The sequence below is a fragment of the Leptospira wolbachii serovar Codice str. CDC genome (assembly GCF_000332515.2).
In the GTDB taxonomy this organism is placed as follows: domain Bacteria; phylum Spirochaetota; class Leptospiria; order Leptospirales; family Leptospiraceae; genus Leptospira_A; species Leptospira_A wolbachii.
Genome location: NZ_AOGZ02000013.1, coordinates 57,219 through 172,561 on the forward strand (window position 1 = coordinate 57,219; position 115,343 = coordinate 172,561).

106 protein-coding genes and 1 tRNA gene (2 of these 107 cut by a window edge) are annotated in these 115,343 nt (G+C 40.0%); 36 read left to right on the plus strand and 71 right to left on the minus strand.

Features of this window, described 5'->3' with window-relative positions:
- Positions 1-230, plus strand: partial view of a CBS domain-containing protein gene (locus LEP1GSC195_RS04360; protein ID WP_015680392.1) — the 3' portion only. 202 nt of this gene lie to the left of the window's left edge; 230 of the gene's 432 nt are visible here — the last part of the coding sequence; the start codon falls outside the window, past its left edge; its stop codon occupies positions 228-230.
- Here the strand turns inward: LEP1GSC195_RS04360 and LEP1GSC195_RS04365 are convergent.
- On the minus strand, positions 227-985 hold the full coding sequence (locus tag LEP1GSC195_RS04365; RefSeq protein WP_015680419.1) for a ribonuclease H-like domain-containing protein: 759 nt from the start codon (positions 983-985) through the stop codon (positions 227-229). The two genes, LEP1GSC195_RS04360 and LEP1GSC195_RS04365, sit on opposite strands and share 4 nt — an antisense overlap.
- Positions 967-2,055: a pyridoxal phosphate-dependent aminotransferase gene (locus LEP1GSC195_RS04370; protein ID WP_015680318.1), complete on the minus strand. Its 1,089-nt coding sequence runs from the start codon at positions 2,053-2,055 to the stop codon at positions 967-969. The genes LEP1GSC195_RS04365 and LEP1GSC195_RS04370 overlap by 19 nt, the downstream gene beginning before the upstream one ends.
- 46 nt (positions 2,056-2,101) lie before the next feature.
- Between LEP1GSC195_RS04370 and LEP1GSC195_RS04375 the strand changes: the two genes are divergently transcribed.
- The 4 genes from LEP1GSC195_RS04375 to LEP1GSC195_RS04390 are packed head-to-tail and all read left to right on the plus strand — an operon-like array spanning position 2,102 to position 6,572.
- The gene (locus LEP1GSC195_RS04375) at positions 2,102-3,856 is read left to right on the plus strand and encodes a phospho-sugar mutase (RefSeq protein ID WP_015680490.1); all 1,755 of its coding nucleotides are present in this window, start codon (positions 2,102-2,104) and stop codon (positions 3,854-3,856) included.
- The gene (locus LEP1GSC195_RS04380; RefSeq protein ID WP_015680420.1) at positions 3,853-5,070 is read left to right on the plus strand and encodes an aspartate aminotransferase family protein; all 1,218 of its coding nucleotides are present in this window, start codon (positions 3,853-3,855) and stop codon (positions 5,068-5,070) included. Before LEP1GSC195_RS04375 ends, LEP1GSC195_RS04380 begins: the two co-directional genes overlap by 4 nt.
- Positions 5,067-6,146: a 3-isopropylmalate dehydrogenase gene (leuB, locus tag LEP1GSC195_RS04385; RefSeq protein ID WP_015680389.1), complete on the plus strand. Its 1,080-nt coding sequence runs from the start codon at positions 5,067-5,069 to the stop codon at positions 6,144-6,146. The genes LEP1GSC195_RS04380 and leuB overlap by 4 nt, the downstream gene beginning before the upstream one ends.
- A gap of 15 nt (positions 6,147-6,161) precedes the next feature.
- Entirely contained in the window at positions 6,162-6,572 is a 411-nt protein-coding gene (locus LEP1GSC195_RS04390) for a response regulator (protein ID WP_015680287.1), read from the plus strand.
- Here LEP1GSC195_RS04390 and LEP1GSC195_RS04395 read toward each other — a convergent pair.
- From LEP1GSC195_RS04395 to LEP1GSC195_RS04410, 4 genes are read right to left on the minus strand one after another with little or no spacing between them, the layout of a single operon-like run.
- Entirely contained in the window at positions 6,553-7,296 is a 744-nt protein-coding gene (locus LEP1GSC195_RS04395; protein ID WP_015680235.1) for a polyphenol oxidase family protein, read from the minus strand. The genes LEP1GSC195_RS04390 and LEP1GSC195_RS04395 overlap by 20 nt on opposite strands.
- The gene (locus LEP1GSC195_RS04400; RefSeq protein WP_015680345.1) at positions 7,296-8,855 is read right to left on the minus strand and encodes a membrane protein; all 1,560 of its coding nucleotides are present in this window, start codon (positions 8,853-8,855) and stop codon (positions 7,296-7,298) included. The genes LEP1GSC195_RS04395 and LEP1GSC195_RS04400 overlap by 1 nt, the downstream gene beginning before the upstream one ends.
- A gap of 4 nt (positions 8,856-8,859) precedes the next feature.
- Entirely contained in the window at positions 8,860-9,921 is a 1,062-nt protein-coding gene (locus LEP1GSC195_RS04405; RefSeq protein ID WP_232227701.1) for a hypothetical protein, read from the minus strand.
- A 31-nt stretch (positions 9,922-9,952) separates the two neighbouring features.
- On the minus strand, positions 9,953-11,716 hold the full coding sequence (locus tag LEP1GSC195_RS04410) for an extracellular solute-binding protein (protein WP_015680428.1): 1,764 nt from the start codon (positions 11,714-11,716) through the stop codon (positions 9,953-9,955).
- Positions 11,717-11,854: 138 nt separating this feature from the next.
- On the opposite strand from LEP1GSC195_RS04410, the gene LEP1GSC195_RS04415 reads away from it, so the two are divergent.
- Positions 11,855-13,183: an alpha-amylase family glycosyl hydrolase gene (locus LEP1GSC195_RS04415; RefSeq protein WP_015680303.1), complete on the plus strand. Its 1,329-nt coding sequence runs from the start codon at positions 11,855-11,857 to the stop codon at positions 13,181-13,183.
- Here LEP1GSC195_RS04415 and LEP1GSC195_RS04420 read toward each other — a convergent pair.
- The 7 genes from LEP1GSC195_RS04420 to LEP1GSC195_RS04450 all read right to left on the minus strand — a co-directional run bounded on the left by LEP1GSC195_RS04420 (position 13,173) and on the right by LEP1GSC195_RS04450 (position 20,235).
- Positions 13,173-15,227, minus strand: a complete 2,055-nt coding sequence (locus tag LEP1GSC195_RS04420; protein ID WP_015680244.1) for a RelA/SpoT family protein — start codon at positions 15,225-15,227, stop codon at positions 13,173-13,175. The genes LEP1GSC195_RS04415 and LEP1GSC195_RS04420 overlap by 11 nt on opposite strands.
- Positions 15,227-16,090 (minus strand): carboxylating nicotinate-nucleotide diphosphorylase, encoded by an 864-nt coding sequence (nadC, locus tag LEP1GSC195_RS04425; RefSeq protein ID WP_015680385.1) that lies wholly within the window; start codon positions 16,088-16,090, stop codon positions 15,227-15,229. The genes LEP1GSC195_RS04420 and nadC overlap by 1 nt, the downstream gene beginning before the upstream one ends.
- Before the next feature lie 72 nt (positions 16,091-16,162).
- Positions 16,163-17,572 carry a lipoprotein LipL71 gene (locus tag LEP1GSC195_RS04430; protein ID WP_015680477.1) on the minus strand — a complete coding sequence of 470 codons (1,410 nt, stop codon included), beginning with the start codon at positions 17,570-17,572 and terminating at the stop codon, positions 16,163-16,165.
- A 64-nt stretch (positions 17,573-17,636) separates the two neighbouring features.
- Positions 17,637-17,972, minus strand: coding sequence for an STAS domain-containing protein (locus LEP1GSC195_RS04435; RefSeq protein ID WP_002975418.1), 336 nt, complete (start codon positions 17,970-17,972; stop codon positions 17,637-17,639).
- A gap of 93 nt (positions 17,973-18,065) precedes the next feature.
- Positions 18,066-19,181, minus strand: coding sequence for a tRNA guanosine(34) transglycosylase Tgt (gene tgt / locus LEP1GSC195_RS04440; RefSeq protein ID WP_015680255.1), 1,116 nt, complete (start codon positions 19,179-19,181; stop codon positions 18,066-18,068).
- Positions 19,181-19,618, minus strand: coding sequence for a Fur family transcriptional regulator (locus tag LEP1GSC195_RS04445; protein WP_232227702.1), 438 nt, complete (start codon positions 19,616-19,618; stop codon positions 19,181-19,183). Before LEP1GSC195_RS04445 ends, tgt begins: the two co-directional genes overlap by 1 nt.
- Positions 19,619-19,683: 65 nt before the next feature.
- Positions 19,684-20,235: an LPS assembly lipoprotein LptE gene (locus LEP1GSC195_RS04450; RefSeq protein WP_015680393.1), complete on the minus strand. Its 552-nt coding sequence runs from the start codon at positions 20,233-20,235 to the stop codon at positions 19,684-19,686.
- Between the two features lie 123 nt (positions 20,236-20,358).
- Between LEP1GSC195_RS04450 and LEP1GSC195_RS04455 the strand changes: the two genes are divergently transcribed.
- On the plus strand, positions 20,359-22,170 hold the full coding sequence (locus LEP1GSC195_RS04455; RefSeq protein WP_015680474.1) for a hypothetical protein: 1,812 nt from the start codon (positions 20,359-20,361) through the stop codon (positions 22,168-22,170).
- Here the strand turns inward: LEP1GSC195_RS04455 and greA are convergent.
- The 5 genes from greA to LEP1GSC195_RS04480 form a co-directional block, all read right to left on the minus strand.
- A complete protein-coding gene (greA, locus tag LEP1GSC195_RS04460; protein WP_015680299.1) occupies positions 22,143-24,908 on the minus strand; it encodes a transcription elongation factor GreA in 2,766 nt (921 codons plus the stop codon). The genes LEP1GSC195_RS04455 and greA overlap by 28 nt on opposite strands.
- Before the next feature lie 207 nt (positions 24,909-25,115).
- Positions 25,116-26,102, minus strand: coding sequence for a flagellar filament outer layer protein FlaA1 (gene flaA1 / locus LEP1GSC195_RS04465; RefSeq protein ID WP_015680290.1), 987 nt, complete (start codon positions 26,100-26,102; stop codon positions 25,116-25,118).
- A gap of 16 nt (positions 26,103-26,118) precedes the next feature.
- Positions 26,119-26,835 (minus strand): flagellar filament outer layer protein FlaA2, encoded by a 717-nt coding sequence (gene flaA2, locus LEP1GSC195_RS04470; protein ID WP_015680398.1) that lies wholly within the window; start codon positions 26,833-26,835, stop codon positions 26,119-26,121.
- A gap of 11 nt (positions 26,836-26,846) precedes the next feature.
- Positions 26,847-27,083, minus strand: a complete 237-nt coding sequence (locus LEP1GSC195_RS20210; RefSeq protein ID WP_002975368.1) for a DNA-binding protein — start codon at positions 27,081-27,083, stop codon at positions 26,847-26,849.
- A gap of 163 nt (positions 27,084-27,246) precedes the next feature.
- Positions 27,247-27,720 (minus strand): cyclic nucleotide-binding domain-containing protein, encoded by a 474-nt coding sequence (locus LEP1GSC195_RS04480; RefSeq protein WP_198012771.1) that lies wholly within the window; start codon positions 27,718-27,720, stop codon positions 27,247-27,249.
- 183 nt (positions 27,721-27,903) lie between these two features.
- On the opposite strand from LEP1GSC195_RS04480, the gene LEP1GSC195_RS04485 reads away from it, so the two are divergent.
- Entirely contained in the window at positions 27,904-28,524 is a 621-nt protein-coding gene (locus LEP1GSC195_RS04485; RefSeq protein WP_015680340.1) for a response regulator transcription factor, read from the plus strand.
- On the opposite strand, the gene LEP1GSC195_RS04490 is transcribed toward LEP1GSC195_RS04485, so the two are convergent.
- Positions 28,521-30,932, minus strand: a complete 2,412-nt coding sequence (locus LEP1GSC195_RS04490; protein WP_015680349.1) for a hybrid sensor histidine kinase/response regulator — start codon at positions 30,930-30,932, stop codon at positions 28,521-28,523. The two genes, LEP1GSC195_RS04485 and LEP1GSC195_RS04490, sit on opposite strands and share 4 nt — an antisense overlap.
- 170 nt (positions 30,933-31,102) lie before the next feature.
- Here LEP1GSC195_RS04490 and LEP1GSC195_RS04495 point away from each other — a divergent pair, with 170 nt between their 5' ends.
- The 3 genes from LEP1GSC195_RS04495 (at position 31,103) to groL (ending at position 34,783) form a co-directional block, all read left to right on the plus strand.
- A complete protein-coding gene (locus LEP1GSC195_RS04495; RefSeq protein ID WP_015680288.1) occupies positions 31,103-32,686 on the plus strand; it encodes a helicase HerA-like domain-containing protein in 1,584 nt (527 codons plus the stop codon).
- Positions 32,687-32,823: 137 nt separating this feature from the next.
- Positions 32,824-33,114, plus strand: a complete 291-nt coding sequence (groES, locus tag LEP1GSC195_RS04500) for a co-chaperone GroES (protein ID WP_002975196.1) — start codon at positions 32,824-32,826, stop codon at positions 33,112-33,114.
- A 22-nt stretch (positions 33,115-33,136) separates the two neighbouring features.
- Positions 33,137-34,783, plus strand: a complete 1,647-nt coding sequence (gene groL, locus LEP1GSC195_RS04505; protein WP_015680327.1) for a chaperonin GroEL — start codon at positions 33,137-33,139, stop codon at positions 34,781-34,783.
- An 87-nt stretch (positions 34,784-34,870) separates the two neighbouring features.
- On the opposite strand, the gene LEP1GSC195_RS04510 is transcribed toward groL, so the two are convergent.
- Genes LEP1GSC195_RS04510 through LEP1GSC195_RS04535 form a run of 6 tightly spaced genes read right to left on the minus strand, consistent with a single transcriptional unit; the run spans position 34,871 to position 40,117 of the window.
- Positions 34,871-36,793 (minus strand): PP2C family protein-serine/threonine phosphatase, encoded by a 1,923-nt coding sequence (locus tag LEP1GSC195_RS04510; protein ID WP_015680446.1) that lies wholly within the window; start codon positions 36,791-36,793, stop codon positions 34,871-34,873.
- Positions 36,775-37,161 carry a peptide chain release factor family protein gene (locus LEP1GSC195_RS04515; RefSeq protein ID WP_015680416.1) on the minus strand — a complete coding sequence of 129 codons (387 nt, stop codon included), beginning with the start codon at positions 37,159-37,161 and terminating at the stop codon, positions 36,775-36,777. The genes LEP1GSC195_RS04510 and LEP1GSC195_RS04515 overlap by 19 nt, the downstream gene beginning before the upstream one ends.
- Positions 37,162-37,210: 49 nt before the next feature.
- On the minus strand, positions 37,211-37,903 hold the full coding sequence (locus tag LEP1GSC195_RS04520; protein WP_015680292.1) for a hypothetical protein: 693 nt from the start codon (positions 37,901-37,903) through the stop codon (positions 37,211-37,213).
- A gap of 47 nt (positions 37,904-37,950) precedes the next feature.
- Positions 37,951-39,003 (minus strand): Mrp/NBP35 family ATP-binding protein, encoded by a 1,053-nt coding sequence (locus tag LEP1GSC195_RS04525; protein WP_015680370.1) that lies wholly within the window; start codon positions 39,001-39,003, stop codon positions 37,951-37,953.
- 11 nt (positions 39,004-39,014) lie between these two features.
- A complete protein-coding gene (locus tag LEP1GSC195_RS04530) occupies positions 39,015-39,878 on the minus strand; it encodes a metallophosphoesterase family protein (RefSeq protein WP_015680266.1) in 864 nt (287 codons plus the stop codon).
- Complete coding sequence (locus tag LEP1GSC195_RS04535) at positions 39,875-40,117, minus strand: biotin/lipoyl-containing protein (RefSeq protein WP_015680463.1); 243 nt, start codon at positions 40,115-40,117, stop codon at positions 39,875-39,877. Before LEP1GSC195_RS04535 ends, LEP1GSC195_RS04530 begins: the two co-directional genes overlap by 4 nt.
- Positions 40,118-40,204: 87 nt before the next feature.
- On the opposite strand from LEP1GSC195_RS04535, the gene LEP1GSC195_RS04540 reads away from it, so the two are divergent.
- Complete coding sequence (locus LEP1GSC195_RS04540) at positions 40,205-41,041, plus strand: hypothetical protein (RefSeq protein WP_015680363.1); 837 nt, start codon at positions 40,205-40,207, stop codon at positions 41,039-41,041.
- Between the two features lie 14 nt (positions 41,042-41,055).
- Positions 41,056-42,906: a chorismate-binding protein gene (locus LEP1GSC195_RS04545; RefSeq protein WP_015680459.1), complete on the plus strand. Its 1,851-nt coding sequence runs from the start codon at positions 41,056-41,058 to the stop codon at positions 42,904-42,906.
- Positions 42,907-42,954: 48 nt separating this feature from the next.
- Here LEP1GSC195_RS04545 and hslU read toward each other — a convergent pair whose 3' ends face one another.
- The 4 genes from hslU to xerD are packed head-to-tail and all read right to left on the minus strand — an operon-like array spanning position 42,955 to position 46,291.
- Complete coding sequence (gene hslU, locus LEP1GSC195_RS04550) at positions 42,955-44,370, minus strand: ATP-dependent protease ATPase subunit HslU (RefSeq protein WP_015680476.1); 1,416 nt, start codon at positions 44,368-44,370, stop codon at positions 42,955-42,957.
- Position 44,371: 1 nt separating this feature from the next.
- Positions 44,372-44,905 (minus strand): ATP-dependent protease subunit HslV, encoded by a 534-nt coding sequence (hslV, locus tag LEP1GSC195_RS04555; protein WP_015680436.1) that lies wholly within the window; start codon positions 44,903-44,905, stop codon positions 44,372-44,374.
- Positions 44,906-44,951: 46 nt separating this feature from the next.
- Positions 44,952-45,383, minus strand: coding sequence for an ATP-binding protein (locus LEP1GSC195_RS04560; protein ID WP_015680493.1), 432 nt, complete (start codon positions 45,381-45,383; stop codon positions 44,952-44,954).
- Entirely contained in the window at positions 45,383-46,291 is a 909-nt protein-coding gene (gene xerD / locus LEP1GSC195_RS04565; protein ID WP_015680374.1) for a site-specific tyrosine recombinase XerD, read from the minus strand. Before xerD ends, LEP1GSC195_RS04560 begins: the two co-directional genes overlap by 1 nt.
- A 97-nt stretch (positions 46,292-46,388) precedes the next feature.
- Here xerD and LEP1GSC195_RS04570 point away from each other — a divergent pair, with 97 nt between their 5' ends.
- Both LEP1GSC195_RS04570 and trxB read left to right on the plus strand, forming a co-directional pair.
- A complete protein-coding gene (locus LEP1GSC195_RS04570) occupies positions 46,389-46,910 on the plus strand; it encodes a tetratricopeptide repeat protein (RefSeq protein ID WP_002980115.1) in 522 nt (173 codons plus the stop codon).
- Positions 46,911-46,971: 61 nt separating this feature from the next.
- Complete coding sequence (trxB, locus tag LEP1GSC195_RS04575; protein ID WP_015680258.1) at positions 46,972-47,913, plus strand: thioredoxin-disulfide reductase; 942 nt, start codon at positions 46,972-46,974, stop codon at positions 47,911-47,913.
- On the opposite strand, the gene LEP1GSC195_RS04580 is transcribed toward trxB, so the two are convergent.
- The 3 genes from LEP1GSC195_RS04580 to ilvB all read right to left on the minus strand — a co-directional run bounded on the left by LEP1GSC195_RS04580 (position 47,910) and on the right by ilvB (position 51,919).
- Positions 47,910-49,661: a peptidase MA gene (locus tag LEP1GSC195_RS04580; RefSeq protein ID WP_015680481.1), complete on the minus strand. Its 1,752-nt coding sequence runs from the start codon at positions 49,659-49,661 to the stop codon at positions 47,910-47,912. The genes trxB and LEP1GSC195_RS04580 overlap by 4 nt on opposite strands.
- A gap of 66 nt (positions 49,662-49,727) precedes the next feature.
- Positions 49,728-50,216 (minus strand): acetolactate synthase small subunit, encoded by a 489-nt coding sequence (gene ilvN / locus LEP1GSC195_RS04585; protein WP_015680466.1) that lies wholly within the window; start codon positions 50,214-50,216, stop codon positions 49,728-49,730.
- Positions 50,213-51,919 (minus strand): biosynthetic-type acetolactate synthase large subunit, encoded by a 1,707-nt coding sequence (ilvB, locus tag LEP1GSC195_RS04590; protein ID WP_040506359.1) that lies wholly within the window; start codon positions 51,917-51,919, stop codon positions 50,213-50,215. The genes ilvN and ilvB overlap by 4 nt, the downstream gene beginning before the upstream one ends.
- Positions 51,920-52,030: 111 nt before the next feature.
- Between ilvB and LEP1GSC195_RS04595 the strand changes: the two genes are divergently transcribed.
- The gene (locus tag LEP1GSC195_RS04595; RefSeq protein ID WP_015680360.1) at positions 52,031-53,137 is read left to right on the plus strand and encodes a tetratricopeptide repeat protein; all 1,107 of its coding nucleotides are present in this window, start codon (positions 52,031-52,033) and stop codon (positions 53,135-53,137) included.
- A 108-nt stretch (positions 53,138-53,245) separates the two neighbouring features.
- On the opposite strand, the gene LEP1GSC195_RS04600 is transcribed toward LEP1GSC195_RS04595, so the two are convergent.
- The 3 genes from LEP1GSC195_RS04600 to LEP1GSC195_RS04610 form a co-directional block, all read right to left on the minus strand.
- Positions 53,246-53,833 (minus strand): hypothetical protein, encoded by a 588-nt coding sequence (locus tag LEP1GSC195_RS04600; RefSeq protein WP_015680440.1) that lies wholly within the window; start codon positions 53,831-53,833, stop codon positions 53,246-53,248.
- A 159-nt stretch (positions 53,834-53,992) separates the two neighbouring features.
- On the minus strand, positions 53,993-55,180 hold the full coding sequence (locus tag LEP1GSC195_RS04605) for an MFS transporter (protein ID WP_015680423.1): 1,188 nt from the start codon (positions 55,178-55,180) through the stop codon (positions 53,993-53,995).
- Positions 55,181-55,199: 19 nt separating this feature from the next.
- Positions 55,200-56,867, minus strand: coding sequence for a P83/100 family protein (locus LEP1GSC195_RS04610; protein ID WP_015680344.1), 1,668 nt, complete (start codon positions 56,865-56,867; stop codon positions 55,200-55,202).
- Between the two features lie 124 nt (positions 56,868-56,991).
- Between LEP1GSC195_RS04610 and serC the strand changes: the two genes are divergently transcribed.
- The 4 genes from serC (at position 56,992) to LEP1GSC195_RS04630 (ending at position 60,827) form a co-directional block, all read left to right on the plus strand.
- Positions 56,992-58,089, plus strand: coding sequence for a 3-phosphoserine/phosphohydroxythreonine transaminase (gene serC / locus LEP1GSC195_RS04615; protein WP_084597392.1), 1,098 nt, complete (start codon positions 56,992-56,994; stop codon positions 58,087-58,089).
- The gene (locus LEP1GSC195_RS04620; protein WP_015680358.1) at positions 58,082-58,738 is read left to right on the plus strand and encodes a hypothetical protein; all 657 of its coding nucleotides are present in this window, start codon (positions 58,082-58,084) and stop codon (positions 58,736-58,738) included. Before serC ends, LEP1GSC195_RS04620 begins: the two co-directional genes overlap by 8 nt.
- Positions 58,735-59,172: a ribose 5-phosphate isomerase B gene (gene rpiB / locus LEP1GSC195_RS04625; protein ID WP_002975248.1), complete on the plus strand. Its 438-nt coding sequence runs from the start codon at positions 58,735-58,737 to the stop codon at positions 59,170-59,172. The genes LEP1GSC195_RS04620 and rpiB overlap by 4 nt, the downstream gene beginning before the upstream one ends.
- Before the next feature lie 89 nt (positions 59,173-59,261).
- Positions 59,262-60,827: a LamG-like jellyroll fold domain-containing protein gene (locus LEP1GSC195_RS04630; RefSeq protein ID WP_015680367.1), complete on the plus strand. Its 1,566-nt coding sequence runs from the start codon at positions 59,262-59,264 to the stop codon at positions 60,825-60,827.
- Here the strand turns inward: LEP1GSC195_RS04630 and LEP1GSC195_RS04635 are convergent.
- Genes LEP1GSC195_RS04635 through LEP1GSC195_RS04650 form a run of 4 tightly spaced genes read right to left on the minus strand, consistent with a single transcriptional unit; the run spans position 60,795 to position 64,726 of the window.
- Positions 60,795-61,184, minus strand: coding sequence for a hypothetical protein (locus LEP1GSC195_RS04635; RefSeq protein ID WP_015680248.1), 390 nt, complete (start codon positions 61,182-61,184; stop codon positions 60,795-60,797). The genes LEP1GSC195_RS04630 and LEP1GSC195_RS04635 overlap by 33 nt on opposite strands.
- Positions 61,181-61,372, minus strand: coding sequence for a CopG family transcriptional regulator (locus LEP1GSC195_RS04640; protein ID WP_015680282.1), 192 nt, complete (start codon positions 61,370-61,372; stop codon positions 61,181-61,183). The genes LEP1GSC195_RS04635 and LEP1GSC195_RS04640 overlap by 4 nt, the downstream gene beginning before the upstream one ends.
- Entirely contained in the window at positions 61,372-61,980 is a 609-nt protein-coding gene (locus LEP1GSC195_RS04645) for a tetratricopeptide repeat protein (protein WP_015680240.1), read from the minus strand. Before LEP1GSC195_RS04645 ends, LEP1GSC195_RS04640 begins: the two co-directional genes overlap by 1 nt.
- Positions 61,952-64,726 (minus strand): hypothetical protein, encoded by a 2,775-nt coding sequence (locus LEP1GSC195_RS04650; protein WP_015680461.1) that lies wholly within the window; start codon positions 64,724-64,726, stop codon positions 61,952-61,954. The genes LEP1GSC195_RS04645 and LEP1GSC195_RS04650 overlap by 29 nt, the downstream gene beginning before the upstream one ends.
- Before the next feature lie 50 nt (positions 64,727-64,776).
- On the opposite strand from LEP1GSC195_RS04650, the gene LEP1GSC195_RS04655 reads away from it, so the two are divergent.
- Positions 64,777-65,751 (plus strand): alkaline phosphatase family protein, encoded by a 975-nt coding sequence (locus LEP1GSC195_RS04655; protein WP_015680331.1) that lies wholly within the window; start codon positions 64,777-64,779, stop codon positions 65,749-65,751.
- Here the strand turns inward: LEP1GSC195_RS04655 and LEP1GSC195_RS04660 are convergent.
- Both LEP1GSC195_RS04660 and LEP1GSC195_RS04665 read right to left on the minus strand, forming a co-directional pair.
- Entirely contained in the window at positions 65,748-66,917 is a 1,170-nt protein-coding gene (locus LEP1GSC195_RS04660) for a tetratricopeptide repeat protein (protein WP_015680394.1), read from the minus strand. The genes LEP1GSC195_RS04655 and LEP1GSC195_RS04660 overlap by 4 nt on opposite strands.
- Positions 66,914-68,599: a hypothetical protein gene (locus tag LEP1GSC195_RS04665; RefSeq protein WP_051122352.1), complete on the minus strand. Its 1,686-nt coding sequence runs from the start codon at positions 68,597-68,599 to the stop codon at positions 66,914-66,916. Before LEP1GSC195_RS04665 ends, LEP1GSC195_RS04660 begins: the two co-directional genes overlap by 4 nt.
- Positions 68,600-68,679: 80 nt before the next feature.
- On the opposite strand from LEP1GSC195_RS04665, the gene LEP1GSC195_RS04670 reads away from it, so the two are divergent.
- The 7 genes from LEP1GSC195_RS04670 (at position 68,680) to LEP1GSC195_RS04700 (ending at position 75,183) form a co-directional block, all read left to right on the plus strand.
- Positions 68,680-69,339, plus strand: a complete 660-nt coding sequence (locus LEP1GSC195_RS04670; RefSeq protein ID WP_015680304.1) for a class I SAM-dependent methyltransferase — start codon at positions 68,680-68,682, stop codon at positions 69,337-69,339.
- Positions 69,340-69,385: 46 nt separating this feature from the next.
- Complete coding sequence (locus tag LEP1GSC195_RS04675) at positions 69,386-70,669, plus strand: UvrD-helicase domain-containing protein (RefSeq protein WP_015680433.1); 1,284 nt, start codon at positions 69,386-69,388, stop codon at positions 70,667-70,669.
- A 15-nt stretch (positions 70,670-70,684) separates the two neighbouring features.
- Positions 70,685-70,757: transfer RNA gene (locus tag LEP1GSC195_RS04680), tRNA-Val, on the plus strand.
- A gap of 98 nt (positions 70,758-70,855) precedes the next feature.
- Complete coding sequence (locus LEP1GSC195_RS04685) at positions 70,856-71,536, plus strand: DUF6989 domain-containing protein (protein ID WP_015680430.1); 681 nt, start codon at positions 70,856-70,858, stop codon at positions 71,534-71,536.
- Positions 71,520-72,470 carry an LA_2486 family SGNH/GDSL-type esterase gene (locus tag LEP1GSC195_RS04690; protein WP_015680356.1) on the plus strand — a complete coding sequence of 317 codons (951 nt, stop codon included), beginning with the start codon at positions 71,520-71,522 and terminating at the stop codon, positions 72,468-72,470. The genes LEP1GSC195_RS04685 and LEP1GSC195_RS04690 overlap by 17 nt, the downstream gene beginning before the upstream one ends.
- Positions 72,471-72,512: 42 nt before the next feature.
- Complete coding sequence (locus LEP1GSC195_RS04695; RefSeq protein WP_015680276.1) at positions 72,513-73,751, plus strand: LA_2490 family SGNH/GDSL-type esterase; 1,239 nt, start codon at positions 72,513-72,515, stop codon at positions 73,749-73,751.
- A 1-nt stretch (position 73,752) separates the two neighbouring features.
- Positions 73,753-75,183, plus strand: coding sequence for an MBOAT family O-acyltransferase (locus LEP1GSC195_RS04700; RefSeq protein WP_015680494.1), 1,431 nt, complete (start codon positions 73,753-73,755; stop codon positions 75,181-75,183).
- A 121-nt stretch (positions 75,184-75,304) separates the two neighbouring features.
- Here LEP1GSC195_RS04700 and LEP1GSC195_RS04705 read toward each other — a convergent pair whose 3' ends face one another.
- The 20 genes from LEP1GSC195_RS04705 to LEP1GSC195_RS04800 all read right to left on the minus strand — a co-directional run bounded on the left by LEP1GSC195_RS04705 (position 75,305) and on the right by LEP1GSC195_RS04800 (position 92,838).
- Positions 75,305-75,895: a LemA family protein gene (locus LEP1GSC195_RS04705; protein ID WP_015680325.1), complete on the minus strand. Its 591-nt coding sequence runs from the start codon at positions 75,893-75,895 to the stop codon at positions 75,305-75,307.
- Positions 75,896-75,949: 54 nt separating this feature from the next.
- A complete protein-coding gene (locus tag LEP1GSC195_RS04710; protein WP_015680223.1) occupies positions 75,950-77,107 on the minus strand; it encodes a DUF1343 domain-containing protein in 1,158 nt (385 codons plus the stop codon).
- Positions 77,104-77,997: a prephenate dehydrogenase gene (locus LEP1GSC195_RS04715; RefSeq protein WP_015680427.1), complete on the minus strand. Its 894-nt coding sequence runs from the start codon at positions 77,995-77,997 to the stop codon at positions 77,104-77,106. Before LEP1GSC195_RS04715 ends, LEP1GSC195_RS04710 begins: the two co-directional genes overlap by 4 nt.
- A complete protein-coding gene (pheA, locus tag LEP1GSC195_RS04720; protein WP_015680371.1) occupies positions 77,994-79,085 on the minus strand; it encodes a prephenate dehydratase in 1,092 nt (363 codons plus the stop codon). The genes LEP1GSC195_RS04715 and pheA overlap by 4 nt, the downstream gene beginning before the upstream one ends.
- Before the next feature lies 1 nt (position 79,086).
- Positions 79,087-79,716: an SMC-Scp complex subunit ScpB gene (scpB, locus tag LEP1GSC195_RS04725; RefSeq protein ID WP_015680406.1), complete on the minus strand. Its 630-nt coding sequence runs from the start codon at positions 79,714-79,716 to the stop codon at positions 79,087-79,089.
- Positions 79,717-79,722: 6 nt separating this feature from the next.
- Positions 79,723-80,466 (minus strand): segregation and condensation protein A, encoded by a 744-nt coding sequence (locus LEP1GSC195_RS04730; RefSeq protein WP_040506364.1) that lies wholly within the window; start codon positions 80,464-80,466, stop codon positions 79,723-79,725.
- Positions 80,467-80,469: 3 nt separating this feature from the next.
- Positions 80,470-80,832, minus strand: coding sequence for a response regulator (locus LEP1GSC195_RS04735; RefSeq protein ID WP_002975323.1), 363 nt, complete (start codon positions 80,830-80,832; stop codon positions 80,470-80,472).
- A 1-nt stretch (position 80,833) separates the two neighbouring features.
- The gene (locus tag LEP1GSC195_RS04740) at positions 80,834-81,901 is read right to left on the minus strand and encodes a protein-glutamate methylesterase/protein-glutamine glutaminase (protein WP_015680437.1); all 1,068 of its coding nucleotides are present in this window, start codon (positions 81,899-81,901) and stop codon (positions 80,834-80,836) included.
- Positions 81,898-85,101 carry a chemotaxis protein CheW gene (locus tag LEP1GSC195_RS04745; protein ID WP_015680401.1) on the minus strand — a complete coding sequence of 1,068 codons (3,204 nt, stop codon included), beginning with the start codon at positions 85,099-85,101 and terminating at the stop codon, positions 81,898-81,900. The genes LEP1GSC195_RS04740 and LEP1GSC195_RS04745 overlap by 4 nt, the downstream gene beginning before the upstream one ends.
- A gap of 18 nt (positions 85,102-85,119) precedes the next feature.
- Positions 85,120-85,623 carry a chemotaxis protein CheW gene (locus LEP1GSC195_RS04750; protein WP_015680357.1) on the minus strand — a complete coding sequence of 168 codons (504 nt, stop codon included), beginning with the start codon at positions 85,621-85,623 and terminating at the stop codon, positions 85,120-85,122.
- A 39-nt stretch (positions 85,624-85,662) separates the two neighbouring features.
- Positions 85,663-86,247 carry a 5-formyltetrahydrofolate cyclo-ligase gene (locus tag LEP1GSC195_RS04755; RefSeq protein WP_015680314.1) on the minus strand — a complete coding sequence of 195 codons (585 nt, stop codon included), beginning with the start codon at positions 86,245-86,247 and terminating at the stop codon, positions 85,663-85,665.
- A complete protein-coding gene (locus LEP1GSC195_RS04760; RefSeq protein WP_015680245.1) occupies positions 86,244-86,561 on the minus strand; it encodes a cell division protein ZapA in 318 nt (105 codons plus the stop codon). Before LEP1GSC195_RS04760 ends, LEP1GSC195_RS04755 begins: the two co-directional genes overlap by 4 nt.
- 5 nt (positions 86,562-86,566) lie before the next feature.
- Positions 86,567-87,199 (minus strand): hypothetical protein, encoded by a 633-nt coding sequence (locus LEP1GSC195_RS04765; RefSeq protein ID WP_015680306.1) that lies wholly within the window; start codon positions 87,197-87,199, stop codon positions 86,567-86,569.
- A gap of 57 nt (positions 87,200-87,256) precedes the next feature.
- The gene (gene rplT / locus LEP1GSC195_RS04770; protein ID WP_002975326.1) at positions 87,257-87,610 is read right to left on the minus strand and encodes a 50S ribosomal protein L20; all 354 of its coding nucleotides are present in this window, start codon (positions 87,608-87,610) and stop codon (positions 87,257-87,259) included.
- A 3-nt stretch (positions 87,611-87,613) separates the two neighbouring features.
- Entirely contained in the window at positions 87,614-87,814 is a 201-nt protein-coding gene (gene rpmI, locus LEP1GSC195_RS04775; protein ID WP_015680289.1) for a 50S ribosomal protein L35, read from the minus strand.
- Between the two features lie 7 nt (positions 87,815-87,821).
- A complete protein-coding gene (infC, locus tag LEP1GSC195_RS04780) occupies positions 87,822-88,385 on the minus strand; it encodes a translation initiation factor IF-3 (protein ID WP_002975194.1) in 564 nt (187 codons plus the stop codon).
- Positions 88,386-88,475: 90 nt separating this feature from the next.
- Positions 88,476-89,357 (minus strand): BTB/POZ domain-containing protein, encoded by an 882-nt coding sequence (locus LEP1GSC195_RS04785; protein ID WP_040506415.1) that lies wholly within the window; start codon positions 89,355-89,357, stop codon positions 88,476-88,478.
- 49 nt (positions 89,358-89,406) lie between these two features.
- Positions 89,407-91,320, minus strand: coding sequence for a threonine--tRNA ligase (thrS, locus tag LEP1GSC195_RS04790; RefSeq protein WP_040506366.1), 1,914 nt, complete (start codon positions 91,318-91,320; stop codon positions 89,407-89,409).
- A gap of 49 nt (positions 91,321-91,369) precedes the next feature.
- The gene (locus LEP1GSC195_RS04795) at positions 91,370-91,963 is read right to left on the minus strand and encodes a TetR/AcrR family transcriptional regulator (RefSeq protein ID WP_015680390.1); all 594 of its coding nucleotides are present in this window, start codon (positions 91,961-91,963) and stop codon (positions 91,370-91,372) included.
- The gene (locus LEP1GSC195_RS04800) at positions 91,948-92,838 is read right to left on the minus strand and encodes an alpha/beta fold hydrolase (RefSeq protein ID WP_015680260.1); all 891 of its coding nucleotides are present in this window, start codon (positions 92,836-92,838) and stop codon (positions 91,948-91,950) included. Before LEP1GSC195_RS04800 ends, LEP1GSC195_RS04795 begins: the two co-directional genes overlap by 16 nt.
- Before the next feature lie 154 nt (positions 92,839-92,992).
- On the opposite strand from LEP1GSC195_RS04800, the gene LEP1GSC195_RS04805 reads away from it, so the two are divergent.
- From LEP1GSC195_RS04805 to LEP1GSC195_RS04815, 3 genes are read left to right on the plus strand one after another with little or no spacing between them, the layout of a single operon-like run.
- Positions 92,993-94,351 (plus strand): adenylate/guanylate cyclase domain-containing protein, encoded by a 1,359-nt coding sequence (locus tag LEP1GSC195_RS04805; protein WP_015680239.1) that lies wholly within the window; start codon positions 92,993-92,995, stop codon positions 94,349-94,351.
- 50 nt (positions 94,352-94,401) lie between these two features.
- Positions 94,402-96,108 (plus strand): ABC transporter ATP-binding protein/permease, encoded by a 1,707-nt coding sequence (locus LEP1GSC195_RS04810; protein ID WP_015680399.1) that lies wholly within the window; start codon positions 94,402-94,404, stop codon positions 96,106-96,108.
- Positions 96,066-99,404 (plus strand): GH36-type glycosyl hydrolase domain-containing protein, encoded by a 3,339-nt coding sequence (locus LEP1GSC195_RS04815; protein WP_232227695.1) that lies wholly within the window; start codon positions 96,066-96,068, stop codon positions 99,402-99,404. Before LEP1GSC195_RS04810 ends, LEP1GSC195_RS04815 begins: the two co-directional genes overlap by 43 nt.
- A gap of 67 nt (positions 99,405-99,471) precedes the next feature.
- Here the strand turns inward: LEP1GSC195_RS04815 and LEP1GSC195_RS04820 are convergent, their stop codons facing one another.
- Complete coding sequence (locus tag LEP1GSC195_RS04820; protein WP_004786287.1) at positions 99,472-99,816, minus strand: P-II family nitrogen regulator; 345 nt, start codon at positions 99,814-99,816, stop codon at positions 99,472-99,474.
- Positions 99,817-99,836: 20 nt separating this feature from the next.
- Positions 99,837-101,225: an ammonium transporter gene (locus tag LEP1GSC195_RS04825; RefSeq protein WP_015680326.1), complete on the minus strand. Its 1,389-nt coding sequence runs from the start codon at positions 101,223-101,225 to the stop codon at positions 99,837-99,839.
- 295 nt (positions 101,226-101,520) lie between these two features.
- On the opposite strand from LEP1GSC195_RS04825, the gene LEP1GSC195_RS04830 reads away from it, so the two are divergent.
- Positions 101,521-103,011 (plus strand): deoxyribodipyrimidine photo-lyase, encoded by a 1,491-nt coding sequence (locus tag LEP1GSC195_RS04830; RefSeq protein WP_015680275.1) that lies wholly within the window; start codon positions 101,521-101,523, stop codon positions 103,009-103,011.
- Positions 103,008-103,292, plus strand: a complete 285-nt coding sequence (locus LEP1GSC195_RS04835; protein WP_002975352.1) for an ATP-dependent Clp protease adaptor ClpS — start codon at positions 103,008-103,010, stop codon at positions 103,290-103,292. The genes LEP1GSC195_RS04830 and LEP1GSC195_RS04835 overlap by 4 nt, the downstream gene beginning before the upstream one ends.
- Positions 103,293-103,323: 31 nt before the next feature.
- Here LEP1GSC195_RS04835 and LEP1GSC195_RS04840 read toward each other — a convergent pair whose 3' ends face one another.
- Positions 103,324-105,384: an adenylate/guanylate cyclase domain-containing protein gene (locus tag LEP1GSC195_RS04840; RefSeq protein ID WP_015680425.1), complete on the minus strand. Its 2,061-nt coding sequence runs from the start codon at positions 105,382-105,384 to the stop codon at positions 103,324-103,326.
- Between the two features lie 46 nt (positions 105,385-105,430).
- Between LEP1GSC195_RS04840 and LEP1GSC195_RS04845 the strand changes: the two genes are divergently transcribed.
- The 3 genes from LEP1GSC195_RS04845 (at position 105,431) to LEP1GSC195_RS04855 (ending at position 108,832) form a co-directional block, all read left to right on the plus strand.
- On the plus strand, positions 105,431-106,750 hold the full coding sequence (locus LEP1GSC195_RS04845) for a class I SAM-dependent RNA methyltransferase (RefSeq protein ID WP_015680478.1): 1,320 nt from the start codon (positions 105,431-105,433) through the stop codon (positions 106,748-106,750).
- 49 nt (positions 106,751-106,799) lie between these two features.
- Entirely contained in the window at positions 106,800-107,927 is a 1,128-nt protein-coding gene (locus LEP1GSC195_RS04850; protein ID WP_015680421.1) for a SpoIID/LytB domain-containing protein, read from the plus strand.
- A gap of 62 nt (positions 107,928-107,989) precedes the next feature.
- Positions 107,990-108,832, plus strand: coding sequence for an HDOD domain-containing protein (locus LEP1GSC195_RS04855; protein WP_015680229.1), 843 nt, complete (start codon positions 107,990-107,992; stop codon positions 108,830-108,832).
- Between the two features lie 30 nt (positions 108,833-108,862).
- Here LEP1GSC195_RS04855 and LEP1GSC195_RS04860 read toward each other — a convergent pair whose 3' ends face one another.
- The 7 genes from LEP1GSC195_RS04860 to LEP1GSC195_RS04890 form a co-directional block, all read right to left on the minus strand.
- Complete coding sequence (locus LEP1GSC195_RS04860; protein ID WP_015680442.1) at positions 108,863-110,095, minus strand: adenylate/guanylate cyclase domain-containing response regulator; 1,233 nt, start codon at positions 110,093-110,095, stop codon at positions 108,863-108,865.
- Between the two features lie 5 nt (positions 110,096-110,100).
- The gene (locus LEP1GSC195_RS04865) at positions 110,101-110,919 is read right to left on the minus strand and encodes an NADH-quinone oxidoreductase subunit B family protein (RefSeq protein WP_040506368.1); all 819 of its coding nucleotides are present in this window, start codon (positions 110,917-110,919) and stop codon (positions 110,101-110,103) included.
- Positions 110,916-112,346, minus strand: coding sequence for a hydrogenase large subunit (locus tag LEP1GSC195_RS04870; RefSeq protein ID WP_015680383.1), 1,431 nt, complete (start codon positions 112,344-112,346; stop codon positions 110,916-110,918). The genes LEP1GSC195_RS04865 and LEP1GSC195_RS04870 overlap by 4 nt, the downstream gene beginning before the upstream one ends.
- Positions 112,334-113,440, minus strand: coding sequence for a proton-conducting transporter transmembrane domain-containing protein (locus LEP1GSC195_RS04875; RefSeq protein ID WP_015680296.1), 1,107 nt, complete (start codon positions 113,438-113,440; stop codon positions 112,334-112,336). Before LEP1GSC195_RS04875 ends, LEP1GSC195_RS04870 begins: the two co-directional genes overlap by 13 nt.
- Positions 113,441-113,546: 106 nt before the next feature.
- Positions 113,547-114,158 (minus strand): hypothetical protein, encoded by a 612-nt coding sequence (locus tag LEP1GSC195_RS04880; RefSeq protein ID WP_002975507.1) that lies wholly within the window; start codon positions 114,156-114,158, stop codon positions 113,547-113,549.
- 8 nt (positions 114,159-114,166) lie between these two features.
- Positions 114,167-115,045 (minus strand): NADH-quinone oxidoreductase subunit H, encoded by an 879-nt coding sequence (locus LEP1GSC195_RS04885; protein ID WP_015680376.1) that lies wholly within the window; start codon positions 115,043-115,045, stop codon positions 114,167-114,169.
- Positions 115,046-115,343 carry the final stretch of a proton-conducting transporter transmembrane domain-containing protein gene (locus LEP1GSC195_RS04890; protein ID WP_015680286.1) on the minus strand. 1,448 nt of this gene lie beyond the right edge of the window, so 298 of the gene's 1,746 nt are visible here — the last part of the coding sequence; its start codon lies off the right edge, out of view; it ends in the stop codon at positions 115,046-115,048.

Below are 115,343 nucleotides of genomic sequence, written 5' to 3' on the forward strand. Positions count from 1 at the left end.
AAATTAAACTGAAAGATGTGATGACCACACAACTTACTGTAGCCGGTCCTGATGAAGATGTGGATGACATTCTCAACAACATGATTACCAAAAGGTTTCGGCACATGCCTGTTCTTGATGGAGACAAAATCATTGGACTCATCTCTATTGGAGATGCGGTGAAAACAAAATTAACAAGAACCCAAGCTGAGATGAGTATACTCCGAGAGTATATGTACGGACCGCACTAAAACAAACGGTTCTCTGTAAGCCTATCGATTGTTTTTTCTAATACAATTTCCAGGTTTTTTGTATCCTCTCTGTTATACGCGATGAGTTTTTCCAAGGCTTCTAAGTTATTGGTTCGTTGGTATTCAAACCAAAGGAGTGGAGCCTGTCTTCCATCCATTCCAGCAATCTCATCGGGACGAACGAGTCCCAGTTGGATTTCTGATTTTTTAAGCCCCCCCTTGATTCCAATCGAATGTAATAGATTCATTAAATCCAATTGAGGGTTTTTCACTCGGTAACGAAATTCCCTTTCTAAAAAAGGAACATCAAATCGTTTCCCGTTGTAAGTGACAAGGATGTCATCAGGTGAGAGGGAATCAAAAAGAAACTCAAGATCTTTTCCCCGTTCAAAGGTGATCATTCTGTGATTTTGGTAAATACTCACCACCGTTGTAACTGATGACTCGGAAATTCCTGTGGTTTCAATATCTAAAAAACAAAATCGTTCGGGGAAGTTTTGCCATAACCTCCAATACTCTAAACTCGGAAGTTCAGCAGTAAAAAAATTAAAATTCGCTTCGGACAATTGGTCTTCCAATTCGTTAAGTCGTTCTAATAAAATAGAAACAGAAGGAAGAAGAGGATCATTTTTTTGTTTTTGGTATTGGATGAGTGATTCCCAATTGTACACACCAACGCCAAACAGTTGTTTCTCTTTTTTTTCTCCAATTCCTGGAAACAGCTGGAGACTTGATTTTAAATGAGATCCGTACATTCTCTCCACCTAGAAAGGCCTTCTATCATACGGTCCTCCCTCTCTCCAAATCCAATTCGTAAGTAACCTTCTTCTTCAAAATTAATTCCTGGCAAAACAAAAACCCCTGTTTTTTCGAAAAGTCGATCCGCATAAACTTCCGAGGAAATTCCACTCTCCAACTCCAACCAACCCACAAGTCCTCCTTGTGGTGCTGTGAAGGATTTTGTATGAGGAAGATCTTTCCAATGAGAATCAAAACTTTGAATGTTCTTTCGCACTCTGGCTTGGATTTTGGGAAGGAAACTCTCTTTGGACTGAAGAAGCGAGAGCGCAATCCGTTCGGAGATGGGCGATACTGTGTGGGTCAAATAATCTTTAAAAGAGCGAGCCCGTTTGAGAAAAGATTCCTCTGCCACAAGCCAACCCACCCTAAGGCCTGTTACACCAAAACACTTCGTAAACGAACCCGTTCCATAAAAAGAATGTTTCGGATCGACTCCCGTTCGACCAAGACTTCCCACACCTGGCAAAAACCGGTAGTGTTCATCAAAGAGAACCGTTTTCTTTTGTTCTTTAAAGTGGGCAATAAGGGCATTCCATTCGGAATCAGAAAAGGTTTTCCCCGTCGGATTGTGCGGATGGTTGATGATGTATAAATCAGCATCTACCGCCTTCCAAGTGGAGGCAAGAAAAGCCCTGTCATGCGGAACCTTGATGGTCTCTGCCCCGAGCATTTTGGGAATTTCATAAAGAGCTTGGAAGGCTGGCCAAATGAGGGCCACTTTTGCTTTCTGTGGTACGGCGATATGGAAGGTCAAGTACAAGGCCTCACCCGTTCCCGTTGTGACTAGTACCTGTTCTGCACTGACACCGGGATACAAATCGGCGATGGCCTGGCGTAGTTCGAGAGAACCTTGGTTTGGTGAGTCATTCATCGGAATTTTGGCAAGATCTTTCCATGAAATTTGCCCCATATCCATTACCTCTTCCAAAAGGAAATGGCTAAGCCCACTCTCTCCTAAATTGCAAAATGCTTTCAGGCGGAATCGTTCCAACCGGTCTTCTATGAAAAATTCTCTAGGTTCCAAAATTGATTTCCAGACTGCTTAGCTTCAAAAGATTAGTATGTAAGCTATGTTGAAACCAGAAGACAATATCCTATCTTGGACGAAATCACCTTTTTCATCGGAAATCCAGAATGAGGCCAAAAAGGCTTATGAAGATTGGAAGGCTGTTATCAGTTCTGAACTAGTCGATGCCTTTGCTGTCCCACTCACTTTTGGAACCGGAGGGATTCGAGGAAAGATTGGAAACGGAATTGGCAAAATGAACCTCTATACAGTAGGTCGTGCCGCTCTCGGTTTTATTAGTTATTTAAGGGATACAAAAAAAGATGCCTCTATCGTCATTGCTTACGATTCCAGAAGGCTTTCCAAAGAATTTGCAGAGCTCTCTGCAGGCATTGCTGCCAAACTGGGAGTGAAGGTTTATATTTTCCCGAAGGTAACTCCGACCCCCCTTCTCTCTTATGCGATTCGTTATTACAAAGCCAGTGGTGGAATTGTCATCACAGCTTCCCACAACCCACCAGAATACAATGGATTCAAAGCTTATCTTGCTGATGGAGGACAACTAGTTCCCCCGGATGATTCCCTCATCATAGGCAGAATTAGTAATATCCATGACTGGACTTCCATCCCACTCGTCAAAAAGACAGACAAAGAATATAAAAAATTTGTAAAACCCGTGGGCCCCGTTGTATTTAAAACCTATTTAAAAGAATTAAAACAAGCAGGGATTCTTTCTTCGGTAAAACCAAAAACAAGAAACAATTTAGGTATCGTATACTCACCGTTACATGGAACTGGTGGAGACTATATGAAAGAAATGTTAAATTTCTTTGGATACAAATCCGTATTCCTTGTTCCCGAACAAAAAAAACCTGACGGGGAATTTCCTACTGTCAAATATCCAAACCCAGAAGAAAAAGAAGCGCTCGCCTTATGTGAGTTTTACGCCAAAAAGAAAAAGGCGGCCACCTTTATCGCAACAGACCCTGATGCGGACAGACTCGGTGTAGGAGTTCGTCGTACAGACGGTGAATACGAATACCTAAATGGTAACCAGATTGGTTCCATTATGGCAGCTTACCTTTCCGAAAGAAAAAAATCTAAAACCAAAACTTACCATTTGGTAAAGACAATTGTGACTACAGACCTCCAAGAAGCCATTGCCAAAAAAAATGGAATCAAAATCAAAAACGTCCTCACCGGATTCAAATACATCGCAGAAGAGATGAAACAAATTGAATCTAAGAAAAACAACATATTCCTGTTTGGTGGGGAAGAGTCTTATGGATATTTACCCGTACCATTTGTTCGGGACAAAGACTCACTTTCGAGTGCCTTACTCTTTGTAGAAATCCTAGCGGAAAAAGGGGATCTACTTTCTTATTTAGAATCCATTTATTTAAATTACGGATTGTACCGGGAAAGTTTGTATTCTTTGACCTTGGAAGGAAGTTCGGGACAGGACAAAATCAAAAAGTCCATCGAAACACTGCGTACAGAAAACCTGATCGGAAAGACCATAGGCGGGCGAAAGGTAGTGGGAGTTCTGGATTACGAAATCCAAAAAGCGCAAGGGAAATCCAAGGTTTCCGTTTTTAAAGGTATGCCTAAATCCAATGTCATCCAAGTGGAATTAGAAGGAAATGCCAAACTTACCATTCGTCCTTCAGGAACAGAACCTAAGGTAAAAGTATATTCTAGCTTTGCCTCTCTAAAAAAACCAAAAAAACAAACTGAGATTCCAAGTCTTTGGGAATCCTTAGGGAAAGAAATTTCCCAAGCTGAAACAGAATTTTTACAACTGGCAGGACTAAAATGAGTAACGAAACCAAAACCAAATTTGAAGAAATCAAAAAACTTTCTGATAAATACTTATTAAACACATATAACCGCTACCCCATTTCCTTTTCTTATGGCGTCGGTGAAATGATCTTTGATCAAGATAACAAAGGTTATATTGACTTTCTTGCAGGAATTGCGGTATCCAACTTGGGTCACGGGGAAGCAGATTTAATTGAAGCAATGCGTAACCAAATGGACAAAATCCTTCATTCCTCGAACCTCTATTACTCAGAAGAACAAGCAAAACTTGCCGAAGTCATTATCGAAAATAGCATTCCTGGAAAAGTATTTTTATGTAATTCGGGAACCGAAGCAAACGAAGCTGCCTTCAAACTCATGCGTAGACATGGAGTGAAAAAAAATATCGACAAACCGGTCATCCTTGCCCTCCACTCTAGCTTTCATGGCAGAACTCTTTCTGCGATGACGATGACTGGCAATGAATCCGTTCGTACTGGATTTGGTGAACTCGCCTCTGATGTATACTTTGTAGAAGCCAATAACGAAGACTCCCTCATGCAAGCCTTTGAACAATACGGCGACTCCGTTGCCGGTATTATCATGGAGCTAATTATTGGCGAAGGTGGAGTCATTCCTCTTAGCCAATCCTTTGTGAACTTAGCGCGTAAACTCACAGAAGAAACAGACTCACTCCTAGTATTTGATGAGATCCAAACGGGTATGGGACGAACAGGAAAGATGTTTTGTTTTGAACATTACGGAATGTATCCCGATGCTTTTACTCTTGCCAAAGCATTAGGTTCTGGATTTCCAATCGGAGCTCTCGTTGTAGCCAAAGAATTCGAGACCGTTTTAGAACGGGGAATGCATGGATCTACGTTTGGCGGAAATCATTTGGCTTGTGTAGCGGCTTACGAAACTTTCAAAATCATTTTGTCTCGTAATTTACTTGATCATGTATCCACGATTTCAGAGCAAATGTTTGCAAGGCTGAAAACTATGATTGAATCTACGGGAAAAATCAAACAAGTGAGAGGACGTGGTTTACATATTGGTGTGGAATTGTATTCCGAATCCAGACCCGTTGTTGAAGAGTGTTTGAAACGTGGCCTTGTTGTGAATAGTACAGCAGGAAACGTAATTAGAATTATACCTCCACTCATCTTAAGCATAGAAAAAGCAACAGAAGGATTGGATATTTTAGAATCAGTATTAAAGGATATGAAATGAAAAAAGTAGCTGTACTTGCCGGAGACGGGATCGGACCCGAAGTTATGGATGTGGCCCTCCAAGTGGTCAAAAAAGCATTAGGGAATAAATCATCTGAATTTACCTTCGAACATGCATTAGTTGGTGGAGCTGCCATTGATGCTACAGGATTTCCACTTCCTGAAGAAACTTTAAAACTTTGTGAATCATCAAGTGCCATATTTTTTGGATCGGTCGGTGGACCGAAATGGGAAACACTTCCTCCTGACAGACAACCAGAACGTGGTGCCCTACTCCCCTTGCGTAAACATTTTGATTTATTTGCAAACCTTAGACCTGCGATCATCTATCCAGAACTCAAAAAAGCAAGCCCCATCCGAGGGGACATCATTGGAGATGGACTCGATATTCTTATCCTAAGGGAACTTACCTCTGGAATCTACTTTGGAAAACCAAAAGGTAGAGAAGGCAGTGGGCCAGAAGAATTTGCCTTCGACACCATGAGATACTCTCGTCGGGAAATTGAACGAATCGCACGTACTGCTTTTGATGCCGCAAGAAAACGAAATAAAAAAGTCACAAGTATAGACAAAGCAAACGTTCTCACCACTTCCGTGTTATGGCGCGAAGTCGTTGTGGCCCTTCACAAAGCAGAATACTCGGATTGTGTTTTGGAACACCTTTATGTAGACAATGCAGCAATGCAGCTCATCGTAAAACCAAAACAATTCGACGTCATGCTCTGCGAAAATATGTTCGGAGATATCCTATCGGACGAAGCATCCATCATCACAGGATCTATCGGAATGTTGCCATCGGCTTCTCTTTCCGAGTCTGGATTTGGACTCTACGAACCATCTGGTGGATCGGCGCCTGACATTGCAGGCAAAGGAATCGCAAACCCAATTGCCCAAATTCTTTCCGGTGCTTTGATGTTACGGTATTCTTTTGGATTGGAAACAGAGGCCGTTGCCATTGAAAATGCCATTCGAACGGTTCTAAAGAAGGGATTCCGCACGCGAGATATTGCCGAAGAAGGCACATCCGTCCTCGGTACAAAAGAAATTGGTGTTGAAATCGAAAAGGCACTTGGATAAACTACGGAGAACATCATGCAATCAGGCATCGGACCGACAGGCAGACCTTATCAAATTCTCATAGCAGAGAATTCCAAATTCCAATCCAAACAACTCCAACAAATTTTGGAATCAGAAGGTTTCAAAATCATCGGAGTTGCCGAAACGGGCAAAGAACTTTTACAAATGTATAAGGACAATCGCCAACAGATTGATCTTGTTACTATTGAGATTTTTCTTCCTGAGGTGGATGGGTATGCTGCATTCTGGGATATGAAAGAAATGGGAGTTCTTCCAAGAATTCTTTTCATCTCGGAAGAAAATACTCCTTCGGTGATCAAAGCCCTTTTGGAAAATGGAGCGATGGACTATATCGTAAAACCCATCAAACGAGAAAAGATCCTAGAAAAAATCAAAGAAACTCTTCTTAAGATTCCCAAAGTATAAAGTTTAAATTGCGGCCCTCTTCTTTTGCCCTATGGCTAAAGTAAAGAGGGTTTTGAAATACATTGGTATGGGAATTTTTGATCTGGAACGAAGTTCCAAACTGCTTCCTAACACGCACTTCAATCGCAAGCCCCACATCCAATAAAAACTTTCCATTTTCTTTCGGAAAACAAACTGCTTCCCCTAAAGAAAGAAAATGGGCAGCCACATCCTCCCCTACTTCGTAATCCTGTCCTTGGATATAGGGTCCAATCTCAATTTCAATCTCATCCAACTCATATCCAAAATGCAAAAGTTCACCTAATAATAATTCGGTTATTCCTAAATTAGTCCCTTTCCAACCTGAATGGAGGACTGCTACAAACGGCCGTTTATTAGAGTAGAGAAATACGGGAACACAATCTGCTGTGCGAACCACAAGTAACGTATTTTGTAATTCCGTATACAACCCATCTCCTTCGAACAGTTGCTCGCGTCCCGGCGTCACTGGATCAGGGTAATGAATCGAATGGATCTTATCTCCATGCACTTGGTTGAGTGTCACTATCCTATCCGAAAAGTTTTCGAATTTCCTTATTGCCCAATCTTTTGTGTAATCCATCCATCTCTCATGAGTTTTAGGATAAAAGGGATATTTTTCTTTTAAATCACCTAATGTTTGTTTGCCAACAGTACCATATCTGATTTTTCCATAGGTGGTGGGAATGACTTGTGAAAATTCCATTATTGGTTTCCAAAAAACATAGGCTGGTTCGAATCCCAATGATTGGATTGGAAAGTAACAAACAAATCATCACAGTTCCAATCACTCCGAACACAAAGTCGTTTGAATTTAATAGGATCATAATTCCAAACATAAAAGCGAATGGGAACTCCTCTCCAAGTGTACTGGATATGTGGTAACTTAACCCCGTGAAGTCGATTATCGAGCAAAATATCTATCTTACGATCGACTAAATCTTTTTTAGTCAGCTCCCCTTCATGGCCAATTCGACCACGTGTTTCGACTTTTTTCTTTGCAAATTCCCTATCGGTAAGTCCTGACTCAGCTTCAAAGGCAAAAGCCGGTCTCAAATAATAAATAAAATGCGCCTGAGCTCCAAAGAAGGCAACTCGGGAATCAGCAAGTGCATCCACATCATAACCTTCAGTTCGAATTAAATGGTTTTCATAAAACATCCGTTCTTCGACAATTCCATGCCAATCGGGAATCCGAGTTCCTTTTATTTTTAATGGATCCGTATACACAGCCGTTGATAGAATAAAGAAAAAGGAAACAAGAAGTCGATTTTTTATATATAGCGAGGTAAATAATGATGATTGATTGGACTCAATTTGTGAATTCAAATCCCATTCGCTGATCTGCACAAAGGCTAAATAAGACAGATATGGTAAAATGGGAATCCAAAACCGATTCCCCATAAAATCTCCACCGACATAAAAAACATAAAGAATGTATAAGAGAACCGAAGCTAATAGAAATCGAAATTCCTTCTTATAACGAAGGGATTGATAAATTTGAATCCCAGCAATCAAAAGGACCAAAAGATATATAGGGTAGGACTGAGCGAAATAAAGAAAATAATAGGCTCCCTGTAAAAAGTAAGCCCCCTTATTACCTTTGGCATAAAAGGTATTGGGAAGTATATCCTGGTAATAGAAATAACGAAACCCAAGAAAACATAGAAACAAAATTCCAAATACAAAGGGCTTCCAATCCTGTTTTCGAAAAATCAAATCCAAAGAAGCTACAAATAAAAAAAGAGCTCCTTCGGGGCGAACGAGTGCCGAAAGAAAAAAAACAGGAAGGAGAAACCAACTTTGTTTTTCCCACAACAGCAAACCAAAACAAATAAAAAAAGTAAAAACAGAAGTTTCCAACCCCGAAGTGGCGAAGATATAAAGATGAAAGAATAATGCTAAATGGACAACAAGGAGAGGGTAGATTTTTCCAAGTGAGATTCGATTTTCTTCCCAGAAAAAAACAAACAAGGTAGAAAGATAAAAGAAAATCCCCGCCCCAATGGATAGGTGTTGTGGTTTGATTCCAATTGCAAATCCAGAAGATAGAAAAAGTGTCCAAAGGAAATTTGTATACCCTTCGACTCGCTCACCTAGATTGAATACAAGACCTGAACCTTCATAAAAATTTCTGGCATAGACAAAACTTATGTAAGCATCATCACAGATCCACTTCCACTTATAGGCTTGGTAAAAACCAAATACAAAAAAAATGAAAGAAAAAATATAAAAGGAAGGGAGATTTCGTTTTGAAAACAACATAAAATTAATCCAGTTCAAATGATTTAATGAACTCTTCAATGATGAGTATATGATCCATCTCTGGAGTTGGGTTCTCTTCGGAAGGTTCGTACAAGTAGTCGTCAAAAACGTGAAAGTCAAAAATTTTCAATTCAAAATCGGGTAGAGTGATGATGATATTTTCTGCATGGATATCAAAGATTAGTTTCTCTTCTTCTGCTAAAAACTTGGTAACTTCAATCACACGATTGAAATCGACAGCAATTTTTTTTAGTTTGGATTTCGAGATTACACCAAACCTGTGAGAATCAAAATTCAATTTCCACTTGGGAAATAGTTTATTTAAGATGGGGTTTTGCTCTAGTTTTTCGTTGCGTATCGTAAATTCTTTTAAATGTTTTCCTGCAAGTAAAGTCTGTTGGTCACAAGGTGTGAGAGTGACATTGGGAATTCCAAAAGGATTGTTTCGCACTCGAAGTCCCATAAAAAACCGAGTGGGTACCACTAAATCCGGAATAAGAGATTTTAATTTCCAGTAATGTAATCTCTCCAAACCCAAACGTTTGAATTTAAAATCGATTTCATCTTTTTTAGAATCACGGAAAGTTTGTTTTTTTAAAAAATCCCTTAATTCAATCTCTTCTGGTTTTAAAAACCGAGTGATGTCACGTCCCACTTCTTTGAACAGAGATCCAAAGATTACATCAGAAGGTAACTTTGATTTTCCAATTTTGACAACTTGGTTCCAGGGTAGTTTGTAAACAAATTTATAAGAGCCTCGGCCAATGTATCCATCCCGAGATAGTGGCATAAAGTTATCCAAAAATTCACGATCATAGCGGTAGGTGATTCGAAACACATGGGAAACAGGAAAAAGTTTTTCATAAAGATTACGAAAGAAACCAGACTTCCGTAAAACTTCATCAACTGGAAGATCCTCAATAGGGATGGGGATTTCTTTTTTATCGGGATCGACAAACAGCTCTTTGTCGAGGCCTTTTTCCAACAATTCCAAAAACTGGGGAATTTTTCCCCAGTTTGGATATTGGCTCCAGAGTTCGGTGATCTTGTCTCGGATCCCCTTAATTGGACCTTTTTTCTCTTGCACTACTTAAATTCTACTTCCAACGAACCACAGCTTCGTAATCTGTAAATTTCTCATTTTTGGACAATGCATCGGATAATTTTTTATCTTTTTCTTCATCATACCACCAGTAGTCAGAAGAAAAACTTTCGTCTCCATACTTTCCGAGAGGAAGACTAGGCACTCCATATTTTTGCCAATACAAAAGTCTTGTGCTCGGTAAATGCCATAACAAAACATAAGGATATTCTTTATAAACAATCCGATCAATTTGTTTTAAGATTTCATTTCGTTTAGAGACAGAAAATTCCGTTTTTTGTTTTTCGATGAGTTTATCCACTTCGTCTATTTTAAGACCAGGTAAGTTTGGCTGTCCTGCTTCATCTGCATATTTAGAAAGCCATTGTGATTCCGGATCTTTAAAAATTCCCGATCCCCAAGCGGCCCAAGTCATGTCAAAATCATACTTATCCACTCGCTCACTCCAAGCGGCCAAATCTAAAGTATCAATCGATGCTCGGATTCCCACTTCCTTTGCTTTCTCAAGAAATACAGTGAAATACTTTTCTGTTTTTTTATCGCGGTCCAGAATAGAAAACTGGAATGGTTTTCCATCCTTTTCCAAAATTCCTTCAGCATTTGGCTTCCAACCCGCTTCTGCGAGTAGTTTCCTTGCTTTCTCAATATTAAACTCAGTAGGCTGGTTTGGATTTTTTTCACCACCTAAATAGAAGTCTGGATAATAACTATTTGTAGGATCATACTCGCCATACGCTAGTTTATCGATCATGAGTTTTCGATCCACCAGTAGGTTCATTGCTTCTCTAACACGTTTATCAGAAAAGATGGAACGTCTTCCATTCATGGCCCAACCTTGAAAGCCAATCGGTTTTAAATTGAAGATCCTTTGTTTTGCGATCCAATTTTTATCAAAAGGTTCTCCCTTTGCCTCTTCAACCCAAACAAAGGCGGAATAAACAGGATAGATATCAATGTCTCCTTTTTTAAAAGCTTGGAGGGCTACGGCTTCTTCGTTATACACTTTATAGACAATTTGATCGAAGTTATTGCGACCTTCATTGAAAGGATAGGCTCTTTGCCACCAGTCCCCTCTTCTTTCCAATTTTATGTAACGATTCTTTTTTACTTCGGTGATTTTGTAAGGGCCAGATACTACAGGAAATTCCATATTCTCTTTATTAAAATCTTTTCCTTCAAAATGGTGTTTCGGCAAAATAAAAATGGATGAAGCTACATCATTAAAGTTATTCCAATGAACTTCTTTTGCCTCGAATACAACTGTTAGGTCATCTAACTTTACCGGCTTCAAAAATCGCGATAAGGAAACTCGAAATACGGCGGTTCCATTTTTGGGATTCATGATCGTATCATAAGTAAAGATAACATCCTCTGCCGTTACAGGTTTTCCATCGGACCAACGAGCATTCGGATCCAAGTAGAATGTAAATTTCTTTTTGTCAGGGGAGATCTTCCAATCCCTTGCTAAATGGGGAATGGTTTCTAAGGTGAGGGGATGGTAACCAGTGAGAGGTTCATACAAACTAGTAAAGATACGGGCCGTAGTTGTAAACTGATCCAAATAATAATTTAAAGATTTTGGGAACTGATGAGAATAAACTCGAATCTTACCCCCCTTTTTCGCTTTTGGGTCCGCCACGGGATTTTTCACTCGAAGAGCATTCGGAATAGAAGCCATATCTCCCTGCCAAGGAACGTCGTTGACCTTAGACAATGATTCTTTTGTATCTTCTTCAGAACAATTTAAGGCAAGAGCCATTGACAAAAGTCCTGTCAAACCAACCAAAACTATCTTGCGCCAGGAGGAACTATACTTGAGTAATTGAACTTTGTTATGAAACATCCCTTCCATCAAATCCATTTGTACGAGATAGGCTCAAGGCTTTTTTGTGCAAAAATGAAGGAACCATTGGAATCTCTGATCCTTGACCTAAAAAAATCCCCATCCTTTCTTTGGGCAGATGAAATATGGTTCATGGGAGTCTGGAAAAATAGCCCCAAATCTAGGTCCATTGCACGAAACATGCCGGAGCTCCAACCCAACTACCACTCCGTAAAAGAAAACCTAGAGTTAGAAGATATCTACGGTTCTCCATATTCGATTTTCGAATATCTACCGGACCCACTTGTCTCGAAAGAGAAGGACTTAACCAACCTATACACAAACATAAAACGATTAGGAAAAAAACTCATCCTCGATTTTGTGCCAAACCATATTGCCATTGACTCTCCTCTTGTTGATACTAACCCTAATTTGTTTTTAATTGCTAACGAATCTGTATCCTCTAGGAATTCATTTTTGCACCCAAACGGAAATGTTTACGTTCACGGAAGGGATCCTTATTTTGATGGTTGGACCGATACCATCCAATGGGATTTTTCTAATCCAAATGTAGAAAAAAAACATATAGAGATATTAAAAAGCATCGCCAAACAGTGTGACGGTGTTCGCTGCGATATGGCAATGTTACTTCTTCCCGATGTTTTTGAAAAAACTCACGGGAAAAAATCTTTTTATGACTGGGCCTGCGTGATCCAAGCCGTTCGAGAAGAATATCCCCATTTTAAATTCTATGCAGAAGCCTATTGGGGGATGGAGGATCGTCTCCTAAGTTTAGGATTTAATGCTAGTTATGATAAGTCTATGTATGATGCCTTCAAAAATCAAAACTTCAATTTTATTTCTCAAAACTTAAGACAAAATTCTGGATTAAGAAATATTCGATTTTTGGAAAACCATGACGAAGAGAGAGCCAAACACCAATTTGGTGACAACTCCCACATTTATTTCAGCTTACTTTGTGCAACGGATTGTATTTTATTATTCCATGCGGGACAAGAGATGGGATTCACCAAAAAAATTCCTGTCCAAATGATTCATACCGATGAGGAAAAACCAAATCTCAATTCCATCGAGTTTTACGAGCGAGCGTTTGCCGTAACTGCCAAACGACAAGAGAATAGTATGGTTTTCTGGCCAGATTACAAAGAATACAATGGTCGTTCTGTTTTTGTAAAATCCATCGAAACTGAAAACATTACAGAGCTTTTTCTTTGGAATGAACAAACTAGTGAGGTATCAGGTTGGATTCCCTTCCAAGAAGGAATCCAATTCCAACCAAGTTTAACAGATATTGTGACAGGGAACACTTATCCGCAAACAAAGTCGGAACAAGGAATTTATTTCAAACTAGCACCAAACCAAGTGCAATGGTTTATTTTTTAACTCTTTCTGCAAAAACCACGCCCTGAATCATCCGTAAGTTTTCCAAAATTTCCTTCAACTGGTCCAAATGATCAACTTCTAACATAAATTTGGCGGTAAGAGTTCCATTGGGATGGGAGGACGCCCCTGCTTCCAAAATATTTGTTTCTGTGCTAGAGATGGATTCCACCATCGACAAATAGATTCCTTGCACATCTTTGGCTCGCACTTCGATTTGAATCGGGATCGGTTCCCCGGGTCCCTCCCAACGAACGGGAATGGTCTTCATCCACTCGAGTTGTTTGGTTGCAGTAGTACAATCCTTCTTATGGACACTCACTCCCCTGCCGCGGGTAATAAACCCTATGATTTCATCCCCAGGAATCGGTTTACAACAAGAAGCCACTCTTACAGGCACATCATTCCAACCAGCAACAGAAATACCAAACTCTTTGGATTCTTCTTGGTGTGGGTGGGCCTTGTGAGTTTTTTTGATTTTTACTTTTTTGATTTCTTTAATCGTATTTTCATCAATCGCATGTGTTGATGCTTCCAATACAGAACCAATGGTTTCCCTTTGTGAGTCTTCTTGTAATTTTCTAAAATAGGCACGTAACTTCTGTCTTGCGCCCGAAGTTTTTACAATTCGTAACCAAATAGGAGAAGGTTTGGAACTTTTTTCCGTGATAATCTCTACTTGATCACCAGATTTCAGTTCCGTACGAAGTGTAACCATTCGCCCATTCACCTTCCCACCACGAGCATGAAGTCCCACATCCGTATGAATTCGAAAAGCATAATCGAGGACAGTAGCACCTTTAGGCATCTCGATGATCTCACCCTTGGGGGTAAAAACGAAAACTTCATCCTCATGGAGGTCATACTGAAGTTCTTCCATAAATTCTTTTGAATCAAGGCTTGGGTCTTGCCAAGATTTCAGAATTTCTAACCATTTCATTCGGAAGGCGTTTTCAACACCGTTCTGTAATATAACTGAAGTTTTAGAGAGGTTTGTGGATTCTTTATAGGCCCAGTGGGCAGCCACACCATTTTCGGCAATGGCATTCATATCTTTGGTTCGAATCTGGACTTCCATAGGACGACCATCAGGGCCAAAAACAGTTGTATGTAAGGATTGGTATAAGTTCGTTTTGGGTGTTGCAATATAATCTTTAAACCTACCTGGAATTGGTGTCCAAAGTGTATGAACAATTCCAAGAACCCCATAACAATCCTTAATTTCATTAGTGATGATCCGAAGAGCACGAAGGTCAAAGATCTCTGAAAAAGATTTTTCCTTAGTCACCATCTTTCGGTAAATGGAATAAAAATGTTTTGCTCGACCATCAAGACGAGCATCAATACTAATTTCAGCTAACCTTTGTTTAAGGATAATTTTTATTTTTTCAATATATTCATCACGTTCTGATTTTTTAGCAGAGACACGTTTTTTAATCTCTTGGTATTCTTCAGGGTGTAGAGATTGGAAAGCCAAATCTTCCAACTCAAATTTTACTTTATAAACGCCAAGTCTACCCGCAATGGGTGCATACAACGACAAAACTTCTTTGGCAATTCGTTTTTGTTTTTCTTCCGGTTGGAATTTTAAGGTTCTGACGTTATGTGTTTTATCAGCCAATTTGATTAACATCACCCGTACATCTTTGATTGTTGCGAGTAACATTTTACGGATATTTTCTGCGGCTTCTGTTTCTTTCGATTGAGATTTGATTTCGGAAATTTTAGTCACACCTTCTACAAGTGCGGCAATATCATCCCCAAACTCACGAGCCATATCTTCTTTACTATAACTAGTATCTTCCACCACATCATGCAAAAGGCCAGCGGCAATCGCTCTTTCGTCCAAACCTAGTTCGTCTAGTACGGAGGCGACATTCATGGGATGTATGATATAAGGTTCCCCAGACAAACGTTTTTGTCCTTCGTGCATTTTGTCCGCAATATTGTAAGCTTTCTCTATAAAACTGGCTTTTTCTGGCCCAAGTCTTTTATGGACAGCATCAAATAACTCCTGTTTGTCTTTAATATCTTGGTATAATCCCATTATTTGATATCCAAACTTATATCTAAAAACTTCACAGTATGTGTTAAATAACCCATACTCACTCCGATATCTTGGAACCGAGAGAGAAATTTTAACTTTTCTGGCGTAATCCCACCAGAACATTCAATACGGATCTGAGGAGAATTTCCTTTGATTCGTTCAATAGCTTTTTCAGTATCAGAATCAGAAAAATTATCTAATAAAATAATATCAGGATTTGCGTTCATAGCTTCATCAATCTGCGATAGAGCATCGATTTCTAGTTCTATTTTTTTTCCTGGATTAGCATTTCGAACAATTTGCACAGCGGATTGGATAGATCCTGCCTTTGCTACATGATTGTCTTTCAACATTGCCATTTCAGACAAATTCAATCGGTGGTTAGCCCCTCCACCAGTGTAAACTGCATACTTAGCGAGTTTTCTATAACCTGGTAGTGTTTTTCTCGTATCTAAAATAAGGAGATTTGGAAACTCTTTTGCCACCTTACTCGCATTTGTTGCAATTCCAGAAAGGTATTGGATAAAATTCAAAAGGATTCTTTCCATTTTCAAAACGGAAACAAGAGAACCCTCTAATGTGCCAATGACCGTACCCTTTGAAAGTGTGGCTCCATCGGTAAGGATAGGTTTCCATACCACATTAGCATTCGTTTTTCTGATGATACATTCTAAAACGGCAAGGCCACACAGCACCCCTTCTTCCTTTGCCAAAAGCTCTGCCTTACATAATTCATCAGAACGGAAGAGAGTATCAGTGGTGATATCACCTGCAGGTAGGTCTTCCTCTAGGGCAAGGGTTACCAGGGACTCAAAGTCTTTCTCCGAAATTTCCGTGACTGGTGTTGTGTATCCTCTTATCATGTTATCCTATTCTTTAGACAAAAAAAAAGCTGTCCTAACGACAGCTTTTTTTTCAGATCACCTAAACATTGTTTATTGTTTAGGAGCTTTTCCGATTTTCCCTGTTTTTGGAGGGATATTCAATTTTTGTTTTGGATAGATCAAATTTTTGTTACGAATCGATTTACGATTGGCTTCAAAAATTCTTGGCCAAAGTTTTGCGTCGTTATAGATATCTTCTCTATCAGCAATTCTCCAGAGGCAATCTGCAGGGTTTGACTTTTCTACAGTGTATCTTTTCCAACCGCCAGTAAGTTCCTCTACTTGAGAAGAAGAAGCTTTATCACCGTCTGTCTCTGTAGTTGTTGTCTTAGTAGTGTCAGCTTGTGAATCCACTGCTGTTCGGTCTTTTTTCGCAACAGTAGTTTTTCCTTTCAGAGTTTCCACTTGGTCAATAGAGATTTCAGCCAAACGAATGGCTTCTTCCGACTGAGCAATGGAATCATCAAACTTTTCTTGTTCTAATAGATTCCCTGAAGCTTGGAGAGATTCATTCGATGCACCTAAATTTTCCTGAGTGCTTGCATACGATTCTTTTGCATTAGATTTAAGAAATGTTTCTGCATTTAATTCGCCAAAACGAGCATTAGCATCTTCCACAACTTCACGAGCTTGCAAGTTGCGGTTTTTTGCATGGTCTTTTACAGAAGCTTGTAATAAAGAAGCGGAAGCTAAACGTGCCGCTTTGATCTTTTCGTCAGCAGTTTTCAAACGTCCGGCAGCAATGTCTTCACGAGCAGATGCCACACGAGCTTTCTCTTCATCAATAGCAGGGTTTCCCCCTTTAGAATAAGTGTATGCTTTTTCTAATACCGCATCTACTTCATCAGCAGATTGGCGAACAGAACCAGAACGATCCAGAGCAACTTTTTTTGCATCTTGGCTGATTTTAGCCGCTTCTACAAAATTGTTGTGAGCCTCTTCATATTCTTGTAAGGCAACGGTGCGTTTTAATTCTTTTGCTGTTTCGTCTTTGTCTTCGCGTAAATAAGAAGCAAGGCTTGCATCAGCTTGTGCTAACTTTGTTTCCCCAGCATCACGAGCAGTAACCGCTTTTTTAAATTCTTCAGGAGTGTATTCGGAAGCGTAAGCCTCATCTGCAGCATCAATGGCTGTCACAGCTTCTTCACGAGATTTTGCTGCAAGTTTAGGTAGAGTTTTTTCCAAAGCATCATAAGCTTTAGAAATAGCATAGTCTGCGCTCTTTTTGGAATCAGATGCTTTTTCTTCAGAAGCAAATTCATTTGCAGAGATTAAACTTTTTTTTGCTTCGGAAAATTCTTCCGGTGCATATTCTTCGGCAGAAAGTCTTTCCGCCCTTTCTACTTGAGATTTTGCCAGTGCAAGTTCTTTCACAGGAAGTTCTTGTGCACAATTAACAAATCCGATAGAGAACAATACCAATCCAGAGAGAAAGACTGCTGTCTTTTCCTTTCTTAACATAACAAACTCCTTAATTTTTCTTCGGGGGGTTTTGTAAGAGAGAAGCGCAAATACGCTTCCCCTTTTACTTAAAAGCAGTGACGGCTTCGTCTTCGCTGTCAAAAATTTCAAAAAATGAAGTCAACTTTGTGAGTTCAAATACTTTACGAACCGAACCAGCCACGTTGATGATTTTAAGCCCACCTTGATATTTCTTCAAGTTGGACAAACTTGAAATTAAAGCTCCAATTCCGGAAGAGTCGATGTAGGAAACCTTCTCGAGATTGATGACGATGCAATACTTTTGTTCTTCGATCAATTTGGCGATTACATCCTTGATCTCAGGCGCGTTATAAAGGTCGATTTCCCCGTTAATATCGAGGACTACGATTTTATCTTTTTCCCTTCTGGTGATTTCCATGTGTGTCTAGAGACTCCTCAATGAAGCTACAATCAATGTAGAAATGACGGTACAATTGCATTCAAAAAAAAGAGATACGTCAACCTAATAATTTCAGCTACCAAACAAATTTTTCCAATGGTCATAAAAGCCCTTAAAATTGCCTATTTCTATAGACTTTCGCATCCTTTCCATGAAGCTCTGCATAAAATATAAGTTATGATACGTTGAGAGTGAGAAAGCAGTCAATTCCTTCACCTTATGTAAGTGGCGGATGTAGCCAAGGCTATATGTTTTACAAACCTTACACCCACATTCTGGGTCAATGGGACCATCTGCCAATCGATGGATTTCATTCCTTAAGTTGAGTTTGCCAAAAGAAGTGAACACTTGGCCATTTCTAGCGTTCCTTGTCGGCAACACACAGTCAAACATGTCTACACCATTCTTTACGCCTTCCAGAATGTCCACAACGGTTCCTACACCCATTAGATAACGAGGGCGCGCCTGGTCGAAATAAGGTGCCATACATTCTAAAATACGAATGTATTCTGGCCTCGGCTCCCCGACACTGAGTCCCCCAATGGCAATCCCTGGAAAATTTATATTTTGTAATGTATCTAAACTTCGTTTTCGAAGGGATTCATTGACTCCTCCCTGAACGATAGGGAATACATTTTGACCATTCGGCTTTTCCATCCAATATTCGAATGATTCTTTGGCCCAGCGGTGTGTTCTATCCAGTGCCAGCTCCAATCGTCCCAGATCACTTCCGTAGGGCGCACAATCATCGAGGACCATCATGATATCGGATCCAATGGAACGTTGCATTTCAATGACAGAAGCTGGTGTGAATTTATGGTGGCTGCCATCAATATGAGATTGGAACCGAACTCCATCCTCTTCAAATTTAAAGAGGCTTGCGAGACTAAAAACCTGAAACCCACCGGAATCAGTGAGTAAGGCTCGTTTGTAAGACATGAAGTTTTTTAGACCATGAAAGTGATCTAATACTTCTTTACCCGGTTTTAGATATAAATGGTAAGTATTGGCAAGGATTAAGTTATAACCCAATTCATCGATGTCTGCAGAAGACAGAGATTTGACACTCCCTCTTGTTCCCACAGGCATAAAGATAGGAGTTTCAATTTGGATTCCGTTTAGGAGTAATGTTCCGGTCCTTGCAAAAGAACCAGGGTCTTTCGATCTTTCTTTAAAAATAGAAGACACTATTTTCTGATTTTATGTTCACAATTCGCAAAATTTAAACAATTACCAAATATATTCAAACTATGTCCAGTGATGGTAAACCCATTTTCTGAGGCAGCTTTGTTTTGTAGTTCTTCAATTCGTTCATCGATAAATTCTACAATGCGACCACATTGCATACAGATGATATGGTCATGGTGTTCATGGCCAATGATATGTTCGTAGTATTTATAATCTTTCCCAAAGTCATGTTCTTCGAGTAGACCAGCCTCCACCATAATCGCTAGGATTCTGTAGATGGTTGCTTTGGAAATACGATCCTTATTGTCCTTTAATTCATCCAAAAGACCTTCGGCGGTAAAATGATTGTGTGAAGAAAAAATCTTTTGAGCAACTAACAAGCGTTGGTTGGTGATTTTAAGTCCTTTTTCTTTAAGATACTCTTCAAAGGCGAGCATCTCTTTTTTTGTGTCATCGCTGGAAATAGGATCGTTTTGCAAGGTTTGTCTCCTAATGATTCAACTTAATTCAAAATTCCAGAAAGAGAATAATACCATGCTCTTTCTGATTCTTCAGCAATTCGAAGTGCCATCACCCGAAGCAGGCGATTCTGAGCTTCCAATTCTGATTCCCGAAATCCAATCTGCGTAGAAAAATGGACCCGTCCAGGAATTTCACTGCGTTCCATAGGGATTTTATTTCCCGTCTCCGCCTCAATGATTTCCACTCGAGTGACTACGAATAGTTCCGAGGTGATTTGTCTGTCCGCAAGATCCATAAGATCTCCGACTTGTTGGTAGTGAACAATCTCCGCATACAACCGGTATTTCGCGAGAGTTTTTTCTCTTGTTGTGATAAACCTTCCGCGTCTGTCAATTTCTTCCATAATCATTTGGGTAAGTCGGGTGTGCATTCCGGGAGAGTATGTGTTATTTCTAACATTTTGAATGTAGATCAATCGTTTGGAATCGGGGACAGGAACTCCATCTATTTTGGGAGGTCTTCCCGGTTCCTTCGATAAAAAGGCACAGCCAGAAAGGGCGAGAATTAAAAAGGATACAATGCCTTGTTTCATACAGAAATGTTCCCTGTCATCCTAGGTCCCAAGTCTAGTTTGTCAAGGGAATCGAAATGAAGGGAAATTCTCTGGATTTCAGGAAAGGCATGACAAAGGAAGCGGTAGGAATCTTATTTTCCCATGGAGATATCCCCTCTTCGTACTTTCACAATCCTACTTTGCCTTTACCCCTTAACTCTATGGGGGCAAACTAAAATTCCAGAAATTCCCCATAATGAGGTGGGTTTTCCCCTACCTTACTATTCTCCGGTTTCTGGAACCTTTGCCGAAATTCGTAACCACAATTTACATTTGGGATCTGATTTCAAATCTTATGGCCTGAATGGTCATAGCATCTTAGCAACGTTTGATGGTTACATTGAAGAAATCAGTTATTCAAAAACTGGATATGGGCTTTCTCTAAATCTTTATAGTCCAAAATATAAATTGAAATCAAAATACGCCCACTTACATTCCTTTGGTGGTAGTTTGTATGATTTAGAACTATTAAGGCAAGCCATTCTACTAATGGGAGATCCAAACGGTTTTCAACTCAAACTTCCGCCGGGGCTATTTACGACCAAAAAAGGAAACTCGCTTGGAAAAACAGGAGAATCAGGATCAGGGATATCACACTTACACTTAGAATTTCGATCGGAAAAAGGAAATATCAATCCTCTTTACTTTCAAGAAATCCATCAAAAAGATACCACTCCCCCTACGATCCTTTCTATGTATTTAGAGGGGGATAATTTAGAAAAACCCATCCTTCTTTTGGCCAAAGAAAAGTCCAAGAGGAAGTATGAATTGTTTACGGACACGGGGGATTTATTTGAATCTATCACTCTCACGGGGAAGGTCCGCATTCGTTTGAGTGGTTATGACTTCATTCGATCTCGGAACAAAAACAACGTGTATGGAATGGACTTGTCTGTGAATGGAAGGACTATTTTCAGTCGTAATTTCGACTTTTTAGCTTATGAAGATGGGTCCAAAAAACACCAGTTCTACGACATTAACAGATCATCCTTATCCCCTCCGGTATACTTCTATCATATATATGAACAGTCCAAAAATTTTAAAGACGAAGGTTTTTCCTTAGATTTGGAAAGTTACCAACCGAAAGAAAAATTAGAATTAGAAGCTTCACTTCGGGATGCAACAGGAAACAAATCTTCGGTATCTTTTGTTGTGATTCATGAAAAGAATGATACAGATCATATTCGATTTGTTAAGAATCGGAAGAATGGAAACAATTACAGCTCTCTAGAAGGAAAAATCAGTTTGGATTTATCCAAGGCCGAAGTTTCTGGAGAAGGAACTTTACTTATTAACGAAATCAGTGAAAAAGATATTCCTTTCAAAATTCCAGCAGGTCTACCCCTCAAAGGAAAAATCTACCAAATAGATTCCAAAAAAATGAGCTGGAAGGGAGAAGGATTAGGAGAATGGAATATCGGTTATACGCCCACCACTAAAGAATCTCTCTATTTTTATGATTCTTCCATTCAGAAATTTCAATCCATCACCCAAAAAAGAAAATATAACGGTTTTAGTTTTAAACTCACCAAACTCGGGTTTGTTATGGTTTTGTCTGATGAAACTCCACCGACGATCTTTCCTATGACCTCCCTTGCTCGCTACATCGAACTTCCGGAAGTGAGGAACCATTGTTTTGAAGAAAGGTTTTATGTCATTGGAGATGTGGGAAGTGGATTTCGAACCAGCGTAGAACTCTCTATCGATGGACAAACATATCCCTATGAATACGATCCCGACAGGCGTGCGATCCGAGTTCTCATTCCGAAGAGTCTACAAAAAGAAAGGCCTTATCTTCTTTTGGAAGCTAAGGCCTTTGACTTTGCCGGAAATGTTTCCGAACCGTTTGTGGATTTAATTTCTACTAGCGGTTGGGCAGAAGAACTTCAGGCCTCTTGCCCTGTCATGGAGTAACGAGCAATATCCAATACTTCGTAAACAGTTTCTGTGGATCCGAAAACAAGCAATGCTTCGTTTCCAGTATGTTTTCCGAGAAGTGATTTTGCGAGTGGTGACTGATAAGAAATGATATTCTTTTCTGTATCCGCGTCCCAAGCACCAAGAATCGAGTATGTAACCACTTCGCCACTTTGTTTGTTTTTCAAACGCACAGTGGTCCCTATTCCTACTTTGTCTGATTTTACATCACTTAGGTCGAGAATCCTTGCACTCTTCAGTTCTGCTTCCAATCGTTTGATGGCAGCTTGTAACTGAGATTGTTTTTCCATCGCTGCTTTGTATTCTGCGTTTTCTCGTAAGTCCCCTTTCTCTTGGGCCTCTCCGATATCACGAGAGTTTTCAGCCATCTCTACGTTTACAAGGTGTTCAAACTCTTGTTTTTTAGCATTGAAGGCACGACGAGTCACAAGAACCACATCGTTTGGAAGGTTCGCTAAAGGATCATCATCAGCATCTTCTTCTGAATCGTATTCGTCCCAAACAATGTTTGGTTTGAGTTCATTGATAAGTGCATAAAGTTGGTCTTTTTCTAAATCCGTTACATAAGGAACTTCTTTGAAAAGGGCAAAAAGTTTACGAACATACTCATCGTCAGCGTTGGTTAAAATGTCTCGGAGAAGACTATTGTCCTTTCCAAAAAGAATGTCCATCGCTTGGTTTTTGAGTTTGGTTCCTTTATCTTCAATCTTCGCAAGGGGTTTGAGGATTCGGAAAACGCGAAGAACCAAATCTTCTTCACTGACTTTGAGCCAATCAAACTTCCAAGTATGAGATAAGATGGATTTCGCCACCCAAAGGAAAACTTCTGGGTTTTCTTTTGATTTGTTAGAAACTGTTTCTACAAACAAATTGAGTTCTGCAAATTTTTCATCTGCTACCAAGTTTTGGAAAACAGATCTGTTTACCTTTACCGGAACTTCAAATAAAAGACCAATAAGGATATTGATTGCCTCTGGATGGTAGGTACGAATAAGATCCTTGAATCCTTTTTTGATATCCGTATTTTCCAATGCTTTAGAGATCTTCAGAGCTTCGTCTTTAGAAAGGGACTGAATGAGCGTTGTTAATTCTTGTTCACGAATTTTATGAGAAAACTCTTCTGTCGGCCAAGCTTTACTTGCTTCTTCTAAATACAAATAAGCCGAAAGTTTACGAATGGAATCTCTTGCAGATTCTTCTTCACCGTAATGAGAGATAAAAAAGTCACCAGCTTCTGCTGCTTCATCTGCATCTCGAACCGCTTCCATCGCGATTTCTAATTTTTTATTGGTGTCCGTTGTTGCTTGGAATTTCTGAGTTAAGGTTTCGGAGTGAGTGATCGGTTTTTCATGATACACTACTTCATCCTTTTTCTTAGGATTCATTCCGATATTCGCTTCTTTTTTCAGAACCGATTTTACCTTCGCCCACCATTTAGACCACTCATCTGCTTTCAAAAAAGTTCCGATGAGTTCATTCTTCATGTCACCAATGATCATTCGGTTGTCATAAGATTTCAGAAGTTGTTTTAAGAACTCAGGTAAGTTCTCAGCAAACATGGTGTTGATACCATTTTTGTCTTCATAGTGTTGCACCCAAATATGATCTTTCTTGAGTGGTTTTAAAGAAGTGATAGCCATTTGGATCGAAAGTTTGTGGTCTTTCTTTTCTTCAAAATCAACAAAGATAGAATCTCCAGTTTGGGAGATGGATGTAATTTTACCTACACCCCAGTTTCTATGCATTACATAGTTACCAGTATCAAATACGATATTTCTTTCAAAGTTGGTGATACAAAGTTTAACCGGTTTACGGTTGTTACCAAGTTCACTCATCTTGAGGAAGTCTTCTAGTAGTGAGTGCGCTGTGTATTTTTGTTTGTAAGCACGAATGAGTTCGTTTCTTGCTTTTTGTGATGCAGCTTCATGTTCTAAAATCTTTTTTAAGAAGTAGATAACATGATCCCAATCTTCCATCGCCTTAAAAGGTTCGACGATTGGATAAAGAAGTCCAACAAGGCGAGTTTTTTCTCTTTGGCCAAGTAGGATACGTTCAATTTTGTCGAAGAAAGAAACGTCTTCATAGTTGTTTTGAACGATGGTAGGCCAAATTTCTTCCATCGGAACGTATTCTTTGTTCTTTGCATACATCTCAACTGCGAGTTTGAGATAGGAGATTGCTTTTGGTTTGTCCTCTTCCATAATGGAAAAGCCATACTTCTTTGCAATCTCTGGGTTTTTACGATCTTGTTTGGCAAGTTTTTCAAGAACCACTTTGAGTTCTTTGTTTTTCTTGAGTTTGTCAAGTGCCTCTGCCTTCACGCGGAGAGCAAGTCGATGGTCACCAAATCGTAAAATAGAATCAGTAATGTATTCAATGATAGTCCATTTAGCGTGAGCTTTGAAAGAATCCAAAATGCTCTTCACCAAATTTGCGTCTCCCATGGAATCTTCCATGAAAGAAATAATCATTAACATATATTTGGCGGAGATAGACTCAGGATGTTCTTTGAAATGGTCTTCAATTTTTTGTTTAGCTTCCGCTAAACGATTTTCTGCCTTATATGCATCAATGACATCGTCAAAGATTTTGAATTTGGAAACGGGAACCGTTCCAGCATCAGCACGTACATAAATTTCCTCATTAAAGAGAGGTGTTAGTTTGTCGTTGTCGGCGATTTTGTTTGATTTGTCTTCGGTAATAGTATCAGGCATGAAAAGAATCTCCCTCTTCGTATTTCCAATAAAGGGTGTTCATAGTTCCTATAAAGTTGTTACGGTAAATTTAGCGATGAATCCGCGAAAAGAACAGTCCTAGAATTCATTTTTTAGGTCCGTTCGATTCTGTAAAGCCAAAAAACCCAGCCGATTGGCTGGGTTCTTTGGGTCCCAAAGGCAATCCCCTTGGAGTGAGTAAGGAAACTACTTGTTTTGGGAAGAACCGTTACTTCCACTACAATCACGAATTTTCGCACCTGTAGAAATCGCACCGGACTTCTGAAGCATTTGCTCCATTTTAACTTTGCTTTTGCAATCTTCTTCATCAAAGTCAAGGTTTGCCCCATCAAAGTGAACTTCGAAAGTGTCCGCAAGGACTCGGAGTTCATCAAAGAAAAGGTAAACGGGTTCAGGACCAGAGTTTGGTCTAGAACGAATCTTAAACTGTTTGAAGATCAAATTTCTAGTCGCAGGGAAGGCATTTGCCTCTTGAGGAATTCCTGGAGGGATGATGATGTGGAGAGGTCTCCAACCAACAAAGTCCAAGGATCCGAAAGGGAAAATATGGCTATTGCCATTATAGTCTTCGATCCAACCTTCTAAATCGTACTCATTACCACGGCCGAGAACCCAAACTGAAATGGCTTTTACATTTCCAGGAGCTTCGATTCCGTAAACTTTTTCGATTTTCTTTTTGTTGTCGGCATCGATGTATGGCCTTGCTCGAGTCACTTCATATTCAGGAGCACGAGGAGGACGAACTGTAACTACGTTGTTACCTGGGAAAGTGAATTGGAATTTAACTGCCAATACTTTTGCATTTCCAGCATCTACGTTCTTTACATCGCCAGGTTTTCCTGGAATTAGTTTTACTTCTCTCATCACAAGAGGAGATTTTGCCGGATCGTTGAGAACAGGTGAGTATTTATTGTTCTCATCGTATTTCATATCGCCCGTGCCGTCTTTGTTCACACCGTCTTTGTCAGTAAATACTTCCCAACCATAGGAAGCCGTAGACGTTGGTGTGTCCCAAGATTCGATAGTGATGGCTTTAAGTTCCAAAGCTCCAATATCGTTTCCAATAGGTGTTGCCACTCCATTGGATACTTTGTATTGCGCTTGGGCAAAACCAACGAGAGCGAGAGACGTTAGGGCCACTAAAGTTAGGATTTTTGTTTTTTTGTTTTCCATTGTTCCTTTCTCCCGCTTACCAATTGTCCTTAATTTCAGATCCAGGGTATTTTGCTTCAGATCTGTCGGTTCTCACTTGAAGATCATCAACATAGAAGTAAAAGTCCCCAGCCACTTCATGAACATCAGATGTCACAAAAAGTGAAACAAAATGCAGGTTTTTATCTAAAAGTGCAAATCTTGTACTTTGTGGAATAAATCCTGGAATTGTAGCCGTAAGTTTTCTCCATCCGAAGAAATCCAAGCGACCCAAACGGATATTATGTGTTACGTCTTTATAATCTCTAAATTTTGCAAATAAAGTATGTCTGTACTTTCTACCAAGAACCCAAACAGAGATTTGTCTTACTTTCCCTTTGATGATGTACTCATGTGGTGGGTACAATTCAACACGATCCAATCCTTTAGCAGCAAAATGTGTTTTGACACCTAAAATATGGTTCTTTTCGACTTTGTCCCCGCCATCTTCTGGAACGGTTTTTTCATCGAATACATCTTTGATGAGCCCGCGTTGAACGAGTTTCAAAGTTCTTGTTTCTCCGAGTGGAGTGGTAGCTTTTACTCTCCAGTCCTCAGCCTCTTCAAAATCATCTAAAACGATTTTTCTAAGAGGGCTGTCCTCATCATTTGCAGTGTTAGCTGTATTTTGTCCGCCAGTATCTGCCTGTGCGTACAACATTCCTATTGAAAGGAAGAGGCCTAACAACAGTTTGGTCATTCCTAATTTCCCCATGAAACTCACTCCTAAAAGGCTCCTAACTCCGGGTCTTTCGTATTCTCATTATCGGATATCCGGCTTTTAAATTGATTCAAGATTTCGATCATTCGATCGATTCCTTCTGCCGGTAGAAAGATCGAGGACTTTTTGCTATTCGACCACTCCGATACTTTCAGGTAGAATCCCGCCTGGTTCTTCTTCAAATCCACCAAGAAAGTCTTATTTTGTGTTACGATCTTCTCGGTTAGGATTTCGGGGTCCACCATGCATTCCTTCTCCCTGCCTACGTAAATAGTATCGGAATCCGAAACCCATTCCTTAGCTGTATTAGGAAGAAACTGAGGAATGGAAAAGGTTTTTTCGATAGTAGTCGATAAAAAATCTCGATTTGAATCCATTTTGTCTTTTAAAGACAAAAACAAGGCGCTAGGCGAATCGTTTCCTAAGTTCCCGTGCGTAAGCCAAATCGTGGGTGAGCTTTCGAAGCCTACGGATATAATAATGGGTCACTTCTTTGTAGAATTTGAGCTCCATTTCTTTGTTTTTGGAAAACATATCATGCAAATCAGCATAGCGAAGTTCATATAATTCAGAATTTTCTTTGGCTTCCACTTTCGCAGAGCGTTTTTCATCATCAAAAAAAGGCAATTCCCCAAAATGGTCCCCTTCTCCGAGAGTGATGAGGTTCACATCGTCCCCATGGCTTGTGGAAGTGGAAATCTGTAAGGTTCCATACTTCACGATGTACATGGATGCTGCTTCCTCTCCCATATCGTACAAAACATTTCTAGGAGGTAAGTGAACTTCCCTGATCTTTTCAGCAATGTGTAACAGTTCGTCTTGGTTTAACTTTTGGAAGAGATATATTTTTTTGAGACTCTCTACTTTACTATTCATAATTCTCCTAGGATTTCTCTGAAAATGGGGGAAATTCGCGAATTTGCAAGAGAAAATTAAGTAGATAGACCCACGATTTTTTATGGACAAATAGGACGGAATAGTACTAATATTTGCAATTCCCTTCGTCTACTAGGGAGAAACGCTAGGAACAAAAGGTTCCTGATTCCAAAAAAAGGGAAGTATATGACACCTAAAAAGAAGGTATTATTGGTTGAAGACCACGCAGTGACTCGAGTTGGCGTAAAACATGTCGTGAACTCCTCACCTGATTTCGAAGTTGTGGGAGAAGCCGAACATGCCTCTCAAATTGCCCCTCTCATAAATGAAACGAGACCCGACTTTGTCCTCCTCGACTTACGGATTCCGGGGGAAAACGTTCTGAACATGGTAAAGGATTGGAAAAAAGAACATCCAAACCTAAAAGTAGTCACGCTAACCATGCTCGATGAGCAACCCATTGTTCATTCTGCCATTGAAGCCGGTGTGGATGGATATCTTCTAAAAAGCGACGATCTGAGTAGCCTTACCAAGAATCTAAATGAAATTGCAGCAGGAAAAACAGTTTATTCCAAAAACTTAAAACTTAGTTTCAATAGAAAACCTCAAGACGGGAAAGTTGCCAACAAAAAGGAAAAACAAATTTTAACGCTTCTTGGCCACGGAAAAACTTACCAAGAAATTGGAACAGAAATTGGCCTATCCAAAAGAACTGTGGAATACCATGTCGGACGGCTCAAAGACCGATTCAATGCAAAAACAGTTGCCGAACTCATAGGCCGCGCCAAAGAACAAATGTTGATTTAGGTTTCTAGATCTAACAATCGTTTCACTAGTTCTACCAACTTTTCATCCGGGGATGTTTTTGTAAGGAAAGCATCTCCGCCTATTTCGATCACAGTAGCTTCTAATTTATAACCAGTGTTCGGATCGGTGTGTGAACTCGATACTAAGAGAGAACGAATCTCTTCCATCTCAGAATTGGAATACAGGTCTCGTAAGAAATCGATACCCGTTCTTTCTGGCATGGAAAAATCCACTATAATCAGATCAGGTTTCAAACGGCCCACGGAAAGCAGAGCATGATCTGGATACTCTTCTTCCCAAAGGATACAAGGCAGGTCTTTTAAAACTTTGCGGATTTGTTTTCTGTATCCTGGATTGTCATCAAGGATTAGAACAATCTTTTCATAATTCGGAAGTAATAACTCAACAGAGGTTCCTTGGTCTTCTTCTGACTTAACGATGAGTTCTGCACCATGACGTTCTGCCACTTCTTTGCAAAAGGCAAGACCGACTCCTGCCCCCATTTCATCGGCTGTTCCCTTCCTAACAAAAAGAAAACCCTCTTCTAAAATATGTTCTGACCAGTATGGCGGCATACCGATTCCCGTATCGATTACTTTCAAACTCCAATGTTTATTGGACTCCGTAAGGGAAATTTCAACCGTTCCCGATTCTTTAGTAAACTTCACCGCATTTGTGAGTAAGTTCCAAATCAAATGTTCAATTAAGTTGGGATCGCCAATTCCAATGGAGGATTCTTCTATATGTGTGAGGACGGATATGTTTTTGGGTTTGGCCATATCTTGGACACGTTCGATGAGTTGGTCTGTGATTTGGCGAAAATCAAAAAGTTGGTAATCGGGAAATACGGAAGCGTTTTGGAATCGGGAATATTTGATGAGTTCCTCTACCATACTGAGAATGTTTTTGAGTCCAGTAGACGCCTCACCTAATACCTGTTTCGCCCTTTCTGGAGAGAGTGACGGGGGTGATTCTGTAAGTAAATTAAATACAGAAGAAATTCCAAAGAGTGGAGAACGAATGTCATGCGACACAATAGAGATAAATTTATCCTTGAGTTCTCCTGTTTTTTCGGCTTTTTCTTTCTCTTTTCGCAGTTCTATCGTTTTCCATTCCACTTCTTTTCTTAAGTTGAGTGTTAGGTATTCGGCAGTTTCCCAAGTATGTGCATTTTGTTTGGAAATTACAATGGCAAGACACATACAAAAGATAGCAAATCCGAGCTCTGTAAGCATTGGCAAATCCCAACGTTTAAAAAAAACTATGGAATCATAAATAGTCGCAGAGAGCATGATGATGGTTCCAAATAAAATAATACTTCCAATGTATCTGGTTTCTCTTTGAAAAGTGGAGCGAAAGGCGGCAACCATAGCAACTACCAAAATGATCGCCATATAAACCTGACTAAAAATGAGAAGTTTAGTGTACACAGCATACGGTGTTGTAGCGATGATTAAAAATTCTAAAAGGATGGGTAACAAAAGATAACGTTTGTACTTTTGAGGAAGGAAGTTCTTTTGGTTTTGGAAGAAAAACAAGAGACTAAAACATTGAATTCCACAAAAAGCAATGTACTCCACTCGAATTTGCAACATCTCAAGCCAATCGGAAGCCTGAAACCAATCTCTCGAAACACGGTCAAAAAGTAAAATACGGATGAGCCAAGAGATACAAAGCAAAGAAAACCAGAGAGGGGATTTGTCTTTTCTGCGATGGATATATAGAAATAGATGAGAGATCGCAAGGACAAAAAAACTAGCGAAGAAAAATGCTTTTTTACGTTCTTTAAATCGTAAGTACAAAACAGTTTTGCCCACTTCTCCTAAAACTGGGGAATAATAGGGGCCACCACGTGAATAGAGGTAATTTGAGATTTGTAGATATAGAACAGTTGAGGGTGTGGCACGAAAGGAGCGAGCCGTTTCTAAATAATACCCGATAGAACCATCTTTGGTTTTGGAAACTTTCCCGGCAGAACCGAGAAGGACAAGTCCCCTTTCCGCGTTGTGGTAATACGCTCTATAGGCCGATGAGGTTTCCCGTAGGTAGAACATTAGGTTCATAGGTTCGTTTACCTTTAGTTTCAAACGGTAAGTAACAAATCCATGAGCAGGAAGATTTTGGTTCACCCAATATGCAGGGACGGCAAGCCGGAGGGGTTCCTTTTTTTCTAAGGCTTTAAACTCCTCTTCTGTTTCGGGAAGTTCTCCTGGAAAAGCGTCCCACTCCCCCGCAAGAGGAAAGGGATCCAACGTTTTTGGGTCTTCGACACTGAGGTCAAGGACACCGCCTTGGATGGTTTTTGCTGGGGCTAAACTTGGGATGGAGCGATTGCATTGGATGAAAACCGAGACAAATAGAGAAAAAAATACGAGTTTAGAAAGGGATAAAATTTGGATACGTGCCACATCCTAACCTTAAAAAGAATTTCGAAAAACTCAAACCATATTAGTAGGAGTACGAGAAATTTATTCTTTGGATTTTGGCCATTCAGGCATATAACGATTGTTTTGATTGCAATAGAAAACATTGACTGCGATTCTAAATCGAAAGAAGTAGAGGATCTAAGGGGACGCCAATGGCCAAAAAATCAGACGCATTTGTTTCGAAAATCAACGAGGGATACCCAACCAAAGGATCTTTGTATCTAGGTTCTGGAATCTTCGATGGAGAAACACATAAGGAAGCCACAGTTTCCATTCCCCTCTCTACTCTAAACCGACATGGCCTCATCGCCGGTGCCACGGGAACCGGTAAAACCAAAACCCTCCAACTCCTAACAGAGTCTTTATCCGAGGCAGGAGTTCCTGTGGTCCTTATGGACATTAAGGGAGACCTTTCGGGCCTAGCTGAACCTGGGGAAGAAAATGATAAAATCAAAGAACGAACCAAGGCTCTCGGAATCGATTGGAAACCCTCCTCTTATCCCGTGGAATTTTTGTCCCTATCTCAAGAACCAGGAGTGCGCCTTCGTGCGACCATTGCCGAATTTGGGCCAGTGCTTATCTCACGCATTTTGGAATTGAATGATACACAAGGCAGTGTCGTGTCTCTTGTTTTTAAATACTGTGATGATTTGGGCCTTCCGATTTTAGATACAAAAGATTTTAAAAAAGCCCTCCAATACATCAATGATGCCGGTAAAGAAGAATTGGAAAAAGAATACGGGACGGTTTCTTCGCAAAGTATCTCCATTATTTTACGAAAACTCATCGAACTGGAAGGCCAAGGAGGAGAAGATTTTTTTGGAGAACCTTCCTTTGATGTGAATGATCTTTTACAAACAGAATCCAAAAAAGCAAAAATCTCTGTCATTCGTCTGACCGATATCCAAACCAAACCTCGCCTCTTCTCTACCTTTATGTTGTCTCTTCTCACGGAAATTTATGCAAGTTTTCCCGAAGAAGGCGATTTAGAAAAACCGAAACTTGTTTTATTCATTGATGAAGCGCATTTGGTTTTTGATGAAGCTTCGAGTGATCTACTCAAACAATTGGAAACCATGGTGCGTCTCATCCGTTCCAAAGGTGTGGGAATTATTTTTTGTACACAATCTCCCACAGACCTACCCAAAGAAATTTTGGGCCAACTGGGTCTCAAAGTCCAACATGCACTTCGCGCCTTTACAGCGAACGACCGCAAGGCGATCAAAACGGCTTCTGAAAATTATCCCGAAACAGAATTTTATGATACCAAAGAAGTGATCACCGAACTGGGAATTGGCGAGGCCTTCATTACAGCTCTCAGCCCCAAAGGAAGCCCCACTCCTCTCGTTCGCACTTTGCTTGCCCCACCAGCTTCGCGGATGGGAATTTTAAACCCGGACGAACTGGACGCAAAAATTAAAAAATCAGATTTGGTGAAAAAATACCAGACCACTCTCGACCGAGAAAGCGCCCACGAAATGCTTTCTAAAAAAATGGAAACCATAGCTGACGAAACCGAAGCCGCCGAAGAAGAGAGTGGCGAAAAAAGAACCAAATCCAAACGGGCCAAGGAAAAGGAAGACCCCAGTTTTGTGGAAACGCTCTCTAAAAATCCGCTAGCACGGGAAGTCGGCCGCACTGTAGCCAAAGAGGTCACCCGAGGACTTCTAGGAATGCTTGGGGTGACGCCAAAACGGGGTTCGAAACGGAAGAAAACAGGGCTTTTCGGGTTCTAACCCTCTTTTAGCACTCTTTGCTTGAAAGTGCTTGACAAATCCATAGCCGAATTCTTTCATGGGAATCAGGTTTAGCACTCTTTTCGAAATGGTGCTAAACCTGAAATGATTAGCAGATTGCATACAAGGAGTTACTCATGGCATCAATCAAACCTTTAGGCGACCGAGTGGTCGTAGAGCCAAAGAATGAGTCGGAAGAAAAAATCGGATCCATCATCGTACCAGACACGGCAAAAGAAAAACCACAAGAAGGGAAAATCATCGCTGTCGGACAAGGACGTTACGAAGACGGAAAACTCATTCCTTTAGAAGTAAAGGTAGGAGATACAGTTCTTTACGGAAAATATTCCGGAACTGAAATCAAACAAGGCGGACGTGATTTACTGATCATCCGTGAAAGCGACATCCTCGGTGTTGTGACAAACTAATTATAAAAGGAAATAATCAATTATGGCTAAAACAATTGAATTTGATGAAACAGCACGTAGAAAACTTCTTAGCGGAGTCAATAAACTTGCTAACGCTGTAAAGGTAACTCTTGGACCAAAAGGTCGTAACGTAGTTATCGATAAAAAATTTGGAGCCCCTACGATCACTAAAGACGGTGTGACTGTTGCCAAAGAAATCGAATTAGAAGATGCAATCGAAAACATGGGCGCTCAAATGGTGAAGGAAGTTTCTACAAGAACTAACGACATCGCTGGAGACGGAACCACTACGGCAACCATCCTTGCACAAGCCATCATCAATGAAGGTTTGAAAAACGTAACTGCGGGTGCAAACCCAATGGCACTCAAACACGGAATTGACAAAGCAGTTGTAGTAGCTGTGGAAGAAATCAAAAAACACGCAATTAAAATCAATAGCAAAGCAGAATACGCAAACGTTGCGACGATCTCTGCAAACAATGATCCAGAAATCGGTAACCTAATTGCTCAAGCTTTTGACAAAGTTGGTAAAGAAGGTGTGATCACTGTTGATGAAGCAAAATCAATCGAAACAACACTTGATATCGTAGAAGGTATGCAATTTGATCGTGGATACATCTCACCTTACATGGTGACTGATCCAGAAGCAATGGTCGCAACTTTTAACGATCCATTCATCTTAATTTACGACAAAAAAATTGCATCTATGAAAGACCTTCTTCCTGTGCTAGAAAAAATTGCACAAGCGGGACGACCATTGGTCATCATCGCAGAAGAAGTGGAAGGCGAAGCTCTTGCAACTATCGTGGTCAACACTCTTCGTAAAACCATTCAGTGTGTGGCTGTGAAAGCTCCTGGATTTGGTGATAGAAGAAAAGCAATGTTAGAAGACATCGCTGTTCTCACTGCTGGCCAAGTGATTTCTGAAGACCTCGGAATGAAATTGGAAAACGCAGAAGTGAAGATGCTCGGTCGCGCGAAAAAAGTGGTAGTGGACAAAGAAAACACAACTATCATCGAAGGTGCTGGTGCTTCTAAAGACATCCAAGGCCGCGTAAACCAAATCAAAAAACAAATCGAAGATACTACATCTGATTACGATCGTGAAAAACTCCAAGAACGCCTTGCAAAACTTGCTGGTGGTGTTGCTGTCATTCACGTGGGTGCTGCTACTGAAGTAGAAATGAAAGAGAAAAAAGCTCGTGTAGAAGATGCACTTTCGGCAACTCGCGCTGCAGTAGAAGAAGGAATCGTACCTGGTGGTGGACTTACACTACTTCGTGCACAAGATGCAGTGAGAGCACTCAAACTAGTTGGTGACGAACAAACTGGTGTGAACATCATCTTACGTGCATTAGAAGAGCCAATACGTATGATCACTGCGAATGCAGGTCTTGAAGGATCTGTGATTGTAGAACAAGCTCGTGCCAAAAAAGGAAACGAAGGATTCAATGCACTAACTATGGTTTGGGAAGACCTAATCAAAGCAGGTGTTGTTGACCCAGCAAAAGTGGTTCGTTCTGCTCTTCAAAACGCAGCTTCCATTGGAGCAATGATCCTCACTACCGAAGTAACCATTACTGACAAACCAGAATCGAAAGACTCAGGTGCTGGAATGGCCGGTATGGGAGGAATGGGTGGTATGGGAGGAATGGGCGGCATGATGTAAATCATTCGCACGTTTGTCTCTTAGCGATAAGATTGTTTATCTCTCTTATCGCACACCAAAGCCTTGGAGTCACATCCAAGGCTTTTTTTATGTCTTCACTTGCAGATGAATAATGGTGACATCATCATGTGGCGAGCCGGAGAGTCCGGTGAAGTAATGAAAGTCCTCAAGAATGTTTGTCATAGGATCTATCGATTGTTTGGCGATCATTTCTAAAAAAGATTTGGCCAAACGTTTTTCGCCGTATTCCAAACGATCTGCATTTGCCTCTTCTGTCAGTCCATCGGTATAAAATAGAAAATGATCTCCTGGTTGAAAAGCGTATTCCTCTTCTGCATAAGTGAGTCCCGAAAGAATGCCCAAAGGTTTTCCTTTCGGTTTAATTTCTACTAGTTCCTTAGAGACTGCTTTCCAATGGAAAAAAGACGGATGGCCCGCACTCGATACCATAAATTTCGACGATTCCAAATCGATATGAAAGTAAGTGGCTGTCGTGAACCGACCAAATGATTTTTTTACCAAATCTTCATTCATGGCAGAAAGTAAAAATGATGGGTTCGACCAATGTTTGTAGTGTTGAAAAAAAGCAAACTTGGAAAGAGAGGCGATGATAGAGGCTCCCAGGCCATGGCCCACTACGTCGGCGATAAGGATTCCAAATTTTTTTCCACCTAATGCCTGAAAGTCGTAAAAATCTCCCCCCACTTCATGGGAGGGTTGATAATAGACACTGATATTCATTTGTTCCCATCGAGGCGGAGACGGGGGAAGGATGGCATTTTGAATTCTTGCGGCAGTGACAATTTCTTTTTGTAAAGTCCCATACTTCACTTCGGAAATACGAAAAAGATTTTCACCATAAAGAGTGAGACAAACTACAAAGATAAAAAATCCCCAATGAGAGGATCTAGGAACCGAGTCCAAAATTCCCAGAGAGGAAAGAATATCATGTGCGTTCAGAATAAAAAGTGCGGAGGCACCAATCACAAGTAAAATAGCCTTTGGTTTTTTTGCGACCATCTGACCCCAAGCAACAATGATTTGGATGACAAGTGTTGGCAAACACAACCAAATGAATGTTAAAATAGCAACAGACATCGAAATGGTTTCTGAAAATGCAAGGGTCAAAATGATAATGGAAAACAAAACATGGAACTGCCACATCATACGAATGACATTCCAACGACCAGACCCAACCAACTGATCAAAAAAATACAAACAACTAATGGGAATTAAAAACAAAGTAAAAATAAAAATAATAAAACTAGGAAGGATGGTATCATAATAAAAAAGTCCAAAAAAACCTGATTGAGACAAGAAGTGAATTCCTGAAATGGAAGAAAACCAGGTAAAAGCAAGGAGTGGTTTTTTCTTTCTTCTTTCAAAAAGATAAAAGGAAAAAAGTCCCAATATCAAAAAGAAAAATCCCAGGGAAGCGAAAGATTGGCTTCTATTCGCAATGGCCTTATGATGGTCCGTTGGATCACCATAAAGAGGTGGTTCGGAAAAACCAAGGGGAAGGATCCCCTCTGAAAAAAATACAATGTAAATATAACTTCCCAAACATTCATCGGGCAATTGCATAATCGGAATAAAATTCCGATTATATGTAACTACTCGTAGAGTGGAAAGATCAGAATTCGTGGAAAGAAAGAACTCCGATTGTAATTTGGTTTCTCCGCAATAAACATCAAAAAAAGTAACAAGCCCGCGAAAAAGCAGGGATGGTTTTCGATACCCTAAGGAATCACGAAACCGAATCCTTGCCGACAAATATTTGTGCATTGGTTTTTCTAAACTCACATAAGGAATAGAATAAGGTTGGTATTCTAAAGACAGGTCTTCGATGGCAGGTTGGAAATAAGCCAACTCCTCTTCTGTGAGGAATCGGTATTCCCAACCCTTGGACCATTTCACGGATTTGTACGGAAGCAGGGAATCAAAACAAGAGGCAAAACAAAACAGAGGTAAGAGGACGATGAAGATATGTTTTACATAGGCTCGTTCCATTCCGGTTTTTCTTTCTCCAATCTCTTCTTCAAAGATTTACGATGTTTGTCCTGTTTCTTCTTTCGCAGTTTCTTTAAAGTGGCATCAGTATTTGCTGGGTTTAATTCCCTTTCTAATTCTAAACACAACAAGTCTCTCGCCTTATAACGATTGAGTCCTTGTGTCCGATACACAGAACATTTGATTTGTTTCCCCGAAGGTTTATGAACCAAATGCACTGCCGTAGAAACCTTATTTACATTTTGTCCGCCTTTTCCGCCGGACTTCACGAATCGTTCGGTAAGATCTACTTCAGAAATTCCTAGTACTTCCATCCGTCTCTGTAGCGAATGATTCTTTTCAACAGAAACAGGAAAGGTTAAGGGCATTTGAAGATAGACTTTAGATAGAATTGGTCAAGAAATTTTTTTCCTAAACTTAATGAGTGGATGCTTCGATTTCTAAAATACGTTTTCTTAGATCAGAAGCTGTTTCATAATTTTCGATTTGAATGGCATTGAACTTTTGGATGTACAATCCGATGAGTTCATCTCCCATCTTTCCTGGAACAGAGAGGGCTTTTTTAAAATTATCAATGTCTAGTGTAGGATGATTGTTGTGGAAGTAGTCCACAATTCGTTCCATTTTGAGTCTTGTGGCTTCCCGAGCAATTCCAGAAGTATTTCGAAATTCCAAGGAAAGACTCGCCAATGTTTCTAATGGTTCGCTCACTTGTTCTAAATGTTCTGTTAGGCTTGTGGTTTGAGTTTTCTTTTCTTTGACCTTACAAAATTCCACATAACGCATTACCATCGAGTTGAACTGCTCCATCCTTTCTTGGATGTACTGGTTTGCCGAGTCTTTGTTCTCTGGCATTTGAAAGTCTGGTAGTTGTACTACATCATAGAGATGGATATTGTCAGAAAGGATCTTCATTAGCTCTTCTTTGGATGGAAGAGCCACTGGAGGAAAGGTGACTACTGGGTAGTTATCCCCAATTTTTAAGAAACTAACCACCACATTGGAGGCTATGATTTTGCCACCGGGCGCAATCGGGTTTTCGCCGAATACGTGGCAGTAAGCGATTAAGTTACCGGTAGGATTGGGTTTGGAACCGCGTTCAAAATTCATAGTGTATCCTTTAGACTAAGAAAAAGCTCATAAGAAACAAGTGATTTTTAATCTTCCCACTGACTGATTTGGTCTTCTAAATTTTTTGCAATGCGAAAATAGGCTTCTTTTAGAGGAGACTCACCCAGGTCAAGTAAAGCAGGTTTTCCTGTCTCCCCCGAACTCATCATATCCAAAGTGAGTGGAACCGATCCCAGTTCCGGAACCCCCACCTGTTTGGAGAGTTTTTCCCCTCCCCCTTTGGAGAAAACATCTGTTACATGACCACATTTGGGGCAGGCAAACCCAGACATATTTTCAACAATCCCAAGAATAGGTACTTTTACTTGTTTGAACATGGCCGCGGCCCTACCCGCATCAAGGACTGCCACTTCTTGCGGAGTTGTCACAATCACAGCCCCATCCAAGTCAATGAGCTGGGCTAACGAAAGTTGGACATCTCCCGTGCCAGGAGGTAAGTCAATGAAAAGATAGTCTAACTCTCCCCAAACAACATCGTATAAGAACTGTTCAATGGCCTTTCCAAGCATGGGTCCTCGCCAAACTACGGGTTGGTCTTCTGATACCAAAAAAGAAAAAGAGATCAGTTTGATTCCATGTTTTTCGATCGGATAAATTTTATCTTCTTCGGACTTTAATGCCACACGACCATTAATTCCAAACATCTTTCCGAGAGAAGGCCCGTAGATATCGGCATCAAGGATTCCCACCTTCTTTCCGTTACGTGCGAGTGTGGCGGCAAGGTTGGCAGTCACAGTAGACTTACCTACACCACCCTTTCCAGATCCAACTGCGATCACTTTCTTCACACCAAAAATTCGGTTCCCATCTTCCATCTTTAGGTTTTGGTCGATCTCAAATTTGATTTTGACCTTCCCTGCACCTTCGATTTTGGAAATGAGCTGTCTTGTTTGTGCTTCCAGTCCAATTTGTAATCGTCTATCGGCGTTGGGAGTTTTGATTAAAATTTCAATTCCATCATCTGTGGGAGTGACTGCAGCAACCATTCCCAAACTCACGATGTCTTTTTTTAACTCAGGATGTTTCACCTGCATAAGTTGTCTTTGGATGCTTGTTAGATCTACTTTTGAATTTGCCATGGTTTGTCCTTTTAGATGACCCCTTCCGACTCTTCATAAAAAATCGGATTCGTCTCGATGAATTTGTCTTCTGAATAAATAAAACGACGGTATTGGATAGAGTTTTCTATCTCAATCAGATGAAATCCACATTCATGATTTCTGTCGGAAAGCCTTGTGCTGGATGCGGAATTCACAATCGCAAAAGGTGCACTGGGCCCTGGAAGTTTAACCCAGTTGGTATGGGTATGTCCGTGTAAGTATAGTAGAGGCGGATTGGATTTTAACTTTTCTACCACTTCGCCTCGGTTTGTCATCCTATGTGCTTTGGATTCAATTTCGCTTGTAGGATTCCATAAAGGATGATGACAAACAAGGACATAAGGTTCTTTGACTAAACTCAAAGTTTTTTGGATGACCTCTTGCCCAACATATCCATTGGCAGTGATCCTTGGGATGGCAAAATTGGAATCCCATCCAATAAAAAGTTTTCCACCAATTTTTTTAGAACGTATATAGAGTTTTGGATCAAGAGAGTTCCCAAGCCACTCCCCAAATGTTTTTTCAAACAAAGGGTTGGGTCCAATTGCCCTCTTTTGGTAACGATCATGGTTACCGGGAATGATGAATGTTTTGCTTGTGAGTAAGGGGCTTAAAATTTCCCTAGCATTTTCAAATTCACTAGGATGTGATACATTTGTCAAATCACCAGAAATTACAAGAGCATCATATTCTAATTTACTAATGGCCTCAACCAATGCAGAAACCAATACAAGTGGGTGTTTTGATTTACGTCTCAACCTATAGCTGAGATAACCGACAATTGCCTTTCCGCGAAGAGAAAACAAAGAAAGTTTCTTCGGAAAATGTAAGTCGGAAATATGTAGGATTTTCATTCGTTAATATCCATGATTCCGAGGATATCTCCTTTTTTCACTACCGATCCTTCTTCCATTATGATTTTTTTTAAGGTCCCAGCATAGGGAGATTCCACGGGAAAAGCCGCTTTATCCGTTACAAGTTCGATCAATTCGTCCCCAACAGTAACGGAATCACCCACGTTTCGAAGCCAACGAACTAATTCGATCTTTTCTGTATCACCCAAATCAGGAGTTTTTAAAAGGAATTCTTTCATGGACACAATCCTTTGTCACGGAAATGAAAACTGGTTTACAAAACCATGTTTTCCCGTTTTTTTAACATAAAAGTTTAGCGAAGCTCAATGGGAAACGAGAAAATCAAATACAAAGGCACGGAAATCATCGAAAACTTGGACCAATTGATTCAAAAGGACTATTTCCATTTTGAACTAAAGGGACTCACCAAGTCAACACGAGATATAGTCAATGAAGTAGTTCAAGGGATCTTAAACCGCGTTGGGGCAAACCCGCTGACTTCATTTCATTTGTTTAGCGGTCTTATGGAAGCCCTCTTAAATGCTGTAAAAGCAAACACACGTTTTGTGATCTTTCAAGATGAACTTTTGAATAAACTCACATCACAGGGGCAAACTCCAGAAGAAGAAGCAGAAGAATTACTCGACATTATTTTAGAAACGGAACCACTACGGGATGCAATGCAACGTTACATTGTGCCGAATAAAATTAAAAAAGTGGTCCAAAAAATTCTAACTTTATCTGACAAAAAAAGATCAAAAAAACACAACCTCTCTATCGATGAAAAAGAATTTTTAACCATCGTTAAAGAAAAGGTAAAAAAGTATGATCTTAAAATTTCAATGAAAATTGAAATTAGGCCCGCATCTGTTTATATTCGAATCAGAAACGACTCTCCTATTATGGGAATGGATTTAAATCGGATTCGTAAAAGTAGAGAAAGACACGCAGAACTTGCCAAACAAGGAAACTCCGCAGAATTTTTTAGACCAGACTTTTTGGATGAAAAAGAAAGTGCAGGGTTTGGGATTGCGATGATTGATGAAGGTTTTTATAATTTAGGCCTTGATCCATTGGATTGTTTTGATATCCAAACTAGTAAAAAAACAACTACGGTTTACCTCAACTATCCGTTAGAGGCTCTCCAAAAGATGGAGTTTTGATACAGGCAGTTCCAATGACTTGGGAATCTTTCGAAGAAGAATACCGGAAAACCGGTGGCCTTCTTTTTGAAGATTCCCTCACCTGCCCAGGTTACACTATTTGCGATTGGTACTTCGATTTAAAAGAAGAAGTTCAAATCACTTATTCCAATCAAAAACCCATTGCAGAAATAATCACAAACAGCTTACTCAAGTTAGATGATTATAGAAAAGAAGGATATTACCCTTGTGGGGTTTTTTATTTCGAACTTGGGTTTTTCTTTATTGAAGGAATGGATCTCAAATCCGCTGAACTGGCCGAAGGGACTCCCCTCCTCCAGTATTCCATCTTCAAAGGAAAAAAAAGAATCCAATACCCAAATCCATCGCTAGGCGAACTGAAAAGTACCAATCTAAAAAAATGGGATGTCTTATGGGATAAGACAATTTATAAAGAGAGATTTGAAAAAACAAAAGATGCACTCCTACTCGGGGAAAGTTATGAATTGAATCTTTGTTTTCCTGTATCTCTATCGATCGAAGGAGATTTGTTTTTATACTACCAATCCTTAAAAAGAAAACAAAAAACAAAATACTCGGCGTTCTTTCCCTTTCCAGATTCCCGAATCCTTTCCTTTTCACCGGAACTTTTTTTTGAAGTGAAGGGAGACGAGATCCAAACGGAACCGATGAAAGGAACCATCCTTCGTGGGAATACAGCAAAAGAGGACGAAAAAAACAAATCCATTCTTCAATCCTCTGCCAAAGAAAGAGCAGAGAATGTAATGATTACTGATCTCTACCGAAATGATTTGGGCAGGATCGCCAAACAAGGAACAGTGCAAGTAACAGATCTTTTTTTGGTGAAAGGCCTTGCAACAGTTTGGCAAATGGTTTCCAAAGTCGAAGCAAAACTAAAGGAACCTTTTACTTGGCTTTCCATTCTAAAAGCATTATTCCCTTCCGGATCGGTGATTGGTGCACCTAAACGCAGATCCTTCGAACTTTTAAGAAGTTTAGAGGTTTATGATAGAGAACTGTATACTGGATCTTTATTCGTATCAGAAATGTTAGATGGGAAACCTTGGATTCGGTCTAGTGTAACCATCCGCACCATGAATTTAAAGAAAGAAGGAAACGTTTGGACAGGGTTTTATGGAGTGGGAAGTGGGGTCACTGTACTTTCAGAAGCAGAGGCAGAGTATGAAGAATGTCTTTCCAAATTAAAATTCATCACGAACCCCCACATTCCTCCATTTGAAATTTTAGAAACATTACGATTCCATAATGGACATTATTTCTTAAAAAAACTCCACCTGAAAAGAATGGAAGAAACTGCAAGCAGGCTCGGGTATCCGTTTGCAAAAGAAAACGCAGAAGCCACTTTAAAAATATTAGCCGATGTATCCAAAGGACTACTGCGTGTGCGTTTACTTCTGAATGAAAGAGGAGAATTTCGCGGTGAAACTTTCGCATTCACCAAACAGAAAAAACGACCCACCATTCGTCTTGGGTTTGCCAGCCAAGCCGTGAATTCCAAAGATTTATTTTTATATCACAAAACAACAAATCGAACCTATTACAATGAACAATTGGAAGATTGTAAAACCAAAGGAATGGATGATTGTATTTTGTTCGATACAAACGAACAAATTTTAGAAACCAATATTCGAAATCTTTTCCTACGTAAAGGAAAGGTTTGGATGACACCGAGTTTGGAAACAGGAGGCCTTCCTGGAGTTTTTCGAGAAGCTCTCATCAAAAAGGGTTGGGTCAGAGAAATGGTTCTCTATAAAGCAGACTTAGAAACCGCAGAGGAAATCCTATTGGGAAATTCTCTTCGCGGCTTCGAAAGAGTGGAATTCCTTTCCAATTCCAACCCATAAGAAAATCCTTAATCTTTATAGAGAAAGTTCCTTTCCACCTGGATTCGTTTATAAAATAAATCTGCTTAAGTCTTTGTCTTCAATGATTCCTTTGAGTTTAGAAGACACATAACTTTCGTTAATGACCACTTGCTTTTGGTCTTCCGGAAGGTCGGGTGCATCAAAACTTGTGTCTTCTAAAAGTTTTTCCATGATGGTATTGAGTCTTCTTGCCCCAATGTTTTCATTTTTTTCATTCATCTGAAACGCTAGTTTTGCGATTTCTGCAATCCCGTCAGTTGTGTATTCAATCTTTACTCCCTCTGTGGCAAGGAGTGCCTCGTATTGTTTGGTAAGTGAAGACTTAGGAGTCGTGAGGATTTTAATAAAATCAGATTCGGTGAGAGTTTCCAGTTCCACACGAATGGGGAATCGGCCTTGGAGTTCTGGAATTAAATCCGATGGTTTTGTCATATGGAAGGCACCGGCGGCAATAAACAAAATATGATCTGTTTTGATAGGACCAATTTTTGTATTCACAGTGGAACCTTCCACAATGGGTAGAAGGTCTCTTTGTACACCTTCCCGGGAAACATCGGCACCTTGTCTTCCTTCACGACCGGCAATTTTATCAATTTCGTCTAAAAAGATAATTCCCATTTCTTCCACACGTCTCACGGCTTCCGATTGAATTTTGTCTGTATCGATAAGTTTTTCTGCTTCCGATTCCGTAAGAAGTTTTTGGGCATCTGAGACTTTTACTTTTCGTTTGCCGGATTTTTTAGGCATCAAATCTCCAAGCAAACTCTGGAGTTGGTTGTCCATATCTTCCATATTACCAGCACCAAATACTTGCAACATAGGCATTCCTGTGGGAGCCGAAGGTTTTGGAATATCAATTTCGATTTCTTGTTCGCCAAGAATTCCTTTACGAAGTTTTTCTCGAAACTTTTCCCTGGACTCTTTGTAACTAACCTGTCTTTCTTTTTCTTCCTGATTTAGATCTTCTTCTTTTTTATGAAAGATGGGAGGTAAAATTGCATCGAGAACAATCTCTTCTGCTTTTTCTGCTGCCTTGTCTTTGACTCGATCGCGGAACTCTGCTTTGACTAAGTTGAGAGCACCCATAGCCAAATCACGAATCATAGATTCGACATCGCGACCCACATAACCCACTTCTGTATACTTTGTAGCCTCTACTTTTAAAAACGGAGCACCGCATAACTTTGACAGACGACGAGCAATTTCGGTTTTGCCCACGCCCGTTGGACCAATCATAATGATATTTTTTGGATAAATTTCTTCTCTAAGAGATTCGTCCAACTTACGTCGTCTAGAACGATTCCTTAAAGCCACAGCCACAGCTCGTTTCGCCTTGGTTTGTCCAATGATATGTTCATCCAATCGTTCTACAATTTGGCGAGGAGTTAACTCTTCAGCCGCGTTTTGACCGACAACTTCAGCAAGAATGGTTGGGTATGTCATTTTATAATTCCTCAATCACCAAATTATGGTTAGTATAAATACAAATATCTGCGGTGATTTGCATGGCTTTTGTAATGATTTCTTTTGGATCCATATCTGTATTTTGGACTAAGGCACGGGCAGCCGAAAGCGCAAAATTTCCCCCCGAACCAATCGCAAGCACTCCATCATCCGGCGAGATGACGTCCCCCGTTCCTGAAATTAAAAACGATTCGTTGGCATCACATACAATGAGCAGGGCTTCGAGTCTACGCAACATTCGATCCATCCTCCATTCACGAGCCAGTTCGACCGCTGCCCGAGAAACAGACCCACCATGTTCGATTAATTTTTTTTCAAATAGTTCAAAGAGAGTAAAAGCATCGGCGGCACTGCCGGCAAATCCAGCGATCACCTTACCGTTGTAAAGTCGTCGGACTTTTTTTGCGGTATGTTTCATCACAGTGCTTCCCATTGATACCTGACCGTCTCCTCCTACGGCAATTTTACCGTTTTTACGTACGGAGAGGATGGTCGTTGCATGAATTGTTTCCATACGGATAAAATTGCAAATCAGGGATGGTTGTCGAGAAAAATGGAGATTACTTTCTTTTGATTAGAACCATTTGGTTCCCGACTTCAAAAGATTGGTCTAAAAAATAATAGTCGGTGAGTTCTTTGATCATAAAAAGTCCAATCCCGTGTTCGCGGTAATCACTGAGATCAAAACTACGTAGGTCTTTGGGTTCTACTTTTTTTCCGTAGTCCCGGAGTTTAATTTCCACTCTGTCCTTATCAAATTGCAGCTCAACGAAGATAGGTTTGTCTGTTTGGCCAGAATAGGCGTGGCGGATGATATTAACGATTGCTTCGCCGATCACAAGCTTTAAGTCCATGGAATCGAATAGGGAAAATCCATGTTCTAAACAAAGATTAAAAAAGTAATTACGTGTGTGGGAAACGAAGCGGGGGTTGGATGGAATTTGGATACGGACTACTTTTGAGTAGTCCGTTTGTTTCTTTTGGTTCGACATTATCCTCTCGGATGGAATTTCTTATGAACTTCCTTCAGAGTTTTATTTGCCATGTGAGTATAAATCTGAGTCGTCGAAATATCGATATGACCCAAAAGTTCCTGAACCGATTTGAGATCCGCATGGTTCTCGAGAAGGTGTGTAGCAAATGAGTGGCGAAGTGTGTGTGGTGTTACTTTTTTCTTTATTTTTGTGCGTTTGATATAATGGTTTAAAAGACGCCATACCGACTTACGGTTGATATACGACCCTTTTTTTGAAACAAAAACAAATTCACAGGTTCTTTTTTTCAAAATTTCAGTGCGACTTTCCACAAGATATTTTTTCAAAATCTCCAAAGACTTTTCACCGAAAGGAACTAGGCGCTGCCTACCACCCTTTCCTTCCACAGTAATCGTCATGTTCTCCATATCGATGTCTGTCATCTTTAAATTACATGCTTCGGAGATACGAAGGCCAGAGGAGTAAAGAAGTTCAAAGATACATTTGTCACGAAGTTCGTACAAATTGTCCTCTTTGATATTTCGAAAGAGTTCTTCAATTTCGACTTGGGTGAGGTAATCCGGAATGGTTCTTGCCACTTCTGGAGTTTCAATTTTTTCGGTTGGATTGGAATCCAATCGTTTTTCATCCCGAAGGTATTTGTAAAATTGCCTAATGGCTACCACTTCTCTTGCGAGTGTTTTCGCAGAGATTTTACGTTCCCTTTCCCCTTCCAGAAAACGCATAATATCGTTTGCTTTTACTTCTAAGAAGTTGATATGTTCCTTTTCCAAAAAGATCGCAAACTTGTTGAGATCGTATCCGTAGGAATATATTGAATTATCGCTCAGTCCTTTTTCTACGGACAGGTATTCTTGGAATGTTTGTAAAAGCTGATTTTGAGAAACTGGCAATTTGGAACCCATCTTTACTCTCTTATGTTACTTAAAGGGTCGGACAAAAAGCTTAAAGAGACTTATTATTTTTTTTGCCACAAATGGCTATGTCAGGAAAAAAGGAGATGTGGTTCATAGAAACTCCCTCTTTTTTTTACTCATCCTTTCTTTACTGTTAGTCGTTAATTGCGGCCGAAAGGAAAGGTCCCTCTTCGAAGAAGGAAAAAAATGGGAAATGGTGGGAGAGAAAACAAAAGCCCTCTATTATTACGAACTTTCTCTCCGTGAGAACCCTGACTACGACCCAGTCCTGAAACGGATGGGACTGCTTCTCGCAGAGAGTAACCAATCCATTGCCACTGCTATCTTTTATTTGGAAAAGTATCACAAACAAAAAAAAGACGACACAGAGGTACAACGTGAACTCTTCCGGCTCTATCTTACCACAGGATACGAAAAAGAGGCATTGGAAATTTTGGAGGAAATCCGGTTCCAAGGGAAAAAAGAAACTTTGGAATTCTTTGAAACGACCTACCTTTGTCTTACCAGAGGGTTCAAACAGAAGGACTACCTACTGACTTTAGAAAAAAGCCCTCTTTCCGGGGACCCCTACTATGCACCTTGGGTCCGGGCTTGCGAAACAAAATAGATAGGAAACCCTGGAAATCCTGTCTAAACAATAAAGAACAAGATACAGATTAGGAGAAATTATGAACCATAAAGTTGTCATCATCGGATCGGGTCCCGCAGGACATACAGCGGCCATTTACGCAGCCAGAGCCAATTTAAACCCGGTGATGTATGAAGGATTTATGGCAGGGGGAGTGGCGGCAGGAGGACAACTCACCACCACAACGGAAGTGGAAAACTTCCCGGGATTCCCAGAAGGAATCGACGGAACCAAACTCACCCAACTTTTCCGGGAACAATCCGTAAAATACGGAACCACCATCCACACCCAAACCATCACCAAGGTGGATTTTTCCAAACGCCCTTTTACCATTTGGTCTGACGACGAAGAAATTAAAGCCGATTCCATCATCATTGCTACTGGTGCCACAGCCAAACGGATGCATGTCCCGGGGGAAGAAACCTTCTGGCAACGCGGGATCTCCGCCTGTGCCGTTTGTGATGGAGCCCTCCCCATCTACCGCAACAAGGCACTTGCCGTTGTGGGTGGTGGCGACTCCGCTGTGGAAGAAGCAAACCACCTGACTAAGTTTGCGTCCAAAGTGTACTTAGTGGTAAGACGTGACCAACTCCGTGCTTCTCAAATCATGCAAAAACGCGCCATGGAACATCCCAAAATTGAAATCCTTTGGAACCAAACGGTTGTGGAAGCTAAAGGTGGTACTACGGGCCTAAGTTCCATTGTGCTCGAAAGCACCCTCGACAAATCCAAAAAGGATCTGGAAGTGGGAGGACTCTTTTACGCAATTGGACATGTTCCCAACACAGAAGTTTTCCAAGGACAATTAGATCTGGATGAAACGGGTTATATCCTTACAAAACCAGGAACTACCAAAACGAATGTGGAAGGGGTTTTTGCGGCTGGAGATGTGCAGGACAAAGTGTACCGTCAAGCGATCACCGCAGCAGGTAGCGGTTGTATGGCGGCACTCGAAGCAGAACGTTGGTTAGAAGGTCACTAAGGAGTGACCGGCTTTCCGTCAGAATCCAAATAAGATTTTGATTCCAAATTGAAAAATATCACCGAATCTCCTTTCGGTGATATGTATTGTTTTTTTCCATCTTCCCACTCAATCAGTGTAAAGTTAGATCCTCTATAAAGAATTTGGTTTCCCGGAAATACATTGGCTTCCCATGTATCTCCATACCAACGATAATTCCCTTTTTTCCAAAGGTAAAAATAACTTCCACCAGGGCCTAAGAAGTCTCCCTCCAATTTGCTAGAAAAAGATTCTACTGCGGCCGGAAAGATTTTTTGCAAACTTGGTAATTGAGTATAAACCTTGATCTCTAAAGCGGATTCCGGAAGCGCAAAACCTTTTTCCAAAAAGGACTTGTACTCAGCTGGAAATTTTGAATTCATGACCGTATAACCAGCTAACTGGAGTTTCTTGCCATCTCGAAGGACAGAGTCTTTCTCTTTTTCAAACCGTGACAAACTGTCTTTCAAAATCTGATCTGGGGAAACTCCGGTAGCATTCTGCAAAGCAAGGGCCGGTGCCGTTCCTACACAGGTTTCTTTTTGGTAGGAAACAATGGCTTCTTTCCCATAGGTTTCATGGATATGTTTAACAAGAAGTGGCCCAATGGAATAAGGAAGCAAATCCTTATACTTTGCATCTAACAACGATTTAAAGGTTTTAGGAACTTTATTTTCACGAATCAACTTTTCTGCATCATTATAAATATGGAATTGTTTTCGTTCGTAAAATTTTGCTTCTACATAATTGGCAAGACCTTCTTCAAACCAAGGATCCAAAATATCGGCTTGGGGAATTTTGCCCGTTTCTGACTGAATTTTTAAACAAGAAATTTGTTCTAAATTATGAACCGCTTCATGGTAAAAAACTCCGAAATGGACACGCCGAAGTGCATCAGAATCAAATTCTAGATTTCCCGTGGCTTGCGGCATTTTTTCCCCACAACAAAGGCTAATGGAATCTCTTCCCCCGAACCCACCTTCTTCACTGCCTCCGGGAATGTCAGCCCCAATGTATTCTTTGATCCCTTCATATTTGTCGAATAACAATACAGGGATTTTTCCCCGATTCTCTAATTGAAACTCAGATTTCATATACTGAAGAAAAGGTTTCATTTTAAAGAAATCACCAAAAACGCGTAAGTACTCGGTCCACTGTTCGGAGCCATAAAATATATAGTTTCCTAATTCCAATTTTGGTTTCCCAAATTTGGTTTCATTCACGAGAAGATAATTCTCAAAATTCAGTGGCTTTTGGTGGATATAGTCGTATTCTTTTCTATGTGTTAACCAATACTTTGTAATTTTGGTTAAGTCAGGATAACTCCAAATAAGAGTCGGCAAACAACCATTACATGATGCAGGTGCGGAAATAAAACCAATCCCTGCTGGAAAATCGAGTTTAAATGTTCCATTCGCCCATTCCGTATACACACTTCCATCGGCTCTTTTCCACTGGTAATGGTTTTTAGCCCATTGGTAAACCTCACCACCATCCGGGCCATTGTAGTAACCAGGGGTTGGTTCTAAAAATCCCAACTTTAAGTCTTCTAGTTTTGGTTCTTGGAGTCTTTCTACAGAAAGATAAGAAGTGGGAGCCGTCTCCCCAAAGTCAAAATACAATACATCGGAACTTGGCCCACGTTTGAGAGGAACTGCGGCTCGTTCCGTTTCAGGATAGATAACGGTAGTTAGGAGAAAAAGGGATAATATGACTGGCTTGCGGATCATGGGGCAGAGATGAACTCACTTAAGGCCCCAATACTCTCCGGAGATTTAAGCTCTGTCAAGTGGATTCTAAACGGAGTTTTGGTTCCGATAGGCAATCGCAATTTGCCCCGTGCGAGAAATCTCACGAATTCCGAAAGGTTTAAGAACAGAAATAATATTCGTTACCTGTCTCGAATTTCCAGAAAACTCAATGAGAAGAGAATCTTCCGTCATTTCCAAAATTTTGACATCGAAGCCATTGCAGATAGTCAGTGCTTCACTCCGATTGTTTTCTGTAATGGAAAAAGAGATTAGCACGAGTTCCCTTTGAACAGAACTCGCATAGGCCATGTCTTGGACTCTCAGAACATCTGGCAATTTGAGAAGTTGGTTTTTGACTTGGCCGACGACAAAATCATCACCATTCAAAACGATTGTCATAGAAGAAACTTCCGTATTGTCAGTCACTCCCACAGCAATGGAATCGATATTGTATCCGCGACGAGTGAAAAGGCCAGAAACATGGCTCATCACACCGGGATGGTTATTGACTAAAATACTTAGAGTGTGTTTCATTTTTTAAATTTCCCCAAGTCTTTGAATTCGATTAGATCTTGTTGTGATTTTCCAGCAGGGATCATTGGGAATACTTTTTCTTCCGCAGGGATCATAACTTCTATAAGAGCCGATCCACTGTCTTTTAAGAAAAAATCCACGCCCTTTTCAATTTCCGATTTGTGTTCAATCTTCATTGCCGGAATTCCATACGCTTCGGCAAGTTTGACAAAGTTTGGATTGTAAGTCCATTGTGACTCGCTAAAACGTTCTTCATAAAATAGTTCCTGCCATTGACGAACCATTCCTAGAAAGTTATTATTGAATAATAAAATCTTAACACCTAACTTAGATTGTGCGATTGTGGCAAGTTCCTGGATACACATCTGAAAAGATCCGTCTCCAGTCACACAAATCACCGTTTTGTCTGGGTTTCCAAATTTTGCACCGATGGCTGCAGGAAGTCCATACCCCATAGTACCAAGCCCCCCCGAAGTTAACCAAGTATTAGGTCTATCAAATAGATAATACTGAGCCGCCCACATTTGGTGTTGGCCTACGTCCGTAGAAACTATGGCTTCCCCTTTAGTTTTGGCATACACTCTTTGTAGGAAGTCTTGTGGTTTGATGCTGTCTCCACTGTTATCAAAATCAAGTGGATGGTTTTTCTTTAAAGATTGTATGTTTTCTATCCAAGAAGTTCGGTCTCCCCCTTTGACAAAAGGAAGGATTTCGCGGATGGCATCTTTTAGATCTCCATGAAGGATATGATCTACATTGATTCGTTTGTTAAACTCTGCAGCATCAATGTCCACGTGAGCTCGGATTGCATTTGGCGCAAAGTCTTGGTATTTGGCAACACGGTCATCAAACCTGGCACCCAAATTTAAAATATAATCACATTCTAATACAGCTTTGTTGGCATAAGCGGTTCCATGCATTCCGAGCATTCCCACCGATAGTGGATGGGTTCCCGGGAAAGCACCAAGACCCATAAGAGTTGTGGTTACCGGTGCATTTGCTTTTTCTGCTAAAGCTTTGATTTCAGCAGAAGCAAAGGAATTGATGGCACCACCACCCACATAAAGTAACGGGCGTTTGGCTTGATTTAGAACCTCTGCAAATTCTTGCGGATCCCCTTTGACTTTTGGTCTTTCATAATGGTGAGGAGCAATTTTTAAAGCTGTCGCTTTTCTTACGGATGTTTTTTGCGTTTGTACATCTTTTGGAAAATCGAGTAGGACCAGACCTGGCCTTCCCCCCATGGCAATTTTGATCGCTTCTTCAAAATGACGAGCAAGGTCATCAGCCTTTTTGATAAGAGCATTGTACTTTGTAATGGGAATGGTGATTCCAAAAATATCGGCTTCTTGGAAAGCATCGGTTCCAATCGCATCTGTTGCAACTTGTCCTGTGATGGCAAGGATGGGAATAGAATCTAATTTGGCATCTGTGAGTCCTGTGATTAAATTAGTAGCACCAGGACCTGAAGTAGCAATACAAACGCCTAACTTGCCAGTAGAACGAGCATAACCTTCTGCCATGTGGACGGCACCTTGTTCATGACGAACAAGGATGTGTTTGATTTTTTTGCTATGATAGAGTTCGTCGTAGAATGGGAGGATGGCACCACCTGGGTATCCAAAGACAATCTCCACACCCGCTTCTTCCAATAATTCGACCATAAGTCGACCGCCTGTAATTGCTTCGGTTGTAGATGACATACATTCCCCCTCATTGTCATTTCTGCAAAAAAGAGCCTGTTGTCAATGTTCTCACGTTTTTAGGTCGATTTTTACTGTCTAAAAAAGAATGCTGAAAATTGGACCGAGGATATGGAAAACACAGATACTGAAAAGCCACAAGAAGATGAAAAGTTCACAAAAATAAAAGCCCTTGCAAAAGAGGCGTATCGTTTTCTTGATCAGGGTCGTTTTAAAGAAGCCAAGGAACGATTAGACATATTACTGGATGAGGATCCATCCAACACTTATGGACTTGTCGGTCTTGGTGACTATTATGCCAAAACCAAACAACCAGAACAAGCCATCCAATACTACCGGAAATGTTTGGCAGGTGATACAACCAATAAATTTTCTCTTATGGGACTCATGAATGCTTACAGAGATCTAAACAGTCTCAAACGTATTATCGAAGTTGCAGAAGAATTTCACCACATAACAATAACAGATGCAAGTATCCTATCTCGAGTGGCTGATGCCCATAGAAAACTAAAAAACTTCAAAGAATCTGAAGTGTATTATATGGAAGCTCTCCAAATCAATCCCAATGACCAATACGTAATTGTTGGACTTGGACATTTATACTTTGCTTGCCAAAGGTATGTGGATGCCATCCAGTGGTGGGAAAAATTACTTTCCAGCCAACCCAACAATATCAAAATCTTAACAGAGATTGGAAACAGTTACCGCAAAATTAAAGACTTCGATAAAGCCATTCTTTACTACGACCGTGCCAAAGAACTAGATCCAAAAAACTTCTTTGCTCTTTATGGACTCGCCGAATCTTATCGTGGTAAAAAAGATTTTAAAACTGCTATCACCTATTGGGAAAGAATTCTCGAATCTGACCCTGACAACAAACTCATCATCAATCGTTATGCAGACTCACTTCGAGGCCTTGGCAACTATGACAAAGCATTAGAATGTTTTAATAAAATTCTTGCTAGTGGTGACGATTACTTTGCCTTACTCGGGAAAGCGGCCGCCTTACGCCTCATTGGTGATTTGGAAAAAGCAGAAGAAATTTATTTAGGTCTTCTTTCCAAGTCCCCGAGTGACCCAAGACCAGCCCTGGAACTTTCTGACCTTTGGGACATTATGGGGAAAAAAACTGAAGCCATCAAACTTCTGGAAGATTTGGCAAAGAAAAATCCTTCCAATGAATCCATCCGAGAAAGGATCGAATATTTAAAGGATTAAAAACACAAACTTACAAAACTTCAATAGAGACAGAGCCCACCAACCAAATATTCAAAGAATTCTGACTTGATACGGTGGGTCGTTGCTACTTCACCTTTGAATGAGTTGCTATTTTAAAACACCTTTCGCATTTGCTTCAACTAATACTGAATTGATCAAATCCTTTTGGCATTGGTAAACCTCATTCGACAAAGATTTGAATGGGAAAACAAAAATTAGAGTTATGTGACTCCAGGTGGAAACAGAATCTCTTTTTTGAATTTTCGCGATTTCCTTTCCACTTTTATTCTTAAAAGTAGCTTCTACCACAAATTCGTCAGTAGCTGAGGAAGGGAATAAATATAAAGTCAAACCAGTAAGCATAGAAAGCCCTTGGCTAAATTGACCATTGTTTTGAATATTAATGTCAACAGACAGATCGGTCGATTTTTCATTATTTTTTACTGCAGAAAACAATGATGATGCAGTAAATTCTTCTTTCACTACGTTCGCCCAACTTCCAAGTGCATTTGCATTTTGCGGGACCGGTTCATTTGTATTCAATTTGACTTGTCCAGTTACGGCGAAGGAAATTGATTTTTTTGCTGCGTTTGTAGCTTCAATTTTTTGGTATTCAACATTCCCTTCCCGGAATGTAGCACATGATAATGCCAATCCAAAACCAACTAACGATAGAAACTTAATAAAATTTTTCATAAACAAACAAATGTTCAAGAAAAGGGAAAAGCAAGTTTTTTTTTGAAAATTTATCTTTCTTACCAAACAAAAGTTTACTGACTGCTTGGTTTATGGATTCTTAAAAGTGCAGAGCACTTCCAATGAATCCATCCGAGAACGAATTGAATATTTAAAGGATTAAGGTTCCGAATCTTCGGCGACCTTTGTGACTAAAAAATATAAGGCAACCAAAACAGCAAAAAATCCAGTAACAATAAAAGTTACTGGAGCCCCAAAGAGAAACCATAACCAACCCGCAACAAAACTAGCGAAGAATGCACAAATACTTTGCAGCCCCGTATACATACCAATCGCTGTTGCTGTTTCATTGTTAGGAACGACATTACTGATCCAAGCTTTGGATATTCCTTCCGTTGCCGCAGCATAAAGGCCGTATAGGAAAAATGCCAGTAAAACTAGACCTGAACTTTGAACAATCCCCATCAGTAAATAAACAATGGCATAAATTCCAAGGCCAAACAAAAACATTTTTTTTAATCCAATTTTATCGGCAAAAATTCCAAGTGGATAAGAAAAACCAGCATAAACTAAATTATAGAAAATATATATCCCGATGACCAAATGATCTGCCAACCCGACATCTTTCGCTTTTAATATCAAAAACACATCCGAACTATTCCAAAAAGCAAACACGAGCAATCCAAAAACTAACTTTCTATAGTTGGGATTTGATTTTTTCCAATAGGAAAGAAAGGACGTAAGAGAGTTATTTTGATCTCTAAAATTTGTTTCCGTAGATTGTTTCGATTTCTCCTTTAAAAGAAAAGTGAACCCAATCGCAATGATACCCGGCAACAATGCCAAATAAAAAAGGAATATATAATCTTGGGGATAAAAATACAGATAAGCTAAGGCTAGACTTGGGCCAAGGACGGCTCCCAAAGTATCCATAGCCCGATGGAATCCAAACACCCGGGCCTTCGTTTTATTTGTGGCTTCAGAAGACAGAATGGCATCTCTTGCCCCCGTTCGAACTCCTTTTCCAATCCGATCCAAAATTCGAGAAACTAAAACAACGAAAGGGTTTTGCCCTAAGCTCAATAAAGGTTTAGAAATAGCACTTAAAGTATATCCAAATTTTACAAAGGGAACACGTTTACCAGTAACATCAGATAGGTGACCGAAATATCCTTTGCCATAACCGGCAACCACCTCGGCAATCCCTTCTAGGACCCCAATAAATAGGATCGAATATCCAATAGACTTGAGATAAATTGGGAGAACAGGATACAACATTTCGCTTGCGATGTCTGTAAAAAGACTCACAAGCGATAAAACCCAGACGGTTTTAGAAATGTATTTCAAAAAAGAAAATCCACCCTCCTTACGGAGCGATGGTTTTTAAGAGGCTTAAATCTTCTTTTTTAAAGACCTTAATGGTAGTTTTGTCACCTTCTTTCGGTTTGCCGGTCACATAAATTTTATCTCCAAAAAAAGTAAGTTCGGAGTTTTCTTCGACCGCTTCTTCTGTCCTTTTTTCAAAGGTTAGGTCCGACTTAAACCGTGCAACATGGTATTTGTCTTTTACCTTTTCAATCACGTAGATTTTGTCTTCCCGATTGATCATCGGTGTTCTCCAGAAAATATCAGCAGATTCACTTGTTTTTTTAACACCTAGTTTGTCTGGATCCAGTAACACTAGTTTGTGTTTGCGTGTTTCTACTTTTTCTCCGTCATAGCCAAGAACAAGAACTCCCTGGTTTGCAATTTCCTTAAATTCCTTAGAACAAATATTGTTGTAAGAACTTTTATAAAGAGCATCGTCTTTGGCAGGATCAATGGCCCAAAGTTCGTTTGAATAATGACCATCTGTATCGTATTTGATAAACTTCATAAAAAGAATTTTGTTGTTCACAACATTGTCACTTTGTTCTTCTTTTTTCTTCAGTTCCTCTTTGGTTTGAGCCAGTTCCGTTTTTAATTCTTCAACCTTAGCTTCTACCTTTTGGACAGTGTCTTCTTTTTTCGCAGTGTCACCGCCAGTACGAGCTTCTTCTTTTTTAGCGATTTGTTCTTCTTTTTTACTGAGCTCTTCTTTTTTGGCTTCTACAGCTTCAGATTTTTTATCAGTGTCTTTTTTCTCTTGTTCGATTTTTTTGATGTCTTCGGTTTTCTTTTCAATCTCTGCTTTGTTTTTCACAGGATCTTTTTTTAATTCATTGAGGTTTGCGACGGTTTCCGCTTCCTGTTTTTTCAGTGCGTCTTTTTTGTCTTGAAGTTGTTTTTGTTCGTCAGCCACTTCTTGTTTTTTATCTTGCAAAACCTTTTTTTCATCTTTCAGTTTATCGGTTTGCAACTTGTCCATCTTTTTGGCTTCGTCTTCCATCTTCTGTTTGGTGGCAGGATCTTTTTCTTTGTCCTTTACCGTTTTGTTGACGTCTTTTTCTAGCTCATCCGTTGTGAGATCTTTTCCACTATCCTTTAAAATATTCCCTTCGATCGGAATGATGATTTGTGTTTTACCCGGCCAATTTTTATAAACAGTATCGATTCCTAATTTGTCGGCTGATGTTGCAGAAGTGACTCCTTCTGTATATTTTTTGGTAAAAAACTTAGAATCTTTTCTATGAGTGGCATTGTAGTAAAGGATGTACTGAGCGAGTGTCTCCGCATTTCCCACTTTGTATTGGAAGGATTTTTCTATGTAGGAAGCGATGATCCTCGCAATGGAATTGACATGGTCAAAACTTTGAGTCTCCGAAAGAGAAAGGATGTCGGCACCGAGTTTTCCATCAGCTCCCGGAAGCACTCTTTGGATTTTGACTCCGTCCACAGTGGCCGTATTTTCTTTGGCCAAGGTTTCCGCGAGTTTACGACCAATTTCGGTATTTTCTTGAATCATGTCATCAGATGCCTTACGTAAGGAACGGTTGATGAATTCGATTTTTTTGGAACCCTTGATTTCGGACTCACCGAGAGGGGCTTTGGACTGTGCGGTCAAAGAAAGACCGACTACAAATAGGCAAATGATGATGGAACGAGAAATTCTCATTGTTTCCTCACGAAAATTGGGGTAAAGATGCCCACAAGATTAACAACCTTTCCGATTCTGCAAAGCAAGTTTTAGAATAAAAATCTATTTACCGGGGGGTGGATATTCAAAATTCTGTGGGAGGATGCCTACGTTTACACACAGAATCTTCAATTTTAATGCCGGTCCTGCCATGTTGCCTACCGAGGTCATGGAAGAAGCAAAGTCTGAGTTCCTAAATTACAAAGGAACCGGAATGTCCGTGATGGAAATGAGCCATAGAGAGAAACATTTCCAAAATATTCTGGATGAATCACTCGCTGACCTACGAGAACTTCTGGATCTGCCATCTCGTTATGCGGTCGTTTATTTCCCAGGTGGGGCCACCTTACAATTTTCCGCCATTCCTTTCAACTATTTGGCTGCAGGAGAATCTGCCGATTACGCAGTCACGGGTGTTTGGGCAAGGAAAGCCCATGAAGAAGCAAAGAAATTCTATCCCCATGTAAAATCCATATTTAATGGAGCAGACTCAAAGTATATGGAGTTACCTACCATCACCGATGGTATGGTAAATGAGGGAGCCAAGTATGTTTATATTACTTCTAACAATACTATTTTTGGAACTCGTTACAAAACCTTTCCTAAACTAAAAAAAGCGCCCCTTTTTGCTGATATGACAAGCGAACTCCTGAGTCGTAAACTTCCCATTGAAGATTTCTCTGTGATCTTTGCGGGCGCCCAAAAAAACATAGGACCTTCTGGACTCACTCTTGTGATTTACGACAAAGAAAAATTGCCCGCACAATCACATCCCATCCCGAACCTGATGAACTATGCTCTCATGGAAAAAAATGGATCTCTCTACAACACTCCACCCACCTACTCCATCTATATCGCAGGTCTTGTTTTCAAGTATTTGAAACGAAAGGGTGGAATTGCTGCCATGGAAACCATCAATGAAAGAAAAGCAAAAAAACTCTATGATGCTTTAGATGCCTCTTCATTATTCTATGCACCAGTGCCTGAGGCTTTCCGTTCGGCAATGAACGTAACTTTTAGAAGCCATAACGAAAGTGTGGATTCAAAGTTTTTAACACTTGCCGAAGAACAAGGGTTTGCTGGTCTTAAAGGATACAGAGAAGCAGGCGGTTTTCGAGCTAGTATTTACAACGCCATGCCGGAAGAAGGTGTGGATTCTCTCATTTCTTTTATCAAAGAATTTGAAAGAACCCATGGGTAAATTACCAAAATTCTACTTAAACCTCCTTTTTGTTTTCGTTGGATCTCTTTCTGCTCATTCTCTTTGGATTCCCGAAGGGAATCTGGGATGGGAGGCAGCGAAGGAGTGTTACTTGCCACTCAAAAAAGAAATTCCTCCGGGTGCCATAAGTCCCAACCTTCTCAATTTGGATCGTTTACGAATGGAAGATTATGCCAAGGAATCGGCCGAGCTTCGTTTGGCTTCCCTTGACTGTTTTCGAGACAAAGTAACGAAAGACCTACCCGAAGACCCAATTGTGGAAGATTTAGGTGAGTATTTCAAAGGACCGATCCTCTCAGGGAAGGAAAAAGAAGAGGTGTTTTTTTCCTATGAATGGAGGATTTTACTGTCCGACAACCGCCCTTATCCGCTGACACCTGGTGAGGTCGGTATCGCCAAACAGTGGTTTGAATCTCATACGGAAGTCAAAGAGGAAATAACAAACCTTACCATCGAATACCTCTCAGAAAAGAATCCAAAAGAAAAATACAGAAGATATTTAGATCTATTCACTGGATATTATGGAACCTTACTCCGAGAAAGAGATAAGTTTTTACTCTCACTCTCTTTAGAATCTTATAAGTCCTATACTGATGCCATGAAACAAAGAAAGGAAAAGCCTGAATGAAAGAAAAAATTGGAATTGCTTCTGACCATGGAGGATTTGCTCTCAAAGAATTCCTCAGGAAAAGTCTCGAGGAAACTTACGAAATTGTCGATTACGGTACTAAGAGCGAAGAGTCCGTCGATTACCCTACCATCATTGGAGACGCCTGCCGAAAGGTTCTTTCTGGTGAAGTTCCAAGACTCATCGCCCTTTGCGGAACAGGCATTGGAGCCTCCATTGCCGCCAACCGTTTCAAAGGCATTCGAGCTGCCCTTTGCCATGATGAGTTTACGGCGGAAATGTCCAAACGCCATAACAACGCCAATGTATTGGTTTTAGGGGGAAGGGTTCTCGGAACGGATTTAGCACAGAGAATTGTAAAAAAATGGATAGAAACAGAATTCGAAGGTGGACGGCACCAAAAACGATTGGGACTGATCGAAGAACAGTCGTAATCCTATTCTTAATTTGGGGCCTACCCGTACTTGGATGGGAAGTCCCCAAAAAAGAAATCATTAACCTCGACATCTGGAAAAAGACCGGTGTGGTTCAAAATTCCGAACCCGGAAAAAAGAACTTTCTCAAACCCAAAGAAAACACCCCAAAACATGGCGAACTCTTCTTCGATTTTGAGGGAGAGGTCACAGAGCCACAAAGTTCAGAAACGGGTCTTCCCTTTAAATCCAAATCCATTTCTGTGGTTTCGTCCTCCTATTTAGTGGATGACCAATCCTATTTTTTTGGCAAACGATCGGCTTACTTTTCAGGACGAAGAAATCAAATCCATTTATCTGTTTCTGGAAATTCTCTCTTTGGAACCCACCCCGATCCATTTACAATTACCATCCCCATTCGATTAAGCGAACAAGGCGCAGGTTCTGTGATTTTAGATAGAACTGTATTTGTGAAGGGGAAAAAATACGGCATCTCACTCGAGTTAAACGAAAGTAAACCAACACTTTACGTAAATAACCTACTCCAAAAATCCGATGGTCGAACTACAAGTTTCATTTTGGAATCACCAGTAAAAATCAAAAGAAAAACGTGGGAAGTGATCTCTATTTATTTTGATACATTGAACCATCGATTTGTATTATATCAAAATGGAACAGAAACTGCAGAATATGAAAACAACGAGGCCAATACTTTAGGATTTGGTTTTCCCGAAAATGATTCCACTCCTCTTGTTCTCGGAAAATCGTTCTATGGGAACTTAGATGGATTCCATATCCATAAGGGCGAACCAGAAGTGCAATACACTAAGTTTGAACCTGTTCGGTATGATGATGAAACTAAAATTGGATTTATGGAAGGAAGCACGGCCCTTTCACCCGTCTTAGAAACTAAATACAGTAATTCCTCTCTCACGAGAATTCACTGGAATGTAGAACAACCAAAAGATACGATGCTTGAACTTTACTTTAGAGGATCGAACCAAAAGTTTGTGGATTCCAACACAAACCTTTCTTGGGTTAGAATTAAATCATTGGATAAGGATCTTCCCAAAAATAAATTCAAATACTACCAATGGAAGTTATGGTTCCGATCAGACCCTATGGGCCAATCGGTTCCAAACATACAATCATTATCTTTTGAGTATATGGAACAAACTCCTCCCGACCTACCTACACGTTTTCGGTTGGATTCCAATCCGATGGCAGGAAACCCCCTTTGTTTTCTATGGAATTCCAATCACGAAAAGGAAGTTCAAAATGGTGGAGGTTATATCATCCACTATGGATTACTCCCCAATCGAATGTTAGGTTCTATATTTGTTAAAAAAGATAAAATGGGTGTCTTAACAAAAATTGACGGCAATGAAGAAGATAGTGGTTTTAAAAACAAACGTTTTTGTATTACTGAAGAAACATTAGTGAATAATATTTATATCCCTGAAGGGGAATTAGCATCTGATGAATTTAGACCTCTTGCTGACCAAGTTGATCTCTCGAGAAAAGAAAAAAGGGGTCTCCTTTTTCAACCAGGTTTGACATATTATTTCAGAATATCAGCTTACAATCGTTATTTGAATGAATGGGATTCCAAGGACCAACGAAGTCCACTTTCTTCGCCTATTTCATTTAGTTTCCCCAAAGAAGTTTCGAACTAATAACAAAGGAAGGGAGGCCGTCTCCCTTTCCGAGTCCACAACCAATACATCCATTCCTTCCTTCAAAGCAATTGCCATCTCTATATCACAAGTTTCAGACATAAAGATTTGTGTTCTGACTCCTTCAGTATCTAAATCAAAAATGGAATCAGTGAGGTCTTCTAAATACCGCAGGATTTGTTTTTTTTTCTCAACATCAAGGGGATCTAAAAGTTGGAATAATAAAAAAATAGAAAGTGAGGAGGTAAAAAATCGCTCGTGTGCATCCAGAGATTCAGATAAAAGTTTTTGGACCTTTGTCTTACGAGAAGAGCGAAGCAATGCAAACAGTACAGAGGCAGTCAAATAAAGTTTCAATCGAGTAACTCCGCAAGTGCCACAAGAGCTTGTCTTCGCAATAGTTCTGACTTTTGGATGATCTCGTTTTTTAAAGCCATTCGGATGAGTTCGCCTTGCGAAACTCCTCTTCTAGAAGCTTCATTTTTTAATAAAATTTGTTCCTCTTCCGAAAGTAGGATTTGAAACCGTTTATCAATTTTTGCCATTAGTCTTCTTCTTCCAGTTCTTTTTCGGCCTTTTCAAATTTACGCCAATACAAATTCGCATCTTGCCACTGACCCAGTGATTCGTAAAGGGAAGCAATATTATAATAGGATTCTGTCAAACGATAGTCCAACTTCACTGCTTTTTGAAATAGTTTAATCGACTTCTCTTTGTTATCCGAGAACCATTCACTAAAAGCCCAAAGGTAATACCAACGACCTAAATTGGGATCCCTTGGCCTTACTTTCTCTAAATGCAAAACATTTTCTTGAAAAAGTTTGGAGGAAAGATTATAATTTTTTTGGATTAATTTTGCTTTATTGATTCTGTCTTCTGCAGGTTCATCCGGTCTTGGCACAGACAGATCGTTTCTATAAAGAAGAGCCTTTGCATAGAGTAACTTAAAGTACAATTCGTTTTGGCTTAGGTCAAGGTAACGTTCCAAATAAGGAATGGAAGTGGTCTCTTCATCGACTTTGTGGAGATTGTATATTTGTTTTTTTAAAGCAGTAGTTTCTTCTTTTTTTTTGCTACCACCGGCCCATAAAGTTTGGATGGATAAGAGAAAAATACAAACAAATTTAAAAGTATAGGTAGAAATTTTGTCCATCGTCAGGGAATTTCATCGATTTGATTTCATGGCGAAATGGTAGTTCCTGTAATTTTTGAATCACAGAGAGGTATAAATCTTTTGCCGTTACAATCAACATAGAATTGGGCGAGGTTTCAATCAATCGATCTTTACTTTCCAAATACGTTTGAACAGAATCTACAAAATGTTTTTTGGAACGTTCCCATTCTTGCGAGGGATGGTATTCAGGCCATTGGATACGTAGAACCGATGTGGCCCTCTTTCCTCCGAAGGTAGCTTGCATAAAAGAACGAATCATCCAAGACAAACTATCCTTCAAAAACTCAGGTTTTCTTTCTTCTTTCTCCACAAGGACATGAAGGGCAGGAATCACCTGGCGAAGTTTTTCCTGGATCATTCGTTTGTGAGAGTCAAGAAACTTACTTCTTTCTTCCTTATTTAAGAGAACCAGAAAGATTCCGGGGAATCCAAGCGATTCCATGTGGAAAGCGATGATTGCTTCAGTTTGCAAAAGAATTTCCCAAGAAAATTTCTTTGCAATAAAACGATCGAGTCTCACGACATCATCCACATCAAACATGGCAAATCCATTTTCATCAAAAGGTAAATAGGGATCATGATGTAAAAAGATCAAATTAGAACGAGTGTTATAGTCTAGTCCCGATGAAATTTGGTTATGAAAAGAACCAAGAGAATCATTTAAAAATAGATAGGAAAACCTAGGTGAGCCGAGTCGTGAAATAAAGTTTTTTGTATAACCCACAATCCCATCGTAAGAGATTTCATTCTCTCGATAAATTTTATCAAGTAAACCATACTCCACACGTTTTTCTTCTGGGACCATGGTTAGGAAATTCTCTGAATTTTGTTTAGGTTCTTGTGTTTCTTCTCTTTTAGTAACTGAGTGAACGAGTTTTTCTAACTCAGGATTAAAAATAGTTTCTCGCTTTTTTTGTACTGCATCTAAAATGGCAACTCGTCTCCAAGTGACCGGTGGAAGTATTTTAAAACTCGTTTTTTTCACAGGATTTGTATTGTTTGTAATGGGTTCCACTTTTGTTTCAATTCCTTCTTTGCGAATCGGAGTTTTTTTTATCTCTACTTCTACTACAGATGACTCATCACTCACTAACGGGGATTCCCCTAACACCTTTGGATGATGCTGTTCCCACTTACGTTTGACTGTCGCCCAAATCACAAATAAGATCCAAGGTCCTATAAATAAATATCCAAAACTAAATAGATAGGGGGGAAAAGAAGAATAACGATATACGGATAACCCTGATAAAAATCCTGGTTTCCCTTGTTCTTTCGAAGTATAATAAGAATGGAATTTATGGTGTAAAAATCCTACCGATTGTTTTTTGGATTCTAAATGGACAAACTTAGAACCGTCCTCACCCTTCCAAGTTCTTGGATTGAACAAAACTTGTTCCTTACTTTTGTTATCCGAGAGTTTCGCAGAAACCAATGGAAAATAAAACTCATCACGATCTTTTTCTTTTTTTGCCTGTAAAAGATTAGAATCGAGGACAGCAACCAGGATATCAATCGAACCATTCGCAAGATTTCGCTTGGGAATGAGATAAACTAAATCCAGTTCTGACTCAAGTAACATTGTTATCGGATGGCTTTGGATCCTTTGAAACAATCCAAAAATTTCTGTTCCAAATCGATTTTGTATGGTTTTACTTTCTATAGATCCCTCTTTCCAAAGATAGAGTTCGGAAACAATTCTTTCTGTTTCGCCGAGACCCCCACCTTCTCCCAAACCTTCTCTGAGTAGATTTTTTTCAAGAACAGAAAGAGTCTCTTCAAATTGAGTTAACCTATGTTTGGTCCATGGTTTATAATAACGATAGTCCGGAAAAAGTTCGAAGCTTTTTTGATAGAACAAAAGTAAAATGAGATAAACAATTACAGGTATAAGTATTCTTCGTTTGAACTGAAACCCATGAGTGTGAATGACCATCCAAATAAACCGGATATAAAAAAGACCTGTAAAGGTGATAAGAAAAAGTATATAACAACCGAATCGGATTTCATCGGCTTCTGAATCCGACTGACGCAGTAAATAAATTGAAAAATGATCAGTGGTTTCTAAAATAAGTTTTGAATTTTCACCATCTAACTGCCATGTGATGGTCTGGCCTTCTTTCCCAGAAAAAAGGCCAAGGAGCTGGTTACTCTCCCGATCTCCTGTCAGAATTGATTCATCATTGGTATACAATATCTTTTGCGATTTGGGATCAAACGCCCAGTAAAGATACCCATATTCTAAGTTGGCATTTTGAATTTGTCTCGGCAGGGCAGGACCTTGCGGAAAAACCACAAAAAACTTTCCCGATAAGTCCCGATACACATAATCACCGTTAGCTAGAGTGCGAAGTTTTCCCTCTAAAAGTCCGGAGGGGTCTTGCCTAAGTTCCTCCTGAAAGATTTCATTAGTTTCATTTGTACTATGGATAAGGCGAAGTGAGTCATCATACAATCTTACATAGTTCAGGCCTAATGTTTGTTTAATGCGAGTTGTCACTTGAGAGGCACGGTAAGGCAATGCAGATTCTCGAAAAAAGAACTCAAGTGTATTTAAATACTCTTTTGTCCGATCTTCATCAAAACGTTTAAGAGCAGAAATCAGATTGGATTTCATTCGAAGGGGTCGAATCCATTCGAAATACCCAAAGAGTAGCGATGTAACAAGAAGGGAAACCATCAAGTATCCAAAAAGAATAGACAGGTTTCCGAAATTCCGTTTCATCATTCTAATTATCGGGTTGTCATTGGCAAAAACCAATCAGTCCAAGGAAAGGAATGATTTTTTATGTATTTTTGGACGGAGTGGGAATCGCAAACTACGACCCAAAATCCAATCCATTCAGTCGTTTTGCCAAAGGATTCTTAGCACCCGTCGGAGGGATTCCGAAGTCTGATGCAGACCTACCGGTTTTGCCATCAAGGTTACACTATATCAAAACGGACGCCCACATGGGGGTTCCGGGCCTTCCCCAGTCTGCCACAGGCCAAACAGCACTTTGGACGGGCATTCCTGGCCCCAAAGTGCTTGAGCGTCACGTGAGTGGGTTTCCCACCATCACCCTTCGCAAAATCATTGCCAAATATTCCATGATCAAAGTTCTAAACGAACATGGAATCTTAAGTGATTTTCTAAATTGTTTTTCCCCACCCTATCTTAAACACGTAGAAGAAAAACCAAAACTAGTCTCCGCCTCCACCTTGGTCCAGTTAGCTAGCGGCAGACCATTAAAGAACTTCGATGACCTTCGTAATGAAAGAGGTCTTTATATGGATCTCACTCATGAAATAATGGGAACTATGGGGATTGATATGTTAAAAAAAGGAGATCCTCTGTTAGAAAGGCGAGATCCTTACGAACTAGGCAAACAATCCAAAACTCGATTTGCCCACTACCAATTGGCTTTGTATGAATACTTTCTCACTGATAAAGTGGGACATGCGATGGATTGGGATAAAGCAGAACATGTAATCAAAAATCTAGAAGATTTTTTTCGAGGAATCCTCGAGACTCTCGATCCAGAAAAAGATTTACTCATTGTTTCTAGTGATCATGGAAATATGGAAGACTTAAGCCAAAAAAACCATACGGAAAACCCGGCGGCCACCATCCTCTATGGAAAGAATGCTGACCGCTTCGCAGAAAATATACATTCGCTTGCAGACATTGTTCCGGAAATTTATAAAACTTTCGGAATGGAGGAAGCCCTCCAGAATACAAAAACGAATGAATTTCTAATTAAGTCCGACTAAAACTCTAAATCACTTCCCGAATCTGGTCTTGTTGAAACCGAACTTGGTTTAGGTGAATCAGAGTCAGACGATACATCTGAACCATCAAGATCATTGTGGTCGGTAAACTGATCGAGTGATTCTTTTTTCCATGCAATCGCCTTGTCGGTAATCTGGTTTTTAGGGTATTTATCTACAATCGTTTGGAATATGCCGGCTGCTTTTTCAAATTTACCTTGTCTAAAATAAATCGTACCTTTTTTATATAAAGCTGCCTGGTCTAACGAATAATCGCTGTTATTCAATGCTTTGTTTATATAGGTAAGAGATTCAACTTGTTTTCCCATGGCATCGTAAGACAAAGCGATATAATACAAGGCTTCCTCTTCTTTTTTAGGAGTTGGGTTCACAGAAATTACTTTTTGAAAAAGTTCTACTGCTTTGTTATATTGTTTTTTTGTATAATTTTCTTTCGCATCTTTTAAAACAGAATCTTTATACTCCCCAACTACCTTTTCATCAGCACCAGCTAACTGGTCAGCAGTTTCAATGTATTCATCAAATACATCAAAGGAAGCCCAGTCTTTACCAAGTTTACGAAGGGATCTTCCCCAACCAATTCTGGATTCAGTATTGTTCGGATCTTCTTGTAAGGCCAAAGTATAATTTTTACGTGCTGTTTCAAAATTTCCAGTTTTATAGAAATGATCCCCAAGAGAGAGAAAGGATTTGGATCTAAGTTTATTATCAGAGCTTGATTGTAAAACGGACTCTAAATGAGCCTTCCCTTCCGACTCATTTCCAATCTTTAAAAGTAAGTTTCCAAGAGAGTAACTCAATCGTTCTTTTTCTTCTGGCTTTAAACTCGGATTCTTTTTTAGATCTTTGTAAATATCAAGTGCTGGATAAAAATCAGAATTCTTTTCGAGAGCTCTTGCTTGGTTGTATTTGATTTGGAATTCATATTTTTCAGCACCACGTTTTCCAGCTAACTCAGAAAAGATGGCAATTGCTTTTTCTTTGCTATGTGGGTTAGATTGTTTTAAGTATTCTTCCCCTTCTGCAATTTTTTCCAAAATCACTTGAGATTGGTCTTCTTTTGCAGAAATGTTGGTCTGGTAATATGCAGTAGAAAGACCCGCAACAATAAATAAAAATCCTGCTAAAGTAACAATAATTCGATTCATAAATTCCCTCTACCCGCATAACTTAGGGTTTGATTCGTCCAAAATTCCACTCGAGAAGGTGAATAGGATTTAGTTTCCCTTTTCAAAAAACATTTTAAGGCTTTTTTTGTATCACCAGTTTTCAACGCACTCACTCCAAGGAAAAACATAGCTTTTCCTCGTAAGTATGCATTGGATTCATTTTTTAAATATTCTTCCAACCGATACACGGCTATTTCATATTTTTTTCTAATCACAGTTTCTTTAATGATTCGATTCAGATCTGTTTGGCCTAAATCATAATTCACAGTTGCGGATGTTTCTTCTTTGAAGTCGTTTGCCTGTTCTGCATTTTCTCTTGATGGAAAACTGTCAGTAGGTGTCACCGCATGTTCATTTTTATTGATATCTGACTTTTCTGGTTCTCTTTTGGGATGGGACTCCGCAACCACATTGGGTTCTTCTGGAGGAGCAATATCTTTAGAAAAATCATACTTAAAGTAAGAAACATTTTCTTTTAAATTATAATCTTCTGGAATTCCATTGGATTTTGCAGTCACACCAAAATAGAGTTCATCGATTTCTTTTAATTCTTTAATAAAAAAATTTGTTTTAGGATGCACTACAGTTGCCACTTTCACAACCGATCCTTGGCCAAAGGAAGAGGAACCTTGGTTCAATGGCTTTACCGAAGCATACAAACTATAGATTGTAGATTCGTCTGCGGCCTCTGGACTAATCCAACTAATCACTGCACCTTTTCCTACTCGTTCGTAACCGAGTCCCCTAACATGCATTGTACCGCCATAATCGGTATGTGTGTCGTTTGAAGCGACTTCCTGTTTTGGCTTTTTAGGAGACTCTTCTACAATGACTTCTGCGTTTGTTTTTTCGGTCTGCTTAATATAAAACGCTCGTAAGGTGGATTTTTTATCTTCCAAAGGAAGAGTTTCCTCGCCGCCCACTTGTTTTACAGATACTCCATAATAAAGGGTTTGGGATTTTTCTAAATCTTGGTCTAAAAAAGTATTCACAGGATGAGTTAGTTCTGCCAATTTTTCTGCTTTTTGCATCAATGGTAAACTTGTGAGTGGAGAGTTAGATCGATACACTGTATATAGAGTTCTTCCCGCAGTGGCTCCGTTTGGTGGTGTCCAATTCAATCGGATAAATTTTCTTTCTATATTTGCTGTAATCCCAGAAACCCCACCCACCATAGAATGGATCCCAGCGTCCGCAGGAAAGGCTGGGAAGTCAGGATTTTGTCCCACAACAGGAGTTCCGTTTTCCTCTTCAATATGAACCGGGGTTACTGTATAGTTCTGGTTTGAAAAAAGTTTTACTTCACGTCGACGAACATCTGTTACCATCACTATGGCATAATAATAAGTTCCCGGTTTCAGATTGTAATCAAAAAATACACGGGTTGCATTGGCCCCTGACGCTTTGTACCTGCCGAGGGAATCTGCAACGTATAGTTTGTCCGGACTATCAATCATTACAGTGGAACGAGCCACAATGATTTCGCCTTCCTGTTTGGGAGGATCCCAATCCAAACGAATCGATTTTTTATCAGGTAGGAGGCTTGCGTGAATGGCCTTCGCTATAGTAGGATAACGACTTTCCTCAAATCCGGAGTCTGCCGAAACCGGAACTAGCGAGATAAGCAGCACAACCGTCCAGAGTTGAATCGAGAACTTCATACTTAGATTTTCGGTGGTTGGGGCCTGCGAATTGAATTTTTCGTTTGTACTTTCCTCGCTTTTCTGTGAGAATTGTCATTATGTCCGAAACGGAATACTACCGTTCCCAAAGTTACCAGGAATACTTACTCTCAAGCCACAGAAGAGAGGTATGTCCCCCGGAAGATGTGTATGCATTTTTCAATTGGAAGGGCCTAAACAACCTAGTGGACTTTGGGAGTGGACTTGGATTCTACTTCCAAGAATTTCGAAAGTGGTTTCCGCATGTCTGGATTTGGGCTGCCGAATGCCAACAAGATATCATTGATATGATCCTTCGGCGTAAACTCATGGAAGGAATTGAGCAACTCACACCTTTCCATATAGACCAGTCTGATCATCCCCTTCTCCCGGAATGGGTTCCGGTTCCAGAAATCATCTTTGCCTCCCTTTCACTCTCTACTTTCCCAAACCCTGGTTTGGCGATGGATGGTCTCATTCGCTCTATGAAATCGGGGGGCCGGTTGTTCATTATCGATTGGTCAAAAACAGAATCTGGTTTTGGTCCTAAAATCAACGAAAAGATATCCATGGACAAAATGAAATTTCTCGCAGAAGAATATAAATTGGAAGTTACAAAATCTGGCCGAATTTCTGAACATTTTTATGGAATGGAAGTAAAGGCTAGTTCCAGTTTTATTTATGGATACTATGACCTCAAAGAAGAAGAGGATGAAGATACAGCGGTCTTCAAACAATAATCTAAAAAATTAGAACCACAAGCTACGTTCTTTCCACCAACGTTGTATGTGGAGTGAAGAACAAAAAGCCATCATCCATTCAGACCACCCCATTAAACAAGTGATTGCTGGTGCAGGATCGGGAAAAACTGCCACGATGATTGGACTTTTGGAAGAAAGGGAAAAAAAGAAATCCATCCTTCCAGAAAATACTTTAATTGTTACATTTACGAAAAAAGCCACCCAGGAATTTAAGGAACGTTGCCATAAAAAAAATCTCTCTTCAAAGTATCATATCTCCACCTTTCATGCATTTTGTTATTATGCACTAAAACACTACGATACTTCTAAAAATTGGTCTCGTTACAGACTCCTTGGTGAATCGAAAAAATGGGAAATCACAAAGGAATTTCTTCATCCCCTGCAATTTGTCATTGGTGGGATTCCCTTTCCCATCCTATTCAAAAATAACGGAAAACATTTTCGAAAACTTTCATTGGAAGGATATGAAACCTTCCAATCTGCTTTCCGTAATTGGAAAGAAAAAAATCATTACTTCGAGTTTGATGATTTGATCTTCGATTTCCTTCATTTTTTGGATACAAAATCTGCAGATGTCGTGAAAGAAAGATGGAAGGCACTTATCATTGATGAGTTCCAAGACACAGACGAAGTACAACTTCAGATCATACAAAAAATGAATTTTGGGTCCATTACTGTTGTGGGTGATGATTGGCAGGCAATATACGGATTTCGCGGAGCCACACCAAAACCTTTTTTAGAATTTCCAAATCATTTCCCAGGTGTGGTCCAATATTTTCTTTCCACTAACTATCGTTCGAAGGATTCTATCATTCAATCTTCTCTACTTCCCTTAAAACACAACAAAGACAAAATCGAGAAACAAGTCCAAACCTTCCGCAAAGAACAGGGAACTTTCCAAGTGGAACGAATCAAAGACACTGAAACTAGACCAATTGCGATTTGGAAGGAATGGTATAAAAAAGATTCTGAATTAATCCTTCTCACTCGAAGCAATTTCCGGAAAAGGGAGTGGATTGAATGTGGTGTTCCTTCGGCACAAGTGATGACCATCCACAGTGCCAAAGGATTAGAATTCAGAACTGTCATTCTCGACTTGGTCCTGGGATGGAGTGAGGACATCAAAGATACAAACGAAGCAGAAGAAAGAAGGATTCTCTATGTCGGCCTTTCCAGAGCAAAAGACAATTTAGTTCTTTTAATCCCCGATACAACCAAACCCGATCGCTTGGCGGATCGAATGAGTGGGGATTTTTCAATCAGGAACCGGTTCAGAAATCGTACTTTACGATGGACTCGGCTCTGGTGAAGTGGTTTTACCTTAGGGGATTAGCTCAGTTGGTTAGAGCGCTACCTTGACATGGTAGAGGTCACTGGTTCGAACCCAGTATCTCCCAAGTATCTTTGGCTCCCATGATGCCATTTTCATTTTTTAAGCCCACTCTCTTTCAGTTTCGACTTGCATCCTATTGATGAATCGTTAAAGTTCGAAGCGATGAAACCTAAGTTCCTTGCAGAAGAATTCCTTTTGGCTTTGTATTTTATAGTATTTGGCATTGTATCCGGACTTGTTCTGTATTTGGGGCAATCCTCCGCCGGAATCAAACTGGCATCGCTCACACTTCTATTCCATATCAGTTTTGCGGGATTGTGTTTGGTATTTCGTTGGTATACACCTTTTCGTATATGGAAATTCCTTGTTCCCTTGTCTATCCTTATGGTATTTCCGGATTGGTTTCTGTCTGCCGTATTACAAACATTAGTATTTCCAGAAGATGGATTTTTAAAGATCGGAACTGTTTCTGGTTATATGGCAGGACTTTGGGCCATTCCACTTTTCATCTGCGTATATACGGGAATCAAACTAGAAGAAATGTCGGTATCTATTGTGGGAACTTGCCTTTGGGTAGGAATCTGTGCTTTAGTGATCTTTGGGACTTCGGAAGCCACGATGTGGGTTTTAGGATCTTGGTATGCCCAGGATGTAAAGATGTGGGGAAAAGTCGCCTACTACGTGCTAGTTCCTGAGATGGTTTTGGGAATCACCACCTACCTAGCTTACCAAGGTTTTTCGTATTCGGCCTATATATTCCAAATGGCAATTGGATTTTTAGTGATGATCCTCTATATTGGAAATCTTTCTTTCTTTTATCTCCTCATTGAAAAAATTCTATAAAATTTTTGTATCGATTGTTCTTGCCACTCTCCTAGTTTTTTCTCTGGGAGAGGTGGCCTTAAGGTTCCAATCGAAAACTGATTCAGACGAAATTCGGTATAAAAAAATCCATTGTTTGTATGGACTTTCTGAAATTCGCCTTTGCCCCAATGTGAAAGATCAATTTACCCGTAAAGATGGGAAAACTTGGGACATCCAAACCAATTCTTTAGGAGAAAGAATTCTATCTTATAAAGAAGAGACCGCCAACCTATGGTTAATCGGTGATTCCATGGCAATGGGTTATGGTTTGCCGTCAAAAGAAACTCCGGCTTACTATCTAAAATCCAAATACAAATTAGAAACCCGAGTCATTGCAGTCGATGCCATTGGAACAAATGGAATTTTAAAACTTCTTAAGGATACACTGGCTTCCGCAAAACCAGACGATCAAACAAAACAAATCTACTGGATCTGGAATCCATCCGATTTCATTGACGATACAGTAGAAAAAAAAGGAATAAAACGTTACCTTTATCCCATCCATTACCAACTAATTCGAAGTTCTTACCTTTACCGCAAGCTTCTTCCCCCACCCCCTGCCAATGTGTACACTTCGTACGGAACCCCCATTCTTTATCCTAAAAACCATACCACTTATACCAACTTAAAAAAGTTTTTCACTGATCCATCGATTCCAAATGACAAAATTTCCGTCCTCTTTAGTTGGGGGATGTCAAGAGAAGGAAATCCTGATACCAAAGATCTCAATTATGAAATGGCAAAAGATTTCTTTAGGGAGTATGGAGTGAAAACCATCGACCTACGGCAAAGAACAGAAGGTTTGTTTAAAGAACAAAAACAAGTTTATATCCCCAATGATGGACACCCAGGCCCGGCCCTAGCAGAACTTTTTGCCGATGCCATAGCTAAGGCCTTCCAAAATTCGCCTTAGAAATGCTTGATTCCCAGCCTGAATTCTAAAGTTTAGAGGGATATGATTCAAAACTGGAAACGATGGGGAGCCATTGTCCTATTTTTCCCGTTCGTGTTGCTGTCTTTGGAATTGATTTTACGCCTTTCCAATCCACCTGCCTTACGTTACTACCGTGATGTCAAACTCCTTCATGCCTACCATCCTGAATACGGAGTGGCCTTAGAACCCAATGAAAGTCGTTTCGTCCGCCACTATGCAGATTTATGGCAGGGTCAGTTTACAACCAATTCCCTTGGCCTTCGGGGCCTCGAAGAACCAATTCCAAGAAAACCTAAACTTCTTTGTCTCGGAGATAGTTTGGTGATGGGATTTGGTGTTTCAGATGAAGATACTTTTTGTTCTCTGCTCGGTGGGTTCGAAGAGAAGGGAATAGTTTACCAAAGTCTGAATTTGGGTGTAGATGCTTACGGATCTCTTGGGTCTTACAAACGCCTCAAAGATATGTCCACAAAAATAGACAACATCCAAACAGTTCTTTTTTTTATCTCACCCAATGACTTCACAATGCCAGAAGAACTTCGCGCCCAAGGAATCCTTCCTGATGATGAAAACGATGCACTTCATGAAAATGATCCTGTTTGGAAAAAAAACTTCCACATTCAATTCGAACTCACAAGGATTTCTTATCTTTTGCAAGCTTTAAAACTTGCTTATGAACAAACAAAAGTTAAGATAGCGCAAACTAAGTATTTAGTTTCTACTGATACAGAACAACTCACAACCTCTCCCTTAGTTTATTTACGAGAAACTTTTTTCCTTCCCGTCAAACAACAAAAATGCGAAGAGAATACCGAATTTATTTGCCCGACTCCTTTACAAAATTTAAATGTAGTTTGTTCGGATACTCCTATTGATCCGAGTTCCCTCGATCCATTACCTGAAACCACAACGAGAGCCTATGATTTGATGATTGGGCTTTCAAAAGAAAAAGGGTACCGGTTTGTTCCGGTCATCCTTCCCATGCAAATCGAAGAAGTGTATTGTAGACAAATGGGAAAATTTAATGCTCTCGGAACCTACTCTATGCGTGCGAAACGTTATCTGGAATCCAAAGGAGTAAAAACACTCGATATCCTTCCCTACACGGACAAAATGTGCGGTCGTGAGTTTACCTTTCGTGGGGAAACAAAAAAAGCGGGAATCCAAGACTATTACATTCCTGGTGATGGCCACCTAACCAAGTTAGGAAATTTATGGGCCGCTGAATCTATCAGCCATGCCCTAAAGGAAATAAAATAACATGCTTTTTAATTCCGTTCACTATTTGCTATTTGCACCCGTTGTTATCCTCGTTTATTTCCTTATCCCCAAACGATTCCAAGGGCTTTGGTTATTCATTGTAAGCTTGTATTTCTATGCCATTTTTAGGATTCCTTTTCTCATCTTACTCGTTTTTTCTTTTGTTATTACAAAACTTGCAGTCGACTATATGGAGTTAGCTTCTTCAAAAGCAAAAAGACTCTTTTGGTTGAATGTTGCCGTTTGGAGTAACTTAAGTTTACTTTTTGTTTTTAAGTATTTAGATTTTTCCATTACTGTTTGGAACCAAACCTTTTCTGTGACTCCTTGTGATCCAGAATTTGTCCAAAAGTCTGGAATTCTTCTACCTATGGGAATTAGTTTTTTCACCTTACAAGCAGTATCTTATGCCGTAGATGTTTATAAAGGTGTGGTAGAAAGGGCGAAGTCCATATTCCATTTCGGACTCTTTCTCGCATTTTTTCCCCAACTTGTGGCAGGTCCCATCTTACGGGCAAGTGACGTCCTACATCAGTTTTTAGATTCCAAAGACTTCACAAAAGAAAACCTCAAACAAGGGTTAAAACAACTCTTCTGGGGAATTTTCAAAAAGACTTTCATTGCTGATCCCATATCGTACGTAATCGATCCCATGTATGCAAATCCCACGGAATACAATTGGATTGCGATGTGGATAGCAGCTTCTCTTTTTGCTGTACAAATTTATTGCGATTTTTCCGGATACTCTGACATCGCGATTGGAACGGCAAGGATTCTAGGTTTCCATATTCCTAAGAACTTTGATCGCCCCTTTTTATCGGGAACACTCAGCGAACTTTGGAGGCGTTGGCATATCTCTTTTAGTTCTTGGTTACGGGATTATGTTTATATCACTCTCGGTGGAAATAGAAGAGGTGAGATTATGGCCTATGTGAATCTTTTTATCACAACCTTTGTTTCTGGAATTTGGCATGGGGCCGATTGGACTTTTGTTTTTTGGGGAACCCTCCACTCCACTATGATGGTGGTCGAAAAGTTTGTCTTTAAATTTGAAACAATGCGTAAAGCTTGGAACAAAGTTCCGCGTGCCATCCAACCTTTATATCCAGTTGGTATTTTTGTACTGTCTTGTTTTTTCTTTCGAGCCAAAGCCACACCTGAGGTTCCCACGGGAATGGGTATAGCCAAAATCATGTTAGAACGTGCCTTTACCGGAGTGAGTGGAATCTATCCACAAATGAGTATTAGTTTAGTGATCCTTGTTGGATTTCTGTTTTTAGTGGATATCCTCCAAGACAGAAAAGAAGATCGGTTTGCCTTTATCACAGACAATCTCTACTTCCTGATCCCAACTTGTATTTTACTCTATATCACTTCTTTTATCATTTATAGTGTAACGGTATCGAGCCCTTTCCTCTACTTCCAATTCTAAATAAAAAAGCCGGTAAAATTACCGGCTTCATTTAAACATATTGTGTTCGTTTTGAATTTGATCTTAATTAAATTCAAAACGAATACAATTTGAATTTTAAATATATTTCTTCTATTTATATTTAGAATTCCACTTTAGGAGCATTTTCAATCGTCTTTTGGTCTTCTACTGTGAAAGTTGCTTTCGAAGCATAACCAAATGCTTTGGCTGTAAGAACCGCTGGGAATTGGCGAATGTATACATTGTATTCTTTCGTTGATTTGATAAAGCGATTCCTCGCTACTGTGATTCTATTTTCTGTTCCTTCCAACTGTGCCATTAAATCAGAAAAGTGTTGGTCTGATTTTAATTGTGGGTAGTTTTCTTGGATCATAAGAAGTCTAGACAATGCAGAACCCAATTGGCCTTGCGCTTGATCAAATTGTTTTAAACTTTCAGGATTGTTTACAAGTTCAGGAGTTGCTTGGATAGAACCAATTCTGGCTCTCGCGTCGGCAATCCCTTTCATAATATCTTTTTCTTGATTTGCAAATCCTTTGACTGCAGAAACCAAATTGGGAACTAAATCAGCTCTTCGTTTGTATTGGTTGAGAACTTCCGCCCACGAAGCAGTGACTTCTTCATCCAACTCTTGGATACGGTTGTAACCACAGTTGGTAAGCAGTGTTGCCATAAGGGAAACTAGAAAAACGGTTCGAAACATTCTTGTCATGGTGATTGTATACCTACGGATTAGTCGGTCTGCAACACCAATTTGTTAAAAAAATTAATAACGGAAGGCTTTTATGGTCTGTACCCAACGTTTTTCTGATTCCTTTAAATAGATTTCCAGGTCAGAATCAGAAAGTTTTCCGTTCAAATAGTCTAAAAGAATGGGGTCACCCGTTAGAAGTTCGATGGCAGGCCTGTCCGAACGGAACTCATACACGCCTTTTAAATATTCAAAATCTTTTGGAAAAAGTTCCGCCAATTGTTTCAAAAAAAATAAAACAAAATAAAGAGAGTGGAACTGTTTTGGTTTTAAAACCATCAACTGGTATCCTTCGCAAATCGAACCCGCGTATTTATGAAAGGTGGGTAAAAAACGTAAGTTCCGTAAAAGATAAGTTCCCGGTTGGTGGGACAACATTCGTTTGTCCAATTCTTCTTTTGGTTTGCCTAGAAGATAAGGAGCACCAAAGGTTTCGAAGGGTTTGGTAGTCCCACGTCCTTCGGAAAGATTTGTACCTTCTAACAAACACATTCCCGGATACACCAAACAAGTATTTTGTGTAGGAATATTCGGAGAAGGAGGAACCCACTCCAAATGCGATAAAGATTTTGGATGAATCACACCCACAGGTACAACGACAACATCCACTTTAAACTGAAAGGTTTCATTGTAATAAGATAATAGTCCCCCAGGTGTCAGTCCGTGTCTATGTAAGACAGATGGTACTCCCACAAAGGACTCAAATTCTTTTTGTAGGGCAGTGCCTTCTACTTTTTTGCCTATGGGATTGGGAGAGTCCACCACCAAAAGCAAGGGAGCCTTTCCCGTTTCTTTTTTCAAACGTGAGATCTCACCTAATATATAATAAGCGGTAGTTAAAAAAGTATAATAACGAGAACCCACATCTTTGATATCAACAATAACGACATCAACATTGGTCAAAGTATCTCTTGGAGGGATTAGACTTTTTTCTTCTTTTCCATAAAGATTAACAATCTGCATGCCACCGAAGAGATACTGCAGTTCATCCCCACTCACCTGGTCTTGTAACTCAGCGAAGAGTCCATGTTCTGGTAAAATTATGGTTTTTAGATCAAAAATTTCGGAATATGTTTGGAAGTGGTACTTTCCACGAAAACCGAAAGCACTTTGGTTGGTAAGAATGGCCGCCTTACAGCCGCTTAACTTATTAATGTTTTTTAAAAACTTCATTTTGATTTTCGAATCTGTTCTTTGTTTAATAATGCCAATTCCCAAAATTTTCGAATTTTCCCTTCGTCAAAAGGAAGATCCGGTTTCAACAAATCACGAACCTCGGTCAACTGGTGGATGAATTCATCGATCGACTGGTATAAAAAACTCTTATTCTCTTTGAAAATGGAAATCCACATATCGGGATTGGATCCGGCAATCCTTGACATATCCCGAAACCCACCACCAGTGATTGGTTTTGGACTCCCCAACACCTCTTTCATAGTAGTTGTGTTAGCTCCTGCAACATTCACAAGAACTGTAGAGACCACATGGGGAAGATGGGATAAATTCGCCAAGGTTTCATCGTGAGATTTAGAATCCATCTCCATTGTCCAAGATCCAACCGATTCCCAAAACACACGCACCCACTCCAAACTTTCGTTAGATGCCGATTGGGGAGGAGTCAAAATACAAAGTTTATCTGCATAGAGATCAGGGACTGCTGCCTCTGGACCTACTTGTTCGGATCCGCACATAGGATGTGTAGAAATATAATTATGTGTATTGCTACCGTAATAGGCCTCTACCGCAGAAACAATGGTCTCTTTGGTGGATCCTAAATCCATAAATATAGTATTTCCCGATTTAGGTAAAGTGGGAATGATTTGTAGAATAGATTCTACCGGAGTGCTAAAAACAACCAAATCGTAGAGAGTCCAATCTGGTGATGTTAACTCTTTTTGTAAAAAAACTTCGTTGGCTAAACTCTTTTCGAGGATCGTGATTTTACTTTTTTCGGAACGAATGACAGCCGTGATGAAAACATCTGGATATTTTTTGCGTAACGAGAGAGCAAGGGAGCCACCCATAAGCCCCATGCCATAAATCAAAACCCGGTTTAGGTTCATGTGGGAAAGGATCCAGCCGTTGGATAGGAGCCGAGTAGTTTAAACAGAGTACATTGTGATTTTACTTTTTCCAAAAGCTCTGCAATTTTTGGATCTTCTTTGTGACCAATAAAATCTACGAAAAAATGGTACTCCCATAAGTTTCGTTTTAATGGCCTGGATTCAATTTTGGTTAGGTTGACTGACACATCATTGAAGGTTTTTAAAATAGCAAATAAAGAACCCGTTTGGTTTGGAATCGAAAACACAATGGAAGTTTTGTCTTCTTTGGTTTTAGGTGATTCTGTTTTACCGATCACCAAAAATCTTGTAGTGTTTCCAGAATAGTCTTCGATCCCTTCTGCTATCACATTCAATTGATAAATTTCACCGGCAATTTTTGAAGCAATGGCAAGTCCGTCTTTTCTTTCAGAAACTAATTTTGCCGCCATAGCTGTGGAAGAAGTATCCACTACTTCTGCATTGGGAAGGTTTGCCGAAATCCAATTGCGGCACTGTTCGTTCCCAATCCGAATTCCATAGATTTTTTTAACTGCAGAAAGATCGGTTTCAAATCCGAGCAAAGAAAAGGAAATTCTTTGGTATAACTCTGAGTATACGATTAAATCTGTTTCCAGAAACATATCTAGAGTGGAGCTCACTTGGCCTTCTGTCGAATTTTCTACAGGAACCACTCCGTAATCCAACTTCCCCTCTTCTACCATTCGAAAGACATCGGGGATAGAAGTTTGCGGGGCCGCATCGATAGAGGTTCCAAATTTGGAACGCATAGCAGAATGAGAAAAACTTCCTTCGGGTCCTAAAAATCCAATCTTTAACGGGTGTTCTAAGGCGATGGTTCCAGACATCATCTCCCGATAGATCGCACGAATCACCGATGATGGAAGTGGTCCACCCGATAACTTGGTTACTTTCTCATATACATCTTTTTCGCGATCCGGTCGGTAAATAGGACCACCGGATTCTTTTTTGACACGTCCAATCTCTTGTGCAAAACCAGCCCGTTTTTGAATGAGTGCAATGATTTCAGTGTCTAATGAATCGATTCCAGCACGGAGTTTTTTTAATTCTTCTTCTGCACTACTCATTTTAAGCCCCGTCTTGTAATTCTTCTGGTAGTGTACTCAAATCGAAATCAGGATTCATTTCTGTTTCATCGGTAACAATGATGGATTCAGGAGAAAATTCTTCGAACTTAAGTTCCTTCACTTCCACAGGTGTAGGAAGGTCCGTAAGTTTGCTGAGTCCAAAGTGTAACAGAAATTCGTTTGTGGTTCCGTATAACGTGGGTCTGCCGGGAACTTCTTTTTGACCCACAGCTTTCACCAATTTTTTAGACATGAGGCTTGCCACCATGGCACGAGAAGAGACACCGCGAATTTCATCTAACTCTGTTAGTGTAATGGGTTGTTTGTAAGCTATGATAGCAAGAGTGTCCAAAGTTCCCCGAGAAAGGGTTTCTCTTTTTTTATCTTTAAAGATATGTGCGAGAACTTCGCTGTATTTTTGATTTGTGATGAATTGGTAACCACCAGCAATTTCTCTAAGTAAAAAACCGCCTTCTTTTTCTTGGTAGTCGAGAATGAGTTCGTCTAGGAGTTCTCGGGCTTCTGTTTTTTCTATCCCGGCAGACTTGGCAAGGGCAGACAATTTGATCGGATCCGAAGACAAAAAGAGAAGCGCCTCAAGAAGGCCCTTGGTATAAGTTCTTTCTTCCAAATTGATCTAAACCTTGACTATTTTGATTTCACCGAAAACTGCATGTTGGAGCACTCTGCAAACTCGGATTTTAACAACTTCCAATACTGCCAGGAAGGCAGCGACGATTTCTTTTTTTTCCGGTTTTTCTGATTCGAACAAATCCATAAAGTGGATTTCGCCAGTATTATCTAAAAGATTTCGTAAATACTCCATTTTGTCCTCTACGGAGTATTGAGCCACACCCTCGTAGATGGGTAGAAGGTCTTCTACCTCATTGGAACTTTCCTGTTCCAAAATAGAATTAAATGCGGAGATGAGGTCCACAAGGCTTACGTCCAACCAAACTTCCGTTTCATCCAAAACCTGGTTGGTTTCCCGGGTGAACATTCCCGCAGTCAACCGGTCCAACTCCGCCAAACGTTGTCCGGCCATTTGGAATTTTTTGTGTTCTAATAGTTTGTCTACGAGTTCCTTCGGAAGAGGAGGATTGTAATCCTCTTCCTCAAAACCAGGATCCGGCAATAAAGCTTTTGATTTTAAATATACCAAATGAGCCGCCATCACGGCGAACTCAGATGTAAGTTCAATCGACAAAGACTGACTCGTTCTCAAAAATTGAATGAAATCGGATGTGATACGCGAAAGGGAGACTTCAAAAATATCAACCTTATAACTATCAATCAGAGACCATAGAACCGTTAACGGTCCTTCTGTCAATCCTCCGTCCTGGTTCTGCCACCGGACGATAAACTCCGGGGTTTGGGACACGGTTTATAAACCCAGTGCTTTTGCTGCTGCTTGTTGCAATCTTTCTGGTGGGAAAGGTTTTACAACAAAATCCTTTACACCCATCTTAATTGCCTTCGCAAGTAGATCTTCTTGACCAAGTGCCGTTACCATAATGATTTTGGCTGAAGCATCAAATTTGATAATTTCTTTTGTTGCTTCGATTCCATCTTTTTCACGCATGGTAATGTCCATCGTGACCAGATCTGGTTTGAGGTTTTTGTATTGTTCCACCGCAATATTACCATTCTCTGCTTCACCTACGATCTCGTGACCTGCCCCAACTAACGCATCTTTTACGAGCGTTCTCATGAATTTTGCATCATCTACAACCAAAATTCTTGCCATGTTAATTCCCTCTCGACTTTAATAATTCAATCATCTTTGGTACTAATTCATCTACCGGAAGAACAAAATCAATTCCTCCCAGTTCCACTGCAACACGGTTCATTCCATAAACTACCGATGTTGCTTCATTCTGCGCCAGAGTAATACCTCCCTTGGCGTGAATGTTGTTGATTGCGTGTGACCCGTCTTTTCCCATACCAGTCATGATCATGGATAAAAGATGATCCCCACCGTAAGCTTCAACCATACTATCAAACAATACTTCTATCGATGGTCTGTGTCCATTGACTTGCCCTGTGTGGGTGAGTTCAATGACATGATCCTTTCCCTTGGTTACTACCTTCATTTGGTAATCACCAGGAGCGATGTATGCGGTTCCCGATTGTACAAGATCACCATCTTCCGCTTCTTTCACTTGTATTTTAGACAAGGAATTCAATCTGTCTGCAAACGCCTTCGTAAACCCCGCAGGCATGTGTTGTACCACAAAGATCGGTTTTGCAAAGTCTTCTGGAAGACTCGCAAAAACAGTCTGCAAAGCTTTCGGTCCTCCAGTGGAGGTTCCAATTCCGATAGCCTCTACTTTGATTGGTTTTTGAAAACTTTTATTTAATTGGCGTTCAATTCGCTCTGGTCGAACCAAAGTTTCGATACTAGGCAGTCTAGAATCGGAAAATCCTTTAATTTTTGCGGACAATACCGCAGCAATATCTTCTGGAGAGAACTGATTTCCACTGGACGGCTTCGGAATGAAATCTACCGCCCCAAGTTCCAATGCTTTGAATGTGGCATCAGCACCATGTTGCGTAAGCACCGAAAGCATAATCACATGGCTTGGCAGTTTTAATTTTTTGATCTCTGCCAGGGCCGTCAGACCATCCATTATGGGCATCTCAATGTCCAAAACAATAAAGTCTGGTTTTAGTTTTCCTGCTAAATCAATACAATCCATTCCGGTTTTACCGGTAGCGATAACCTGCACTTCATCCTTTTTGGTGAGGGCATCACTTAATATATTCCTCACAAGAAGTGAGTCGTCTATGATGGCAACGGTTGGTTTTTTATTCATGATTTATGAATTAAATCTACCAGTTCGTCAAAATCAGGTAGGAATACCAAAACACCAATTAGGTTACTTCCTTGGTGGTTAAATTCAGTGTGCATGGATAAAAACTTTGTTCGTTCCGGTTTCACAATGTCGATTACATCCATAAAACTACCGGTAATCATTTCAGGAACTGAAGGCAAAATTTCTTTTTTCAATTTATTGGAAAGTGAGTTCATCACACTCGAACAAACAATATTAGAAATTTCCGATAATACAGAGACCATATCTTCTGATAGTTTATGAAGACTACCTTCTGCATATTTTGCATCTTCGGAACCCAAAAGTTCTTTCGCAATTTCAGATCCATTCTCTTCAGAAAACATCATAAGAAGATTTCCGTTAAGGTCTCCTGTCATACGAATTTTCATTCCAAAAAACTGATCCATAGAGTATCTAAACTCTTTTGCCAGTCCTTCGCGATCGGTAAGTTTGATTTCAGGGATAAATAACTCTACGTCTTTACCAACTAACTGAGAAAGTACGACACCAGCATTCATCATACCTGTATTGACGATGTTCTCTAGTTTTTTGATATCTTTCGAAGACATGATCTCGTTAATAGCTTCTGAATTCAAAGCAGCCACTTGATTCAATCGTTCTTCTTTTTGTTCCACAAAACCTTTGATGATTTCTGCGGCCTGTTCTCTTTCTGTTAATTTGACATTTTCAATCTTTGCCACATCTGCCAAACGATGGATTTCATCTGTTTTGTGATCAATGACAAGGGTTGCTGTGGATGAGTGTGAAGATCCACCGGAATCTCCATTCACTACAGTTTCAGTTTTGATCACTTCAGTGGCGATTTTGAGGTTGGTCGCAGGCTCTTCTGCATACACCTCTTCTTTCGGAACTATGATATGTTTTTCTATTTTATGTTTATCTTTTTTGACACGTGATTTGTCTTTTGCACGTAATTCAATCAACTTCGCATTGTAACGATTGGTAGGGTGATTGGATTTGAACATAAATTCAGAATCCGACATTTCGAGAGAACGAATTGTAGATGCTCGTTTCATCATCTCACCGGCAACCAACTGGTCAGTCCAATCGACTTTGTCCGCAGCAATCTCCACAAGACCAGGGATGTCTAAAACAAGAATGATGGTTCCATCACCCATGATTGTTGCACCTGTTAGACCTTGGATGTCTTTGAAGTTTTTACCAAGAGATTTGATTACGGTTTCATGTTTTCCAATTAAATCATCTACCATAAATCCCAGTTTTCTCGTTTTGTAATTTACGATGACTACAGGAACTTCCACCATTTCTTGTTTGTCGGCAAGCCCGAGGATACGATTCAAACGGTAGATAGGCAATACCTCTCCCCGTAAGTTGATGATCTCGTGACCTTCAAGAGTGGTAATTTGGTCCAAATTAACTTTGATGGTTTCAGATACTTCTGATAGAGGAAACGCATACACTTCTTCTTCCATAATCACGAGAATGGATGGAATGATGGCAAGTGCTTGCGGGAAAGAAAGCGTAAAAGAAGAACCTTTACCTTCTTCCGAATGGATGAGGATTTTGCCTTTAAACTCTTCGATGAGTTTGTTGACTACGTTCATCCCCACACCACGCCCCGAAATATCGGAAATTTTATCCGCAGTGGAAAAACCAGGAGCAAAGATAAACTGAAAGATATCTGATTCCGAAAGGTTTTGGGCATCTGACTCATTCACAAGCCCACGTTCGATGGCTTTTTTTAGAATTTTGTCTTTGTTTAAACCCTTACCATCGTCGCGGATTTCTACAAGGATATTGGACCCACCTTGGTAAGCATTGAGTTCCACCGTTCCTTCTTCTGGTTTCCCCGCTGCTCTTCTTTCGGCAGGAGATTCAATTCCATGGTCTACGGAATTACGAATGAGATGGATGAGTGGCTCGCCAATCGCATCGATTACTTTTTTATCAAGTTCTGTGTTTTCACCGCGAAGAACTAAGTTTACTTGTTTTCCGGTTTCTAAAGAAAGATCTCGAATGAGTCTTGTGAACCTGTTAAATACAGATCCAATCGGAACCATTCGAATGTTCATAATTCCCGTTTGTAAATCTTTGGAAATTCGATTGATTTGATCGATTTTTCCTTTGAGTTCATTGAATAATGAATCTTCGCCGAACTGTGCCACTAAATCATCATAGATCTTTTGGAATCCAGAGTTTGTGATTACAAGTTCTCCAACGTTATTCATCAGTTGGTCTAGTTTGTCAGAAGAAACTTTAATCGTTCTCATTACCACTTTGGAGTCAGTTACCGCCTTATCAAAATTAGCAGAACCTTTGGTGGCATGTTTTTCTTCTGAATCGGACTGGCCTGACGGATGGTTTGAAGTTTGGATAGATGTAGAATCGGACCTTTTTTCTAGGGCTTCCATTTCTGTTTCTGGGAGTTTGATTTCTTCCACAGAAAGTGAATCCACCATATCAATATTACACTGAACATGTAACTCGTGCCTGTTTAGTTTTGTGACAGTCACAAAGGAAAGTGCAAAACTCCCCTGGCCATTGTCCAGAGCATCTTCGGTAGGATTCATTTGATGATCACACCCGACTGTTTTGACGGATTGCAAAATAAGGAGAAGCCTTAAGTTCTGCATCGGGGTATCATTTTTTAACTTCAAGTTCACAGAGAATGCAGTAAGGTCACTATCCTCTTTTAAGGATTGGCGAATTTCAGAAATTTCTTCTTCTGTGAGAGTGATGGAAGAATTAGTGTTATCTGTAGTTTTATCAGAGCCACTTGATTTAGGAGCACCAGAGCTAACGCCAGTTTGAGTCTGAGAAGCCTCATAGTCCTGGAGTTTTTTAATCATATCTGTAAAAGGTGTCTCCACCTTAACTCCGTTGGCAACTCCTTCGATCACCTGTTTAATAAGATCAAAACATTCAAATAATAAATTTACCAACTTAACGTTGATTTCTAAACTCCCTTCTCGAATTTTCTGGAGAAGGTTTTCCATCGTGTGAGACAAATCGGACAAGTTATAGAGTCCGACGAAGGCAGAGGAACTTTTTAAAGAGTGTGCCGCACGAAAGATGTCATTGATGATTTCCGGGTTTTCATGATCCTTTTCGAGTTTCACCAAATTGGAATTTAATTCCTCAATTTGATCCTCGGATTCTTCCAGGAAAACTTCTGTGTATTCGCCTAAAATTCCAGCCAATGTCGTATCCCTTTCTCTTTACTTTGCGGACGAAACAAAATCAACGATTTGTTCCAAATCCAAATTCAAAACTAAATGATCTTCGTATCTAGATACGGACTCAACCATCTTACTGTAGTTTAACGACAAGTCATCAGTTGTGTAACTGATAAAATCTTTTTGGATTTTAACAACTTGTTTGACTTCATCAACGAGAATACCAATTCGCTTTTCATCTAACATAATGACGATGATACGTGAAATTGGAAAAATTTCAGAATCAGTTCCATGAAATCTTTTTTTCAAATCCACTATGGGAATGATCTCTCCACGAAGGTTGATCACACCTAAAATGTAATCATCTACGTTGGGAATCCGAGTAATTAAAACTGGTTTTAAAATTTCATGAACCAACAACAATCGAATCCCAAAGAATTCTTTATCAATGGTAAATGTAAGGAACTGTTCCAAGTCTCCCAGATCGGACTCTTGTTCCATTTTGGTTTTTTCCGCCAGGGATGTGAGTAGTGTTTCTTGGTCCATATTATGCTACCTGGAATCGTGTCAGAATCCTACGTGGATTCAATCTAAAAACGAATGAATCTGGATTTCCGTAATCATTTTTCCTATTTTTAAATCGTGACTTTCTGCAAGGAATGGGACGGGGAAAAGTTTAGAAAAACTAAGTCCGACTGTTTTCTTTTGGAGTGATTCTGAATTTAAAATGCGATCATAATAACCGCCACCGCGGCCCAATCTGTATCCTTTTTCATTAAAACCCAAAGCGGGAACGAGAATCAATTCCGCTTCCTCTACGGAGATCTCCTCATCTCCTATAGGCTCAAAGAGTCCCTGTACATTCTTCTCAAAGGAACGTGGACGAAGGAATCGTAAATTCTTTCCCTCTTCCATTCTAGGGAAGTACCATTCTGCCGAATGCCTTGCTTCGATAAAACCCGTTGGCCTTGGGAGAGGACAGGATTCGATGACGGGAAGTACATCCACTTCATAAATTAGATCAGGAGAATAGGTAATGATTTTAGTTTTTCCCTGTAAAAGTGGGAACAACCTTCGTAGAATCGCAGCTTCATGATCTTCCCTTTCAGGTAAGTTCGGAAGGTTTTTTTTTAGAATTTCTCTAGCGTCTTGTTTTGAAATTGGATTCAAAAATTGTCCCCAATGATCCCCTCTTCTAATAGAGAAATGATCTTCTTTGTTCGTTCTTCTAGTTCCGGAATTTCATTAGCTTTGGCAGAAACTTCCTTCATCTGGAACAGTTCGTCCGCCAAGTTCAAAGCACATAGAACTGCCAATTTAGTTTTGGATGCTGTGGGGAGTGCCTTTGCCAAATCCAGAAGACGCAACTCCACGTAGTCTGCCACCTCGGAGATGTACCCAGAGGATGCTTCACCAACAATGGTATAGGTCTCACCAAAGATTTGTTTGGTTATTTTCTGTGGTTGCGGGGCAGATTCTGCCATAAAAATTATTTAGGATCGTCTTCGATAATTAAGAAATCATCGTCGTCATCAGCATCAAAAACACTGATTGCTTCGTCGTCATCATCAATGATGATGTCGTCATCTTCGTCGATGTCAACTGTTGGAATCTCTTCTTCCGATTCCACAACAAGTTCCTCTTTTTCAAAGGATGCGGATGCAGGAGATTTTTCCAAAACATCTTCTGTTTGGAATTCGGATTCGTCTTCATCCAGCAGGATGATTTCATCATCCTCATCTGTTGCCAAACTAGGAACTGCCGCTGCGGCAGCCACCGGTTCTACTGAAGAGGAATCTGAGTTTGGTTGTGTTTTGGGTGTCGAACTTCCAGTAGTGGGAAGACCGTCCAATCGACCGAGAAGTTGGTGAACCTTGGATTCCAGAAGCCCTTCTCTTTCACGGAGTTGGTTTAACTCATCCGTTGTCTCTTGGAGCTGAGTGCGAAGTGTTTTTAATTCGCGCTCTTTCTCCTCCATTGCGAGCTTCATCTGGTCATTTTCCGCGCGGAGGGATTCGTTTTCCGTCTCCAGGCGTGCATTTTCTGTTCTTAGGTCTTGGATTAACTCCAAAGCCTTAACAACTTTACTTTCTAGCTCTTCAATGGTTTCGATTTTTAACATGATAACAATCCGATGGAATAGAATAGCCGAGCCATTCTATTCCAATCAAGCACTAATTTACTTAGCGACTTTGGTTTTTTCTACGATGGCGTTGAATACTTCTTTGTGGTTGTATGCAAGGTCAGCCAAAGTTTTACGATCTAAATTGATTCCGTGTGTTTTGAGTGCATGAATGAATTTTGAATAAGACATTCCATTTTCTCTCACTGCGGCATTAATTCTCGTAATCCAAAGTTTACGGAATTCGGACTTTTTCTTTCTACGGTCACGGTATGCCCATTGACCAGCTTTCATTACAGCAGATTTTGCTGTTCTGAAAAGTTTAGAACGTCCGCCTCTAAAACCTTTAGCTTTAGCTAGTACTTTCTTTCTACGATTTTTATGAATGGTTCCGTTGACTGCACGTGGCATCGTTTAACCCCCGTAAGGTAGAAGTTTTTCTACACGGTTATAATCGGTTTCATGGATGAGGTGCATTCCACGGCTTTGGTGTTTCATCTTAGGAGATTTTTTCTCTAAGATATGTCTTCGGTACGCACAACCGCGTTTAATTTTACCAGATTTGGTAAACTTAAAACGTTTGGCTGCTGCCCTATTTGTCTTCAGCTTATACATAGTTGTTTTATCCTTTAGGTTTTTCACCAATTGGGTTCATCACGACCACTATCGTCTTTCCGTCGTGTACCGGCATTTTTTCGGGAGAGGCATGCTCTTTTAGGTCCTCGACAAACCGGTTAACAATATTCATTCCAATTTCAGAGTGAACCATCTCTCTGCCTCGGAATCGAAGAGTCACTTTTACCTTATCACCCTTTTGCAAGAATTCTAAAGCATGACGCTTCTTAATCTCGAAGTCATGGTTATCAATCCGCGGGCGGATTTTAATTTCTTTCACCGTGACAACGTGTTGTTTCTTTTTCGCTTCTTTCGTTTTTTTAAGAAGTTCGAATTTGTATTTTCCAAAATCGATCAACTTACAGACGTGAACATCTTGGTCACCCGAGACTTCCACCAAATCAAGGTTAGCTTCTTTGGCTCTTTTCAGAGCTTCTTCCAGAGTAACGATGTCAGACCCTTCGTCAGAGACGAGTCGGATCGATGCTACATTGGTAATTTGTTCGTTAATTCTGATGTGGGCGAATTTATCTTGGTTTGGGTTCCCTCTAGGGTTGGGCCGTTTCTGCATTCAGTCTCCGAAATTTCTTTCAATTTCCAATTTCGGCGTAAAATCCAGGCGAGCAAGTACATTTCTTTGCGAAATGCTGGGTATCTGGGGTTAAAGCGATCCTGGGGGGCCTTCCCAGACAGCAAGTTCCAAATACAAGGAGGGAGACTCTAAGATCTCGGGTAAAATGGGGACTAGAGAGACTAAGTCTCCATGATTTCCCATTCCCATACAAGAGCCACCGTGGCAAAGTTGGCCCGCTTCATTGTAGAATGCATATTGAATCAAATTATCGAATGTTTTGATAGGTTGTTTGGGGGATTGGGATTGAATCAGGGCAAGGTAGGTCAATCCTTCACTTTCCCTTCGTTCAAAACGAATCCTAAGGCGGTTTTCTTTTGTGAGGGTTTCACTCGCAAAGAGAAGATCCCCCTGGCCAGGGTTCCATTTTTGGAAACTATAGGATCCAACGACTCCCCCCTCCCGGATCCATTCATACCTTGTTTCTGTTTTTGGTTTTTGTTTGGAAAGGATCACGGCCTCTTTGGGTCTCGGATCTTCCCAACCGTAGGATGTGATACTGACGGAAGCCCGGGCAATTTCTGTAATGGGAAAAGGAAAACGACTCCAAAGTCCAGGAACGTCATAACTCTCCCAAGGTTGGATGATGTGTTCGCTTGATTGACAAGAAAGAAGACGGCCCCTGGCATCATAAAAGGCAGCAACTACATACAAAGCCACAGGAGAATCACCCTGGTTTTGTCCCCCAGTGATGACTATATTGGGACAATCTAACTTAAGGTCCCGACCAAGCCCATCCACAAATTGCATAGGGCTTACCTTCCAACCCACAGTCAAACCTTCCGCAAAGGGAAGAAGTTGCATGGGAATGGCATCGAACGCATCACGCGCGTCATACGGTGGGTGGATAGGAAGATCCAGGTAGTATGCGACCGGATCAATCTGTTTGGTTAAGACCAGGTTTTGGGACACTGGAGGGAGCGTAACTCTCCCCCAAGTGTTAGTCAAGAAATTTCTTTCTTTAAAGATCGCCCTTCAGAAGAGTGATAAATCCATCACGCGAAACAGTTTCCGTTTTCTCTTCACCCATACGGCGGAAGGAAATAGAACCTGCTTCTTTTTCTTTATCCCCTAAAATCAAAGTATAACTGCTTCGTTTTAGGATGGAATCCCTAATTTTACTACCGATCTTTTCGTTACGAACATCGAGTTCGACTCGGAAACCCTGCATTACCAAATCCTGATATACCTCTTTAGCATAATCGCTATGGATTTCTGCCACAGTTAGGACACGAATTTGTGTCGGATTCAACCAAAGAGGGAACTTTCCTTCGAAGTGTTCGATGAGAATTCCAATAAACCTTTCTAAAGATCCATAGATCGCTCTGTGAATCATAACCGGTGCATGTTTTTTTCCATCGGAAGCTGTGAAGTCGAGTTCAAAGCGATTCGGCATAGAAAAGTCAATTTGTACGGTTCCGCATTGCCATAACCGTCCGAGGGAATCCTTAATATTGAATTCAATTTTCGGGCCATAGAAAGCTCCATCCCCTTCTTTGATTCCGTATTCGATTCCTTTTTTCTTTAGAGCATCGTGTAACGCTTGTGTAGCGAGGTTCCAATCCTCATCACTCCCTTGCGATTTTTCAGGCCGTGTCGCAATGAAAGTTTTGAATTCAGTAAATCCAAACTTTTTATACACATCAAAAGTAAAGTCGATGATGTCTTCTACTTCGGATTCTACTTTTTCTAGAGGAGCATAAATATGGGCATCGTCTTGAGTAAAAGCACGAACCCGAAAGAGTCCATGTAAAACTCCAGACATTTCATGCCTGTGAACATTTCCCAGTTCCATAAACCGGAGAGGAAGTTCTCTGTAAGAGTGCATATGGTATTTATAAATCAAACAGCATCCCGGACAGTTCATGGGTTTCACTGCAAATTCACTTTCATCAATATCAGTGAAGTACATGTTTTCCTTAAAATTGTCCCAGTGTCCCGACTTCTTCCAAAGGCTAGAATTTAAAATAGCGGGAGTTTTGATTTCTTGGTATCCACGACGAAAACATTCCTCTCGGATGTAGGAAGCAAGAGTGTTCCAAAGCACAGTTCCTTTGGGATGCCAAAATGGAAATCCTGGGGCTTCGTCTTGGAAACTAAAAAGATCGAGTTCCTTCCCGAGTTTTCTATGGTCTCTTTTTTTTGCTTCTTCAATGAGGAAGATATATTCATCTAACTGTTTTTTGGTGGGAAAGGACACACCATAAATACGAGTGAGTTGTTTGTTTTTAGAATCACCCTTCCAATACGCACCAGAGATGGCAGTCAGTTTGAAGGCTTTGAGTTGGCCAGTCCTCGCAACATGCGGTCCACGACAAAGGTCATACCATTCCCCCTGTCCGTATAACGAAACGGATGCGGAGTCGAATCCTTGGATGAGTTCTACTTTATAAGGTTCGTTTTCTTGTTTAAATTTTTCAATGGCTTCCTCTTTAGAAAGTTCCCATCTTTTGACAACGAGATCCTCTTTCACAATCTTTGCCATCTCGGCTTCAATTTTCGGAAGGTCTTCTACTGTTAAGACTGTATCCCCAAAGTCGATATCATAAAAGAAAAAACCAGGACCGTTTTCGATGACAGGGCCAACTGTTAGGCGTGCTTCTGACCAAAGGCGTTGCACGGCCATACCGAGTAAATGGGCAGAAGAATGGTGAAAAACTTCTTTTCCTTCTGTGTCATCAAAGGTGAGAAATTTTACCGTGGTGTTTGCCTGTGGGATAAAAGAAAGGTCAACGGTGCGACCATCGGACAAAACAACGGCAAGAGCTTTCTCTTTCAAGAAAGGCAGTTGGGATTGGATGAAATCAGAAAAGGATTTACCAGATTCTAGTTCTTTGGAACTTCCATCTGGTAGTGTGATTGTAAGTGCTGCCATAATTCTATACCCAAGTTTTCGCACGCACATTCTCCCGAAAAGTAAAGTTTTACCAGAGTCTGCCAGATTCCAATGATTCTGTTATTTTCTTAAAACTCTCCTCAATGGATTCTTTGCGACCAAATCCTCCCGCCTCCTCCAGCACAATAAATCCATGCAGAACGGAACGTAAGATTCGTATCTTATGGACTGCGGTTTCGTCCAAAGTCGGAAATCGAAAGACCTCCATGCAGATTGCCAAAATCCGATCTCCCAGTGGTTTTAGTTCTGGATCGAACTCTGTCGATTCAATGGTCAGCGGATAAAACTGAGGATGGGACTTCGCAAAACTTCGGTAAGCATATAAAAAATCAAAGATTCGTTCCGATCCCGTATTCAAATTTTTTAACTTGAGAGAAAGTCGATCCCCTAACAATTGCAAGGAACGGCGTTTCATTTCCCGACGGACATCCTCCAGATCTTGGATATGGTTGTAAAGAGAAGGGGTGCGAATTCCCAAGTTTTCGGCTAGTTGCGACAACCGAAATTCATTCCAACCCACTTCCCCAATCAATTCCCAGGCGGAATCAAAAATCTGGCTTCGAGTGGTGAGAGTTTGGCCTTTTTTCGGTCGGCCTGGTTTGTGTTTTAGTTTTTTTGCCATAACTTCTGTACGTCGGAAGAAAACCGAGAAGGATCTTCCACGAAAGGATAGTGGCCTGCACCTTCATACATTTCCACCTCACCACCTAAAGTTTTACCGATCCAATTTGCTTCTTCCTCAGGAGAATCAAAATCTGGATCTTTTGTTCCCATCACTACAATGACGTTTCCCCTAACTATATTTAAAGCGGCCTCACATTCTTTTTTTGGGGCAAACAACATTGCCCTAACAGCAGCCATACGACCATCTGCCGATAGATTTTGTTTCAATTTTTCAGAACGCTCTTTTAGATCTTTAGGCGGATGTACGGGAAAAAGAGATTCATAAAACGAAACCCAAGCACTTGGTCCCCAGGGACCACGAAAAGCTAAATGGATTAATGTTTTCATTCCAAATGAGAGGTCCGCTTTATCTCGGACAAAGGGACCAGACAAAACAAGGCCTAGGACTCTTTTTTTTTCCATAGAACGAATGTATACTGCCGAAGCAGCTGTCATCGAATTGGCAACAATATATACATTTTGTAGATCTTTCTCTCGGATAAAATGCAAAATGTCTTCTGCTGTTTCTTTGGGACCATAAGAGGAAAAACTAATATCAGATTCACCAAGCCCGCGTAAGTCGAAACTATAAACAGAATTCTCTTTTGCTAAAAGTTGACTTAGTTCCAAGTAACTTTCTTTTCTATCTCCAATTCCCGGTAATAGGATCAAGTTTCGTTTTCCATCACCAGTTTTCGAATAAGCGATTTTACCTTCCTCTACCTGAAAGTAAGAAGTTGTGATCGGCGATCCGAGTAGAGAACCGTTCATCCAAAAAAGGTAAGGAAATAATATGGGGAAAAAAAGAGAGAGTTTGTGGTAGTTTTCTTTCATAAAACTAATGATATTAGTTTATTTAACTAATGCAATTAGTTTTATGCGGGTTTTGACAAAAATCAGGTCAAATTTCCCAAATCCATAACTTTTCTGACTTGCCCTGGCCTAAGAGAGAATGGATTCTTAAATTACCTGAAAAGAGTGGTGATTCATGTCCATTGTTACCTTCGAAGACAAAGAAAATTTTCCTTTAGAAACAAACAAACCTGGAGCCACCATCCTTGAGACTGCTCTAAAATACGAGTATCCACTCTACCACCTCTGCGGAGGAAATGCCAAATGTACAACCTGTCGGGTGTTTATCACAGAAGGTCTAGACCATCTGAGCCATCGCAATGAAAGGGAACAAACGCTAGCAGATAGGAAAGGTTGGCCTTCGGAAATTCGGCTCGCTTGCCAAACGGAAGTTTTTGGCGATGTATCTTTACGAAGGATCATTAAAGACAATAAAGATTTAAAAAATGTAACGAGTGAATCCAAATCTTCAAAAACAGGTGAGGAGTGTTATGCGGTAATCCTTTTTCTAGATATCAAAGGGTTCACTGCCTTTACAGAAGCAAGTCTTCCTTATGATGTTGTTTTTGTTCTTAACAGGTTCTTTCAAGAAATGAGTGAACCTATCCTAAACAACGGCGGGGGAATCGATAAATTTATCGGAGATGGGATCTTGGCTTTTTTCCAAATCCAAAACAAAGACCCACTAAAAACGGCAAACGAAGAAAGTCTGAAGGAAGCAAAACGGGAAACCATTCATTCTGCAATCCGAGCTTGCCTTCGTATGTTTGATCAATTAAAAAAATTCAATTTCGAAATGAAGGATAGGTTTAATTTTACTTTTGACATCCGGATTGGTCTTCATGCGGGGAATGTAATTTACGGAGACATTGGACATTCGGAATACAAAAGTCAAACCGTACTCGGAGACACAGTCAATGTAGCAAGTCGGCTAGAGGCATTGAATAAAAAAACAAACACTCAGTTTTTAGTCTCAGATGAAATTTATAATCTTATTGGTTCCTCGCTTGCTGTGAACAAAAAAGTAATCACAAGATTAAGAGGTAAGTCAGAAAAAATGACTGCCTACTCTGTTCTCGGATTCAAAAAACCTGATCCCATCTTACAAATTCAAAAATCTTTTGATCATGTCTTAGAATACAATCCGCATTGGATAGAAAGTTATATCGACAAATTAAAAACCTTTACTTTGGAAAACCAGACACCGAACCAAATGCCCAAAGAAGGGGAATCTTCCATTTCACAAGAAGAGTTTTTAAACTCCATTGAATCCATTATTGAAAAGTTAGGAAATCCCATCTCTGTAAAAAAAGAAGTTTCAAAATTAGCTGCCATTTACGAATCCCTTGGAATAACAAAGAAAGAATTTCCGAAACTGGTTCCTATCCTTCTATCAACGCTCCGAGAAAATCTTCCTTCGGAGTGGAACCCAAATTTAGAATCCATCTGGACCCAGGTAATCATGGATCTAACCATAGAAACCATTGAATCGTAAAATGACCTTGCCTTGGGGAAGGGACGATATTTTTAATTAGATAAGCATCAATGCCTTCCAAATCAAAACTAAATCAATCACAAAGCTGGTTACGTCTATCCAGTATCATTCGACAACTCATTCTGTCAAAACAAGGTCCAACTGCCATTCGTTACGGGATCACACTGGTAATACTTGTTATTTTGTTTAATGTATTTAACGTGATCAATAGTTATGTTGGTAGGGACTTTATCTCTTCCATCGAACAAAAAAACACAAATGCCTTTTATACCAACGCATTGTTGTATGCTTTTGTATTTATCATTTCCTCTGCCATTGGATCAGTCTATCGGTATGCAGAAGAAAGACTTGGCATCCTTTGGCGCGAACAACTCACGTGGCGGTTGACAGAAAATTATCTAACAGAACGAACCTATCATCAAATCATAGGTAAACCCGGTATCGAAAATCCCGACCAAAGGATCACTGATGATGTCAAATCTTTTACAACAACTACAATCTCTTTCACCTTACTTTTTATAGGTGGTGTTTTTTCTGCAATTTCGTTTTCTGGAGTTCTTTGGAGCATTAATCCTGTTTTGTTTCTCGTAGCTGTCACTTATGCTCTAACTGGAACTGTATCCACTATATTTCTTGGAAAATCGCTCATTCGCATTAACTATGATCAATTGGACATGGAAGCAAGTTATAGAGCTGACCTACTCCATATCCGCCAACATGCAGAGTCCATCGCTGTGACACATAGGGAAGCAAGAATGTCTGTAAGGTTGAAATCAAGACTTCGGAAGTTAGTGAACAACTTCAGAAAACTAATTTCAGTAAACTTGAGACTAAGCCTATTCACCAATAGTTATAATTACTATATACAAATCATTCCGATGCTCATCATAGCGCCAAGTTATATGAGAGGGGAAATAGAATTTGGAGTGATTACGCAAGCAGCTCTTGCCTTTACCACCCTACTCAATGCTTTTTCCTTAATTGTCACACAGTTCCAGTCCATCTCTGCATTTTCTGCCGTTGTCAAACGTCTGCATTCTCTTGACACAGCCATGTTACAGGCAGAAACAGAATCCAAATCCCTAAGAGAGTCCAACTACAATGCAGATGAAATTGGTTTTGAAAATTTCACATTGTATTCAAATGATAAATCAAAACTTCTAGTAGACAACCTGCAATTGACAATTCACAGAAACGAACGTTGGCTTATCACTTCGCTTGATGAAACCGTGAAACTTAGTTTATTTCGCTCCATTGTTGGAATCAGCAATCACTCCGAAGGTAGGATTAAAAAGCCCAATTGGGAAGAGATTCTTTTTCTTCCCGAACAACCCTATCTACCTCCTGGACGACTTCGCAATGTCATTGTTCCTGCTTATTTGAATTTAGAAGTATCGGATGCAGCGATCCTAAAGGAACTAAAGAATATGGGGCTTGAATCACTGGTTCGTAGGTTTGGCGGAATCAGGGCCCTAAAAGAATGGGACGAAGAACTTTCGTTAGCCGAAAAATACAAAATTGCAGTGATCCGCATTCTTTTTGTGAAACCAAAATTTCTCATCCTCGACAGGCCTGGATCTAGTTTAGGTAAATTTGAAATTTCAAAACTCTTAAAGTTATTTCACAGACTGGGAGTAACCACGGTAGTTATCGCAAAAGACGAAGAAACTGTTTTGGAATACGACTACCATTTAAACATTTCTCATTTCGGGAAATGGACTCTTTCTCCACTCCATCTAACTCACACAAACCTATGATTCAAACCATTCAAAGTCGATCCGGATTAAGATTTCAATTTTTATCCAACGGAAATGTCCATTCCATTCGTTTTCACGATCTTCTTGTAAACTTATATCTCGCTAATGAGATGGAACCCAGCGTGAGTAACATCTACTTGAGGATTCATACAAAAAAAGAACTATTAGTTTTCCCTTTGCTCGGACCAAAATCAAACTCCTTATTTCAAATTTCCGAGTCGGCTTATTTATGCAGAGGAACTTGCGACAAAATTGATTATGCTTTGTATTTAGAGCTCCACCCCAACCAACCTAGTTGGAGATACAAGGTCGAACTCACAAACAAAAATGATCACTCGGTGCTTTGTGATTTAGTTTACGTTCAAGATATAGGTATTTGTGAATATTCTGCTTCACGGCTGAATGAATACTTTGTCTGCCACTATATCCATCACGAACCCATTCTTTCTAAAGATAGGCTTTATGGAATTTTATCCCGACAAAATGAATTGGTATTAGGAAACCATCCAGCAAGTTTTTTATTTAGTACAGAACCCATTCGCTCTTATATTACCGATGGTCTGGATTTATATCCCAATGGTCTAAACCATCCATTTCTTGGCAAACGAAGGCAAGGCGAACATTCTATACTAGGATTAGAGAGAGAACCTTTGACTCTAAAACCGCAGGAGAGGCAGAGTTCTTCTTTTTATGGGTCGTTACTCCCGAACGTAGAATCCTTAAGATCATTCAACAACGTAGATGGATACATTCAAAAAGCCATATCGGGCTGGAATGAAACTCAAGAAACAGATGGGTTTCTTCTAAAATCAACTCCAAGCCTTTTCACTTCCGCCAAACAAAAAGAAGGTGATTTTGCAACAGAATTGGATCTACAATCATATTTCCCAAATCCTTGGCGAGAAGTAGAAAAAAGTGACTCGGGTTCCATCTTATCTTTTTTCACAGAGAAGTCCACTCATGTTGTGTTAAAAGAAAAAGAATCCCTTTGTTTACGTCCACACGGGCAAATCCTTCGGACAGGATTGCCAACAATTCCAGATGAGTCCTCTCTAACCGCTACCTGTTATTACAAAGGAATTTTTTTATCACAACTTACAGAGGGCCATACAAGCATCAATCAATACATATCGCGTAATCATAGTTATATTGGATTGTTTAATTCTTATGGATTCCGTATTTTTAGAGAAGAAGAGTCTGGCTTTGCACTACTAGATTCACCTTCTTTCGTGATCATGGAACCCCATCGAATGGAATGGATTTACCAATGGGGAACTGAAATCCTGCGCATTCAAGTCGAAACCAAAGAAGATCATAAAATCAACTTCCAATTACAAACAACGGAAAAAAAAACGAGGAACTACCTTCTTTCCTTCCCTATTGCACTCGACGGCGACAATGGTTCCTTAGAACAACCTCCAATCATAGTTAAACACAAAACAAAACTTCAAATTCAACCAAATCCCGAATCTGCCCTCTACCAAAGGTTAGATGGAAAAGGATTCCAAATCCAATCTGAAGATCTAAACTCTTGGGAAATCTCTGATGATCGTCTTTTATTCCTTGATGGAAAATCAAGAAAACAGTCTTATATAACAGCACGAGTTTCTGTAAACACAAGTTTGCAATTTACCATCCAAGGGAATTTGGTTACACCAGCAAAAAGGTCCTCACAAATCCAAAAACCAGTGTTGTCTTTTCATTCCTTATCCACATATAAAAAGAACGAGAATCCAGAACTTCAATCCTTAAAACAAATTCAAGAGATTTTACCTTGGTTCGAACAAAATGCACGCATCCACTATTTGAATCCGAGAGGACTCGAACAATATTCTGGCGGAGGCTGGGGCACAAGAGATGTATGCCAAGGAGCTTTCGAATTTTTACTTGCTACGGGAGAATTTCACTCTTGTCGCAGTTTACTATATCAAGTATTCCAAGAACAAAATGAAGATGGAGATTGGCCGCAATGGTTTATGCTTTATCCTCGTGATTCACATATCAGAGCCGGTGATTCCCATGGAGATATCATTTATTGGCCGATACTTGCACTTGCATCTTACTTAGAGCGGACTAGTGACTTAGACTTCCTAAAAGAAACAACAACTGGACCACACCGCCTCGAACAAAGGACGATCCTTCAAGCGTTAGACAAAACAATCTCTCTAATGAACGATCGTTTGTTTCCCACAACAAACCTTCCGATTTATGGAAACGGAGATTGGAATGATTCTTTACAACCTGTTCGCCATGAGTTTCGAACCCATGCAGTAAGTACTTGGACGGCAGAATTACAATCCATTACCTACAAAGCACTTAGTAAAATTTCTCACCTAACGAATGACGAAAAAAAGCAAAGATACTTTGAAACCGAGCGTTTGACATTGGAACAAAATATCAAAGAACATTGTATGGAAAAAGGAATTCTTTCGGGGTTGCGATATTTCTCCGACGATGATTCGCAAAAATTCTACTTACATCCATCAGATATAAAAACAGGAATCCGTTATAGTGTTCTTCCCATGATATATGGAATTTTATCGGAAGTATTGGACGAGGCGGAAGTAGAAACCCATCTTTCCGTAATCAAAAATTTCCTTATGGGACCTGACGGCGTTCGGCTTTTTGATTCCCCCGTCCCTTATTCCGATGGGGAAAGTAAAGAGTTCAAACGCGCAGAAACCGCCAGTTACTTTGGAAGGGAAATTGGACTTATGTATACTCATGCCCATTTACGTTACTGCGAAGCGCTGGCCTATCTGGGTAGATCAGAAGAATTCTTTTATCATTTGAATTTAGTAAACCCTATAGGAATCCAAAACAAAATTTCCTCTGCCAAGAGGAGGCAATCTAACTGTTATTATTCGAGCTCAGACGCTTTATTTTTAGATCGTTACGAAGCAACCAAAGAATATAAAAAAATATTATCTGGCAACGTTCCTTTGGAGGGTGGTTGGAGAGTGTATTCTAGTGGGCCTGGAATTTACATCAAACTGGTTTATGAATGTTTGTTCGGAATCAAAACCTTTTCTGATGGAATCGAATTCGATCCAACATTACCGAAAGGATTGGATGGATTACAATTGGATATACAACTGTTTGATAAAAACCTGACAGTTTTCTATACAGTGGAATCAGAAAATGCAACCGTTGAATTAGCAATTTTAAATGAAAATTCCATTCCCTTTGTTCGAAAGGAAAACCGCTACCGAAGGGGTGCCGTTAGGATTCAATTTTCTGATTTGGAATTGTTTCTAAAAGAAGGAAACAATCAGTTAAAAATATTGTTGCGATAAAAATAAAAAACGTGCAAGGGAATTTTCCCCGGCACGTTTTCCGATTTTTCCTTTCAGTAAAGGAAGCTTAAATGGCGCTTTTTCCTTTCTCGCCGGTTCTGATTCGAATCACTTCCTCTAAAGGTGAGATAAAAATCTTTCCGTCTCCGATTTTTCCGTCACCACTTTTTGCTGCTTTTAAGATAGCATCAACAGTTGGTTTAACGAATTCATCATTAACCGCGATTTCTAAACGAACTTTTCGAAGTAAGTTTACAGTGTATTCGTGTCCACGAAATACTTCTGTTTTCCCTTTTTGTTGTCCGTAACCTTGAACGTCAGAAACTGTTAGACGGTAAATTTCGTTTTTAGTCAATTCTGCTTTAACTTCTTCCAACTTATGTGGTTGGATGATTGCAATGATCATTTTCATAATGTTATACTCCTATTCCCTTAACCGCGAGCTCTGATATTGAAATCAGGGTAAGCTTCTGCTCCGTGTTCCCCAAGATCCAAACCACTTAGTTCTTCCTCTTCACCCACTCGGATTCCGCCTGCAAGTTTTAACACAAACCACAATGCTAAAGATACTGTGAATGTAAAACCACCGATTGCAAGGATACCGTAAATTTGAGTTAAAATAGAAGGAACTGCAACCCCTGCAGGTGATCCTTCGTAACCGAAGATGGCAACTGCTAATGTTCCCCAAATACCACAAACTAAGTGAACAGAAGTTGCACCTACCGGGTCATCAATTTTGATTTTGTCAAAGAAAAGAACGGACAATACTACTAAAATTCCAGACACCGCACCGATAATGGCAGCAGATGCTGGACTAACAATCGCACAGGGAGCAGTGATACCCACAAGACCAGCGAGTGTTCCGTTAAGAATCATACCAAGGTCAGGTTTTTTCAAAATGATCCAAGCGGTTACAGTAGATGCAAGTGCTCCTAGAGCCGCAGATATGTTTGTAGTCACAATCACATGCGCCATAGTGCTTCCATCACCCACTCCCATAGTAGAACCAGGGTTAAATCCAAACCAACCGAGCCAGAGGATCAGTGTTCCAAGAGCTGCAGAAGTCATGTTGTGACCAAGGATAGGTTTGATTCTACCGTCTGGTAAAAATTTTCCCTTTCTTGCTCCAAGAACAATGGCACCAGCAAGAGCTGCCCAACCACCTACAGAGTGTACTACGGTAGATCCAGCAAAGTCATGAAAACCAAGTGCGGATATCCATCCACCACCCCATACCCAGTGACCTGTGAATGGATACAGAAACGCTACTAGAATAAAGGAGAAGATAAGGAAGGAATGAAATTTAATTCGTTCTGCCACAGCTCCAGACACGATAGTTGCTGCTGTTGCCGCAAAGACCAATTGGAAGAAAAATTTCGCAAGAAGTGGAACACCAGTCCAATTCATAGAAGAATACACACCTTTGTATGCATCACCAATTGCAGGTGAGTTATCAGCTCCACCTAAGAAAAAAAGACCTTCGGTTGCTAAAAAAGGAGATCCGTCACCAAACATCAAACCCCAACCAATTGCCCAGTAGGAGAAAGTTGCTGCAGCAAAAACAATAAAGTTTTTAGCGAGAATGTTCACGGTGTTCTTCGATTGAGCGAATCCCGATTCAACGAGAGCAAATCCGGCATTCATAAAGAATACCAACATACCTGCGACTAGCACCCATAAGGTGTCTAAACCAACGGTTAAAGTTTGGATTGCATTTGCGGTTTCTTGCGCCGGGTTCGCGACGGTTGCAGCATCATCTGCAAAAAGGAACATCGGAACAACCAGGAGCAGGAAGGCGATTGATTTGAAATACTGTTTCATATTGCCATGTTTCCTTTCCATGTTATTTGCTTAGTAACAGTGCAAGATTGGTACCCGAATTGAATCTAAAGCGGAAAGGTATTGAAAAAAATGATTTAATGCCTAGAAACCCTCCATTTTGTCTAGATTTCTGGGTAAAGGGAAGAAATGCATCCTCACGAGAGATGATAATATTGCGTCAATTTGTATCAAATGAAACCAGAACGCATAAATCTTAAGCATATAGGGTATCGATTTGGTCCCAGATCTATAGAAAAAACGCAGCCTGAACGAAGAGAACCGGCCTCTAATAGAGATGAACGAGGAACGAATCCGGAATTGTAATCAAAAACCTATGTTTCCTAGTGGGAATTACATCCTTTATTGGATGCAAGCCTACCGCAGATTTGATTCCAACCATGCCTTTGCTTATGCGGTCTCTTTGGCCAAAGAACAAAACAAGGAACTCATTGTGTATGAGGGATTACGCTGCGACTATCCTTGGAATTCAGAAAGGATCCATAAATTTATTCTGGAAGGAATGTATGACAACCAAACAAGAGCAGACGAATTGGGTATCAACTATTGGAGTTTTATAGAATCAAAATCTAACCCTGCACGGGGAGTCTTAAAAGAAATTGCAAAAAATGCAGTCGCCATTGTTACCGATGACTTTCCTTGTTTTATTATCCCTGAACAAATTAATAAACTCTCTGAAAAAATCAATTGTCCGCTGATAGCCGTTGATAGCAATTCTCTCCTTCCCCTCTCCCGTTTTGAAAGGACAGCGAGTGCTGCAAGGATTCTAAGAATTTGGATTCATAAAGAATTTTTAAAAGGTTTGCCGAAGTTTGCCAAACCAAAATGGAAAAAAGAAGACTTACTAGGACTCCATCATCAAACAAAACCTCCTCATGGATTTGGACTCCCGAAAGATTTAAACTCATTTTTACTATCACTTGATTTTAAGGAACAAGTACCTCCCGCCAAAGGTGTGAAAGGTGGTCGGACAGAAGCTTTAAAAATTCTAAAAACCTTTGTCACAAAAAAAATACAAAACTATGAAACAGGCCGTTCCCAGCCCAACCCACCAGAAATCACTGCCACAAGTGGTCTCTCCCCCTACCTCCACTTTGGACATATTGGAATCGAGGAAATCTTTCAATCGGTATTAGAGGCAACGTCTCAAGGGAAATGGAATCCCGAACGAATGAGCCACCAAAAACCGGGAGACCGCGACCATTTTTATTCGGAATCCTCTTCCACCAATCACTTCTTAGACGAACTCATTACATGGAGAGATATTGGTTATCTTTTCTTTTGGAAGGACAAACCAAATCATATCAATTTAGAGCATCTTCCGGATTGGGTGAAGGCCAATTTTAGAAAACATAAATCCGACACAAGGGAGTATCTCTATACTTTAGAGCAGTTTGAATCCGCCAACACTCATGATGAACTTTGGAATGCTGCCCAAACCGAACTTGTAAAAACAGGAAGAATGCATAATTATATGCGAATGTTATGGGGTAAAAAAGTAATCGAGTGGACAAAGACTTACGAGGAAGCCTTTTCCATTTTAGAACATCTAAATAATAAATATGCCTACGATGGAAGAAATCCCAATTCCTATACAGGGATACTGTGGTGTTTTGGACTTTTTGATAGGCCCTGGTTTCCCGAACGAAACGTATTTGGAAATGTGCGGTTTATGTCCTCCGATTCCACAAAAAAGAAGTTTAAAATGAAATCCTATTTGGAGTATATTGGTGAACTGAGCGAGAACTCCGACTCATTGTTTCCATGACAGAACAAAACCAACCTTCTACATTTGAAGAAACAAAAACCCACTTTGATTCTGTATACTTTTACTTTGTCATTTTATTCAATGATTCAATCCATGAGTTTTCTTATGTAGAAGATTGTTTGATGAAACTTTGTTTCAAAACAAAAAAAGATGCCAAAAAAATTGCCATGGAAGCCCATACCAATGGAAAAGCGGTTTGTTTTCAAGGCAGTATGGAAGAATGTGAAACCGTTGCAGAAAATATGACCAATGCCAATTTAACAGTGATTTTAGGTGTATGAAATCCATTTCAGAATCCATCATTTCTTAGGTTTAAGCAACTGGCCTTGGTTTTACCTTTGTTACAAAATACACTTTGACCGGTTCCGCTTTCCCTTTGAGTGCGAGTTCCTTGGTTTCTTCATATTCAATGTATTCGCTTCCCCCCGCCGCAAGAAACGCTGCTTCAGATACAGCAACCTTTCCGGGAACACCGTGACTTTCTAAACGAGCCGCAGTATTGACGGCATCCCCGATGACAGTGTAGTCCATACGTTTGACAGAACCGATATTACCCACAATGGCTTCGCCAAAATTGACACCAATCCTTAAACGAAATGTGCCCGGTGGGACTCCCAATTCACGATTGATCTCTTCCATTTTTTTCTGCATATCTACGGCACAAGCTATGGCATGATAGGCATCCAGCTCTGTTTGTTTCGGTGCGCCCCAAAATGCCATAATGGCATCACCGATAAACTTATCTAAAGTAGCTGAATAATGAAAAATCAATTCCGATAAGGATTCAAAAATTGTATTTAAACTTTGGAGCACAACTCCTGGAGGATTTTTTTCAGCAAATGTTGTAAATCCAACAATATCAGAAAATAAAGTTGCGATGTTTTTTTCTTCACCACCTAACTTGATACTATCGGCAACAATAGTTTCCATCACCGCAGGAGAGAAATATCTCGAAAGTCTATCTTTCTCTTCTCTTTGTTTTTCCACAAGCCTTCTGGAATCGATCATATTCTTTACAATGGAAAGTGCCACGGAAACAGAAAAAGCAGCAAAGGCGTAATCTTTTAGATAAGTATGGCTTGGATACCATTCCCATTGCATTTCCACAAAGATATCATTCAGAATGAGAGCCACAAAGGCAAAAAAACCGAGGGATACCGTTCCCATAGAAGGAACCTTTCTTCCAAGAAAGATAATATAAAAAAGGGCAGCACCAAGGAGGATGGTTACAAAACTCCAACTGAAGAAGAACTTAGATAGAAAAAAGAGATTCGGAGAAAATAAAACGACAAGGACAGAAACAATACCAGCGATATCAATATACCGATTTGTGGTTTGTATCCAACCTTGCCTTACATGAGCAAACCGAACAATAAAGTTAAAAAGTAAATGTACAAGTCCAATCCAAGCCAAATACTCTATTTTTTTAATCCAAAATCCATCCCCAATGATAGAATAAATAATTTGGCTTTGAAACAAAGTATTGAATGCCATAAAAATAGAGCCTAACGCAAAGTATATGGTTGCATCATCCTCGTTTCGAAACAAAAATTGCCAGTATAAATAAAAACTACCAAGTAACAAGGTGAGTACGATTACAAAAATTTTCTTAAAGTCATTCCAATACTCTGCCCGCTCTGAATACTTTACAGAGGATACATAAAATTTATCATGAGACAAACCTGGACTCAATGGATACTTTGCATAAACCCTCACAGCAAGAACATTGGGTTCGTCTGTTTTTAGTTGGTCTATGGGGATTTGGTAAAAGCGAATTTTATCACTATAAAGAGATTTATCGTCCAACTCGGCTCCTTCTTCCGTGTCCAAATGTAAGCCTGTTCCTCCAATGAATTTTCCATTCCAATAAACAGCATCAGCTTGGCTAATTTGTCCCAACCGAACAGTTAAGTTCCTTGATTTGAATTTGGAACGGATGTCCTCTTCTGTAATTTGAATTTCTGTGCGATACCAAGCATATCCTTTGTAAGCTTCTTGGAATTGTTTGAAGTCTGGAAAATACAATTCCCCATCTCCATCTCTCACTTTATCCCAAGCGGTTTGGATTTGGAATCCAGAAATCCAACCATTTCTCACCGATTCTTCTAAGGCAGGTTGGGCATGAGCAAAACGTAAGGCTTTGGTTTGTCCGTTTTCTTCATCTAAATAAAGGTCGTCTTCTTTCTCTTCTGTGACAAGAGGTGAGTCTCCTGGTTTGAAACTCCATTTATGAACGGATTGGCCAAAAGACGTCTCTGATCTCAGGTCCAAAATTTGGTTGGTCAGAAGGACTTGGGCAGACAGGTTTGAGAGAAATCCCGTAAAAATGAGGAAGAGGAGAAGGAAAGAAAAGAGTCTTTTCGAAAAAACCATGTCGGAAATCCTATAAAAATCAAAAGGAACTGGCAAGTAGAAAACATTGGACAAAGTCATTGTGGAAAGTTTAGATTCTGATTTTTCAGGAATCGTCACAGCACCTAACGGAAAAAAGGTGAACGTTTTCTTTGTTTACCCTGGTGACGAACTCCATGTGGAATATGTCAAACGAAGGCCAAGACAAAGGTCCTTACGAATCCAGGAAACCATTCGCAACCATGATTGGCAATTAGTGAAATGCAATGTATTTGGAGAGTGCGGTGGATGTACGGGCCAACACATAAGTTACAAAGAACAATTAGAACTTAAATTTACTCCCATCCTAAACTCCTTCCAAAAAGACTTAGGTATCTCCATCAAACCTATCCCTTCTGAACAAATTTACGAGTACCGATCTCGTATGGATTTTTCTGTATTCCCTGGACCTATCATTGGACAAAGACAAAGGGGAAATTTCCGCAAAGTAGTTCCCATCACCTCTTGTTCCATCCAATCAGACTGGGCCAACAAGGCACTAAAAGATGTACAAACTGTACTGAACCAAATGCCTGATGTCATTTGGGATCGAAGATCTGAAGATGGTGGCTTAAAATACTTAACAATCCGTAAGGCACAAAATACAGAGGATGGAATTTTAATTTTTACTTTTACAGATGGATATGAATCACATCCTTCAATGGAAAGTTTTCGTAAACTTTGTTTGGAATCTTTATCACAAGAGTCACTACTCTTTTGTTACAACAGACCCAAATCGGAAGTATCTGCTTTTGGACGGCCAGAAGTGTTACGAGGAAAATCTACATTTACCGAAATCGTCCTCGGACAAAACTTTCAAATTCCCTTTGATTCTTTTTTCCAACCTAACCCAAAAGGTTTTTTACCCATCTTATCGTTTATCAAAGATAGATTACCAAAAACTACAGAGAATCTAATCGATTTGTTTTGTGGAAATGGTTTCTTTTCTTTGTTATACGGTGATTCGTTTCAAAATGTGGATGGATACGAGCTCACTGAATCTTCGATTGAAATTGCGTCCAAAACCTTTCATGAATATTTTCCGGACAAATCCCATTCCTTCCAAATCGCTAATTTGTTTATGTCCACAGAACTTTTAAAACAAAAAGAAAATGCCATTTTGATTTTGGATCCACCGAGGGCCGGAGCTGGTAAATTGGTAAACCAATGGATTCGTGATTTCGGACCGGAGTATGTGTTCTATGTCTCTTGTAATCCTTATTCTCAAAAAGAAGATGTATCGATCTTTCTTTCTCAGTATGATTTTGTGGATGGAATTCTGATTGATCCCTACCCCCACACTCCTCACACAGAATCGGTGCTATTCTTTCGTAGAAAGTCTTCATAATTCCCTTCACCAATTTTGGAATTCCTCCGAAAATAGAAGCGAGGGTACTATGAAGATTCAAAAATCGATTCTATTTTTCTCTATCGCCATTTTAGGGCAAATCGGTTGTGCGAGTGTAATGGTTAGCAATTGGTCACCAGAAGAATCGAACTTCAAATCCAAACCAGTCCGAGTTCTCCTTGGCTATGCGACCGATGAGGAAACATTCAAATCATCAGGTGAAATCATCGTTCGAGATGCCAATGACCTGACTATCAAAAAGGCTTATGATTTTTTATCTTTAAATCCAACTCTTCTCAAAGCTCCCATATCCATTCAAAGTAATTCCGAATGGATTGAATATAAAGGAGTAAGTTATAGAGGAATCGTTCTTCTCAAACCAGTAGATGGAAAAGTATTTATCCTCAACTTAGTTCCAATGGAAGCATATCTTTTGAGTGTAGTTCCTTCGGAAGTCAGTGCCTCTTGGCCAAAAGAAGCACTCAAAGCCCAAGCCATCTGTGCAAGAACTTATGTAGTGCGTGAAATGTTAAATCGCAAAAAACAAGAGTTTGATGTAGATACATCCACAAACACTCAAGTATACAAAGGAAAAAACAAAGAACATAGAAATACTTCAGAAGCAGTTTTTGAAACAGAGGGGCTCATTCTCATCCATAAAGGACAACCCATCCAAAGTTTCTTCCATTCCAACGCTGGTGGTTATACCGAAGATCCCATCAATGTTTGGGGTAGCCCCGTAGAATATTTAAAACCTGTTCCATCCGAATACGATAAAGATGGAGAACAATATTCTTGGGAAGAAAAGTGGAAAACAGATTTCGTAAATACCAACTTACGAGACTTAGGTGTTGGTGACATACAAGATATCATTGTATCAAGTCGTTTTCCCTCATCTCGGGTCAATGAAATGGAAATCATTGGAAGTTCTGGATCCAAAAAAATCAAAGCGACTGAGTTTCGAAAAAAATTAGGTGCGACCAAATTAAAATCTACACGATTTGGAATCCGTAAAGAAGAGTCTGGAGATTATTTTGTGAAGGGACTCGGTTCTGGTCATGGCGTAGGAATGTCCCAATGGGGAAGTTTTGCTATGGCAAAAAGCCAATTCAGCCACAGAGAAATCCTGCAACACTATTTCAAAGGAATCGAATTTGCAAGAATAGTTGCCAGATAGTTGGGAGTTTTTGGTTTCCTTAGTCTCATCATTCTAGATCCTGACTTTAGGTCCCTAACCGAATGGCAACTGTAGAAGAATACCTTTCCCAAATCAAAGACCTGACGATTGTACCGCCAGTCTTACTCTCCGTACTTTCCCTAGATGACGACAACGAACTCTCTTTTGGAGAGTTAGAAAAAAAAGTTCAATCTGACCAAGTGCTTGTGGCAAGACTTCTGAAACTTGCCAACTCTCCCTTTTTCTCCCGCGGCAACCCGGTTGCCAATATGAAACAGGTCATCACTCGTTTGGGATTTAAAACGGTTCGAAGTATGGTGGCGATGTCTATGACAGACTCACTCTTTAGCCAAGGAAATTATAAAAAATTCCGAGATGAAGTTTGGGACCATTCGGTTGCCAAAGGAATATTTGCTCAAATTCTCTGCGAAGAAAAGAAATTCAAAAAAGAAGCAGAACTTGCCATCACTTGCGGACTAATGCAAGACCTCGGACGAATTGTACTCAATACCATTGACAGAACAAAGTATGTAGAAGTGCTTACAGAATTCCAAACATCTGATGCCACTTTGATTTCACTCGAAAAAAAATCTTTTGGAGTGGATTCTTATGAAATAGGAAGTGCTGCCGCCAAACTTTGGAAGATGCCAAACATCATCATTTCTTCCATTGAAGATCTTTCCAAACCAGTAAACGAACAGTCTCCCTTGGGACAAATCATTGGATTTGCGGGTGTGATTGCAAAGTTTACTGGACATGGCAAACAAGAGCCAGGCACAGAGGAAAGATTTGAAGAATACAAAACTACCTTAGGCCTTGAGATTGAGGATAAAAAAGCTTTTTTAGCCCTCAAAGATGAAAAACTGAAATCAAACGAATTGTATCAGTTTTGCAGCACTCTTTAAAGACTATATTCCAACAAAAACAAACGTTGATTAGACGGGTTTTACACTGAGAATTCGGTGTAACCCTTCTTTTCCTTTGATTTTTACTGGTTCCAATTCTTCGTATTTGTATTTATTGGCATACTCCTCTGGAAGAAAATTATACAACCCTTCTGACACATACACCTCCATTGGTTTTGCAATTGATTCCAACCGGCTTGCCATGTTAACAGTATCTCCAACGGCTGTATAAGAAAGTTTTTGGAAGGATCCCACGTTACCTACAATGGCCTTCCCTGAGGCCAAACCAATTCCAATTTGTGGAGTAAATCCGTAGATCTGTTGCCATTTGGGTTGCCAAAGTTCAAAGACTTGCACCATTTCTACGGCACAGTCTAGAGCATTTTGTCTATGGTCCTCTTGGAAAACGGGAGCACCAAACAGACACATGATGGAATCACCAATGTATTTATCGATCATTCCCCCATAACCCAAAATCACTTCTGTCATTGCTGTAAAGTATTCATTTAAAAAAGAGATCACTTGTTCTGGTTTCATTTTTTCCGACAAGGTCGTATAACCACGAATATCAGAAAATAAAACAGATACTTCTTGTTCCTTTCCTTTTTGATCAAGAGAAAGTGTGTTATTCATCAAACTTTCTACGATGATAGGATCTACATACATACCGAAAACATTTTGCATTTTCTTTTTTTCGGTTTCAAGGTTTAGTTTTTCTTCGTATTCTTTTTCCAATTCCTTTTTAAATTTTTTCACCATCGTATTCAAATCTTGAATCTCCGACTGGTTCATACCATAGAGGTCTTGGAATCGTTTCAGACTGTCGTCCATTTGGATGGAGACTACTTTTTTGCGGTAAATTTCTCGGAACAAATTTCTAAACCGATGTTCCAAAACATTTTTCTTTAACCTTCGTTTGCCGAAGTATTCGTTGATTCCTAATTGGAAAGCATGGATGGGAAGTTGTTTTCCTTCGGCCTTAGTAAAGACAACTACGGGAAGTTCGGAGGGACCTGCTAAATCCATAATGGATTCTAAAACGGATTCGGGAGAATCTTCAAGTTCAGGGAATTGGATTTCTGTAATTAAAAGATCATACTGAGCTTTTTTGATTTCCTCAGCTCCGTTTTCAAAAACGGAGCGCCAAGTAAGTTCGATGTAATCTCCAAACCACTCACTGAGTAATTGGGAGATGGTATCATACGATTTCTTTTGGGGTTCTAGGACCAGGACACGAACGATTTCTTCTTTTTCTAAATCCACGCACCTTATTTTTCATTCTCTAAAATTTTGTGAAGCTCCTCTTGAAACCGGAAGGAAAATCTTCCCATTAAAAGACGAAAACCTTGAAGAATGACATCGGGTCTAGGGGGATCTCCTGAAATATAAAGATCAGGCTCTTTCGGAAGTTTGCCCATAGGATACAATCCACCGCTAACAGCTTCTGTACCGCAGGCAATGAGGGCTTTGGGTTCGCTCATGACATCCCAAGCTGTTTCTAGCGGACCTGCCATCCTTTCACCAACGGGACCAGAAAACACAATGGCATCCGCATGTTTAGGACTAGCAACACAACGAACCCCTTCCCTTTCCGAATCAAAGACCGAATTGAAAGAAGCATTGAGTTCCGATTCCACAGTATTGTTTCCAGCAGCGGCAACCTCTCTATAGAGAAAACCGCGTTTCTTTGTTAAGGTGCGAAATTGCTCTTGGTTTGGTGTTAGTGGGTTTGGTAAGCCACTAACTTTTTCCATTCGCCCGGAAACATACGTGACTTTCAATTCCTCACGACTTAAGGCAAAGGTATAAATAAAACCTGAATCACGAAGTTTACCATCTGAAGATTCAGTACAAAGTCCACACTGCAAACATTTTCCATAATCAAACTGAACTTCTGAATCAGATACAATTCGAATCGCTTTGGTGGGACAAACTGCCGCAGATGGACCTAGGGAACCAGATCCTTCCTTCATCTTTGCCGTAGGTACAGGAATGCCACGACTTGTCGGATGAACAGGAGAGGCTGTATCAAAATTCAACACATTCTTAGGAAAAATAAAGCTCTTCAACTCATATAAGAAATTCATAGATCAAACCCAACATAACTAAGATTAAATGATTTATTATTCAAAGGAAAATCTCCGACTTGTTCTCCACGAACTGCCAACTCCAAAGCATGCCAATTCAACACAGATGGATCACGAATATAAGAATTTTTCACAAGACCTTCATTATCGAAATCCAAAGACACAAGTAAAGGACCACGCCATGCTTCCACCGCAGCTGTATAAATCCCCGCTTTCGGTTTCCAATCTTTTTCAATCTGGTTCCCTTGGGTTCTATCATTTTCTGACCATAAAGCTTCCCAATCCAAATCATCCAAATGTGTTTCCATCCATTTTAATGATTGTTCAATTTCCGTATAACGGATGTACATACGAGCCCAAACATCTCCATTATAATGATGGTGTTCTTCCTTTAGTGGCAACGCAGTCCAACCTGGATAATCAGGATTATCAATTCTTAAGTCATCTTCTACTCCGGCCATCCGAGCAACCATCCCTAAGAATCCATTTTTCTCGACATCGAGTTCAGAAATAAAACCGCAACCCTGCATCCTTTCTTTTAAAGTAGAAACAGAAAGAGCTCTTAATATCTGTGGACGAACTCGTTTAAAATAAACTTTTTTTAAATTAAAAAAAGCGTCTTTTGCTTGTTTTGCGGTAATGCGTTTATTGACTCTAACTCGACCCGGACGAACTGCTGCTTTTCCAAAACGATTTCCCGTCCATGTTTCCATAAGACCCAGGGCAGCCCCTCTATCCGTAACGCAAACCCCATAAAGCGGGTAATAACCTATATCTTCCGAAATCCCACCTAAATCCCCAATATGAACTGCAATTCGTTCCAACTCGACTAGAAAGGAGCGAAATAAAGCGATATTTTGGGAAACCTTTATCCCAATCATTTCTTCATAAACTTTACTAAAGCAGACCGCATAACCAACACTAGTATCACCAGAAATGGTTTCAGAAAAAGGCAGAACCACTGACATTGATTTCCCTAGAATTTTTTCACGAATCCCTCTGTGTTGAAAACCCAAACGAATCGTTAGGTGACGGATTTCTTCTCCCTCTACGATAAAACGGAAGTGCCCCGGTTCGATAATTCCTGCGTGAATCGGACCCACAGCATGAGAATAAGTTCCTTCGTGAAAAGGAACATGCAATCCATGATAGGCCAAGTCCCGGACAATTCCCGTTTTCTGATGTAAAGAAAGGTTTTTACCTCTATTGTCAGATAAATAATCTTCTTCCTTTAGATCCGAATAATCTTCAACTCCCATATCCTGCCCAAAGGCATGACGAACAAGCCAAACCGGATATTGCGGATCCAAAAGAAAATCAATATTACTTTTTTTAGATCCTACTTCTTCGCGGATCATTTTTTGATCACGAATCACATACTGGTGGTAGACACCATCGAAATTAGTAATGCCTGTTATCTTTTCCATATATGTTCTGCCATTAGATATGTTAAACCGTATGAACCAACCATTACGGTGAATAAAAAACTAAACCAAAAGAATACCAACCGTGTTTGTAGTATTCCATATACCCCTGATTCAAAATTCCGATTGGGCAAACGAACCAAAGGTAATACTTTGTTAAGTGCGATGAAAAAGAAAATGGCTCCAACGATGGGGAACAAAAACAACAAGAACATTTTTTGTTTGATCGCAATCTCTATAACTTTTAAATCCAAAACAAAAACAGGAGATAAAGGAAATACGAATGCTACAAGCAGTGCTAACAAATACATATACAATGCTTTATGGCTAAGGGAAGATTTTTCTAGAATCTGAGAGATGTTCCTTTTCCCTGCATCCATCCGTAAAATCCCCATTGATAGAAAAACCAATAGTTTCACAAGGACCGTTGTTGTTAACAGAAAGTAAAACACATCATCAGATACATCTAACCACAAAAATAAAGTGAGCATCCCTGTATGGAAAAGTGCCACCTTAGCTGAAATCCGACGAATGTCTTCTCGTGAAAAAAGAATTAAGGTAGAATATAGGATGGTTAAAACACCGATAAAAAGTATTCCATTGGCTGCGTTAATCACATGCGGATTGATCTCGCGTTCTAACTGTATCAGAGGACGTAAAGCAAGAACCACACTTACTGGTACAAAAGAGGCGATTAAAGAAGAAATTTGACTTGGACTCTCCGCATAAGTATCTCCCACCCAAAAGTGATTGGGAACAAGTCCCAACTTTCCGCTGTAACCGTAAACGGTAAGCAGGATTCCTGTTTCAATCAAAAGCCCACTTTGACCAACTAACCCTTGCTTTAGGGAAACAAAATCTAAATTTTCCAATGGAGTAGAAGCAAACAAAAGAATTACAATTCCTAAGAATGCAAGTCCAAGAGCATAGGAATTGATTAGCAAAAACTTCCAACCAACATGAAAAGAACGTTCTGTACCACTAGAGGAAATAAGCAATGCCCCAAAAAGCGTAGATGCTTCAATCAAGATCCACTTAAGAACAATATTATCAGTAAACCAGGAGTAAAACAAAGAACCAAAAAAACAAATCTTCAAAATGCTCCATAACCAAATCCGAGTTTGTCCTTTCGTCGGCGCCAAAACGGAAACAAAAAAATAACAAGGAAAGCCAAAACTCCAGAAAAATAAAACAGCTGCGCCATCATAGTTTTCTCTCCTTCGTATGCATGTGAGGAGAGAGTTGCAAAATTCCCCCAGAAACAATAACAAGAATGGCATCCAAAAAGGACCCAAACTCAAGGCCCACCGGTAGACCTTTGTCTAAAACCATAGTCAAAACAAAAATTCCGTTTTCAAAAACACAAAACCCCGCAATAAGAGCAAGCCAGTTTCGCCTAACAACAAAACAGAGTATACCCACATACACGAGTAAAATCACATAAATGAGTCCAATTTTATGAACAGGAATCGAAAGAACGGACACACCTTCAGTAATCTTAACTGCTAAAACCAAACCGAGTACCATAAATAACAAGGTGGCAAGGTATCCAAAACGAGGGGCTGTACTTTCATTCATCTTGGATTTATTTGCTGTCCAATTCAAAACCCAAGGAGTTAAGATTCCCTTAAACAAAACAACCATCACGATTAGTGAGATGGCATGTTTCCAATCTCCTTCATGCGTTTGTAAAACAGGGAAAACCAAAAGGAACCCTTGAGCGCTTAGAAAAAAAATAATACGACTCAACCGGTTTTCTACCAAGACCACAACACCGGTGAGTAACAATAATAAATAGATAAAATCGTATATCATAATAACCCTTAAGACAGTTTAACTAAAGTGCCTAATATTAAAATCGCAATGAATGTTAAGCCCATAAACTCAGGGATCCAAGTCCATTTCCTGCGAACACTATTTGACTCCCAAAACCCTAGGATGATCGCGAGGAGTATGACCATCGGTGCAATCATCAGCTCTCTTGCAAAACTATCCAAAACGTCATTTTTAAATAACTTAGAATGTTCAAGTGCCAACTTCACAAGAAAAACAAGTAGTGTAGACAGTTTGATAGAGCTGGCTAAATCAAAAATTCCTAACTGTTTTCCCGAAGCTTCCAGAATCATTGCCTCGTGAACCATTGTTAGCTCCAAGTGAGTTCTTGGATCATCAAATGGTGGTTTTGCGAGCTCAGCAAGAATTGCAATAAAGGCTAAAGAAAGAAAGAGTAAACCGATAAGGGCCCCTTGTGGACTTACTGAAATTTCGATATGGGACTGTGCCGCTAGAATCATCAAAATAAAAGTGGGTTCGACCATGACCGAAAGTAAAATCTCTCTTCCAGAAGCCATCCCTCCAAAAGAAGAAGCCCCTTCCATCGCAAAACTCACGTATGCGAACCGGTAAAGAGCAAGGAAAAATGGAATGAGAATAAATGGAGCCCACTCAAACAATACCACACTCCAAATCATCAGAGCCGAAAACAATGCCACCCTCGGTGCCAAATGTGTAAAATCGGAAATGTTTGTATGCGAAATTGGATTTTTTCTTAGCGATTTGTCCACTTCCCAAAAAAACTGAAGTAATTTTGGGCCACGCCGTCCTTGAGCATAGGCACGAACTTTCCGTATAATACCCGTTAAGAGAAAAGGCATCACAACAAAAAGAATAACTAGATAAAAATAATACAAAAATGAATTCATCTACAAACCTCCGAAGTCACCCAAAATAAGCAGTGAAAAAATGAAGATCAGAAACATAGAAGAGATCGCCAGGTATTTACTAACGTCCTCTTCCTTGGGATGATTTGTTGCTGACATAAATCTCGTACCCAATCTAAAAAAGGAAGTAATTCCTCTTATTAGAAAGGAATCCACTTTTGACTCGCCGGTTTTACTTAAAAAATATCGACCAAGCGAATTCCTTAGTGGTAGAGAGAATACAGAGGTCGGTATGGAAAGTTCATGACCACTGTAACCCCCTCCACAATCCCAGTTTTTT

What these genes read in the sequence shown, in the direction of transcription:
- ilvN (WP_015680466.1), bottom strand. Translation starts at nt 50,216, where the DNA reads ATGAAACACACTCTAAGTATTTTAGTCAATAACCATCCCGGTGTGATG.
- LEP1GSC195_RS04805 (WP_015680239.1), top strand. Translation starts at nt 92,993, where the DNA reads ATGTCCATTGTTACCTTCGAAGACAAAGAAAATTTTCCTTTAGAAACA.
- LEP1GSC195_RS04430 (WP_015680477.1), bottom strand. Translation starts at nt 17,572, where the DNA reads ATGTTAAGAAAGGAAAAGACAGCAGTCTTTCTCTCTGGATTGGTATTG.
- LEP1GSC195_RS04495 (WP_015680288.1), top strand. Translation starts at nt 31,103, where the DNA reads ATGGCCAAAAAATCAGACGCATTTGTTTCGAAAATCAACGAGGGATAC.
- LEP1GSC195_RS04650 (WP_015680461.1), bottom strand. Translation starts at nt 64,726, where the DNA reads ATGATGAAACGGAATTTCGGAAACCTGTCTATTCTTTTTGGATACTTG.
- LEP1GSC195_RS04610 (WP_015680344.1), bottom strand. Translation starts at nt 56,867, where the DNA reads ATGAGAATTTCTCGTTCCATCATCATTTGCCTATTTGTAGTCGGTCTT.
- LEP1GSC195_RS04435 (WP_002975418.1), bottom strand. Translation starts at nt 17,972, where the DNA reads ATGGAAATCACCAGAAGGGAAAAAGATAAAATCGTAGTCCTCGATATT.
- LEP1GSC195_RS04815 (WP_232227695.1), top strand. Translation starts at nt 96,066, where the DNA reads ATGGACTCTTTCTCCACTCCATCTAACTCACACAAACCTATGATTCAA.
- LEP1GSC195_RS04760 (WP_015680245.1), bottom strand. Translation starts at nt 86,561, where the DNA reads ATGGCAGAATCTGCCCCGCAACCACAGAAAATAACCAAACAAATCTTT.
- LEP1GSC195_RS04420 (WP_015680244.1), bottom strand. Translation starts at nt 15,227, where the DNA reads ATGGGATTATACCAAGATATTAAAGACAAACAGGAGTTATTTGATGCT.
- LEP1GSC195_RS04455 (WP_015680474.1), top strand. Translation starts at nt 20,359, where the DNA reads ATGGAGATATCCCCTCTTCGTACTTTCACAATCCTACTTTGCCTTTAC.
- greA (WP_015680299.1), bottom strand. Translation starts at nt 24,908, where the DNA reads ATGCCTGATACTATTACCGAAGACAAATCAAACAAAATCGCCGACAAC.
- LEP1GSC195_RS04750 (WP_015680357.1), bottom strand. Translation starts at nt 85,623, where the DNA reads ATGGACCAAGAAACACTACTCACATCCCTGGCGGAAAAAACCAAAATG.
- LEP1GSC195_RS04400 (WP_015680345.1), bottom strand. Translation starts at nt 8,855, where the DNA reads ATGTTGTTTTCAAAACGAAATCTCCCTTCCTTTTATATTTTTTCTTTC.
- LEP1GSC195_RS04410 (WP_015680428.1), bottom strand. Translation starts at nt 11,716, where the DNA reads ATGGCTCTTGCCTTAAATTGTTCTGAAGAAGATACAAAAGAATCATTG.
- LEP1GSC195_RS04840 (WP_015680425.1), bottom strand. Translation starts at nt 105,384, where the DNA reads ATGGTTTTTTCGAAAAGACTCTTTTCTTTCCTTCTCCTCTTCCTCATT.
- LEP1GSC195_RS04695 (WP_015680276.1), top strand. Translation starts at nt 72,513, where the DNA reads ATGATTCAAAACTGGAAACGATGGGGAGCCATTGTCCTATTTTTCCCG.
- rplT (WP_002975326.1), bottom strand. Translation starts at nt 87,610, where the DNA reads ATGCCACGTGCAGTCAACGGAACCATTCATAAAAATCGTAGAAAGAAA.
- LEP1GSC195_RS04380 (WP_015680420.1), top strand. Translation starts at nt 3,853, where the DNA reads ATGAGTAACGAAACCAAAACCAAATTTGAAGAAATCAAAAAACTTTCT.
- rpiB (WP_002975248.1), top strand. Translation starts at nt 58,735, where the DNA reads ATGAAAGAAAAAATTGGAATTGCTTCTGACCATGGAGGATTTGCTCTC.
- hslU (WP_015680476.1), bottom strand. Translation starts at nt 44,370, where the DNA reads ATGACATACCCAACCATTCTTGCTGAAGTTGTCGGTCAAAACGCGGCT.
- flaA1 (WP_015680290.1), bottom strand. Translation starts at nt 26,102, where the DNA reads ATGGAAAACAAAAAAACAAAAATCCTAACTTTAGTGGCCCTAACGTCT.
- LEP1GSC195_RS04865 (WP_040506368.1), bottom strand. Translation starts at nt 110,919, where the DNA reads ATGAATTTCTTATATGAGTTGAAGAGCTTTATTTTTCCTAAGAATGTG.
- infC (WP_002975194.1), bottom strand. Translation starts at nt 88,385, where the DNA reads ATGCAGAAACGGCCCAACCCTAGAGGGAACCCAAACCAAGATAAATTC.
- LEP1GSC195_RS04485 (WP_015680340.1), top strand. Translation starts at nt 27,904, where the DNA reads ATGACACCTAAAAAGAAGGTATTATTGGTTGAAGACCACGCAGTGACT.
- LEP1GSC195_RS04765 (WP_015680306.1), bottom strand. Translation starts at nt 87,199, where the DNA reads ATGTTAAAAATCGAAACCATTGAAGAGCTAGAAAGTAAAGTTGTTAAG.
- LEP1GSC195_RS04365 (WP_015680419.1), bottom strand. Translation starts at nt 985, where the DNA reads ATGTACGGATCTCATTTAAAATCAAGTCTCCAGCTGTTTCCAGGAATT.
- LEP1GSC195_RS04375 (WP_015680490.1), top strand. Translation starts at nt 2,102, where the DNA reads ATGTTGAAACCAGAAGACAATATCCTATCTTGGACGAAATCACCTTTT.
- LEP1GSC195_RS04620 (WP_015680358.1), top strand. Translation starts at nt 58,082, where the DNA reads ATGGGTAAATTACCAAAATTCTACTTAAACCTCCTTTTTGTTTTCGTT.
- LEP1GSC195_RS04595 (WP_015680360.1), top strand. Translation starts at nt 52,031, where the DNA reads ATGGAAAACACAGATACTGAAAAGCCACAAGAAGATGAAAAGTTCACA.
- LEP1GSC195_RS04885 (WP_015680376.1), bottom strand. Translation starts at nt 115,045, where the DNA reads ATGAATTCATTTTTGTATTATTTTTATCTAGTTATTCTTTTTGTTGTG.
- LEP1GSC195_RS04560 (WP_015680493.1), bottom strand. Translation starts at nt 45,383, where the DNA reads ATGTCGAACCAAAAGAAACAAACGGACTACTCAAAAGTAGTCCGTATC.
- LEP1GSC195_RS04580 (WP_015680481.1), bottom strand. Translation starts at nt 49,661, where the DNA reads ATGATCCGCAAGCCAGTCATATTATCCCTTTTTCTCCTAACTACCGTT.
- LEP1GSC195_RS04825 (WP_015680326.1), bottom strand. Translation starts at nt 101,225, where the DNA reads ATGAAACAGTATTTCAAATCAATCGCCTTCCTGCTCCTGGTTGTTCCG.
- LEP1GSC195_RS04795 (WP_015680390.1), bottom strand. Translation starts at nt 91,963, where the DNA reads ATGGCAAAAAAACTAAAACACAAACCAGGCCGACCGAAAAAAGGCCAA.
- LEP1GSC195_RS04685 (WP_015680430.1), top strand. Translation starts at nt 70,856, where the DNA reads ATGAAACCTAAGTTCCTTGCAGAAGAATTCCTTTTGGCTTTGTATTTT.
- LEP1GSC195_RS04705 (WP_015680325.1), bottom strand. Translation starts at nt 75,895, where the DNA reads ATGACAAGAATGTTTCGAACCGTTTTTCTAGTTTCCCTTATGGCAACA.
- LEP1GSC195_RS04515 (WP_015680416.1), bottom strand. Translation starts at nt 37,161, where the DNA reads ATGCCCTTAACCTTTCCTGTTTCTGTTGAAAAGAATCATTCGCTACAG.
- LEP1GSC195_RS04450 (WP_015680393.1), bottom strand. Translation starts at nt 20,235, where the DNA reads ATGAAACAAGGCATTGTATCCTTTTTAATTCTCGCCCTTTCTGGCTGT.
- LEP1GSC195_RS04670 (WP_015680304.1), top strand. Translation starts at nt 68,680, where the DNA reads ATGTCCGAAACGGAATACTACCGTTCCCAAAGTTACCAGGAATACTTA.
- LEP1GSC195_RS04835 (WP_002975352.1), top strand. Translation starts at nt 103,008, where the DNA reads ATGACAGAACAAAACCAACCTTCTACATTTGAAGAAACAAAAACCCAC.
- LEP1GSC195_RS04445 (WP_232227702.1), bottom strand. Translation starts at nt 19,618, where the DNA reads ATGCTCGCCTTTGAAGAGTATCTTAAAGAAAAAGGACTTAAAATCACC.
- nadC (WP_015680385.1), bottom strand. Translation starts at nt 16,090, where the DNA reads ATGATAAGAGGATACACAACACCAGTCACGGAAATTTCGGAGAAAGAC.
- LEP1GSC195_RS04655 (WP_015680331.1), top strand. Translation starts at nt 64,777, where the DNA reads ATGATTTTTTATGTATTTTTGGACGGAGTGGGAATCGCAAACTACGAC.
- leuB (WP_015680389.1), top strand. Translation starts at nt 5,067, where the DNA reads ATGAAAAAAGTAGCTGTACTTGCCGGAGACGGGATCGGACCCGAAGTT.
- LEP1GSC195_RS04850 (WP_015680421.1), top strand. Translation starts at nt 106,800, where the DNA reads ATGAAGATTCAAAAATCGATTCTATTTTTCTCTATCGCCATTTTAGGG.
- LEP1GSC195_RS04855 (WP_015680229.1), top strand. Translation starts at nt 107,990, where the DNA reads ATGGCAACTGTAGAAGAATACCTTTCCCAAATCAAAGACCTGACGATT.
- LEP1GSC195_RS04395 (WP_015680235.1), bottom strand. Translation starts at nt 7,296, where the DNA reads ATGGAATTTTCACAAGTCATTCCCACCACCTATGGAAAAATCAGATAT.
- groL (WP_015680327.1), top strand. Translation starts at nt 33,137, where the DNA reads ATGGCTAAAACAATTGAATTTGATGAAACAGCACGTAGAAAACTTCTT.
- pheA (WP_015680371.1), bottom strand. Translation starts at nt 79,085, where the DNA reads ATGAGTAGTGCAGAAGAAGAATTAAAAAAACTCCGTGCTGGAATCGAT.
- ilvB (WP_040506359.1), bottom strand. Translation starts at nt 51,919, where the DNA reads ATGTCATCTACAACCGAAGCAATTACAGGCGGTCGACTTATGGTCGAA.
- LEP1GSC195_RS04800 (WP_015680260.1), bottom strand. Translation starts at nt 92,838, where the DNA reads ATGAAAGAAAACTACCACAAACTCTCTCTTTTTTTCCCCATATTATTT.
- LEP1GSC195_RS04600 (WP_015680440.1), bottom strand. Translation starts at nt 53,833, where the DNA reads ATGAAAAATTTTATTAAGTTTCTATCGTTAGTTGGTTTTGGATTGGCA.
- LEP1GSC195_RS04740 (WP_015680437.1), bottom strand. Translation starts at nt 81,901, where the DNA reads ATGAATAAAAAACCAACCGTTGCCATCATAGACGACTCACTTCTTGTG.
- LEP1GSC195_RS04700 (WP_015680494.1), top strand. Translation starts at nt 73,753, where the DNA reads ATGCTTTTTAATTCCGTTCACTATTTGCTATTTGCACCCGTTGTTATC.
- xerD (WP_015680374.1), bottom strand. Translation starts at nt 46,291, where the DNA reads ATGGGTTCCAAATTGCCAGTTTCTCAAAATCAGCTTTTACAAACATTC.
- LEP1GSC195_RS04520 (WP_015680292.1), bottom strand. Translation starts at nt 37,903, where the DNA reads ATGAATTTTGAACGCGGTTCCAAACCCAATCCTACCGGTAACTTAATC.
- LEP1GSC195_RS04880 (WP_002975507.1), bottom strand. Translation starts at nt 114,158, where the DNA reads ATGATATACGATTTTATCTATTTATTATTGTTACTCACCGGTGTTGTG.
- rpmI (WP_015680289.1), bottom strand. Translation starts at nt 87,814, where the DNA reads ATGTATAAGCTGAAGACAAATAGGGCAGCAGCCAAACGTTTTAAGTTT.
- trxB (WP_015680258.1), top strand. Translation starts at nt 46,972, where the DNA reads ATGAACCATAAAGTTGTCATCATCGGATCGGGTCCCGCAGGACATACA.
- LEP1GSC195_RS04870 (WP_015680383.1), bottom strand. Translation starts at nt 112,346, where the DNA reads ATGGAAAAGATAACAGGCATTACTAATTTCGATGGTGTCTACCACCAG.
- thrS (WP_040506366.1), bottom strand. Translation starts at nt 91,320, where the DNA reads ATGGCAGCACTTACAATCACACTACCAGATGGAAGTTCCAAAGAACTA.
- LEP1GSC195_RS04810 (WP_015680399.1), top strand. Translation starts at nt 94,402, where the DNA reads ATGCCTTCCAAATCAAAACTAAATCAATCACAAAGCTGGTTACGTCTA.
- LEP1GSC195_RS04715 (WP_015680427.1), bottom strand. Translation starts at nt 77,997, where the DNA reads ATGAACCTAAACCGGGTTTTGATTTATGGCATGGGGCTTATGGGTGGC.
- LEP1GSC195_RS04390 (WP_015680287.1), top strand. Translation starts at nt 6,162, where the DNA reads ATGCAATCAGGCATCGGACCGACAGGCAGACCTTATCAAATTCTCATA.
- serC (WP_084597392.1), top strand. Translation starts at nt 56,992, where the DNA reads ATGCCTACGTTTACACACAGAATCTTCAATTTTAATGCCGGTCCTGCC.
- groES (WP_002975196.1), top strand. Translation starts at nt 32,824, where the DNA reads ATGGCATCAATCAAACCTTTAGGCGACCGAGTGGTCGTAGAGCCAAAG.
- hslV (WP_015680436.1), bottom strand. Translation starts at nt 44,905, where the DNA reads ATGGAAACAATTCATGCAACGACCATCCTCTCCGTACGTAAAAACGGT.
- LEP1GSC195_RS04415 (WP_015680303.1), top strand. Translation starts at nt 11,855, where the DNA reads ATGAAGGAACCATTGGAATCTCTGATCCTTGACCTAAAAAAATCCCCA.
- LEP1GSC195_RS04665 (WP_051122352.1), bottom strand. Translation starts at nt 68,599, where the DNA reads ATGAAGTTCTCGATTCAACTCTGGACGGTTGTGCTGCTTATCTCGCTA.
- LEP1GSC195_RS04530 (WP_015680266.1), bottom strand. Translation starts at nt 39,878, where the DNA reads ATGAAAATCCTACATATTTCCGACTTACATTTTCCGAAGAAACTTTCT.
- LEP1GSC195_RS04540 (WP_015680363.1), top strand. Translation starts at nt 40,205, where the DNA reads ATGGGAAACGAGAAAATCAAATACAAAGGCACGGAAATCATCGAAAAC.
- LEP1GSC195_RS04545 (WP_015680459.1), top strand. Translation starts at nt 41,056, where the DNA reads ATGACTTGGGAATCTTTCGAAGAAGAATACCGGAAAACCGGTGGCCTT.
- LEP1GSC195_RS04710 (WP_015680223.1), bottom strand. Translation starts at nt 77,107, where the DNA reads ATGAAGTTTTTAAAAAACATTAATAAGTTAAGCGGCTGTAAGGCGGCC.
- LEP1GSC195_RS04735 (WP_002975323.1), bottom strand. Translation starts at nt 80,832, where the DNA reads ATGGCAAGAATTTTGGTTGTAGATGATGCAAAATTCATGAGAACGCTC.
- LEP1GSC195_RS04535 (WP_015680463.1), bottom strand. Translation starts at nt 40,117, where the DNA reads ATGAAAGAATTCCTTTTAAAAACTCCTGATTTGGGTGATACAGAAAAG.
- LEP1GSC195_RS04640 (WP_015680282.1), bottom strand. Translation starts at nt 61,372, where the DNA reads ATGGCAAAAATTGATAAACGGTTTCAAATCCTACTTTCGGAAGAGGAA.
- LEP1GSC195_RS04525 (WP_015680370.1), bottom strand. Translation starts at nt 39,003, where the DNA reads ATGGCAAATTCAAAAGTAGATCTAACAAGCATCCAAAGACAACTTATG.
- LEP1GSC195_RS04510 (WP_015680446.1), bottom strand. Translation starts at nt 36,793, where the DNA reads ATGGAACGAGCCTATGTAAAACATATCTTCATCGTCCTCTTACCTCTG.
- LEP1GSC195_RS04660 (WP_015680394.1), bottom strand. Translation starts at nt 66,917, where the DNA reads ATGAATCGAATTATTGTTACTTTAGCAGGATTTTTATTTATTGTTGCG.
- LEP1GSC195_RS04820 (WP_004786287.1), bottom strand. Translation starts at nt 99,816, where the DNA reads ATGAAAATGATCATTGCAATCATCCAACCACATAAGTTGGAAGAAGTT.
- flaA2 (WP_015680398.1), bottom strand. Translation starts at nt 26,835, where the DNA reads ATGGGGAAATTAGGAATGACCAAACTGTTGTTAGGCCTCTTCCTTTCA.
- LEP1GSC195_RS04830 (WP_015680275.1), top strand. Translation starts at nt 101,521, where the DNA reads ATGAACGAGGAACGAATCCGGAATTGTAATCAAAAACCTATGTTTCCT.
- LEP1GSC195_RS04675 (WP_015680433.1), top strand. Translation starts at nt 69,386, where the DNA reads ATGTGGAGTGAAGAACAAAAAGCCATCATCCATTCAGACCACCCCATT.
- LEP1GSC195_RS04645 (WP_015680240.1), bottom strand. Translation starts at nt 61,980, where the DNA reads ATGGACAAAATTTCTACCTATACTTTTAAATTTGTTTGTATTTTTCTC.